Origin of the sequence: Mycobacterium sp. 4D054 (assembly GCF_052245755.1) — a bacterium.
Classification (GTDB): domain Bacteria; phylum Actinomycetota; class Actinomycetes; order Mycobacteriales; family Mycobacteriaceae; genus Mycobacterium.
Genome location: NZ_JBQQCF010000017.1, coordinates 1 through 113,630, shown reverse-complemented (window position 1 = coordinate 113,630; position 113,630 = coordinate 1). Strand labels below are relative to the sequence as shown.

Here is a 113,630-nt window from a genome sequence, read left to right as displayed (position 1 = left end):
CTGCCGACGGCCGAACAGTGTCTCACCGCGCTGCGGCAAGCGATCGTTCGCGCGATCAGGCTGGCCAACAACGCAGCCGACAAGGTCGATGCCTCGATCAGCGTGGCGCCTGCTGCGCGGGGCGCGGATGCCGTACGCACCGCAAGGATCTTCCGCAGCTTCTTCGGACACGACCCGTCGCGGCCGGTCCCATGGGCCGGCAACGAGGCGTCGGGAGTCAGCGTCGCCAAACGATTGCGGGCGGTGGCCAGGGAGCTCGACGGTGGACGTCGCATCACCTTCGAATGCCGGCCGGCGGTGGCCGGATGCGCAGACAACGATCTGACGTGCTGCACACCGTGCGACAACGCCTGGGTGCATGCGAACGTCGGACGCAACACCGTGGTGCTGTGCCCGATGTTCTGGGCGGCCACCCGAGATATCCGGGCCGGGATCATCATCCATGAGATGTTGCATCTGCTCTACGGGCATCTCCGGGACGTCGGCGAGGGCAGGATCCGGAACGCGTGCTACGAGGCATTCGCGTTGCGGCTGGCGGGGATCACACCGGATCCGTTCGACGTCTGCAACTGCCGGGCCACGCCTTGCCCCGCGGCGGTCTGCTGACGCGCGGTTCACCTCTGGTAGGCGGCGGCGCTTCCCGGCGTGATCGGTCGCAGGGTCGTCGCGTCGACGACGATCTCGAACCGGTTGCCCAACTTGGACATCGTTATCTTCTGGATCGGTGGGTCAAACAGCGGATCGTTGGCCCAGAGCTCGCCGCGCGGCGAACGCCTGACCATCACCCAGTGCCGACCTCCGACGAGATCAGCCAAGACCGGTGAGCCCGCCCTGAGCGCGTCGAGCGCCCGCGCTCTGTCCACCGTGACGACTTTGACGTTGGTGACGCCGTATCGGTCTGCGAGGTCCTGGTTGTATTGCGCCAGCGAGCCCGGATCGGCCGAATGGCTCACGATGCGGCTAATCAGCAGTCGCGCCTCGGTCGGTGTGTCGCCCTTCGACTTTGCCGCAAGGATGTCCTTGTTCAACGCGGCGAGAACCTGGCGATAGGTCGGCTTGGCGATTCCGAATATCGACCGGAGTGCCATGCTCCGCGCGGAACCGAGGCAGAAGCTGCCCGCGGCCTCCGATCGGTCGAACTGCTGCCGCTGCGGTGTGAAGCGCCACGGGGTGCTGCGTCCGGAACGGCCCTGCGGGTCCTTCTTTGTGACCGGGAACCTGGTGTAGTTCAACGGAACTCCCGACTGGTTCTCGTACACCGTCTTCAAGTTCTCCAAGAATTCGGCTTCGCGCGCCCACAGTGAGAACCTGCCGAAGTCCCGGAGGACCGAAGCCACCGTATGTCCTTGCCGCGACTTCGCTCGGTGGCGGACGCTCTCGGCTTTCATCTGCCGTCTGGCGTGCCGGATCGCAGTGTCGATCGCGCTGAGCGGCGTGCGAACAGCCTGGCCGATCTCGGATACGGTGTGCAGGTACATCTGCTCCCTCGGCGAAAACGATTACGGCAGCTGGACTTCCACCCGGGTGCCTGCCTTGCCGGTGCCGAAGAGGATCACAATGCTGCGTACGCCTTGGGCGCGGCTGGGCAGGAACTTGCGCACGGTGAGCGCGATCCGCCGGATCTCACCGGCGATCGCCTTTCGGCTGCTCAAATCTCCTCGTCCGTACTGAGGCAGAGGCACTGTCACCGACGTCGCCTTGGCTTGGTGCGCGTGTTCGAGCTGCTCGGCGAGGCTCAACGCCAGCGCCTGGGCGTCGGGATAGGTTTGCGCTTCCTGCTCCGCGGCGTCGCGGGCGTACCGCGCCGCGGTCTCCTCGGTGGGTCCCGCGGTCTCCAGGGCTCGCCGTGTTCTGGTCAGACGTACCCGCACATGTGAGGGAAGCAGGGCTTGCGGACTGACCTGCTCCTTGACTGCGCGTTCGATGCGGGTCACCACGTCGACCGGCAGCACCGGGCCCGCCGGTCGGGGTGTGCGCTGCCCGGGCGCGCGTCGGGCACCCTGCCATTCGATCTGCACGATGTTGGGCGTGACCGGCTCCTGCCGTGGCGACGGCGGACTCGGGGGCGCTGCCGATGGCTCCGGAAAGACCTGTACCCCAGGAATTCCCGTCACCTTGCGGAAGCCTTCGGGAAACACCTCGCGGCCGATGTGAGCGACTGCGGCGGTCGAAGGACGATTCGAGCAGAAGCTGCTGCCGGTGTGCTCGGGGGTCGGCGAGTACAGGTCGATGTGAGCGTCGAACTCGTCTCGCGATCGCGGTGATCCGACCGAGATGTGCAGGCTGTCGGATTTCGAGATCTCCCGCAGCGTGGTCTGTCCTTTGTGCAGGCTCGCGCCCACACCTTGGGCCATGCAGAACCGGCCGGTCGCCATGAGGGATTGGATCAGTGCGTCGCCGGACTGTGCGGTGAAGTACACCGCCGGTGTGACCCCGGGAACCCGAAGTGCGCGATCGGCGACCAGGAACGGCGCCTCGCCGGCGGTGACCTTGACGATCCGCCGGACCTGAGGCCACACTCCGTATCGGCACATCCGATTGAAGATCGCGGTCAGTGCGAAGCGGATGTCACGGTCCAGACCGTCGAACCATTCGGCAGGCCTGGTCACCGACGCGGACACCACCCGCCTGAGATCGGCCGGTTGCTTCTCGAAGCGGTCGAGCGAGACCGCCGAACAGTCGGTCGGCGCACCCTGAGGCTGCCCCAGGCCGGCACTGGTCATGACGTACATGGCTGGTCTCCTGCCGCATTCGCCGGCCGCGCGCGATGCGCGTCCGGTCATGACGCCATCTTTCGCGCCGGACAAGGTGTGTCGGCAGAGGTGACAGGGCAGTCTTTGGGGCATGTGTGCGGATGCGACGGGGCTGAGGATGGGCACGGCGGCGGGCCGGTGGGTGCTGCTGGCCACGGTGCTCGGATCCGGCCTGGTGATGGTCGACGGCACGGTGGTCAACATTGCGCTGCCGCACATCGGCAGCGACCTCGGAGCGGGATTCCGCAGCCTGCAGTGGATCGTCAACGCCTACACGCTCACACTGGCTTCGCTGATCCTGCTCGGCGGGTCACTCGGTGACCGGTTCGGGCGGCGACGGGTCTTCCTGATCGGCGTGGTCTGGTTCGCGCTGGCCTCGCTGGCCTGCGGCCTGGCTCCGAGCACCGAGGTGCTGATCGCGGCGAGAGCCCTACAGGGCGTCGGCGGTGCCCTGCTCACGCCCGGCAGCCTGGCCCTGATCTCCGCGTCGTTCCACCCCGGGGACCGGGCCGCGGCCATCGGCGCGTGGTCGGGTCTCGGCGGGATCGCCGGAGCCATCGGCCCGTTCCTGGGTGGCTTCCTGGTCGAGTGGAGCTGGCGCGCAGTGTTTCTCATCAACCTGCCGCTGGCTGTGATCGTGGTGGCGGTGACGGTTGCGCGGGTGCCCGAAAGCCGGAACCCGGAGGCTCCGAGGGATCTCGATCTCGCCGGTGCCGCGCTGGCCGTCGCCGGTCTGGGGGCGTTGACCCACGGGCTCACCGCGCTGGGAGGCGGCGATGTGAGCTTCGGGTCGGTGGCGAGCATCGGCGTCGGGGTGCTCGCCCTGATCGCGTTTGTCATCGTCGAGCGCCGATCCGACCATCCCCTGGTGTCACCGAAGCTGTTCGCCGACAGAAATTTCCGGGTGACCAATGCGATGACGCTGCTGATCTACGGTGCGCTCGGCGCGGTGTTCCTGTTGCTGGTGCTGCAACTGCAGATCGTGGCCGGCTTCAGTCCGGTCGCCGCAGGTACCGTGCTGCTGCCGTTCACCGCGGTGATGCTCGTCTTCTCGTCGCGTGCGGGAGCGCTGTCCAGCCGGATCGGTCCGCGGCTGCCGATGACGGTCGGCCCGTTGATTGCCGCAGTCGGCTTGTTGTTGATGATGCGGATCGATGCCGACGCGTCGTGGGTGTTCGACGTCGCACCCGCGGCCATCGTCTTCGGTGCGGGCATGGTGCTCGTCGTCGCGCCTTTGACTGCGACGGTGCTGGATTCGGCCCCGGAGAGCATGGCCGGATCCGCCTCCGGCGTGAACAACGCGGTGGCCCGGGCCGGTGGGCTGCTGGCGGTGGCCGTGCTGCCCGGGTTGGCCGGGATCAGCGGCGGGGACTACGCCGCGCCCGACGCCTTCGCGGCCGGCTTCCGCATCGCGGTGCTGATCTCGGCCGTGATGATGGTGATCGCTGCGGTGATGGCCGGCGTCGGAATCCGGCGCGCGCCGGCCGGCCATGCCGAGCGGATCGCGGTCGAGAACTGCACCCATTGCGCGCTTTCGGGATTACCCCCGCACCCGGTGGAGTAGGCAACCTCTGTGGCGGGTATCGACGGGTCATGGCCGACATCATCGAGCTCATCTACGCCGATCACGACTGGTTGCGCCGTCAGTTCTTCCGGCTCGACGACGCGACGACCACCGACGAACTCGCCGCGATCTGGGAGGTGCTTGGCCGGCGGCTCGACGCCCACGCCGATGCGGAGGAGAAAGTCTTCTACCCGGCGCTACTCAAACACGGCGGTCGTGACGATCCCGGTAATCCCGAGGGAGACCCCAAGGACGAAGCCGAGGACGCCATCACCGACCACAACGCGATCAGGGATGCGGTGCGGCAGTCGCGGCAGCACCAGCCCGGAAGCGAGCCGTGGTTCGAGGCTGTGCACAAGGCGCGCGCCGAGAACGGGTCGCACCTCGATGAAGAGGAACGCGAGGCGATGCCGGACTTCATCAAGAGCGCAACGCTGGAGCTGCGTCACGAGCTCGGGATGAAGTGGTTGCAGTTCTATGCCAGGCATGAGGAGATCAAAGGCGTCGACGCCACGGACAAGGACGCCGACGCGTACATCGAGAAGCATTCCTGAGTGCAGAGGTGTCGCACAGGCGTAGTTTGGCGACAGAGGAGCCGCTCATGATCCATCGATTTCTCCGTTTCGCGGCCGGCGTCGTCGCCGCGGTTCTCATGCTCGCGACGGTGAGCCCACCGACGGCGGTCGCTGACGATCGGCTCGACTTCACCGGGACCACGCTGGGCGGCGCGCCGTTCGACGGCGCGTCACTGCAGGGCAAGCCCGCGGTGCTGTGGTTCTGGACGCCGTGGTGCCCGTTCTGCAACGCCGAGGCGCCGTCGGTCAGCAGGGTCGCCGCCGCCAATCCGGGAGTGAGGTTCGTGGGCGTCGCCGCCCGTTCCGATGTCGCGGCCATGCAGGGTTTCGTGTCGAAGTACAACCTGAACTTCCCGAATCTCAACGATGCCGACGGTTCGATCTGGGCGCGCTACAACGTGCCGTGGCAGCCTGCGTACGTGTTCTACCGCGCCGACGGCTCGTCGACGTTTGTGAATAACCCGACGTCGGCCATGCCGCAACAGGAGCTGCAGGAGCGGGTGTCCGCGCTGGGCGCGTAACCGCGTGCAGCAGGATCTGGTCGGCCTGGCGTTCGCGGCGGGCATGGTGGCCGCGCTGAACCCGTGTGGGTTCGCGATGCTGCCCGCCTATCTCGCGTTGGTGGTGCGCGGGAGCGGCACCCGGGTTTCGACGGCGGTGGGACGTGCGGTTGCCGCGACGGTGGCGATGACGCTCGGTTTCCTCGTGGTGTTCGCCGTGTTCGGGTTGCTGACCGTTGCGCTGGCCTCCGCGGTGCAGCAGCACATTCCCTACGTCACGGTGGTCGTCGGTGTCGTGCTCGTGGCGCTCGGCGGCTGGCTGCTGTCCGGGCGCGCGCTGACCGTGCTGATGCCGGACCGGTTCACCGCCGGCCTCTCGGCTCCCACGGCGCGCCTGGGCTCGATGTTCGGGTACGGGGTGGGTTATGCGCTGGCGTCGCTGTCGTGCACGGTGGGACCCTTTCTCGCCGTCACCGGCGCCGGTTTCGGCACCGCCGGCGGACGGGCGTGGATCTATCTGGCCTATGCCGGGGGATTCGCGTTGGTGGTCGGCACCCTGGCCGTCGGCGCGGCCGTCGCGGGCTCCGCGCTGGCGGACCCTCTCAGGCGGATCCTGCCGTACGTCAACCGAATCGGTGGGGTTGTGCTGATCCTGGTGGGGCTCTACGTCGCGTACTACGGCTACTACGAGATCCGGTTGTTCGCGGGCGGCGACCCCGCGGATCCGGTGATCGCCGCGGCGGGACGGGTGCAGGGCGCCATCGCGGGCTGGGTGCACCGGCAGGGATCGTGGCCGTGGCTGCTCCTGCTCACCGCCGCGGCCGCCGCGTGGCTGATCAGACGGGTGTACGTCCGACGCGGTCAGCTGAAGCAGTAGGAGTCCGACGACGCGTCGCCGCCCTGCAGCCGGATCTGGTGGACGCGTAAGCCGCGGAACTCGTCGCCGTGCGGAAAAAAGTTCTGGTCGACGCTCATCCCACCGTCGGTGGGAACGTCGAGCTTGGCCATCCAGGCGCCGACACCGTCGGGGTAGAACTGGTCGTCCCACGCCCCGTAGAGCGAGTTGGTGAAGTACACCCGGCTTCCGTCGCGGCTGACCTCGACCATCTGCGGACCGCCGGCCAACGGCAGGTCGGGCATCGCGGGATGCGGTGTGCGGCCCACGATCCCGCCGAGCCGCACCGATCCGGTCTGTCGCGGGCTCGCGGGATCGGAGACCTCGAACTGCTTGAGTTCACCTGTGCCCCAACAGGACACGTAGAGGAACCGGTCGTCCACCGACAGATCGATGTCGGAGATCAGCGGCGGCACCGCGCCGAACGGCTTGAGCGCGGGAGGCAGGAGATCCGGGTCGGCGGGCTCGGCCGCGACGGTGATGACCTTCTCGACCTTCCATTCGTCGCCGTCGCGGAACCAGCGCCACACCGACCCAGACAGGTCCTCGGTGGAGATCACGACGCCGACGAAGCCCCACGTGGCGTCCGGGTCGTGGGACGGGCGCACCTCCAGCACCATCTGGTGCTGCGGGCCCAGCTCGACACGCTGCAGATGCCGGCCTGTGGCGAGGTCCCAGAAATGAAGGGCATGGCCATACTTGTTGCCCAGCAACAGTTCCGGCACGATGCCGTTCTCGATCATGGACGGGCTGCCCCATTCGCTGGAGATCAGCACGTTCTGGTTCAGGTGCCACCAGGCGTCGTAGTGGAAGTGCTGCGGCCCGCGATCGGTCTCCCAGGCGCGCAGCACGTCGAACGTCGTGTGGTCGAGCAGCGCGATCCCACCTGGTCCGTCGTCGTCGCCTTGCGGCCCACCCAGGCAGGTCAGGAAGACGCCGTCGGGACCGCAGTGCAGTGTGTGCGGACGCGAGTATCCGGCCTGTGCGGACAGGTTTGCCGCGTCGATCGTTTTGACCAGCGCCGGGGTCCGCGGATTCGGCTGGGTGTCGAATACGTAGACGTTGGACGAGCGCAGCCCGGGAACCAGGAGATGCCGGCGGGCCAGGCCGTGCATGTCGTGGCCTTCGTGCTTGAGGGCACTGCTGCAGGCATTCCAGCCGAAGTGATGCAGTTCGTCGCCGAGACCGGCAACGTCGGTCCAGCCGACCACCTGCCCGTAGGTGGCCGACGCCGGATCGACGTCGACGACGGTCATGGCGTCGGGTTTTCGGGCGGCGCGATCGAAAGCGACCACGTAGGCCAGCTTTTCGTCGGGAGCGGCCGCCGCCTCGGCGGCGGTCCGGTAGAACGTCGGATCGATGGACGGATGAGCCATGTGGCACCTCCCCGATGGGGCCGCTGTGCAGAGCGTAGTCCCGGCTGTCGATCTCAATGACGGTTTCGGGCCGAAAAGCTAGCAAACTTGTTGAAAGCGAACGTATCTGGTCGTTCACATTCTGGAGCGCGCGCGTGCCCGCCGACCCTGCGCGGGCTGCCGCGTCGGTGTGATCCGTCCCTTGACGCCGTAGACCGATGCCCGGTCCAGCAATTCCCGGTAGAAGTCCTCCGACACGACAGCGGTGCGGCTGAGCAGGAATCCGCTCAGGCCGGTGGGATCGCTGACGACGGCCCACCGGTAGTCGGGATCCAGATCGACGATCCAGTAGTTGCCCGGGGGCCGCGCCGAAGCGGGGCCGAAGAACCGCACGTTGAGCTTGTTGTTGGTGGCGTCGACCGGCAACGCGGAGCCGACGATCGAGGACTTCGGCCCGTTGTCGACGAAGTAGTTGCCGGAGTTCTCGACCCTGACCGACCCGTCGGGGTTGAGGCTGTACACGGCTTTGGTGTTGACCAGGCCGATGGAGAAGAACTGTTTGACGCTGCCCACCTCGAACCAGGTGCCCAGGTAACGGTCGAGATCGACCACCGGCGGGGGAGCGAGCACGATCGCGGCGGCGTCGCCCATCACGATGTACTGGTCGGGGGCGCCGTAGATGCCGGTGCCGTCGGTCGGGCCCAGACCCTGATACAGGTCGTTGATCCATCCGGTGGCCAGCGTGTAGACCGCCTGCGTGTTGCCCGGCGGGGAGAACCCGCTCACCAGCTGGGCGAGGAGGTCGAACAGCGCATTGCCGCCGATCAGCGAGTCGGCGTGTGAGCCCCCGGCCAGGGTCACCCCGACGAATTGACCCGGCCGGGCGGCGACCAGCTCTTTGGTGGACGCTCCGAACGAATTCCAGGGCTGCGGCGGCGCGGCGATCTGGTAGACGGGCACGAACGGGTCGTCGAGCTTGGCCAGCGCCGAGGGCAGGCGACCGCTGAAGGAGAAACCGTCGAACATCATGACCCCGCGGAGGCTGCCGTTGCCGAGCGGGTCCTCGGCGTAGTAGCCGCCGACCGCCGTGGCGAAGCCGCCGCCCGCCGACTGGCCGGACATCACGAACGCCTCCGGGAGGACGCCCAGATAACCGGCTGCGTGGGCGCTGGAGGTCAGCGACGTCCGAGCGCCGAGGAACATCGTCGCGACGGCCTCCTGCATCGGCGCACCGTTGATGCAGGAGGCCGCGCACGCGAGGGGGAACGACGACAAATTCGGCGCGACCACAATGCTGTTGGTCTGCTGTGACAGCGTCTTTGCCAGCTTGGACACCGCCGCCTTGTTGCCGAGGAAGCCGTGCTGGAGCCAGACGACGCCGGTCGCCGCGACCGAACCGTCGCTCTGGGTCGGCAGATACCAGTCCGCACGCGTCCTGTATCCGTTGCGCCCCACCGGAATCGTCAGAGCCGCACGTCCGGTTTTGACGCCGGTCACCACCGGGTTGGCGGCAGCCGCGGTGATGGGCGCGGGCTCATTCGTTTCGGCCTCGGTGGTTTCGGGCCCGGTCGTTTCGGCTGGTTCGTCGCCGACATCGGTGACGTGAGCGGCGGGCTCGGCGCCGTCGGCATCCTCGGACTGCGCGTTCTCGACCTCGGTGTCGACGTTCGTCGAGGAGGTCGACCGCGATCGCGCCGGCGGGTCCTCCGACAGGGCCGATTCGCCCCCGACGTCCTCATCGAGGTCTTCGTCGGCGTCAGTCGCGGAGGTGACCGGGCGTTCCGCCGACGAGGGAACCTCTGCAGGATCGGACGGATCGGCGGGGCTGTCGGCGGCTTGCGGATCGTCGGCGCGCTCTGCCGATGAGAGCTTTGACGGGGCGGACGAATCGTTGTCTGTCGACGTCTCGGTGTCGGCCGAGGCGACGCCCTGTCCTGCGCCCAAGGCGAGTCCCGCACCGGCAGCCAGGGTCCCCAGCCAGAGCGCCCACCGGGTCGAGGTCACGGGCGGACGATAACCGCCGTTCGACGACGATTGGCGCGAATTGTCGGCAACGTCAGCGAGAGGTCATTTTTTTTGCAAGCCGTCAGAAGACTCGGATCCAATCGACGAGCATTTCCGCGGGGTAGTTGCCCCCGGCGGGCTCGCGGCCGCCGGAGCCGCCCACGGCGATGTTGAAGACGGGCGCCATCGTGAACCCGGGATCGTTGAACGGCCAGTCCGGCAGCGAGTTCGACGGCACGGTGAAGAACGGCTCCATGCCCGGCTCCCAGTCCTTCCAGAAGTACATGCCGGTGGGGAGCCAGGTCATTCGCCAGGTGTGCCAGTCGCCGTCGATCGAATGCTTGTGGGTCTGGAACATCGTGCCGTCCAGTCGGGCGTGCACGGTGCTGCCCGAAGGCCAGTCGCGGTTGCCGTACCACTCCACGATGTCGATCTCACCGCCGCGCACCGGGTTGTCGTTGATCAGCCAGAACGCCGGCCAGGCCCCGTCGGTCAGGCAGTTGAGTTTCATGCGGGCTTCCCACGTCGTCCCGACCCCGCCGCGCCAATTGCCGACGATCTTGGCGCTGGCGTACTTCTCCTGGATGTTGGCGCCCTCACCGCGGGTGGCGCGGATGACCAGATTGCCGTTCCCGTCCTGGAAGACATGCTCCTGGTCGGTGACGTAACGGCCCATGTTGAACGGCTTGTCCCACTCGTGCGGGTTCCGGATGGTCTCGCGGACCGGCACGATGAACCAGGACGCGGGATCCGGCGGTGCGCCGGCCGGTCCGTTGAACTCGTCGGCCCACAGCAGGGCGGGCACGGCCGCTTGTGGGAGCCCCGCCCCGCCCGGTCCCGGAGGCGGCGCGTCGCCGATCGCCGGCTGGGCGCCGGCCTTGGGAAGCGGCAGGGCGGCAGCGGCCATCCCGAACCCCAGTGTCAACATTGCGCGGCGACGATCCATGCTTGGCACCTTCGAACCGTAGAACAAATTGGTGCGCTTTGGTCGGGACAACCCGCCGATATCGCCGGGAATCGAGTCGGCCACGGCGTCGCAAAGTCCCCGGCATCGGACCGGTCGCCCTCCTATCCTGGGCTGATGGCCATTGCGGAACTGCATCCCGACGTGGCCGTGCTGGCGCCGATGCTAGGCAGCTGGAAGGGCACGGGGACGGGCGATTACCCGACGATCCAGTCGTTCGACTACCTCGAAGAGGTCACGTTCGGACACATCGGCAAGCCGTTCCTGTCGTATGTGCAACGCACACGCGCTGCCGACGACGGTCGGCCGCTCCATGCCGAGACCGGTTATTTGCGCACGCCCGCGCCTGGCCGGATCGAATGGGTCCTCGCGCATCCGACGGGCATCACCGAGATCCAAGAGGGAGAGCTGAGCGCCGACGGCGACACGTTGCGCATCGATCTGGTCTCCAGCGCGGTCGGCCGTTACTCATCGGCGAAGGAGGTGTCGGCCGTGGGCCGCTCGCTACAGGTCCGTGGCGACACCCTCACCTACACCGTGCGGATGTCGGCGGTGGGACAGCCACTGCAACACCATCTCTCCGCCGAACTGCGCCGCGCCGCGGCACGGTAGCCGTCGATGCAGCGCTCATACAACGCGAGATATGCCCTGACCATGACCGCGGGGGCGTAGCGACGTTCGGCCGCTTCCCGGCAGCGGGCGGGATCGATCGCGTCAACAGCACTGACGAGCCGGCCGAGTGTGGCTTCGTCACCGAAGTCGGCGAGTAGACCGGTACCCGGCTGGATCAGTTCGGGCAGACATCCACGGCGGAATCCGACCACCGGCGTGCCGAGGGCGAGCGATTCGATGACCGCGGTACCGCCCGGCTCCTCCCAGCACACCGGAAACAAGGTCGCTCGGGCAGTCGCGACGAGGTGATCTCGCTCCGTTCCCATCGTGCTTCCGATCCACTGCACCCGGTCACCGTCGACATACGGCGCGACCGCTTGTCGCCAGTACCGTACGTCGGCGTATCGATCCGCATCCGGGTCGGCATCGATTCCTTCGGGCGCGGTGTAAGGCCCGACCGGTCCGGCCAACACCAGCTGCCAGCCGAACCGCTGGGCCAGGCGCGCGGCGATGTGCTGTCCCTTGTTGGGCGTGACCCGTGCGACGAGGACGAGGTGCTCGTCCTTCTGCGGTGCGGTTCGGTGGGTCGCGCCGTCGGCGAGCGGTGTGGCCAGATGCACGTGCCCGAGGCTGTACGAGCGAAGCTGCTCGGGCGCGCGGCGCATCTGCGAGGCGGAGACGCCGTTGATCCCGAAGCACCCGTGTCCTTCGAAAGCGTTGTAGAACGCCGCATGCTTGGCCAGGTCCCAGTGCAAGGTGTGCAGAACGGGGGGCCTGTCGAGCCCCATGGCGGCCAGCATGCTCGGGCCGAAGACCTCCATATGGTCGTGAACAATGTCGATGTCCGACCGGCATCGCAGTTCTTCGGCGATGCGCTGCATGTGTGCCGCGGCGATACCGACGACGTCGTTGTAAGGCTCGGCGAGGTGGCCGAACTGCGGCTCGTCGAATACTGCGATCTGTTCGTCGACGTCGATGGTGCTGCGGCCGACGGTTGCCAGGACGACGCGGACCCCTTGCCGGCGAAGCTGCGGTATGAGCGTGGCGACGATGTTTTCGATGCCGCCGTATCCGTCCGGTGGGACCGACAGCCACGGCCCCGCGTTGATCAGCACCGTCGAAGTCATGGCCGTGGGAGCCTCGTGTCGCGCCTCCGGGTCGATCCCGGTGCGGATGTGCCGATCGCCGGCGCGCGCATAGCACCATGTACCCCTTGCGTGCGCGTCAAATCCTCCACGGGCGGGGTAACCGCGACAACCTAGGGGTACTCGTGCTCCGTCGCCGAAGGCGGGAGATCAGGCCGTGAATCGCTGCAGGGTGGGCTTCGTCGGTGCCGGCGGTGTGGCTACCCGCCACGCACGCCACCTCGCCGGATTCCCCGACGTCGAGATCGTGGCCGTCACCGACCACGACGCGGCAGCCGCGCAGACTCTCGCCGGCGCCACCACCGCCCGCGACCTCGAGGCGCTGCTGGACCGGTCACCGCACGCGGTCTATGTCTGTGTTCCGCCGCATGCTCACGGCGTCATCGAGGAACAGGCGCTCGCCGCCGGGACGGCGATGTTCGTCGAGAAACCGCTGGCGCTCGACCTTCCTACCGCGCAGCGGATCGCCGACGCGGCGCGCAGAAGCGGCGTCGTCACCGCGGTCGGCCATCACTGGCGCTATTCGCCGGCGGTGGCGCAGGTCCGGGAACTACTCGACGGGCGAGCCGTTCGACTGGTTGCCGGGTCATGGATCGACCGGGTGCCGCCGGTGTCGTGGTGGAGCAGACGAGCACTGTCGGGCGGTCAGATCATCGAGCAGGCGGTCCACGTCTTGGACCTGATTCGCCTGCTGTGCGGCGAAGTCGTCGAAGTGACGGCCTACGCGAACGCCGCGCCACCGTGTGTTGCCGAGGCAGACGTCGACGCAGCGACGGTGGCGATCCTGAGGTTTCGTTCCGGGGCGGTCGGAACCGTGGCCGCGGCATGCTGCTTGAAGTGGAAACAGTTGGCGGGCCTCGACATACACGCCGACGATGTATCGGTCACGATCCACGAGGACTGCGTGATCGCACGGACCGCCCACGGGCCGGTGCAGCGCAGCCTGCGGCCCGATGACGCCAAGCGCGCCGCCGACCGTGCGTTCGTGGATGCCGTGCTCGGTGACAGAGCTGCCCGCAGCCGCATCCTTGTCGACTACGACGAGGCCCTCCAGACCCACCAATTAGCCTGCGCCATATCGACTTCCGCCTTAGAGCGTCGGACCGTGAGACTCGATGACTGACCGCCGCTACACCGTCGTAGTCGAGCGTCGCGGTGAGGTCAGGCTCCGGGACGAGCCGTCGCCGGGGCCTGTACGGGAGGGGCAATTCGACGTGCAGACCGCGTTCAGCGGGCTGTCGACCGGAACGGACCTCAGCTGGGTGAAGGGCTCTAATCCAGCGCTGCACAGGCGGTGGGATCCGGAATTGGGACTGTTCACGCCAGGAGAACCGGACGCCGGCTACCCGATCGACAAGTTCGGCTACATGCAGGTTGGGCTGGTGACCGAGAGCGTCAGCCCGGCCGTGGCCCCGGGTGACGTGGTGGCCATGACCTACGGTCACCGCAGCGCGTATCGCGCAGATGCGCTGACGGACCGATTCGTCAAAGTACCCGACACGCTAGAGCCGGTGTTAGGGATCTATGTCGCTCACATGGGCCCGATTTGCGCGAACGGCCTTCTGCACGCGGCCGCCGACATCCATGGGACCGATGTGCGTGGGCTGGGCGACGGCGTCCAGGGTCGCCGCGTCGTCATCACCGGCGCCGGTGTCGTGGGCCTGCTGACCGCGTTGTTCGCCCGGCTCCACGGGGCCGCGTCAGTCGTGCTCGTCGATCCCACGCCGTCACGTTGTCAGGTCGCGGGCAATCTCGGTTTCGAAGCGCTCAATCCGCGCGACGTCGACCCGGCGGCCGTACTCAAGAGCCGGTGGCGCCACGGGGTCGGCGACCGCGGCGCCGATGTGGTGTTCCAGTCTCGCGGTCAGGACAGCGCATTGGCGATGGCTCTGCGGATTGTGCGCCCTCAGGGCACGGTCATCGACATGGCGTTCTACCCGGCCGGATGCGAAAACGTGCGCCTGGGGGAGGAATTTCACCACAACGGTCTGAGCCTGCGCTGCGCGCAAATCGGTCGGGTACCGCGCGGGACCACCCATATATGGGACCGAGATCGGCTCAGCGCCGAAACCCTTGCGCTTCTCGCCGTGGCGGGCGACAGCATCGCCGAACACATCATCACCGACTACGAACCACTGTCCGAGGCGCCGGAAGTCCTCATGCGGCTGGCCGGTAGCCGACACGACGGCCTGCAGGTCGTGTTCACCTGAGGGGTGAACGCGGGTTCACACTGGATTTGGAACCAGTGGACCGCCGCCTCGGATCGCGTGTTCGTCAGCCGTCCACCTGCCAGCGAGCTTCACCGCGGTAGCGGCACCGGATTCCGGTGACCAGGTTCTGGTCCAGATGCGCGGCGGCGTGCGGCAGCACCGGCTCAAGGCGGCGCAGAGCGTCGCGAATCCGGCCCGCGACGGCTTTACGGGCGCGCTCTGCGGGGTTGTTGGCGAAGGAACGCTGCCGTCCGCCGAAGCCCGTGCCCGTGCGGAGTTCTGCCACCAGCGCATCGTGCTCCTCGTCGATCCTGGCGAGGCGGCTCGCGTCACCTATCAGCATCGCTTCCTCACGCAGATCGGCGAGCGCGGCGAGTCTGCGGCGGTACTCGCTGGCAGCGCGGTGGTCGTGGATCTGGCCGGCATCGTCGGACGTGACCCCGGCTGCCATGAGATCGAGAACGTGTACCTCCACACCCGGTTGCCGCACCAACACGGCGATGTCATGCATGCCCTTGCAGTCCCGAACGACGGCGGTCTGCCCGTCGTAGGTCACCTCCCAGTCGAGGTCTCGCCTGCGCAGCGCGCGGGTGGCCGGCGTCGCGCCGTCACGTTGTGCCGCCTCGAGGTCGGTGCGTGCCTCGGCCAGCGTCCAGGCGCCGAGGCGCTCGTATACCCGGCATGCCTGCGCCAGAAGGGATTTCGCCCGGTCCGGCTGCCCAAGTGCGGCGGCGAGCCGGCCGGCGGTGTGCGCGTGACTGCCGGCGAAGGCGACAAGTGCGCCGTTGACCCCGCACGAATCGGCCAGCGGCTCGAGCTCGGTCAACAGCTCCTCACACAGGACCCGCTCGTCCACCGCGACAGCGGCGACAGCGAGCTCGCGAACGAACACCGACCAGAGGTAGGACCGCTCGGCCCGCCAGGTCCCGAGGTCCTGTACCGCCGAGACGTGGCGGCTGGCGGCGTCGAGATCGCCCGCCCTGGCGTTGAAGCCCGCGGCGACCGCATGCGCGTGCACCGGAGCGCCGGTCCAGTGCCTGACGGCTTCGTCGGCGAATGCCACCAACTCGGTCGGCGCCGCACGAGCCCGGACCAGCTCGAGGCGCTGGGACATCCGCACGTTGTGCGTGTCGGGCTCGCCTAGTCGTTCGCCCAGCGCGACGGCGGTGTCGATCAGCGAGTCGGCTTCCTTTAACTCTCCGTGCAGCAGTGCGCGGAAGGCCCGTCGTGTCGCCACCGTGTATCGGTGGCGTAACTGTCCCTGTTGTTCCAACAGCGCCAGGCACTCGTCGAGGGTGGCGTCGAAGGAGACGCGTCCGTTCTCCAATAGCGCGTTGGCGTGCAGCAGCAGCATTTCGGCCAAGCGTTCGGCGTCACCGCTGCGGCGGGCCAGGCCGACGAGTTCGACGGTCACCTCGGCTCTTTCGGCCGCGGCGCCTGGTGTCCACAGCACGTCGTGGCGGGCGAGCAGGCAGTCGGCGAGGACGTCGGGGTCGCCGGTGGTCCGTCCGAGGGTGAGTGCCTCCTCGGCGAACTCCCTTGCCCGCGTTCGTTCTTCGGCGACCGAGTGGGTGAGCTGGCGGGCCAGCGCAGAAGCCAGTTTGGCCCGCAAAGCCGTCTCGGCATCCGGTAGAGCGTTCAACGCGTCTTCGAGTTCCGCGGTGATCTCGTCCCGGCGCGTCGCGAACTGCGAGCCCAGTCCGACCGCGGCCAACGCGACCAACGCGCTCGCCCGCGTGTCCCCGCCGTGGCGCGCTGTCGTCCTGGCCTGCGCAAGCAGGTCGCGAGCCTGGGCTGCGCGGCCATCCCGGGCCAACAGGTCCGTTTCGACAAGGAGTACTTCGACCAGCACGCCGGCAGGCGGAACCACCGCGGCGTCGGCAACCGCGCCGCGCAGCAGCCGCAAGTGCTCGGCCGCCTCCGCGAGGGCAGACGAGGCGCGGTCTGCACGTGCGGCGCGGAGAGCCCATCTCACGGCTTCATCGATTGCACCGATTCCTACCGCGAAGCGAAAGTGCCGGGCGACTTCCGAGGGAGCCACGCCGGCAACTCGTTCGGCGCGCGTCGCGAGTGCCCGACCCACCGCGAGGTGCAGTGAGGGGCGCTCGGCTGGTGCGACCCCCGCCGCGAGAACCTCGCGGTAGAGATCATGCGCGAAGCGCGTCCCGTCGCTGGTGCTGGTGAGGACGCCGGCGGCGACAGCCTCGGCGAGCGCCTGCTCAACCTCGGCACGAGCGCAGCCCAGAGTCGCCGCGACCACGTCCGGCAACACGACCGATCCGGCGAGCGCCGCTACCCCGAGCACGCGTGAGGTCCGCGGGTCCAGACGACGGGCTCGGCGGTCGATCGCTTCGCGGATCGCCGACGGAATGTCGTTGGCCGGTGAACCGTCGGCGGCCGCGAGGGCGAGTTCCCGGAGGAACAACGGGTGCCCGCCGGCCCGTCGGAGCAGGGTCGACACCTCCGGGTCCGCCAGCGGCTTCCCGGTCAGCAGCGTCGCCAGCTGAGCAGCCGCCTCGCGGGCCAATGGGTGGAGTCTCACGTGCTCCGCCCGGGCTCTCACGGAAGTCAGCCGTTCGGCCAACTTGTCTTCGAGATCGTCGTGCCGATAGGCCCCGATCACGCTCACCGAAGACGGCCACGCAGCCGCGGCCGCGAGCTCCAACAGCTCCAGTGACGAGTCGTCGGTCCACTGAAGGTCGTCGAGCACAACGACCAGGCCGCGATCGGCGGCCAGCGTCTGAAGCCACGTCAGCGTCGCATCGAGCATCAGCATGCGTCCGCGGCTGGAGGACTCGACGCCTGCAGGTTCACCCAGAGCCGAGGCGACCGTTGCGACCAGGCCGAGATCCGCTCCGGCTGCGGCGCGGGCGGCGTCCACGCCGACCCGCCGCACTATCCCGTTGAGCGCGTGCGTCCATGGCCAAAAACCGGGCGCTGCACCGCCGTACAGGCACGTGCCCCAGCCGACGACGCACTGAGACGGTGAGCGCAGCGCTGCTCGCAGCAACGACGTCTTACCCATCCCGGCGGAGCCGGTGACCAACACCACGCGACCCTCACCGCGTTGGGCCCCGTTCACGATGCGGCTCACCTCGTCAAGGGCCACCTCGCGTCCGAGCAGAATCTGCGCGCCGGTCACCCAACCATTGTTGCCGTCTGTGGGCTGGCAATCTGCCAGAACGCTTCTTCCGCCTTCATCGAACAATCTGGCGCCTTAAGGGTGAGAGCAAAACCGTTCGAGGAGGACGACATGAAATTCGACCCGATTCAGTACAAGGCAACGACACGTCGGCAGTGGGAAGACGCGGCCGAGGCGTGGCACCGCTGGGGACCGGTCCTCGAGGACTGGCTGGGCGAGGCGACTACGCGCATGCTCGATGCGGCGGGAGTCGGCGCCGGCAGTCGGGTCCTGGACGTCGCGGCGGGAGCGGGCGGCCAGAGCGTCGCCGCGGCCCGGCGCGGTGCCCACGTCGTAGCCACTGACATATCGCCGACGATCCTGAAGTACGCCGAGAAGCAGGCCGCCGAACAGGGCCTCACACTGGAAACCGTTGAAGCTGACGGGGAGCGACTCGCGGACCGGGTCGGTGGCGGGTACGACGCGGTGGTTTCGCGCCTCGGCCTGATCTATCTGCCCGATCAGCGCAGTGCTGTCGCCGGCTTCCGCGAAGTTCTCGCCGACGGCGGCCGCGTGAGCGTGGTGGTGTACTCCACGCCGGCGCGGAACGGCTTCTTCGCCGGACCGGTGTCGGTCATCCGCGCCCGGGCCGGCCTACCGGCACCGGCGCCGGGCCTGCCGGGGCCCTTCAGCGTCGGCGCGCCCGGCGTGCTGGCGGACCTCCTGACCCAGGCCGGATTTCACGACGTGACAGTCGAGGCGCTGGACGCTCCTCTTCGGCTCGCGTCCGCGGCGGAGTGCCTGCGGTTCGAACGCGAATCGTTCGGGGCGCTGCACCAGATGCTGGCGGGGGTCCCCGCGGACGAGCGCGAGGACGTCTGGGACGAGGTGCACCAGGTGTTGCGCCAGTACCAGGCCGATGACGGGTTCGTCGGCCCGTGCGAACTGCTGATCGGGTCAGGGACGCAATGACCGTGTGCTGGCGGCGTCAGTGTGAAACCGGCTCGGCGACAACGAGATTATGCCGAACCATGGATACACGCATCGAGGTCCGGGCCGACGGTGGTCGGGACGAAGCTGCTGCCTCAACACCAGCGGAGTCTGGAGTGGTCCGTCGACCGGAGCAGGGACAGGGGTCATCGTGAACACACGTCGTACGGCATCGCTGAAAGTCACGGTCGTAGCCGCCGTCATGGGAGGTGCCGGCGTCGCGCCCCCTGCCGAACCGCCATGGAGCCGATGACGGGAATCGAACCCGCGTATTCAGCTTGGGAAGCTGATGTTCTGCCATTGAACTACATCGGCCTGTTTGATCAGGAAGGTTAACACCTGGCGGTCCCTCGCTGTGGAGGTGGCCGCAAGCTGGTCAGTCACACTCCGGGGGAATCTGATGAAGCATGTCGTCCCAGTCACCGCGGCCCTGATCGCCGCCATCCTTGCGCCTGCTTCCGCCGGCGCGACCCCGCCCGACGGCGACATCGAGCGCACCGATCTCGCGCAGGGCACCACCGGCGCGCCCGTCGTCATCATCTCCGTCGGGCAGCCAACCACGCTGTATGTCCAGGACCTGGTGCTGCACAGCCCCGCCAGCAGCGGCTGGCACACCCACCCGGGGCCCGAACACACCGTCATCAACGAGGGCACGGTCTACGTCCAATCCGCCCCCGACTGCATCCCCGTCGCGTACCCGGCCGGCCAGGCCGTGTTCATCCCGGCCGGGGTCCCGCACGTCGTGCGCAACGACGCACCCGCTGCCTGCCCCTGACCGGGCGTCATCCCGTTACGCTCGTGCGGTGCTGCTCTCCGACCGCGACATCCGGGCCGAGATCGATGCCGGCAGGCTGGGTGTCGACCCGTTCGACGACAGCCTGGTCCAGCCCTCGAGCGTCGACGTGCGCCTCGACAACCTGTTCCGGGTCTTCAACAACACCCGCTACACCCACATCGACCCCGCGCAGCGCCAGGACGACCTGACCTCGCTGGTCGAACCCAAAGAGGGCGAGCCGTTCGTGCTGCACCCGGGCGAGTTCGTGCTCGGCGCGACGCTCGAGCGCTGCACGCTGCCCGACGACCTCGCCGGCCGACTGGAAGGCAAGTCCTCACTCGGCCGCCTCGGGCTGCTGACCCACTCGACCGCCGGCTTCATCGACCCGGGCTTCTCCGGGCACATCACGCTGGAGCTGTCCAACGTGGCGAACCTGCCCATCACGCTGTGGCCGGGCATGAAGATCGGCCAACTCTGCCTGCTGCGCCTAACCAGCCCGGCCCAGCACCCGTACGGCAGTGGCGCCGTCGGCTCCAAGTACCAGGGCCAGCGCGGTCCCACCCCGTCCCGCTCGTACCAGAATTTCCTCAAGACCAACTGAGCTGAAACGTCATCGCCGCGCCTGGCCCGGCGCGAGTAATGTCGTGGGCACCGGCGCCACCGGTCATTCGTGCCGACGTGTCCCGGCCAGGTCTTCAGCCACGCTCAGCTAACAGCGTCGGATGTAACGCATCAGCTGACCGCGTCGATGAAGTATCTAGTTGTCGGCTCGCCGCGCCCGTGTGAGCAGTGCCGACCGCAACGCTGCAGCAAACTTCGGGAGGGGTCAGTGGACATCGTATTAGGTGTGTCGATGACACCTACGACGGTCCGCATGGTGCTGGTTGAGGGCGAAAAGGCCGACGGTGTGACCGTCGACCACGATGCCTTCGACGTCACGTCGGGGGACGGCTCGGCAAACGCGGCCGAGCATGTGGTCTCGGCGGTGTTGGGCACCAAGGAGAGCGCCGAGACCGGGGGTCATCACCTCAAGTCGATCGGTGTCACGTGGAGCGATCACGCCGAGGCGACCGCCCTTCGCGACGCGCTCGCCGCGCACGGCATCGACGACGTCATGCTCGTCTCGGAGAGCCACGCCGCGGCGTCGCTGGCCCAGGCGGTCGGCCGTGCGGTCGGCTACGACACCACCGCGCTGCTGTTCGTCGATCGCGACACCGCGACCCTGTCGGTGGTGCAGACCGACGACGGCTCGGTGGTCAAGGTGCTCAGCCGCAGCCTGCACAGTGCCGACGCGATGGCGGTGCTGACCGAGATGGCCGCGGCGGTCGCCGCGCAGCCGGCCCCGCCCCAGGGCATGTTCGTCGTCGGCTCCGGCGTGGACATCAGCTCGGTCAAGGCGCACCTCGAACATCTCGTGTCGCTTCCGGTCAGCGCGCCCGACGAGGCCGACCTCGCGCTCGCCCGCGGCGCTGCGCTGGCCTCGGCCGCCGCGCCGGCCTTCGAGGCCACCACGGTCGGGCTGGCCTACTCCCAGGACCCGGACGGCCCGACGGCCGGATCGGTGCTGGGGCTGGCCGCCGCGGACACCCAGCTGGCCCCGGCCGGCGCCGACAGCGGCGATGACCTCGTCGACGAGTTCGCGCCGACCGAGATGCGGCCGGTCGACGAGCAGCGCAAGCCGTTCCTGCTGGTCGGCAGCGCGGTGACCTCACTGTTCGTGATCGGCGTTGCCGCGCTGGTGGTTTCGCTGGCCATCAGCATCCGGCCGACTGCCGACCAGCGGCCCAGCCCGGCGCAGGCCGTGATCGTGCCGAGCCCGCAGGTGCAGGCTCCCGAGCCGGCCCCGGCACGGCAGGAGGCCGCCAACGTGCCCGCCGACCCGCCGTCGGCCGAGACCATCAAGCCACCGGTGCCGGTGGTGCGGGAAGCGCCCCAGCCCCAGCAGGCCCCGCGCACCGTGTACGTCGAGCAACAGGCACCCGCTCCCGCCGCGCCGGCCCCCGCGCCGGCCCCCGCCGCCCCGGCGCCGGCCCCGGCTCCCGTGGCGCCCCCGCCGGTCGTCGCACCGGTGGTCGTCCCGCCGCCGGTGATCGTGCTCCCGCGCCCGCAGTGGACCCCGCCCAAGCCCGCCTGGACGTGGCCCACCCGCACCGCCGAGCCCGACAAGCCGGACGAGCCGTGGCGGCCGCCGTGGCAGAACGACGATGACGACGACAAGCCGGCCCCGACCCTGCCGACGCGGACGGTGCAGCCCACCCGTCCCCAACCCACGGTTCCCCAGGTGCCCCAGGTGCCCCAGTGGCCGGGCAGCGGATCGGGCAACGGCTCGGGCAACGGCTCCGGGTCGAACTCGGGCTCCGGCCCGGGCAACGGCGGCCGCGGCGACGGCGGCTCCGGGCGGGGCTCGGATTCCGGTTCGTCGCGCGGCGGCGGCTCGGGCAGCGGTGTGCCCGGCGACATCAACGGCGACGGCTGCTTCCTGGTCTTCTGCGCTCCCGGGGCAGGCCGCAACTAGCTCGTCACCCGCCGTTGGCCCGACGCTCAGCGGCAGGTGGCCGACCGCTCACCGCGGCTGCCTATACAGGCGGTATGCGGTGCACCGTCTTCGGGACCGGTTACCTCGGCGCCACCCACGCCGCGGGCATGGCCGAACTGGGGCATGACGTGCTCGGGGTGGACGTCGACGCGGGCAAGATCGCCAAGCTCGCCGCCGGTGAGGTGCCGTTCTACGAGCCCGGGCTTCCAGAGATGGTGCAGCGCAACATTGCTGCGGGGCGGCTGCGCTTCACCACCGACTACGCCGAGGCCGCGGCGTTCGCCGACGTGCACTTCCTCGGTGTCGGGACACCGCAGAAGAAGGGCGAATACGGCGCCGACCTGCGTCATGTGCACGCCGTGATCGACACCCTGGTGCCGCTGCTGAGCCGGGCTGCGGTGATCGTCGGCAACTCAACGGTGCCGGTGGGCACCGCCGCAGACCTGAGTGAGCGTGCCGCGGGCCTCGCTCCGGAGGGCGTCACCGTCGAGGTGGCGTGGAATCCGGAGTTCCTGCGGGAGGGGTTCGCCGTGGCGGACACCTTGCACCCCGACCGCATTGTGTTTGGGGTGCAACGGGACTCGCGGTCGGCGGAGCGGGCGGCACGGGAGATCTACGCGCCGCTGCTCGCCGATGGCGTCCCGTTCCTGGTCACCGATCTGCAGACCGCGGAGTTGGTCAAGGTGTCGCCAACGCGTTCCTGGCCACCAAGATCAGCTTCATCAACGCGATCGCGGAGGTGTGTGAGGCCGCCGGCGCCGACGTCACGCTGCTGGCCGACGCGCTCGGACACGACGCCCGCATCGGGCGCCGATTCCTCAACGCGGGCCTCGGTTTCGGCGGCGGCTGCCTACCGAAGGACATCCGCGCGTTCATGGCCCGAGCCGGCGAGCTCGGCGCCAACCACGCGCTGACGTTCCTGCGCGAGGTGGACAGCATCAACATGCGGCGTCGCACCCGCATGGTCGAGCTGGCCACCACCGCCTGCGGCGGGTCGCTGCTGGGCGCCAACATCGCGGTGCTCGGCGCGGCGTTCAAGCCCGAATCCGACGACGTGCGGGACTCGCCCGCCCTGAACGTCGCCGGGATGCTGCAGCTCAACGGCGCCACCGTCAACGTCTACGACCCGCAGGCGATCGAGAACTCCCGCCGGCTGTTCCCGACCCTGAACTACTCGACGACGGCCGTGGAGGCCTGCGACCGCGCCGACGCCGTGCTCGTGCTCACCGAATGGCGGGAGTTCGTCGACCTCGACCCCGCCGCACTGGCGGACACGGTGCGGGCGAAAGTGGTTGTGGACGGCCGCAATTGCCTCGATGTCGGCGCGTGGCAACGGGCCGGCTGGCGGGTGTTCGCGCTGGGCCGGTACGGGGGAGAACCCGCAGCGGCGTAGCGTCGGCTCGTGTCCGTCTACGCGCTGAACCTGTTCGACATCGCCGACCGCGATGAATACCTGGCCTACTCCAAACGCTCGCCGGCCGAAGTCGCCAAGCACGGCGGCCGCGTCGTCGCGCTCGGGCGGTTCCAGGAGTCGATCACCGGCGACATCGCACCGCGCAAGGTCCTGATCCTCGTCGAGTGGGAGTCGCGGGAAGCGTTCGACAGCTACCGCGACGACCCCGACCTGGCCGATCTGCACGCCCACCGGGAGAACGGCTCGTCGTCTTACATCTGGCACCTGTTCGACCGGTTGGACGATCTGCGGCCCCTGCTTAAGCTGACCTGATGGCAGCCGATCTTGCGCAACGTATCCGGTGGCTGGCTCTGCACGGGGTGATCCGCGGTCTGTCGAAGGTCGGGGCGCGTCGCGGCGGAGACCCACAGGCCAGGCTGATCGCGGACCCGGCCGTGCGGGACGACCCCGCCGGGTTCGCCGATGAACTGCGTAACCACGGGCCGGTGGTCCGGTGCCGCGCGGTGCTGATGACCGTCGACCACCAGGCGGCCAACGAGATCCTGCGCTCGGACGACTTCCGGGTGTCCTCGCTCGGCGCGGGCCTGCCGAAGCCGCTGCAGTGGATCAACCGCAAGACCCACCCCGGCCTGCTACACCCGATCGAGCCGCCGTCGCTGCTGTCGATCGAACCGCCCGACCACACCCGCTGCCGCAAGCTGGTGTCCTCGGTGTTCACCACGCGGGCGGTCGCTGCGCTGCGCGACCGCGTCCAGCAGACCGCCAATGAGCTTCTCGACGACCTGGAACGCGAATCCGGGGTGGTCGACGTCGTCGAACGGTACTGCTCGCAGCTGCCGGTCGCGGTCATCAGCGACATCCTCGGCGTCCCTGAGCAGGACCGCCGGCACATCCTGCACTTCGGTGAGCTCGGTGCACCCAGCCTCGACATCGGCCTTTCCTGGCGGCAGTTCACCCAGGTGCACGAGGGCATCGTCGGCTTCAACGAGTGGCTGGGCGGCCACATCGACGAGCTGCGCCGCAACCCGGGTGACGACCTGATGAGTCAGCTGATCCGGGCCAGCCAGGCCGCCGACGAGGCCAACCGGCTGTCCGACCGCGAGCTCCAGGCCACCGCGGGCCTTGTGCTGGCGGCCGGGTTCGAAACCACGGTGAACCTGCTCGGCAACGGCATCCGGATGCTGCTCGACACCCCCGGACACCTGGATACGCTGGCCGCCCGGCCGCAGCTGTGGCCGAATGCGGTCGAGGAGATCCTGCGGCTGGACTCGCCCGTGCAGATGAGCGCCCGGTTCGCACGCCGGGACGTCACCGTCGGCGGGACCGACATCCGGCGCGGCGAACTCGTCGTGATCTACCTCGCGGGCGCCAACCGCGACCCGGACGTCTTCCCCGACCCGCACCGGTTCGACATCGAACGTGAGAACGCCGGACGCCACCTGTCGTTCTCGAGCGGCCGGCACTTCTGCCTGGGCGCCGCGCTGGCCCGCGCCGAGGGTGAGGTCGGGCTGCGGACGTTCTTCGAGCGCTATCCCGACGCCCGGCTGGCCGGTGCGGGCAGGCGCCGCGACACCAGGGTGCTGCGCGGGTGGTCAACCTTGCCGATCACCCTTGGAAAGACGCGCGCCGCGCTAGGTTCGTAGAGGTGGACTTCCGAGCAGCCCTGCTCGAGCAGACTCGAGCCTTCGGTGACCTGATTCGATCGGCAGACCCGGCGACGCCGGTGCCCACGTGTGGGGAGTGGACGCTCAAACAGCTCTATCGCCACGTGGGCCGCGGAAACCGTTGGGCCGCCCAGATCATCAGTGAACGACGCAACCAGCCGCTGGACCCGCGCGAAGTGCGGGACGGCAAACCGCCCGACGATCACGAGGCCGCGATCGAATGGTTCGATCAGGGCGCCCGGATGGTGATCGACGCCGTCGACCACGTCGGCGCCGACGCGCGGGTGTGGACCTTCATCGGGCCCCGGCCCGCCGGCTGGTGGATCCGCCGCCGCGTGCACGAGACCGCGGTGCACCGCGCGGACGCGGCCCTGGCGCTCGGCGCCGATTTCGAACTGCCCGCCGATTTCGCCGCCGACTGCCTCAGCGAGTGGATCGAACTGGCCACCGTCGACCGACGGCATCCCCCGGCCCTGGACCCGGGGCAGTCGATCCACCTGCACGCCACCGAGGAGAAGCTGGGTCCGACGGGGGAGTGGAGCATCGCCCACGACGACGACGGGCTGTCGTGGTCGCACACCCACAGCAAGGGCAGCGTGGCGTTGCGCGGCCCCGTCACCGGGCTGCTGCTGGCGACCGTGCGGCGCAGGTCGGCCGCCGACGCCGGGCTCGAGATGTTCGGGGATGCCGCCGTCTGGGACGGGTGGCTGGAGCGCACCCCGTTCTGAGTGGGTACCTTCGCGATCATGACCACTTCGGAGCTGGCCACCGTCCTCGCCTGGCATGACGCGCTGAACGCCGGCGAGGTCGACACGCTGCTGGAGCTCTCCAGCGACGACATCGAGATCGGTCACGCCGGCGGTGCCGCCCAGGGGCACGCCGCGTTGCGCCACTGGGCCGAGGCGCTGGACGAACGGCTCGAACCTGGCCGCATCTACGTCCACGACGGCGTGGTGGTCGTCGAGCAGCAGACGGTATCGGTCACCGGGGAGACCGGTTCGGCGGCGGCGGCGTTCCGAGTCGTGCACGACAAAGTCACGTCGGTGTTCCGTCATCCCGGCCTCGCCGCCGCGCTGGCGGCCACCGAACTGACCGAAGCGGACCTGACCGGCTGATGCGTGGCATCATCCTGGCCGGCGGATCGGGGACCCGGCTGTATCCGATCACCATGGGCGTCAGCAAGCAGTTGGTGCCGGTTTACGACAAGCCGCTGATCTACTATCCGCTGTCCACGTTGATGATGGCCGGCATCCGCGACATCCTGGTGATCACCACCGCGCAGGATGCCCCGGCGTTTCACCGGTTGCTCGGCGACGGTTCGGATTTCGGAATCAACCTGACCTACGCCGTGCAGGACGAGCCCGACGGCCTGGCCCAGGCGTTCGTCATCGGAGCCTCCCACATCGGCACCGAATCAGTGGCTTTGGTGTTGGGGGACAACATCTTCTACGGTCCCGGACTGGGCACCAGCCTGCAGCGCTACCGGAACGTCTCCGGCGGAGCGATATTCGCCTACTGGGTGTCCAATCCGTCGGCGTACGGCGTGGTCGAGTTCGCCGACGACGGCACGGCGCTGTCCCTGGAGGAGAAACCGGCCACGCCGAAGTCGCACTACGCGGTGCCCGGGCTGTACTTCTACGACAACGACGTCGTCGAGATCGCCCGCGGGCTGCGGAAATCCGCGCGCGGAGAATACGAGATCACCGAGATCAACCAGACCTACCTCAACCAGGGCCGGCTGACCGTCGAGACGCTGGCCCGCGGAACGGCGTGGCTGGATACCGGGACTTTCGACTCACTACTGGACGCCAGCGATTTCGTCCGCACCATCGAGCGCAGGCAGGGACTCAAGATCAGCGTGCCCGAAGAGGTGGCGTGGCGGGTGGGCTTCATCGACGACGCCACGCTCGAAGCCCGGGCGAACACCTTGCTCAAGTCCGGTTACGGCGCATATCTGCTGGAGCTGCTGCAGCGCTGAGGCGGCGGTGCCTTGTATCTCCATGGTTCTGTGCTGCGCGCCACAATTGTAAACATTGGTCTATAGGTCTTGTTTTTAGTTCTTTAGGCCCTTACGCTCCTGTCAGTTCAGTGACTCACGTCACCATCGACGAAAGGCAGGCTCTGCATGGCCCTCCGTTCAGACCCCCCGGCGCAGGTCGCCACCCAGGCCGGAGAAGGACACACCCTCAAGCGGGGCGCCATCGGACTGGCCGGTGTGGTGTTCATGGTGGTGGCCTTCTCGGCGCCGATCACCGCGATGACGGGCAACCTGCCGGTGGCCGTCGGTTTCGGGAACGGTCTGGGCGCCCCCGCGGGTTTCGTGATCGCCACCGTCGTGCTCAGCATCTTCAGTATCGGATTCATCGCTCTGGCAAGGCATATCACCGCTGCCGGGGCGTTCTACACGTTCGTCTCCCGCGGATGGTCGAAGATACCGGGCCTGCCCGCCGGGGTGATGTCGATGTTCACCTACATGACGATGGAAGCCGGCCTGATCGGCATCTTCTCCGTGTTCGCAGACCAGGCGATCTCCGCCCAGTTCGGGATCGATCTGCCCTGGCTGGTATATGCCGCGATCGGCGTGATCGTCATCGCCACGCTGTCCCATTGGGACATCTCGGTGGCGGCCAAGGTGCTGGGTGCGGTGCTGGTCGCCGAGATCGTGATGCTGAGCCTGACCGCCACGGCGTCGCTGCTGCATCACCCGGAGGGCATGAGCTGGACCTCGTTGAACCCGGTGAGCGCGCTGAGCACCAACGGAGTCGCCGGCGGCGTGGTGGGTCTGGGTCTGCTGATGGCGTTCTGGTCCTGGGTGGGCTTCGAGTCCACCGCGATCTACGGCGAAGAGTCGAAGAACCCGAAGAAGATCGTCCCGCAGGCCACCATGATCGCCGTCATCGGGATCGGCGTGTTCTATACGTTCATCGCGTGGGGCATGATCGTCGGCAACGGACCCACCAAGGCAGTCGAACTGGCCTCCGGCGCAACACCCTTCGATCTGATCTACGCGCCGACTCAGCAGTACCTGGGCCAGTGGGCGATCGTCGTCTTCGAATGGCTGATGGTCGGGGGTTCATTCGCCTGCGCGCTGGCCATCCACAACTCCGCCGCCCGTTACCTGTTCGCCTTCGGGCGTGACGGGCTGCTGCCTCGTCGCCTGGGTGAGGCGCACCCCAAGCACGCCTCGCCGTATGTCGCGTCGCTGGCCCAGAGCGTGTTCGCCGCGATCGTGCTGATCGTGTGCGCGGCCAGCGGCTCGGACCCCTACGCGGTGTTGTTCGTGCTGGTGGCGATCCTGGCCACGCTGTGCCTGCTGACTGTGCAGACGATGTCGTCGATCGCCACCGTGGTGTACTTCCACGTCAAGAAGCAGCATCCGGAGACCGCCAGCTGGTGGCGCACCCTGGCCGCTCCCATCATCGGCGGTGCCGGCATGGTCTACGTCATCTACCTGATGGCCTCGAACATGTCCGCAGCAGCCGGAACCGCCTCGGACACACTGTTCTTCAAGCTCATTCCGTACATCCTGCTGACCCTGCTGTTCGGGTCGATCGCGCTGGCCCTGTACTGGCGCAAGGCCAAGCCGGAGCTCTACGCCCGCATCGGGTCCACCGTGTTCGACGACAAGCCCGCCGAGTGATGGCCGGCGCCCGCGCCGCAGGATCAGCGCTTGAGCCAGCTTTCCAGCGTGTTCCGGGTGTCGTTGATGTGGGCTTCCATCCGCGACGCGGCCAGCTCGGGCTCGCGGTTCTCGATCGCCTCGAGGATCGATGCGTGGAAGTCGTTGGCATTCGGCTCCAGGCGACCGAAGATGGCGCCCACCGGAAGCCACATGCGGCGGCGGGCATCGCCGACGGCATCGAGCAGGCGGTCGTTCTGGGCCGCTTGCGCGATGCCCATGTGGAAGGCGGTGTCCAGGGTCTGAAACTCGATGGTGCGCTGCGCCGATTGATCCTTCAGGGCCACGTCCAAGGCGGCCTCCATGCCGCCGAGCAGTTTACGCAGGTCGGCCAGGTCGATGGCGCGACGACGGATGGCGGCGAGCCGGGTGGCGCCGGTCTCGACGATGATGCGGTAGTCGAAGGCATCGCGGATGGCCCGCTTGTTGCGGCGTAGCTCGCGGCGCATCTCGGCGGGGTCGACGTGTGGGGCCTGCACTGTGAAGCCGCCACCACGGCCGCGGCGCACCGCAATCAGGCCTTCGCGTTCCAGGACCGCCACCGCGGTGCGGACCGTGGTGCGGGACACGTCGAGCATTTCGGAGAGCTCGCGTTCGGTGGGCAGGCGGTCGCCGGGCCGGAACTGGCCCAGTTCCAGCGCCCGGCGCATCTGGTCCACCACGAGTTCGTGGGCGGGGATCTGGCGGACCGGGCTCAACGCCGGCGGGCGTTCCGCAGTCATGTGGAGCCCCCTTTCGTTTGCCAGCACGGTACCGCATCGGTCCTTGCGGGGGCTTTGCCTCGCCCTTTAGACCAAAGGTTGAACCGGTCGGACGGGCGAGCCGCAACCCGTGGAAATAAAAGAACTAAAAACTTGACCAATAGGGCTTTATCCGTGAAACTGGCGGTCAGACCGTAATCCGAATCACCAGCCGAGAAGGGTTGAGGCGTTGGGAAACAAAGTCATCGTGACCGGGGGAGCCGGGGTCATCGGGCAGGCGATCTGCCGCCGATTGCTGCAGAGCGGGTACGCACCGGTGGCGGCCGACCTCAAGGATGCCGTCGAGGCGGTCGACTTCGGCCGCGATGGCCTGGAGGGCACACTGCCCCTCGTCATGGACGTCACCGATCGGGCCGACGTGGATTCGGCGGTGGCCTCGACGGTCGACGACGGTGAGGCGCTGTTCGGTTTGGTCAACTGTGCAGGCATCCTGAGGGATTCGTTCCTCGGAGAGCTCGACGAGGCCAAGCTCGAGGTGATGTTCCAGGTGAACATCGCCGGCATGGCCCGGGTCACCGACGCGGTGGCGCCGCTGCTCACCGAGGGCAGTGCCATCGTCAACGTCGGCAGCCTGACCGGACACTTCGGCCGCTTCCGCGGAGCCTCCGTGTACGGAGCCACCAAGGCGGGCATCGCCGCCTATACCCGCTACATCGCCGAAGAGCTTGCGCCGCGGTCTATCCGGGTCAACAACGTCGCCCCAGGAGTGATCCGCGCCCCGATGAGCCCGTCGATGGCGCGCGTGTCAGGAGGCGAGGAGATCAGCGCGTCCTATGCGATGCTCAAGCGCATCGGTGAGCCCGAGGAGGTGGCCGAGGCCGTCGAATTCCTGCTCTCCCCGCGGGCCTCGTTCATCACGGCGCAGACCCTGCTGGTGGACGGCGGTGTGGTCGCATGGTGAGCGCCACCGGTCTCGGCACCGATCCCGCCCTCGGCTTCACCTCGGTTGAGGAGGCCAACGCCGTGGCGTTCGAGCGCCTGGACGCCGCCGACCCGTGGGTCGTCGATGTGGCCGCGGCACGCGATGTGCTGCCGGGATACCGCGAGAATCTGGTGCTCACCTCCGGAGCGCCGATGGCGTGGCCGGAGTACACCGGCGGTCAGCGTGAGGCGTTGATCGGCGGTGCACTGTTCGAAGGGCTGGCCCACAGCCGTGAGGACGCGATCGCGGGATTCGCCTCGGGACGCATCGAGGTCGGCGCCTGCCAGGACTACGCGGCCGTCGGATCGCTGGCCGGCATCTACACCGCGTCCATGCCGGTGTTCGTGGTGGAGAACCGCACCCACGGTAACCGGGGGTTCTGCAACTTCTACGAAGGCAAGGAACCGCGCCGGCTGAACTACGGCTGCTACGACGAGGGCGTCCACCAGCGCCTGCTGCACGTCAACACCGTGCTCGCGCCCGTGGTCGGGGAGGCGATCCGCCGTCGCGGCGGCATCGCGCTCAAGCCGCTGATCGCGCGTGCCCTGCGGATGGGCGACGAGGTGCACAGCCGCAACGCCGCGGCGTCGATCTTGTTCAACCGGGAGATCATGCCCGCTGTCCTCGACATGTGCGACGATCGCGTGCCCGGCGTCCGCGAGACGCTGCTCCACCTCGCTGAGAATGACTATTTCTTCCTGAGACTGTCGATGGCCGCGGCCAAGGCCTCTGCCGACGCGATGGTGGTGCCCGGTTCGACGCTCATCTCGGCGATGGCGTTCAGCTGCCGGGGTTTCGCGGTGAAACTCGCCGGGCTCGGCGACGCCTGGTTCGAGGGACCGCCGCCCATCCATCAGGGCAAGCTGTTCCCCGGCCACACCGAAGACGAGATCACCTGGATGGGGGGCGAGTCTCCGATCACCGAGACGGTGGGCCTGGGCGGATTCGCCCAGGCGTGCGCGTTGTCGCTGCAGGAGTATCAGGGCGGGTCGCCCGAGGTGATGATCAAGCGCAACCTCGAGATGTACTCGATCACCCACGGCGAGAACAGCACCTACCGCATCCCGCAGTTCGCCTTCCGGGGTACCCCGACCGGCATCGACGCGCGCAAGGTTCTCTCGACCGGGGTGCTGCCGGTGATGGATGTCGGACTCGCCGGCCGCGATGGGGGACAGATCGGCGCGGGAGTGATCCGCGCGCCGCGGGAGTGCTTCGCCGATGCGCTCGCCGAACACCAGCGCCGCTTCGGCCCGCAATGAGCGCCGGCGTGCCCACTCCCGCCCTGCCGATGACCTTCAGCGGCGGCGACGCGTTGGTCACCGGCGCCGCATCGGGCATCGGCGCGGCGATCGCCCGCACGCTGATGTCGGCGGGCGTGCGCACGATTCGTATGGATCTCCGCGCGCCGCAACCGGATCCCGACTTTCCGGCCGATCTGCAGGCCGGTGTGGAGATCGACGTCCGGGAACCGGACCTGCTGGACCGGCTGACCGCGGCCGGCGTCGAGCCCGACCGCGTGGCCTATCTGGTCAATTGCGCAGGGGTTCTGGACGATACGGGTTTCTCAGGCGTGGATCGCACGATGTGGCTGCGCTGCCTGGAGATCAACCTGATGGGCGCCTACAACACCATCGACGCGCTGACCCCGGTGCTGCGTCTCGCGTCGCGGGCCGCCGTGGTGAACATCAGCTCGATCGAAGCGGGACGCGTGGTGGCCCTCACCAATCCCGATCCGACCCCGCAGTACGCGGCGTCCAAGGCGGCGCTGCAGATGCTGACCCAGACGGCGGCCCGTGCGCTGGCAGGTGACGGGATCCGGGTCAACAGTGTCTCGCCCGGATTCGTCGCCACGCCGATGGCGGCGGCACACGGCGACACCGGCGTACTGCCGTCCGCGCTGGCGTCCCGGGTACCGGCGGGACGCTTCGCCGCCCCCGCCGACATCGCCCACGCCGTCGCCTTCCTGCTCAGCGACCAGGCCGGTTACATCACCGGCAGCGACCTGCGCGTCGACGGAGGTTTCCAGCTCACATGACCGAGACCGAAACCACCACCGTGGTGGCCTATGAAGCGTCGCTGGGACGCCCGGCGCGCGTCGGAAGCTGGGATGAACTGGCCAAGGGCACGTTTCGCATCGCCGTCGAGCACCTCGACCGCGGGAACTGGCAGGCCGCCGCCGAACTGGTCGAGATCTCGGTCGCCGAAGCCGAGGAACTCCGCGACGTGTACGAACGCTGGCCGATGTCGATCCGGCAATGGATCGAATCACGCGGTGTGGCACCCGTTCTCGTCGACGAGGCCGCGTCACGTCTGACTGCCCTGATCGGCGAGCAGGCCATGGGCGGCATCGAAGCGGAGTGGCCGCGGTTCGTCACCGCGGTCGACGAGGCCGCCCACGCCTGTCGCACCCAGCTGCCGACCGCCCCGATGGCGATCGAGACGGCCCGTGCAGTCTGGCAGGGCGTGCACGACCGTGCCGTGGACCGGGTGAGCGGTCTGATCGACATCGCCGTCACCACCGTCGGCGAGCACGCGCTGGGTGATCTGTGGGATGCGCTGATGGCCGACTGGTACGACGTCCACGAGCACCGCTATGCGCTGAGCAACCAACCCTGGGAGACCTCTGCCCACCAGCTCATGATCGCGATCGTCGACGGCTTCCACGCCCACCTGGCCGGCACCGGGCGGCAGGGGGACATCGAGATCATCACGGAGCCCACCCGGGTCGGATTCCGCTTCGCCCCATGCGGATCAGGCGGGCGTAGCCTGGATGCGCGCATCACCGACGGCGCCCCCAGGGCCGGTGGCCCGTTCGGATTCGCCGTGACCACCGCGCGCCACGACTGGGCGTGGAACACCGTCGGCATCTGCAGCTACTGCGTGCACTGCTGCCTGCTCAACGAGGTGATGCCGATCGACCGGCTGGGCTTCCCCACCCGCGTGATCGACGCGCCGACCTGGAACCCGGACGCCCCGGTCACCGAATGCACCTGGTGGGTATACCGCGACCCCGCCGACGTTCCCGACCACGTGTACGAGCGCGTGGGGCGCAGCCCCTCCCGCAGGCCGACCCGACGAGGAGACGTGTGATGCCGGTGGCGATGACACAACTCGAGGTGCCCGACTACGATCTGGGAATCCGGGGAAAGCTGGTCCGCACCGAGAAGACGATGAACCCGGCGGGCTTGGCGTTCTGCACCATCCTCTACGGCCTGTCGGTCGTCGACGAGGTCACCGACACCCCCGCCAGCAACGCCGCCAACGGATATCCCGACGCACGGCTCACGCCTGACGAATCGACCCGCGTCGAGTTGACGTGGCGCCCGGGCACCGAGGCCGTCATCGCCGACATGGTGGGCGCTGACGGCGCGCCGGTCGAAATGTCACCGCGCAACTGCCTGCGCGCGCTCGTCGAGCGCTACGCCGACCGCGGCCTGGAACCGGTGCTGGGGTTCGAGTACGAGTTCTGGTTGTTCCAGGACGGCCCGGCCGGAGCCGACGCGCGCTCGCCGCTGGGCTCCACCGAGAACGCCTACTCGCTGACCAGGGTCTCCCAATCGCACAGCCTGGCCGCCGAATTCATCGATCGCATGCATGCGGTCGGCGTCGAGATCGAGATGTTCCACACCGAACTCGGGCCCGGCTTCTTCGAGTTCACCATGGCTCCGGCTCCGGCGTGCCGGGCCGCCGACGCCGCGGTCCGCGCCCGACAGTATCTGCGCGACCTGTGTGCCGAGCGCGGTTTGCATGCCAGCTTCATGGCAAAACCGTTCGGCGACAAGTCCGGTGCCGGCGGTCACGTCCACTCGAGCCTCACCCGTGACGGCGCCAACATCTTCACCGACGGCCCCGGCCGGCTCTCCGCCGACGCCACCCACTACCTGGCGGGCCTGCTCGCCGGCATGGCCGACACCACCGCCCTGTTCAACCCGTACGTGAACTCCTACAAGCGCATCGACCCGGAGATGTTCACCCCGACCGCGGCGACCTACGGCTACGACGACCGCAGCGCGGCATGCCGGTTGATCCTCGATCACGCGAAATCCGCCCGGGTGGAGCATCGCCGACCGGGAGCCGACACTAGTCCGTATCTGGCGGCGTCGGCACTGCTGGCCGCGGGTCTGCACGGCCTGGAGAACGAACTCGGGTTACCGGACAGCGGTGACGGCCCGGCGCCACTGCCCGGTGACCTGTCCACGGCGCTGGACGCTTTCGAGCACTCGGCGTGGCTGCCCGACCTGCTCGGCAAGGCGTTCTGCTCGTCCTTCGCCGCCACCCGCCGTGCCGAAGCCGATCGCTATGCGCAGTGGCTGCGCACCACCATCACGTCCTGGGAACTCACCCGCCACCTGGAGCATCAATGACCGACGAATCAACCCGCCTCGACCTCGACCAGTTCGAGAAGCTCGCCGCGACCGGAGAGATCAACACCGTAGTCTGCGCCACCCCCGACCCCTACGGTCGCCTCGTCGGCAAGCGGCTGACGATCCCGGCGTTCCGGTCGCTGGGGCTGCGCGGTGCGGGGATCAACGCCAGCAGCTTCATCTTCGCGGTCGACCTGGAGATGAACCCTCTGGATCTGCCGGTGTCCAATGCGGCCAACGGCTGGGCCGACATCCGCCTTGTCCCCGACCTGACCACGCTGCGGCGGGTGCCCTGGGAGCCGCACGTCGCGCTGGTCATCTGTGACGCCTACGAATCGCAGTCCGACACCATGCTGTCGGTCGCGCCGCGCACCATCCTGCGGCAGCAGATCGAGCGGGCGCGCGAACAGGGCCTGGCGTTCAAGTTCGCCTCCGAACTGGAGTTCTTCCTTGCCGCCACCCCGCCCCGGCAGGCCTGGGAGCTCGGCTACCAGAACCTGAAGATGTTGTCGGACTACCGCTCCGACTACCAGATGATCCAGTCGAGCCGTGACGACTGGTTCATCGAACGGATCCGCAACCAGATGCCCGATTTCGGTGTCTGCATCGAGTCCTCGAAACCGGAGTGGGGGCTCGGTCAGCAGGAAGTCACCCTCGACTACTGCGACACGCTGGAGATGGCCGACCGGCACGTGCTGTTCAAGTACGGGGTCAAGCAACTCGCCCACGCCGCGGACCTGACGGTGACGTTCATGGCGAAACCGAAGATCGACGAGGTGGGTTCGTCCTGCCATCTGCACGTCAGCATGTGGTCCTGTGACGGCCTGCCGCTGAGCTGGTCGGCGGAGACCGTCGGGATGTCCGGGAAGTTCGGGTCGTTCGTGGCCGGTCAGCTGAGCCACGCCGCCGACATGACACTGCTTCTGGCGCCGACGGTCAACTCCTACAAGCGGTTTCAGCCCGACCAGTTCGCCGGCACTGCCATAGCGCTCGGAGCGGACAACCGTTCGTGCGCGTTCCGGCTGGTGGGCACCGGCCCGTCGTTCCGGGTCGAGAACCGTATCCCCGGCGGAGACGTCAACCCGTACTACGCGTACTCGGCCACCATCGCCGCCGGACTCGACGGCATCGCCCGTGAGCTGCCCGCGCCGGACATCTTCGACGGTAACGCCTGGACCGGTACCGACGTGCCGGTCGTCCCGACCTCGCTGCATCAGGCGCTGCGCCTGTTCGAGGAGTGCAAGATGGCACGCGCGGCGTTGGGCGACGACGTGTTCGAACACCTGCTGTCGTCATCCCGCAGTGAACTGGTCGCGTTCGACTCCCACACCGTCACCGACTGGGAGATGCGCCGCTACTACGAACGCGTCTGACCCCTACCGTTCGTTCTGTTTCCCCGCAACACGTTTCACAGGAGTTCCGATGCCCATCGACCCCATCGCCCAGAAGATGCTCGCCGATGCCAAGAAGTCCGGGCGCCCCAACGCGCACCTGCTGCCGGTGCCCACGGCCCGGCAGAACTTCGAGGACACCTTCGGGGCGCTGGCGAAGCCGCCGATCCACCGCGTCAGGGACGTGGCGATCCCGACCCGTGACGGCCAGAGCATTCCCGGCCGGTTGTACCTGCCGTCGGAAGACGCCGCCGCGTTGCCGCTGACCGTGTACTACCACGGCGGCGGTTGGCTGCTGGGCAGCATCGACTCCCACGACGTGGCGACCCGTCTGCTGGCCAACGCGTCGGGCAGCGCGGTGCTCTCCGTCGGGTACCGCCGGGGCCCGGAGTCGCGATTCCCGACCGCGGTCCATGATGCGATCGACGCGCTGAATTGGGCGGCCGACCCGGCCTCGGGCCTGGGAGTGGACACCACCCGGCTGGCCGTCGCGGGCGACAGCGCGGGCGGGAACCTCGCCGGCGCCGTCGCATTGCACGTCCGTGACACCGGCGCGCCGGCGCTGCGCCACCAGCTGCTGGTGTACCCGGTGACCATGACGGATCTGACGCGCGGCTTCGACGACGAGTACCAGGGCGTGATGCTCGAACGTGACGAGATGCAATGGCACCAGGACAATTACCTGCCAAGCAGCGACGCCGCCGCCGATCCCCGGGTGAGCATTCTCGATGCCGACCTGGACGGCCTGCCCGCGGCCACGGTGATCCTCGCCGAATGTGACCCGATCCGTCCGCAGGGCGAGCTCTACGCCGAGGCGCTCGCCGAGGCCGGTGTGCCAACGGCCACCCATCGGACCCCGGGCATGGTGCACGGGTTCTTCGGTCTCGACGAGGTGTTCCCGACAGCCTCCGATGCGATGACTTTCGCCGGGCGGCGGCTGTCGGAGGCGCTGGCGGTGCAGCAGCGATGACCCGCACCGCGTTGGTGACGGGTGCCGGCGGCGGGATCGGCGCCGCGACGGTGGCGCGCCTGGCCGCGGACGGCGTTCACGTCCTCGCCACCGACCTCGCAGCGGCCCTGCCCGGGCTCCCCTCGGACGTCGAGTACGTCCCGTACGACCTCCTCCACGGAGACCCCCAGGAACTGCTGGCCGCGGTACCCGGCGGCGCGCTCGACTACCTGGTGAACGCCGCCGGAGTGGCGCTCTTCGACCGAGACGGATCCAGCCTCGACGCCGAGGAGTCCGTCTGGGAACTGACCATGGGGGTCAACCTGCACGGAACACGGCGGCTCACCGTCGCCGCGGTGCCGTGGCTGCGGGCCGGCCATGGCAGGAGCATCGTCAACGTCGCGAGCATCGCCGGCCTGCGCAACATGGATTCACCGTTGGACGCGTATCAGGTGAGCAAGGCCGCGGTGGTCTCGCTGACCCGCAGCCTCGCGCTGCAGCTCGCGCCGGAGGGTATCCGCGCCAACACCGTGTGCCCGGGCGCGATCCTGACTCCGATGATCGAGCCGCTGTACCGCGAGAACCCCGCGCGGCGCACCAACATGGAGGAGCGGACCCCGTTGGGCCGCCTGGGTTTTCCAGCCGACATTGCCAACGCCATCCGCTTCCTGCTCTCGGAGGAAGCATCGTTCATCACCGCCACCGACCTGGTGGTCGACGGCGGTTGGATCGCCCAGACCAAGTAGACAGACCGGCCGGCGGGCCGCTATTGACACCGACATTAATGGTCTAAATACTGAACCTATAGAGCTTTTGAGATTGCATCGCCCATCCGGGCACGAGCGAGGAGACAGCACCGATGACCGCAACCGTCCCAGCCCCACGCGTGGCGATCATCGGTGCCGGGTTCAGCGGCCTGGCCGCCGCGATCGCGCTGCGCCAGAAAGGTATCGAGAACTTCGTCATCTTCGAGCAGGGCGAGGGGATCGGCGGCACCTGGTGGTTCAACCGCTACCCGGGCGCGGAGGTGGACCTCGAGTCGCACGTGTACTCGTTCTCCTACGCGCGCAGCGACTGGACCCGCACCCACGTGGGCTGGCAGGAACTGCAGGAGTATCTGGAACGGGTGGCCCACGAGTGGGACCTGCCCCGGCGGATCAGGTTCAGCGAGAAGGTCATCGACGTCCGTTGGTCCGACGAGGATCAGACCCACACGGTCTCGACGTCCTCCGGCACGGACCACGGGAAGTTCACCGCGGTCATCAGCGCCGTGGGGTTCCTCAACATCCCGGTCGTTCCACCGTTCGCCCGCGAGGAACACGAGTTCGGGGGCGCGATGTGCCACACCTCGGCGTGGATCGACGGCCTGGACCTCACCGGCAAGTCCGTCGGCATCGTCGGCACCGGATCCTCGGCGGTCCAGGTGGTCACCGAGGCAGAGAAGGTCGCCGAAGACGTGACGATCTTCCAGCTCGAGCCCAACTGGCTGGTGCCCAAGAACAGTCGCGACTTCACGCCGCTGGAGCGCCGACTCAACAGACTGCGCGCGGTCTACGCGTGGCGCCGGTGGGCGCTGTATTTCGACTATGACCGCAGGCAGCTGCGGTCGAGTCACGCCCGCAGCACCGGAAGGTTCCACAGGCGGCGGCACCAAGCTTCGCTGGAGTTCATGCGGCGAGAGCTCGCCGGGCGTCCTGATCTTCTCGAAAAGGTCACGCCCACATTTGCTTTCGAGGGAAAGCGCACCGTGTGCAGCGACACCTACTATGCGTCACTGCGCAGCCCCAAGGTGACACTGGTGCCTCACGCGCTCAAAGGCCTCACCCGCACCGGCGCCATCGACGCCAACGGCGACGAACACAATCTCGACGTCATCGTCCTGGCCACCGGTTTCGACGCCGCGAACTACTTGGGCAACTACCAGGTCTACGGCCAGGGCGGGCAGGAGCTGCACAGTGCGTGGCGCGGAGAGCCGGAGGCATTCCTCGGCATGATGGTGCCCGGCTTCCCGAACTTCTTCATCATGTACGGGCCCAACACCAACTCCGTACCGCTGGTCCATTTCTACGAGGCGCAAGCCGACTTCGCCGCCTCCCTCATCCGCCGCGCCGCGAAGACCGGCAGCCGCGTCATCGACGTGCGCCGATCGGCCTTCGTCATCTACAACGACTGGCTGCAGGCCCAGCTCGCCAAGACGGTCTGGGCCAAGACCCACAACTATTTCCGTGCCGGAACCGGCAAGGTCGTCTCGCAGTGGCCCTTCGGTGCGACGCCGTACATCCTGGCGACCAAGCTGCTGCGCAGGATCGCCGTCCGGTTGAGCTGACGCAGGCCCCGACGAGGAAAACCCATGACCGCGAAACCCCTGATTGCCGTCACCCTCAACGCCACCGAACTCGACCGGATGGTGCACTGGCGCAAGATGTTCGACGGCCTGCAAACCGTCGGAGCGATACCGATGGCGGTCGAGTGCGCGAGCTCGATCGTCGACATCGCACACACCGTCGGGACCGTCGACGGGCTGATCATCAGCGGCGGCGGAGACGTGGATCCGCGCCGATGGGGAGGAGACCCCGAGGATCCGACACTGACCTGGGTGAACCCGGTCCGCGACGAGAACGAGATCGCGGCGTTCGAAGCCGCCTGGCAACTGGGTCTCCCCACATTGGCGATCTGCCGTGGCGCCCAACTCGTCACCGCCGCCCGCGGCGGCGCGCTCTATGCGGATCTGCCCCGCGATTTCCCCTCGCCGATCGCGCACCGTCTGGGGGAGGAGGCCCTGCTCGAGACCGCGCACGACGTCGAGCTCGTCGAAGGCGGCCGCATCGCGCGGTGGACGCAGGCCGGCTCCCGCATGAAGGTCAACAGCCAGCACCACCAAGGGGTGCGCCGGTTGGCCGAGGGCTTCACCGCTGCCGCGTACGCCCCCGACGGTTTGGTGGAAGCCTTCGAGTCCCCCGACCACCCGTTCACCGCGGTGCAGTGGCATCCCGAAGTCAACTGGGGGTCGTGCGAGTTCTCCTACCGCATCCTCGATGGCTTCGTCGAGTCGTGCAGGGAGAGGCGGGCCAGCACCTTGTCCAGCGTGACGGGCAGGCCGCGCACCCGGACCCCGGTGGCGTTGTAGACCGCGTTGACGACCGCCGCGGCCGAGCCGACGATGCCGATCTCCCCGGCGCCGCGCGAACCCATCGGGTTGAAATGCTCGTCGACCTCGTCGAGCCAGATGGCGTCGATGTCCTGCACATCCGCGTGCGCGCTGATGTGATAGTTCGCCAGGTCTTGGGTCACGACATGCCCGAAGCGTGGATCGCGCACGCTCTCCTCGTGCAACGCCATCGACAGACCCATCGTCATGCCGCCGATCAGCTGCGAGCGCAGCGTCAGCGCGTTGATCGCCCGGCCGACCGAGAACACCCCGAGCATGCGCGGCACGCGGATCTCGCCGGTGTCCCGGTTGACGCGCGCCTCGACGAAGTGCGCGCCGAACGACGCCACGGTGTACGCGTCGGCATCCGGGTTCTCGGCCGACTCCGCGGTGGTGGTGGCCCCGACCGCGGGCGGATCACCGTGGTCACGCCGGAACTGTTGGGCCGCAGCGACGATCGCCGACCCCCAGGACGTGATGCCCGACGATCCGCCCGCCACCGACGCCGGCGGCAGAGCGGTGTCACCGATGTGCAGATCGACCGCCGCCAGGTCGCATGCCAGTGCATCCGCCGCGATCTGGGACAGCGCCGTCCACGTTCCGGTGCCGATGTCCGCCGCGCCGATGTGCACCTCGTAGCGGCCGTCGGCGGCGTAGGTGATGCGAGCCGCGTTGCCCGGCATCGCCATCCCCGGGTAGGTCGCCGACGCCACCCCGAGGCCCGTGAACCATTCGCCGACAAACCTGTTGCCGGGGTGCGGATCACGCGCCGCCCATCCGAAACGCTCGGCGCCGAGCCGCAGGCACTCCACCAGATGCCGACCCGACCAGGGCTTACCCGTCTCGGGATCGACCTCGGGATCGTTGCGGATCCGCAGTTCGATCGGGTCGATGCCGGCGGCCACCGCGAGCTCGTCCATCGCCACCTCGGCGGCGAACGTGCCGGGGCACTCGCCCGGGGCCCGCATCCAGAACGGGACCGGCACGTCGAGCGCGGCCAGCCGGTGCGATGTCCGGCGGTTCGGCGACGCGTACATCTTGCGTGACGTCACCGCTGTCTGCTCGGCGTATTCTTTGACCGCCGAGGTCTGTTCGATGACATCATGGGCAAGGGCGGTCAGGCGTCCGTCCCGTTCCGCACCAAGGCGCAACCGCTGGATGGTCGGCGTGCGGTAGCCGACGAGCGAGAACATCTGCTGGCGGGTCAGTGCCAGCTTCACCGGGCGTCCGTCGGACCGCTGCGCGGCGAGCAGCGTCAGCACGTTGTGGGCGTGGGGCGCGCCCTTGGAACCGAACCCACCGCCCACATGCGGCGCCACCACGTGTACGTGCTCGGGATCCAACCCGAACAGCGGCGCGAGCGTCTTGCGCACCGCGTGCACTCCCTGCGTGGAGTCGTACAGAGTGACCGACGTGGCGCCGCCGTCGGTGCTCCAGCGTGCGATGCAAGCGTGCGGCTCCATCGGGTTGTTGTGCTCGATGGGTGTGGTGTACGTCTGGTCGACGGTGAACTGGGCGGCTTCGAGCGCCGCGTCGACGTCCCCCTCGGCCGTGTCCGACGGATACGACGCGTTCACCGACTCCGGGGTGTAGAGGCCGGGATGATCCGGGCGCAGCTCGGCGTCATGGGGTTCTTCGCTGTACTCCACCGCCACCAACGCGGCTGCCTCACGGGCGATCTCGGCGGTCTCGGCGACCACGCCGCCGATGATCTGACCGCGGAAATGCACCCGCGCGTCCTGCAGTATCGCCAATTCGCCATCGGAAGTGTCGGCCAGCTCCGGCGCGTCGAACACCGTCAGCACATCCAGAACACCGTCGACGGCACGGGCCGAAGCGATCTCCATCGCGATGACGCGCCCGCGTGCGGCGGTGGACTGCACCGGATGCAGATAGGCCGGACTGTCGACCTGCTGTTCGAACGCGTACGTGGCGGTGCCGGTGACCTTCGCCCGCCCGTCCCGGCGCGCGACGGAGGCGCCGATTGCCCGCGGCTGCAGCAGCGTCATCGCCGGCCTCGCTCGGTCAGCATGCGCAGCTGCGCGATCAGCGCACGCCGGGTCAGCTCCACCTTGAACTCGTTGCCGGGCAACGGTTCGGCCGGTGCGAGTTCGGCATCGGCGGCCGCCGCGAACGCATCCTCGGACGCGAGCGCGCCGTTGAGCATCTCTTCGGCGTGCCGAGCCCGCCACGGCTTGTGCGCGACACCGCCGAGCGCGATCCGCGCGGTCGCGATGGCCTCGCCGACGAAGCTGAGTTCGGCGGCCACCGACACCAGGGCGAACGCGAACGAGGCCCGGTCACGCACCTTGCGATAGTCGGACACCGCGTTCGCAGGGGCGGGCGGGAGTTCGACCGCGGTGATGAGCTCACCGTGCTCGAGGACGGTGTCGCGGTGCGGTTCGTCTCCGGGCAGGCGGTAGAACTCGCCGGCCGGGATGCAACGCGGTCCCTCGGTGCCCTCGACCACGATCTGGGCGTCCAGGGCGCTCATGGCGACCGCCATGTCGGACGGATGGGTGGCGACGCAGTTCGGTGACGCGCCGAGGATGGCGTGGTAGCGCACGTAGCCGCCGATCGCCGAGCAGCCGCTGCCGGGGACCCGCTTGTTGCATGGTGTGGTGACGTCCTGGAAGTACACACACCTGGTGCGCTGCAACAGGTTACCGGCGGTGGTCGCTGCGTTGCGCAACTGCCCGGACGCGCCGGAGAGCAACGCACGAGTCAGCATCGGGTAGTGCGACCGGATCACCGGATGGGCGGCGAGCTCGCTGTTGCGCACGTTGGCGCCGATGCTGACGCCGCCGTCGTCGGTGGCGCTGACCTCCGCGAGCTCCAGGCGGCTGACGTCGACGAGCAGATCCGGTTCGGCCACACCGAGTTTCATGTGATCGACGAGGTTGGTGCCGCCAGCCAGGTAGACCGCGCCCGGATGCCGGGCCAGTGTGGCCACCGCGTCGGCCGGGCTGGTGGCGAGGTGGTAGTCGAAAGGCTTCACCGGACCGCCGCCTTCTCGATGGCGGCGACGATGTTCGGGTAGGCCGCGCAGCGGCACAGGTTTCCGCTCATCCGCTCACGGATCTCGGCGTCGGTGAGCTCCGGAGACGCCTCCAGGTCGTCGGTGACGAAGCTCGGGGCACCGGACTTGGCCTCGTCGAGCATGCCGACGGCCGAGCAGATCTGGCCGGGAGTGCAGTACCCGCACTGGAAGGCGTCTTCCTCGTGGAACGCCTGCGCCACCGGGTGGAGCTCGTCGCCGGTGCCGAGTCCCGCCGCGGTGGTGACTCGCGCTCCGTCGACCGCCACCGCGAACGTCAGGCAGCTGACCACCCGGCGTCCGTCGACCAGCACGGTGCACGAGCCGCACTGCCCGTGGTCGCACCCCTTCTTCGGCGCGGTCGCCTGAAGCCTCTCCCGCAGCATGTCCAACAGCGTCACGCGATGGTCGACAGTCACCGCGCTCCGATGACCGTCGACCTCCAAAGTCACTTCAGAGGTGTATTGAGGCTGGGTCACGTGCGCCCGTGTACCCGACGGCTTACCGGCCAAACGCCGCCGTCAACGCCCGGCTGGTTGCGGGGTGGCCAGCAACGCCGCGATGCCGGTGGTCAATGGCACCGACAACGCCAACGCGATTCCACCGACCGCCGAGCGGGCGACTTCGATCGCGACGCTCTCGCTGGTCAGCACGTCGCCCAGCGAGCGGTTCGCGACGCTGAACAACAACAGCAGCGGCAGGGCACTGCCCGCGTAGGCGAGCACCAGCGTGTAGACCGTGGAGGCGATGTGGTCGCGTCCGACCCGCATCGCGCCGACGAAGACGTCGCGCCGGCCCGCACCGTTGCCGAGCGCGGCGAGTTCGAAGGCCGTGGATGCCTGGGTGACCGTCACGTCGTTGAGCACGCCGAGGGAGCCGATGATGAAGCCGGCCAGCAGCAGCCCGGTGATCGACACATTGCCCAGATACGCCGCGACCTCGTTGTTCTGGTCTTCCGACAGTCCGGTCAGATGCGCCAATTCGATTGCCGCCCAGGACAGTACCGCGGCCAGCAGCAGCGACGCCAGCGTCCCGAGCAGCGCGGCGCTGGTACGCAGGCTGACTCCGTGGGCCAGGTAGATGACCGCGTACAGGATCGCCGACGACGCCACCAACGCCACCGGCACGGCCGGGGCGCCGTCGCGCAGCGCCGGCAACAGGAACACCACCAGCACGCCGAAGGCGACCACGATGCCGACCAGGGCTCGCAGGCCCCGCCACCGGGCCACCGCCACGATCACGATCGCGAACGCCACCGCCAGCGCGGTCAGCGGCCAAGTGCGCTCGTAGTCGTAGAACGCGTAGGTGGTGCTGCCGGTGGCATCGACCTGCCTGCTGATGCGGATGTCGTCCCCGACGGCCAGGACCGGCTGGCCGGGCCCGCCGCTGAACTCCAGCAGCGTGTTGGCGCCGCGGTTGGGGCCGGAATCGATGCGCACCAGCGTCTGCACACAGGCCGCGCGGTCGCCCTCGGCGGGTATCGGATCAGAGGTCAGCACCGCGCCCGCCGACGGGCTGCCGCACACCGCGGCGCTGCTGGACAGCACGTGCCCGGACTCGGTGGTGACCGCCCCGCCCGCGGCGTTCTGGAACGGCAGCGGGATGTCGGCCTTCTCCCCGGTCGGCCACAACAGGGCACCGCCGATCAGCGTCGCGATCCCGATCGCGACGAGCAGACCGACCACGATCCTGGCCGCCAGCGGACCCAGCGGTGACGGGCCGTTCAGCGAGTGCGAGTGCGGGTGCGGGTGCGCGTGAGACACCCGACCAGCCTAGGAAATTGCCGCGCGGACGCTTCGACGGCCGGCCTTAGCCTGAGTGCATGGTCGAAAGGGAGGTCGAGCGGGCGCGGTTGAGACGGTCGTTCGAGGCGATGTTGTCCGGGGCGGTCGGCGCGTTTCTGTTGGAACGGGGATTCGAAAGGTCGGGCCACGACTTCGAACGCCCCCGAGGCCCGCTGCGCGACAGGATCAATTTTCAGAACAACTGGCACAACGGCGTGACCCGGTGGCACGGGTTCTTCGTCAACGTCGGGATGGGTTCGGGGGAGGTCGACGCCGCCTGCCCGGGGCATGAGCATCAACTGCACCCGCCTCAGAGTTTGCTCCTGAACCGCCGCTGGGAGGCGCTGGCGCCCGGAGCGCCCTACGAACTGCGGTTCGACCGCAGCACGGACATGGACGGGTTCGCCGACGGGGTGTGCGCGGATCTGGGCCGAACGCTGTCGGCGATGGAAAGTATCCAAACCACACCGCATTTGGTCGAGTACGCCGTCGAGAACAATCTGCTGATCGCCTATGAGAGCACCTGCTGTTACCTCGCGGCCACCGGTGACATGGACACCCTGACCCGCTATGTCGCGCTGTTGCACCGTGTGTTCGGGCGTCAGGAGCGATGGTCGATCTTCAGCAGGAACATCAGGGAGGCGGTGGGCCCACGCGCGTCGGTACTGTCGGCGCGCGGGCTGCTCACTGCCGGTAGCTGACCAGGAAGTTGCCCAGCCGCTCGATGGCGGCGGCCAGATCACGGGCCCATGGCAGTGTCACGATGCGCAGGTGATCCGGTGTGGGCCAGTTGAATCCGGTGCCTTGGGTGACCAGTATCTTCTCCTGCAGCAACAGGTCGAGGACCAGCTGTTCGTCGTCCTCGACGTCGTAGACCTCCGGATCCAGCCGCGGGAACGCGTACAGCGCCCCCTTGGGTTTGGTGCAGGACACCCCGGGGATCTCGTTGAGCTTCTCCCAGGCGACGTCGCGCTGCTCGAGCAGCCGGCCACCCGGCAGCACCAGATCGTCGATGCTCTGATGTCCGCCCAGTGCGACCTGAATCGCGTGCTGGGCAGGCACATTCGGGCACAGCCGCATGTTGGCCAGCAGGTTGATGCCCTCGATGAAGCTGCTCGCGTGTTCCTTGGGGCCGGTGATCACCAGCCAGCCGGAGCGGTAGCCCGCGACGCGGTAGGCCTTCGACAATCCGTTGAACGTCAGCGTGAGCAGATCCGGGGCCAGGCTGGCCAGGCTGATGTGCTTGGCGTCGTCGTAGAGGATCTTGTCGTAGATCTCGTCGGCCAGCAGGAGCAGCTGATGCTTGCGGGCGAGTTCGACCATCTGCTCGAGGATTTCGCGGCTGTACACCGCGCCGGTCGGGTTGTTCGGATTGATCACCACCAGCGCCTTGGTGCGCTCGGTGATCTTGGACTCCAGGTCGGCGATGTCGGGGTTCCAGTCCTGCGTCTCGTCGCACAGGTAGTGCACCGGGGTGCCGCCGGCCAGCGCGGTCGACGCCGTCCACAGCGGGTAGTCCGGGGCCGGGATCAGCACCTGGTCGCCGTTGTCGAGCAGCGCCTGCAGCGTCATGGTGATCAGCTCGGAGACGCCGTTGCCGAGGAAGACGTCCTCGATGTCGAAGCGCGGGAAGCCGTCGACGAGCTCGTATCGGGTGAACACCGCGCGGCGGGCGCTGACGATGCCCTTGGAGTCGGAGTAGCCCTGCGCGTAGGGCAGCGCGGCGATGATGTCGCGCATGATCACATCGGGGGCCTCGAACCCGAAGGGGGCCGGGTTGCCGATGTTGAGCTTCAGGATCCGGTGGCCCTCGGCCTCCAGACGGGAGGCGTGCTCGTGGATCGGGCCGCGGATCTCGTACAGAACGTCCTGCAGCTTGCTCGACTGGGTGAACTCACGCTGGCGCGCATGCTGGCCACTGGCCGTGTGCCACGGCGCCTGATGGGTACTCACGACGATCAGTCTCCCACGGGTGTCCAAGTCAATTTCGGTGCCGGAAACACCGAGGCCGCCGTCGCAGTCGCGACGGCGGCCCCGATATCACCGCGTGATCAGCGCCTGCCCGGCCGGCGGGCGCCCTTGGCGATGCCGAGACCCTTCACCGGGGGCTCGTCACCGACGACGCGGTCGCCGCCGTCACCGGAACCGTTCGGCGACGGCGCCGGCGAGGCGGGTTCGGCCGCCGTCGGTTCCGGCTCGGGCGTCGGCTCGGTCTTGGGCGCCGCGGCCGGGGCCTTCTTCTTGGCGCCCGGCCGGCGCGCACCCGCTGCGATCCCCAAGCCCTTGACCTCGGGCTCAGGCCTGGGTGCGTCCAGCCCGCGATCTGAGTCGGCCGTGTCGGCGGGCTCGGTGCCGGTGGCCGCTTTATCGGGGTCCACGTTGGGCGGCTGCACCACGGTGCCCGCGCCCTCGTTCGGCGACGCGGTCTTGGCCGGTGCCTTCTTCGCGCCGGGGCGGCGTGCGCCCGAGGCGATGCCGAGCCCCTTGACCTCGGGCTCGGGCTTGGCGGGAGCCTCGGCCGGAGCCTCTGCGGGTGCCGATGCCTGTGCGGTCGGTGCGGCGGCGGCCGGGGCCTTCTTCTTGGCGCCGGGGCGCTTCGCGCCGCCCGCGATGCCCAGGCCCTTGACCTCCGGCTCGGCCTTGGCAGGGGCCTCTGCGGGCGCCGCGGCCGCCGGGGCGGCCTTCTTCGCACCGGGGCGCTTGGCGCCGCCGGCGATCCCGAGTCCCTTGGCCGGTGCCGCCGCGGCCGGCTTGGCCTCGGCGGGTGCGGCGGCCGGCGCCTCGGCCTTGGCGGGTTCCGGAGCAGCCTCGGGTTCGGCTTCGGGCTCCTCGACCTTGGCGGGCGCCTCGGCGGCGATCCGTGCCGCACGCTCCTCGGCCTCCTTGGCGGCCGTGCCCTTCTCGGGCAGCGTGAACGTGCTCTTGTCGAGCGAGCCGAGCAGCAGCTGCGCGACGTCGAGCACCTCGATCTTCTCGATGTCCCTGGTCGCGGCCACGTCGTCCACCCCGTCGGTCATCATGACGCGGCAGAACGGGCAGCCGGTCGCGATCGCCGAGGCACCGGTGTCGAAGGCCTCCTCGGTGCGCTCGGTGTTGACGCGCTTGCCGATGTGCTCTTCCATCCACATCCGGGCGCCGCCGGCGCCGCAGCACAGGCCGCGGTCGGCGTGGCGGGGCATCTCGGTCAGCGTCGCGCCCGAGGCCCCGATCAGCTCACGCGGCGCCGAGTACTCCTTGTTGTGGCGGCCGAGGTAGCAGGGATCGTGGTAGGTGATGTCCTGACCGTTCGGGCTGCCGTCGGTGGACTTGACCGGCACCAGCTTCTTGTCGCGGACCAGGCGGTTCAGCAGCTGGGTGTGGTGCAGCACCGTGTAGTTGCCGCCGACCTGCGGGTACTCGCGGCCCAGGGTGTTGAAGCAGTGCGGGCAGGTGACGACGACCTTGCGGTCGACCCGTTCGACGCCCTCGAACAGCTCGTTGAGGGTCTCGACGTTCTGCGCGGCCAGCTGCTGGAACAGGAACTCGTTGCCGGACCGCCGCGCCGAATCGCCGTTGCAGGTCTCGCCCTCGCCGAGCACCAGGAACTTCACGCCGGCCGCCGAGAGCAGCTCGGCGACGGCCTTGGTGGTCTTCTTCGCGCGGTCCTCGTAGGCGCCGGCGCAACCGACCCAGAACAGGTACTCGTAGCCGTCGAAGGACTCGACGTCCTTGCCGTAGACCGGCACGTCGAAGTCGACCTCGTCGATCCAGTTGGTGCGGTCCTTGGAGTTCTGGCCCCACGGGTTGCCCTTGTTCTCCAGGTTCTTGAACAGCACGCCGAGCTCGCCGGGGAACTCGGACTCCATCATCACCTGGTAGCGGCGCATGTCGACGATGTGGTCGATGTGCTCGATGTCGACCGGGCACTGCTCGACGCACGCACCGCACGTGGTGCACGACCACAGCACGTCCGGGTCGATGACGCCGCCCTGCTCAAGCGTGCCGACCAGCGGACGGGTCGCCTGCAGCGGCGAGTCGGCCGGGATGCGCTCGAAGCCGGATTCGGGGACGTGGTGTTCGTCGTCCTCGTCGACCAGCCTCTCGATGATGCCACCCTCGGGGGTGTTCTCCAGTGGCGACTCCTTGCCGTCGAGGAAGTACGGCGCCTTCGCGAACATGTGGTCGCGCAGGTTCATGATCACGAGCTTCGGCGACAGCGGCTTGCCGGTGTTCCAGGCGGGGCACTGCGACTGGCAGCGACCGCACTCGGTGCAGGTGGTGAAGTCGAGGTAGCCCTTCCAGGTGAAGTCCTCGATCTTGCCGCGGCCCAGCACCGCGTCCTCGGCGGGATCCTCGAAGTCGACCAGCTCGCCCTTGGACTCCACCGGCAGCAGCGGGCCCAGCGCGTTCGGCATCCGCTTGAACGTGACGTTGATCGGCGCCAGACCGATGTGCAGGTGCTTGGAGTGCAGCACGATCAGCAGGAACACCAGCATGATCGCGATGTGCGCGAGCAGGGCGAACGTCTCGATCCACTCGTTGGCGGTGTGGCCGAGCGGGCGCAGGATCGCGCCCATGAACTGCGAGAGGAACGCGCCGTTGCCGTAGGGCAGGTTGCCGACGACCACGGCCGCGCCGCGCACCAGCGCGTAGGTCCAGATGACGTTGAAAATCATGAACAGGATCAGCCAGGCGCCGCCGGTGTGCGATCCGTAGAACCGGGAGTCGCGGCCGAGCTTCTTCGGCTCGCGCACGATGCGGATGATCGCGAACGTGATGATGCCGGCCAGCACCGCGACAGCGAAGAAGTCCTGCAGGAATCCCAGCGCATCCCAGCGACCGACCAGCGGGATGTGGAAGTCGTGGTCGACGAGCAGGCCGAACGCCTCCAGATACACCGTGGCCAGGACGAAGAAGCCCCACATCGTGAAGAAGTGTGCGAGACCGGGCACCGACCAGCGCAACAGCCGGGTTTGCCCGAAGACCTCTTCGAATTGCGTGGTGATGCGCTTCTGGAGGTTGTCCTTGCGGTTGTTGCCCTCGCTCAGGGGCTGCCCGGACCGGATCAGCTTGGTCAGCCAGAGCACACGCTTGGCGGCGAAGACGCCCACGACGGCGATCATCAGGACGCCGACGACGATCCTGATCAACATCTGCGTATCCACGCGTGCCTCCGGTTTTCTTGTTACCCGTGGGTAACTTACAGTATGTTACTGGGCGGTAACTTTAGCTCGGTGCCTGCTCATAGTTACATCCACCGGGGAAAGGCCGCTACAAAGGCTCACCTAACTCGTGGCTGAGGCGACTCAGATCGGTCGGTCGCCGCCGGGTGTCTCCATCAGCGCGCGCAGCATCGAGAGCAACTCGGAACGCGATTCGGCACCGAGGCGTCGCCGGATCCGGGCGACGTGATGTTCGACGGTCTTCGCCGAGATGAACAACTGGGCGCCGATGTCGCGGTAGGGCAAACCCTGCAGCAACAGTTCGGCGACCTCACGTTCGCGATCGGACAGGTGCGCCGCGGCCGGCCGGGACGGTAACGCGGATACCGTCGTGGCCGCGAGGGTGTCGGCGTCCGCCGGGTCGGCCGCCGCATCGCCGGCCGCGGTGTGTTTGAGATCACGGGCGAGTTGCAGCATGGCCTGCGAGATCCGCGGGTCAGAGGCCTGTAACGCGGCCTGTCCGGCCAGCCGGGTGCCGTCCCAGGTGTGGCCGAACTGCGCGAGAGCGCGGGCCGCGACGGTCACCTCGTCGACGTCGACCTGATGGGCCAGGACGCGCAACCAGGTCCGGCCCGCGGTGGCCAGCGCCCGCGCGAACCCGGAGTGGGTCGCCGCGGCGGTCAGCGCCTGACCGTGCGGCGCCACCGCCTCCGGCGAGTTGGCCAGGATGCCCGCGTGCACGCCGGCCCAATGCAGCGGCACGGTCCACAGCACCGGGTCATCGAGCCCGCGGAGAAGAGTGAACACCTCGTCGAGCAGATGTTGTAGCTGGTCCACCTGCCGCATCCGGGCGGCGGCGATCCACAGTTCGCCCAGCGGCAACACGCTGAAGACATCGACCGTGTACTCGGTGAGCACCTCCATGGCCGAATACCAGTGCTTCTGCATCGCGCCGCTGTCCCCACTGCGCCGCGCGACGCCGGTCTGCAATGCCGCGGCCCACAGCGCGTCACGGCGGTGCGGGGCCGGCCCCGTCGCAGGCTGGACCGCGTTGGTGGCTGCCGCCAGCTGACCGTCCTGCATGAAGGCCCAGGCCTGCAGAAGCCGGTGCCGCAGCGAGACGAAGGCGGCATCGGCGGCCCCGCGCTCCGCATCCGCGTGCACCGCGCGGCCGGCCACGCTGCGCGCCCGAACCGCGTCCCCGCCGTGCAACGCGGCCAGCGTCACCAGCGCGGCCGGGGTGTCGGGAAGGGTCGCCGCCGACCCCAGATCACTGCCGAGGGCCTGGCTCAACCGGGCGACGGCGACGGGGTAGGGCCGGTCCAGCGTCATCGCCAGGCCCTCGGTGAGGCCGGCCGCGGCGCGGGCGGTGGAGGTCGGCGGGCCCTCGGCGGGCGTCGAGGCGGCATCCCGCGCCCCGGCGGCGTCACCCGCCGCGACGGCCGCGATCGTCGCCGCGGCCCCCAGGACCGCATCGGGCACCGGGCCCAGCCAACCGAACAGCGCGTGCGCCTGCGCGGCGCCGGTGTCGTGCATGGCGATGCTCGCCGCGATCCGCACCGCGGCGGCCCGCTCGGCCGGGTCGGGGGCGGTCAACAGCTCGTCGGCCAGCCGGCCGGCCGTCGCGCAGTCACCGGTCAGGGCGAGCGCGTCGGCCAGTTGCGCGCTGGACGCCGTCGCACCGGCGTCGGCGGCAGCCCGGTACAGGCGCGCGGTGCGGGCCGGGTGCGCGCGGGTGTGACCGGCCAGCTCGCTCAGCGCGGTGGCCAACCGCTCGTCCCGCAGCCCGTGCTCGGCCAGTCGCAACGCCAGATCGGCTGTCAGCGTTCCCCTTTCGAGCTGGGAGGCCAGTACCGACACCTCGATGTCGTGATGCCTTGCCGTACCGACGATCTGAGCGACCGCGCGGTGCACCGAGTGCTGGAAGTCCTGCGGGTGCGACGGTTCGATCAGCCCGCTCGCCCGGGCCCGGTCGACGACCGACAGCGCGTCCTGCGAGGACAGTCCCAGCGCGGCGGCGACGTCGTCGGGTCCGAGCTCGAAGCTGAGCGACGAGACCACGAAAGCGTCGAGCAGGCGTTCGTCGCACCCGCGGAGCCGCTCGATGAGCCCGAATCGGGCCGCGTCCCGCATGGGGTGGCCGCCGCCTGCCGCCGCGGCGAGCGCCGGCGCCAACAGGAAGGGCAGCCCGGCCGTCGCAGACATCAACGCGCGCAACAACTCCGGGGACGCCGGCACCCCGAGCGCCGCCGCGGCGACCCGGCTCACCTCGACCGCGGGCAGCGGCCCGAGCGTCACCGCGGGCCGTTCCCGTTCCAGGGTAGTGGTCAGTTCGCGCAACGGCCGGTGGTGAGCCAGCGGTTCGGTGGCGATCACCACGGTGGCCGCGGGGTCGGCGACGAGTGCGGTCAGCCGGTCGAGTTCGGCGCCGTCGAGAAGATGGCTGTCGTCGACGACCGTCACGGTGTCAGCGGGATCGTCGGGCCGCGGCGGACGCGCCAGCACCGGACGTCCGGCACCGCGCAGCGCCGCGCGCACCGCGGTCAGCAGGGTGGACTTGCCGGTGCCGACACCGCCTGTGACGACGAGCTTGTGCGCGGCGCGCGGATTGGCCTCGACCGCCGCGGCGGCCTCCCGCGCGGCAGGTGCGAGATCCGAGTGCCGCGGCACCCCCGGATTGGTCATGCCGCAGTCAGGCGCCGACTTCGGGGAGGACGGTCGTGATGATCGGGTCGGGCGGATCCACCGGCTCGGGCAGCGGTGGGATCGTCGTGGTGGGCGGCGGTGCTTGTGTCGTGGTCGGCGGCGTCGTCGTGGTCGGCCGCGTGGTCGTGGTCCTGGTCGTCGTCGTGGTCGGCGACGTCGTGGTGGTGGTCGTCGTGGTCGTCGTGGTGGTGGTCGGCGAGGTCGTCGCCGTCGTGGTGGTGGCCGGCGTCGTGGTGTCCGGCGGCGGCGGAGGCGGCGGTGGCTGGCTCACCGTGGTGGTCGCGACTCCGTCCGGGCCGACCGTCACGGTCGTGACCGGCGGCGGCAGCTGCACCGGAGTGGTCTCGGCGGGCGGGGTGGCGGTCTCGGTCACCGTGCCCGAATCACCCTCGGAACTGGTCAGAGTCACCGCCAGCCCGCCCGCAGCGAGCAGCGCCGCGGCCGCTGCCACCCCGAACAGCACCGGCGGCCTCTTGTACCAGGGCAGTGCCGGAGGCACGTCGGTGTAACCCTCGTCCTGGGGCGTGAACTCGACGGCGGGCCGCGCGGCGGTGCCGGCCGGGTCGGCATAGGCGCCGGCGGCGGTGTAGTCCCCGCCGGTGTACGGAAGAGGATCACCGGCGGCGTCGTCCTGGGACCACGCCAGCGCGCGGAACGTCGCCGAGGAGGCGCCGTCGCCGGCGGACTCGGTCGCGGCCAGGCCCGCGGCGCCGGCCGCCCAGGCGGCGTGGCCCATCGCCGTCGGCGCATCGGCGGCGGGCGCCATGCCGGTGGGAGCATCGGCGGCCAGGCTCTGATTGGCGACCAGCGCAGCACCCGCGGCGACGTTGAGCGCCGGCTCCGGGGTGGTGATCACCGGCGCCTGCAGCCGCTCGGAGAGCCTCTGGGTGACCAGCGGGATGGCCGCGCCACCGCCTACGGTGGCCACCGCGGAAACGTCGGCGGGCGCGATGTTCTTGCGCTGCAGCACATCCTCGATCGCAGAGAGCAGGCCGGTCAGCGGTTCGGACATCAGCTGCTCGAGTTCGGGGCGGGTGACCCGGACGTCGGAGGTGAACGCGGGCAGTGCGACCGGCACCGCCGTCGCGGTCTCCGCCGAGAGCCGTTCCTTGGCCGCACGGCACTCGTCGCGCAGTTGCGCCAGCGGCCCTACCGCGGCGGTGCCCGCTGTTCCCGCGGGGTCAGGGTTCTCGGCGGCCGCGATGCCGCTGAGCACATGATCGAGCAGCGCCTGATCGATCGCCTCGCCGGAGAACTCGCCGTAGCGGACCGTCTGGCCGACGATCGCGGCGCCGGCGGCCGCGTCGGCCACCGTGATGCTGGAGCCGCTGCCGCCCAGATCGACCAGCACGATGAAGCCCTGGTTCGGCAGCCCCGGTGCCACCCGCAGCGCGGCGAGCGCCGCCGCGGCGTCCGGGATGAGCGCGGGTGGGACGCCGTTGGGGGACAGCCGCGGCTGGGTGCGCAGCGCACCGCGCAGCGCCCCGACGGTGCCGGGGCCCCAGTGGGCGGGTACCGCGACCGCGATCGGGGCGCCTCCGTCGACCAGCCCCGCCATTCCGTCGAGGGCCTGGGCGAGGGTCTGTTCGCCGCGATGGGCCGAGCCGTCCGCCGCGATCAGGGGAACGGGGTCACCCACGCGTTCCACGAACCCCGTCAGGACGAGCCGCGGCTCGGTGAAGCCGGGGATCTCCGACCGGGCGCCCACCTCGGGCGCCCGGTCGCCGTACAGGTTCAGGATGGATCGTCGCGTCACCGGTGGGCGACCAACGCGGGCCGCGACCAGGTTGGTCATCCCGATCGACAACCCCAGCGGTTCGGTCATGTGAGCTCTCTCCTGTCTGGACCGTGGACCACCTTAGCGCCTGACGACGCTTTACCGGGGCATGTGCCCCTAATGTCGCGGATCCCCTAACGGGCTATCCCCTAATGGGAATTCGCCGGAGTTGGGCTGCGCACCGATCCGGTACCGGGTCGGCGGGCATAGCATCGAGCCATGCCGAACGCCTTGCTGGATTTCGTGATGACGCTGGTGCGTGATCCCGACGCCGCCGCGCGCTACGCGGCCGACCCGGCGCAGGCCCTTGCGGATGCCGATCTCACCGGCGTGACCAGTGCTGATGTGCAGAACCTGATCCCGGTGGTCGCCGAGTCGATGTCGACGACGGCACCGTTTTACGGCGTGGACGCCTTCGCCGCGGCCCCGGTGGACAACGTGTGGGCCAGCGGAGCGGCCACCGCCGCGTTCGATGCGTTCGACCTACCCGACGAGAGCCTGCCCGAGCGTGCCGTCATCGACGCCGGGGAGGCGACACCCGAGACCGTTGACCTGCTCGAGGTGCCGACCGCGGTTCCGGTGGACGACCTGGTGGTCGATGACGGCCTCAATGACGGAATCGACCCGACCGTCCTCCCGTCCGAGCACTGGATCGAGTCCCCGGCCGCCTTCGACGGCCCCGATGCCGACGACCACGCGTCGGGTATCGATCTGTTCGACTGAGCTGCGCTGTTCGACTCACCTGAGCGGCAGCCGGAAACCCGCAAGGACCACGCGTTCCTTGCGGGTTTTTCCATGCCCGAAGCACCCCCCGGGCGACCCCCTAATCCCCTAGTGCCCGCCACGCAAAACCCCTAGGTGAGCCCGTACGGGGATGGGAGCGAACCCCGTTTTCGGGGGTTGGCGAACTCCATAACGTGGTGTCCAGATCGCCGGAGTGACCGGCGAGCACCACCCCGGACAGAGCAGAAAGGCACTGCCATGAACACCATCATCGACTTCATCCTCGACCTGTTCCGCAGCCCGGCCTCGGCGGCGGCCTTCGTCACCGACCCGGACGGCGCACTGCGCGACGCGGGCCTGCCCAACGTCACGGCCGCCCAGCTGGCGTCGGTGGCCGCCACCGCCGCTCCCGCCGGGTACGCGCTCGGCGGCGGCGATCCGGTCGTGGGCCTGCAGCGCGCGGTCGCCGACCACCACCAGCTCGCCTCCAACTTCGCCTCGCCGTTCTCCCCGCAGACCTCGTGGGCGCCGACCTTCGCCCCCGAGACCGACACCGACCTGCTCAGCGGCAACAACGTCCCGGTGGCCAGCCCGGTCCAGGACGCCGGCGCCAACGCCCAGAACGGCGCGTTCAACCTCGGCTTCGGTGACATCACCTTCGGCGACAAGACCAGCAACACCGCCACCAACGGCGGCGTCGTGGTCGACGGCGACAACGACGGTGACATCGTCAGCGGTGACGGCGCCGCGCTGGGCGACGGCAACACGATGAACAACGGCGACATCCTCGCCGGCTCGGGCTCCAACGTCGTGGTCGGCAAGGACAACGAGGTCGAGGACAACTCGAAGACCGCCGGCGGTGACCTGATCGCCGACAACGACGCCCCGGTGCTCAACGACGTCGACACCAGCGGCGGCAACGGCGGCGGCGCCGACGGCGGCGGCAGCCTCATCGGCATCGGCGGCGGCAACGCGGTCGGCGGCTCCGGCGGCAACGGCGGCGGCATCATCATCACCGACAACGACGTCAACACCGGCACCCAGATCGACGGCGACTTCGGCAGCAAGAACACCGAAGACAATTCGGTGAACACCTCGGTGCGCAACGACATCTCGACCTCCACCGAGACCTCGGTCGAGGACAACTCGTCGAGCTTCGAGTCCAACATCGGCTCGGGCAACGAGACCAACACCGACCTGTTCTCGGACAACGTCACCGGCGTCGACACCGACTTCGACACCGACGTCGCTTCCCACAACGACACCCAGGCGGCTCTGGACGCCTTCTGATCCGCCACCGCGCGACACCGGCGGGGACCGTGATGGTCCCCGCCGGTTCGCGCGCCTACCGTTGAACCACGCCGCAGCAACCAGAGGGGCACCATGACGCAGCCGGCCAACACGGTGATCGTCGAGCTGATCGACCACGTCGGCAAGATCGCGCACGCCCAGCAGCGCGGTGATCTCGCGGACCGGCTCGAGCGGGCCGGGGCGCGGCTCGCCGACCCGCAGATCCGGGTGGTGATCGCCGGACAGCTCAAACAGGGCAAGAGCCAGCTGCTGAACTCGTTGCTGAACATGCCGGTCGCGCGGGTCGGCGATGACGAGTCGACGGTGCTGCCGACCGTGGTGTCCTACGGTGAACAACCGTCCGCGCGGCTGGTGGTCGCCCGGCCCGACGGTGAGGAACCCGAGCTGGTGGAGATCCCGACGGCCGATCTGGGCAGCGACCTGCGCAGGGCGCCGCAGGCCCGGGGCCGCGAGGTGCTGCGCGTCGAGGTGAAGGCCCCGAGCCCTCTGCTCAAGGGCGGCCTGGCGTTCATCGACACCCCGGGGGTCGGCGGGCACGGGCAGCCGCACCTGTCGGCGACGTTGGGCCTGCTGCCCGACGCGGACGCCGTCCTGATGATCAGCGACACCAGCCAGGAGTTCACCGAGCCGGAGATGACCTTCATCCGGCAGGCGCTGGAGATCTGCCCGGTCGCGTTGCTCGTCGCCACCAAGACCGATCTGTACCCGCACTGGCGGCAGGTGGTCGACGCGAACCGCGCGCACCTGGGGCGCGCCGGGGTCACCGCCCCGCTGGTGCCGGTGTCCTCCACGCTGCGCAGCCACGCGGTGGCGCTCAACGACAAGGAGCTCAACGAGGAGTCCAACTTTCCGGCACTGGTGAAGTTCCTGTCCGACGAGGTGCTGGCCCGCCAGCGGGACCGTGTCCGCGAGCAGGTGATCGGCGAGGTCCGCGCGGCGGCCGAGCACCTGAGCCTGGCCGTCGAGTCCGAGCTGTCCGCGCTCAACGACCCGCAGGCCCGCGACCATCTCTCGGCAGACCTCGAGCGCCGAAAGCAGGAGGCGCAAGACGCGCTGCAGCAGACCGCGCTGTGGCAGCAGGTGCTCAACGACGGCATCGCCGACCTGACCGCCGACGTCGATCACGATCTGCGACATCGGTTCCGCAACATCACCTTTCACACCGAGCGGGTGATCGACGGCTGCGATCCCACCCAGAATTGGGCCGCGATCGGCGCCGAGCTGGAGGATTCGGTGGCCACCGCCGTCGGCGACAACTTCGTGTGGGCATACCAGCGTGCCGAGGCGCTGGCCGCCGAGGTGGCCCGCACATTCCGGGAGGCGGGACTGGACGCGGTGCGGATGCCGTCGATCGACGCTCGCGAGATGGGCGCCGACTTCGGCGAGTTCAAGTCGCTGACCCAGCTCGAGGCCAAACCGCTGAAGTTCGGGCACAAGGTCGTCACCGGGATGCGCGGCTCCTACGGCGGCGTACTGATGTTCGGCATGCTGACCTCCTTCGCCGGTCTCGGCATGTTCAACCCGCTGTCGCTGGGCGCGGGATTCGTGTTGGGCCGCAAGGCCTACAAGGAGGACATGGAGAACCGGATGCTGCGCGTGCGCAGCGAGGCCAAGGCCAACGTCCGCCGGTTCGTCGACGACGTCGCCTTCGTCGTCGGCAAGGAGTCACGGGACCGGCTCAAGGGGATCCAGCGCCAGCTGCGCGACCACTACCGAGAGATCGCCAACCAGACCACGCGCTCGCTGAACGAGTCGCTGCAGGCCACCCTCGCCGCGGCCAAGCTGGAGGAGACCGAACGCAACAACCGCGTCAAGGAACTGGACCGCCAGCTCGGCATCCTGCGGCAGGTCGTCGACCACACGCGCAAACTCAGCTCCCAGCCTCATTAAGCTCGAACGGTCAGCAGTCGAGCGATCCGAGACGGTGAAATCTGAGCACCAGTGACCGAGTGCGGGCGATCCTGGGCGGCACCATCGCCGCCTACCGGTCCGACCCCGCCTACCGCAGGCGTCCTGACGTGCACGCCGAACTCGAGCGGATCGGGCACCGGCTCAACGAGCCGATCCGCATCGCGCTGGCCGGAACCCTCAAGGCCGGCAAGTCGACGCTGGTCAACGCGCTGGTCGGGGACGAGATCGCGCCCACGGACGCGACCGAGGCGACGCGCATCGTCACCTGGTTCCGGCACGGCCCGACCCCGAAGGTGACCGCCAACCACCGCGGCGGACGGCGCTCCAACGTGCCGATCATGCGTGAGCGGAACGGACCGGACCGCGGCCTGAGCTTCGACTTCGCCCGCCTAGACCCCGACGACGTGGTGGATCTGGACGTGGAATGGCCCGCCGCCGAGCTGATCGACGCGACGATCATCGACACCCCCGGCACTTCGTCGCTGTCCCAGGATGTCTCCGCGCGCACACTGCGACTTCTCGTGCCCGACGACAGCGTGCCCCGGGTCGACGCGGTGGTGTTCCTGCTGCGCACTCTCAACGCCGCCGACATCGCACTGCTCAAGCAGATCGGTCAGCTGGTCGGCGGCTCGGCCGGCGCGCTCGGCGTCATCGGTGTGGCTTCGAGAGCCGACGAGATCGGCGCCGGCCGCATCGACGCGATGTTGTCGGCCAAGGACGTGGCCCAGCGGTTCACCGCCGAACTGGAGCGCACCGGCATCTGCCAGGCCGTCGTGCCGGTGTCCGGGCTCCTCGCGTTGACCGCCCGCACGCTGCGGCAGAGCGAGTTCGTGGCGCTGAAGAGGCTCTCCGAGGTCGAGCCGGCCCAGCTGGCGAAAGCGATGCTGTCGGTGGACCGCTTCGTCCGCGACGGGGAACCTGTGCTGCCGGTGGATGCGGCGACCAGGTCCGAGCTGCTGGACCGGTTCGGGATGTTCGGCATCCGCATCGCGATCGCGGTGCTGCGCGCCGGGGTGGACGATTCCGTGGCGCTGGCCGATGAGCTGCTCGAACGCAGCGGGCTGCTCGCGCTGCGCGAGGTGATCGACCAGCAGTTCGCGCAACGCTCGGATCTGCTCAAGGCGCATACCGCGCTGCTGTCGCTGCGCCAGTTCGTGCAACTGCACCCGATCTACGGCACCCCGCGGATCCTCGCCGACATCGAGCCGCTGCTCGCCGACACCCACGCCTTCGAGGAACTCCGGTTGCTGAGCCAATTGCGTTCGCGGCCGACCACTCTCAACGACGACGAGATGGCCTCGCTGCGGCGCCTGATCGGCGGTGCGGGCACCGATGCGACCAGCCGGCTGGGCCTGTCGCCCGAGGCTCCCGACGACGGCCCGCGCGCCGCGTTCGCCGCGGCCCAGCGCTGGCGCCGGCGCGCCGAGCACCCGCTCAACGACCCGTTCACCGCGCGGGCGTGCCGGGCCGCGGTGCGCAGTGCCGAAGCGCTGGTGGCGGAGTACGCCCGCACTTAACGTTTCCGCTGCGCGCAGCGATCTAGAAGTATGCGCAGTTCTCTGGGCGTCTCGCTGGGCGCCGCCAACCTGATCGCGGTCGCCGATGGCAGGCCGACGGTCCGGAGCGCGGCACAAATCCTGTCTCCACTGTCGCCGGCGGGTTTCGTCGACCGCGTCGGGGACCCGGTGCCGCTGGTGGCCGCCGACGGTTCGTACCACCACGCCGAGCAGTTGGCGGCCGACGCGATCGAGGCGATGACACGCCTGGCCCGACCGCAGCGCCGGCCGGATGTCGCCGCGGTCGCCGTTCCCGCGTACTGGTCAGGAGCGGCGGTGGCGGCGCTCCGGACCCGGGTTCCGCACCTGACCGTGGTGTCCGACGCGGTGGCCGCGCTCGCCGCGGTGCAGGCCGAGCGCGGCCTGCCCGACCGCGGTGTGGTCGTGCTGTGCGACTTCGGTGCGACCGGCAGCAGCATCACGCTGGCCGACGCGGGTAGCGGCATGGCGGGGATCGGGCGGACCGTCCGGTTCGACGATCTCTCCGGCGACCTGGTCGATCAATTGGTGCTTCAGACGGTGATGACGACGCTCGAAGCCGACCCGGCCGGCACCGCGGCGGTCGCGGCGCTGGCCGACCTGCGCGCGCTGTGCCGGGATGCCAAGGAGCGGTTGAGCCGGCATACCGCGACCGCCGTGCCGACCGGGCGCACCGCGGTACGACTGACCCGCGCCGAGCTCGAGAACGCCCTCGCCGGGCCGCTGGACCGATTCGTCGCCGTCCTGGTCGACACCCTGGACCGCAACGGGGTGCTCCCCGTCCAGGTCTCGGCGGTCGTCACCGTCGGCGGCGGTGCCGCTATACCTGTTGTCACACAACGCCTTTCAGCGGCGCTTCGGGCGCCGGTGGTGAAGCCGGCACATTCCCGGGTGGCGGCCGCCGCCGGTGCCGAGCTGCTGGCGCTGCGTGCGGCGGAACGCGACCTGCCCACCGCAGTGGTCCCCGGGCCGACGGTCGCGACCGTGGCCGTGCCGCTCGCCCGGTCGGCCGATGCCGCGCTCGCCTGGTCGGCCCAGGCCGACGATGACGCGTCCACCGTGTTCGCCCTGTACGACCCGGCGTACGCGCGCCCCGAGGTGCACTTCGGCCACGAGGACCACGAGGACGAGGTCGGCGAGCCGGAGCCGTGGCCGTGGTACCGCCGTCCGGGCGTGCTGTTCGCCGGCGCGGCGTGTGCCGCCGCGGTCGCGGTCGGCGCGTTCGTCCTGACCTCCCACACGGTGGAGGCCGACACCACGCCGTCTGGCGCCGAGGGGATCGCGGCGCCGGTGGCGGTCCAACCCTGGCAGGAGGCCACCGCCGAACCGGCGCCGGCCACCGCCCCGGCCGTGCCGCGTGTGCCGTCGCCGGTGACCGGTGTCGCCGCGCCCGGGCCGGCGGTCGACGTTCCAGTTCCTGCTACGGCCGAGGAGCGGGTGGTCAAGCAATCAGGGGCCGCACCCGCACCGGCACCGGCAGTCGCAGCCGCACCCGCCCCGGCGGCCCCGGCACCTGCGCCGGCACCTGCAGCGCCGGGGCGGATCCCGTGGCCGGTGTTCACTCTCGCGCCGGCCCCCGAGCTCGAGCCGTCACCGTCCCCCGAGCCGTCGCCCCAGCCGGAGCCCGAGCCTTCACCATCGCCCGAGCCTTCACCGTCGCCGGAGCCGTCGCCGTCCCCCGAGCCGTCGCCGGAGCCGGAGCCTTCGCCGTCGCCGGAACCAGCGCCCGCGCCGGAACCCGCGCCAGCGCCGGACCCCGCGCCGGCGCCGGAAACCAGCTGCCTGCCGGAGTCCGACACGGCCTGCTAGGGCGCGGGCGGCGCCGGGGTCTCGGTGACCGTCTCGGTCTGCGTCTCGGTCTGCGTGACCGTGCTGGTGCTCGTGCTGACCGACGGGCTCGTTGTCGTGGTGGTCGTGGTGGTCGGCTCGGTGGTGGTGGTGGTCGTGGTGGTGGTCGGCTCGGGGGTGGTCGTGGCCAGTTCGGTGGTGGTGGGGGTCGCGGTCTCGGTCACGGTGGCGGGCGGCACCGCCGCCGGAGCCGACGTCGTGGTCATCGGTGTGAGCGAGGTGGTGGTGCCGGTCTCGGAGTCGGAATCCCCGGTGATCGCCTTGGCCAGACCGAACACGATGAGCGCGATCAGCAGCGCCCCGACTGCGCCCAGCGACACCAGCGCGACCGGCTTGCGGTACCACGGAGTGTCGGCACCGGCGTCCGGCGGCGGCTGGTCGTAGCCGCCGGTCCCGTAGTCTCCGTAGCCCGTCCCGTAGTTGCTGAGCTGGGTCGGTTCCTCTTCGGAGTAGTAGTTCTGGTCGTCGGAATCGCCGTATCGCGCCACGGGACCCGATAGTAGGCGCTCGCGGCTACGGAACCGGGGACACCGTGCGTGTCACGTTGGTGCGCGGCCGGTTGCGCGTCGTCGTCGTCCGGGCCTCGTCATCGGTCTCTCGCGTGCGGGGCGGGCGGGTGCTCCTGGTCGTCGTGGACGACTCCGACGTGGTCTCGGTGGTGGACTCCGGATTGATGTCACTGGTCATCGGCGGGCTGGTGCTGGTGATGGTCCCGGTCGTGGTCGACACCCCAGATTTGGTCGTGCTGGCCGTGGTGGCCGGTGGCACGTAGTACAACGGGGCGGGCTCCGGCTCGCTGAACTGCCGCGCCACATAGGAGATCAGCGTGATGACCAGCGCGATCGCCGCCAGACCGGCCACACTCGCCGCGAGCAGGGTGGAGGTCTGGTTGTGCCAAGCGACGGGCGGGTCCTCCGGCGCGTCGTCATGGTCCCGGCTGCTCACGGGCACCGATAGTAGACGTGAGCGGGTTCCCGCCGCCGGGTCAGCCGATGCGGGGGATGACGTGCTCGGCGAAGAACTCGACGTGGTCGAGATCGGACTGGTCCAGAACCTGCAGGTAGACCCGTTGGACACCGGCTTCGAGGAACGGGCCGAGCTTGTCGACGACCTCGTCGGGGGTGCCTACCACCGGGGAGTTGGAGCGCAGTTCGTCGACCTCCCGGCCGATCGCGGCGGCCCGCCGGGCGATGTCCGACTCGTCCTTGCCGACGCACAACACGAACGCCGCCGAGTAGGTCAGCGAGTCCTTGGCCCGGCCCGCCGTCTCGACCGCGGCCGCCACCCGGGCGTACTGCTCGGTCAGCGTTTCCAGCGGCACGAACGGGATGTTGAACTCGTCGGCGAACCGCGCGGCCAGCGCCGGGGTTCGCTTGGCGCCACCGCCGCCGATGATGATCGGGGGGTGCGGACGCTGCGCGGGTTTGGGCAGCGCGGGGGAGTCGCTGATCGTGTAGTGCCGGCCGGTGTAGTCGAACGTCTCACCGACCGGGGTGTCCCACAGACCGGTCAGGATCTCCAGTTGCTCGGTGAGCCGGTCGAAGCGTTCGCCCAGCCGCGGGAACGGGATCGCGTAGGCCTTGTGCTCGGCTTCGAACCAGCCTGCGCCGATCCCGAATTCGACTCGGCCACCGCTCATCTCGTCCACCTGAGCGACCGAGATCGCCAGCGGGCCGGGGTACCGGAAGGTGGCCGAGGTGACCATCGTGCCCAGCCGGATGGTCGACGTCTCGCGCGCGAGGCCGGCCAGCGTCACCCACGAGTCGGTGGGGCCGGGCAATCCGTCGCCGGCCATCGCGAGGTAGTGATCGGACCGGAAGAACGCCGAATAGCCGGCACTCTCGGCGGTCCGGGCGACGGCGAGCTGATCGGCGTAGGTCGCGCCCTGCTGGGGTTCGACGAAGACGCGGAAGTCGGGGGAATGTGTCACGGCCACGGTCGCCAGCCTAGGCTCAGAGTCCGCCTCGGGCGTTCTTGAGTCTTTCCACCAGGTCGGGGGCGCCGTCGAGCTGCACCCTCGCCTCGTCGCGGCCCGCCGCGAACATCAGCAGCTCCCCGGGGTCGCCGGTGACCGTCACCTGGGGGCCGCGGCCCGCGGTGGCCACCGTCTCGCCCTGCGGGGTGCGGAACACCACATGCGCGGGAGCCTTGCGCAGCGTCATCCTGGCCATCATCGCGATCGGTCGGCGCAACGCAGAGGTGGTCTGCTCGTCAAGCGGCCTGGGTTCCCAACCCGGGCGGGCCCGGCGCACGTCCTCGTGGTGGATGAACATCTCGGCGACGTTGGCGATGGGATCCAGAAGTTTGAACGGCGAGTACAGCGGTGGGCCCTCCGCGACCTGATCCAGCAGCGCGTCCCAGTCGGTGGACGCGGCCACCCGTTTCTGCACCCGCTCGGTGTAGTCGGCGAACGCCGGGATCATGATGCCCGGGGACGCGTCGAGCCGGCGTTCCCGTACCACCAGGTGAGCGGTGAGATCCCGCACGTCCCATCCTTCGCACAGCGTCGGGGCATCCGGCGGGGCGTCGCGGAAGGTGGCCACCAGGGCCGCCCGTTCACGTTGCGCAACGGTCATGTCAGTTCGTTCCCTTCTGCGGCCCGTCGGCCGGTTCCAAAAGAGTGCGGGACACGACCAGTATGGCCGCGCGAGATCGCCTGAAGTCCTGGGACTTTCAATCGGTCGTTCGCACCCCGGTACTCAGAAGCTCTCGACGCCCTCCACACGCACCACCATGCCGTGACCGGTGCTGTCGTTGGTGAACCGGGTGCCGTCTTGGCCGGCGTCGATCGTCCACCCCACCGCCGAATAGGTGCGGTAGTCCAGGGTCACCGCCGGGATATCGCCCAGATTGCCCAGCACCCAGCTCAATTCGCCGTCGGCGCGCAGGCGCACCCCGTTGGCCGGCAGACCGTCGATCTGCGGTGCGTCGGTGAAAGCCGACTCGCAGCCGACCTCGCTCTGGTTGAGCTGGCATCGGGTCTTGCCGCTCTTGGTCTGGATGAACACATAGCCGTTCTGCGGCTGGAGCACCTCACCGCCCGACGGGCGCGGCGGTGTCGACGGTGCAGGACGGGTCGTGGTGGGCGGCGGTGTGGTACTCGGACGGCTTGGCCGGGTGGTCGGAAACTCCGGTTCGCTGTGGGAGTCGGGTTCCCGCGTCGCGGTGCCCTCGACCGCTGACTGGCAGCCGACGAGCGCGACTGCGCATGCCAGCGCCGTCGCGGCCAGGGCCACCTGAGTCCTCATTGCCCCTCAGCGTACGCAGCTGTGGCGCATGGGACGGGAGTGACTCGCGGTGGCTGTGCTCGTAGGGGGGTCCGATGTCGACTCGGATCGGTAACATCACCCCCATGTCGCACGAGGGCCAGCCGGTCTCGATCCTGTCGGTCTCGGAGTGCTGGGATCTGCTGGCCGGGGCGCCCCTCGGGCGGCTGGTCACCTGCGTCGACGGGGAACCGTACATCTTCCCGATCAACTTCGCTGTCCAGAACCGCACCGTGTTGTTCAGCACCGCGGAGGGCACCAAGCTGATCGCGGCGGCGATCAGCAAGGAGGTGCTCTTCGAGGCCGACGGCTACAACAGCGCCGAGGGCTGGAGCGTGATCGTCAAGGGACCCTCGCGCTCGTTGCGGACCGACGAGGAGATCGCCGAGGCCGAGTGCGCGGGCCTGATGCCATGGACGGCGACGGTGAAGACCCATTTCGTGCGGATCCGCCCGTTCATCGTCAGCGGTCGGCGGTTCGTCTTCGGCGCCGCCCCCGACGGAAATTAGCCGGGTACACCCAGGCCCCTTCGCAGTTCTCGATCCGCACCCGGGAACAAATCCCCGGGCCGGGCTCGTTCATCTTTCGATAGTTGAGTGAACTTGACTCAAGTCTGGGTTGACAGAGACGTGTCGAAAAGAGCAGTCTTGAGTCCGGTGCACTCAGTCCGATGAAACGTCTACTCAGGAGGCAGCAACTATGGCTCGTGCGGTCGGTATCGACCTCGGGACCACCAACTCCGTCGTCGCAGTTCTGGAGGGTGGCGATCCGGTCGTCGTCGCCAACTCCGAGGGCTCCCGCACCACACCGTCGGTCGTCGCGTTCGCGCGTAACGGCGAGGTGCTGGTCGGTCAGCCCGCCAAGAACCAGGCCGTCACCAACGTCGATCGGACCATCCGTTCGGTCAAGCGCCACATCGGCACCGACTGGACGGTCGAGATCGACGACAAGAAGTACACGCCGCAGGAGATCAGCGCACGCACGCTGATGAAGCTCAAGCGTGACGCCGAGAGCTACCTCGGTGAGGACATCACCGACGCGGTGATCACCGTCCCCGCATACTTCAACGACGCCCAGCGTCAGGCCACCAAGGAAGCCGGTCAGATCGCCGGCCTCAACGTCCTGCGCATCGTCAACGAGCCGACCGCCGCCGCGCTGGCCTACGGCCTCGACAAGGGTGAGAAAGAGCAGACCATCCTGGTGTTCGACCTCGGTGGCGGCACGTTCGACGTGTCTCTGCTGGAGATCGGCGAGGGTGTCGTCGAGGTGCGCGCCACCTCCGGTGACAACCACCTCGGTGGCGACGACTGGGACGACCGGATCGTCGAGTGGCTCGTCGACAAGTTCAAGGCCTCGGCCGGCATCGACCTGACCAAGGACAAGATGGCGATGCAGCGGCTGCGCGAAGCCGCCGAGAAGGCCAAGATCGAACTGTCGAGCTCGCAGAGCACGTCGATCAACCTGCCCTACATCACCGTCGACGCCGACAAGAACCCGCTGTTCCTCGACGAGCAGCTGACGCGCGCCGAATTCCAGCGCATCACCCAGGATCTCCTGGACCGCACCCGCAAGCCATTCCAGCAGGTGATCAAGGACGCCGGCATCGCCGTGGGCGACATCGACCACGTCGTGCTCGTCGGCGGGTCCACCCGGATGCCCGCGGTCTCCGATCTGGTCAAGGAGATGACCGGCGGCAAGGAGCCGAACAAGGGCGTCAACCCGGACGAGGTCGTCGCCGTCGGCGCCGCGCTGCAGGCCGGTGTGCTCAAGGGTGAGGTGAAAGACGTTCTGCTGCTTGACGTCACCCCGCTGTCGCTCGGTATCGAGACCAAGGGTGGCGTGATGACCAAGCTCATCGAACGCAACACCACGATCCCGACGAAGCGCTCGGAGACCTTCACCACGGCTGACGACAACCAGCCGTCGGTGCAGATCCAGGTGTTCCAGGGCGAGCGCGAGATCGCCGCGCACAACAAGCTGCTCGGCTCCTTCGAGCTGACCGGCATCCCGCCGGCCCCGCGCGGTGTCCCGCAGATCGAGGTCACCTTCGACATCGACGCCAACGGCATCGTGCACGTCACCGCCAAGGACAAGGGCACCGGCAAGGAGAACACGATCAAGATCCAGGAAGGCTCCGGCCTGTCCAAGGAGGAGATCGACCGGATGATCAAGGACGCCGAGGCGCACGCCGACGAGGACCGCAAGCGCCGCGAAGAGGCCGACGTCCGCAACCAGGCCGAGTCGCTGGTCTACCAGACGGAGAAGTTCGTCTCTGAACAGCGTTCCGCCGAGGGCGGGTCCAAGGTTCCCGAGGACACGCTGTCCAAGGTCGACGCCGCGATCGCCGACGCCAAGACCGCACTTGCCGGCACCGACATCGGCGCCATCAAGTCGGCCATGGAGAAGCTCGGTGAGGAGAGCCAGGCCCTCGGCCAGGCGATCTACGAAGCCACCCAGGCCGAGCAGCCCGCGGGCGGCGCGCCCGGTGGCGAGTCCGCCGGTGGATCGGGCTCCAGCGACGACGTGGTCGACGCCGAGGTGGTGGAGGACGACAGCTCGAACGGCGGCGAGCGCAAGTGAGCGATCCAGTCGACAGAGAAGAACCCATCACGGTCACCGACAAACGGCGCATCGACCCGCAGACCGGGCAGGTGCGCGAGACTCCGGCAGCCGGGCCGGCCCCCAGTGGGCCGGCGCCGGCGGGGTCGGCCGGTGAGTCGGCGGTCGAAGCCGAGGAAGCCGGCAAGGCGGCAGAGCTGCTCGCCGACCTGCAACGGGTACAGGCCGACTTCACCAACTACCGCAAGCGTTCGCTGCGCGACCAGCAGATGATCGCCGACCGGGCCAAGGCCACGGTGATCAGCCAGTTGCTGCCCATCCTCGACGACCTCGACCGGGCACGCAGCCACGGAGACCTGGAGTCCGGGCCGCTACGGGCCGTCGCGGACAAGCTGGTCTCCACGCTCGAGGGGCTGGGCCTGACCGGCTTCGGCGAAGAGGGTGAGGAGTTCGATCCCGCGCTGCACGAGGCCGTGCAGCACGAGGGCGAGGGCACTCATCCGGTGGTCGGCAACGTGATGCGGCGCGGCTACAAAGTCGGCGAACAGGTCGTCCGCCACGCGATGGTGGGCGTCGTCGACACCGTTCCCGACGCGTCCGAGGCCGAGAATGCCGACGCCGCGCCGGAACAACCCTCACAATCGTGAGAATCGACCAGCAACCGTGACAAGAAGGTAAGGAGGTGACGCACCATGGCCCAACGCGAGTGGGTTGAGAAGGACTTCTACAAAGTGCTCGGCGTCGCTTCCGATGCCGACGAGAAGGAGATCAAGCGGGCCGCCCGCAAGATCCTCGCGGAGAACCACCCCGACCGGAATCCGGGCAACACCGAAGCCGAGGAGCGCTACAAGACTGCCTCCGAAGCCAAAGAGGTGCTCACCGATCCCGCGAAACGCAAGGAGTACGACGAGACCCGCCGGCTGTTCGCAGGCGGCGGGTTCGGTCGCGGCCGCTTCAGTGGCGGCGGGGGGTTCGGCGGCTTCGGTGGCAGCGACGGCACGGAGTTCAACCTCAACGATCTGTTCGACGCCGCCGGCCAGGCCGGCGGCGCCAACATCGGGGATCTCTTCGGTGGGCTGTTCGGCCGTGGCGCCCAGCAGCCGCGGCCGTCGCGGCCCCGCCGCGGTAACGACCTGGAGACCGAGACCTCGCTCAGTTTCCTGGAGGCCACCAAGGGTGTGGCGATGCCGTTGCGGCTCACCAGCCCGGCCCCGTGCACGAACTGCCATGGCAGCGGCGCACGTCCGGGAACCAGCCCGAAGGTGTGCCCGAACTGCAACGGGGCCGGCGTCGTCAGCCGCAACCAGGGCGCGTTCGGATTCTCCGAGCCATGCACCGAATGCCGGGGCAGCGGCTCGATCATCGAGAACCCGTGCGACGAATGCCGGGGCACCGGGGTGACCACCCGCACGCGCACCATCAACGTGCGGATCCCGCCGGGCGTGGAGGACGGGCAGCGGATCAGGCTGGCCGGCCAGGGCGAGGCCGGGTTGCGCGGGGCGCCGTCGGGCGACCTCTACGTGACCGTCCACGTCAAGCCGGACAAGGTCTTCGGCCGCAACGGCGACGACCTGACGGTCACCGTCCCGGTCAGTTTCCACGAACTCGCGTTGGGGACAACGCTTTCGGTTCCGACTCTGGAGGGCAAGGTGGGTGTCCGGGTGCCGAAGGGCACCTCCGACGGCCGCATCCTGCGGGTCCGCGGCCGGGGCGTCCCGAAGCGTTCCGGGGGCCACGGCGACCTGCTGGTCACCGTGAAGGTCGCTGTGCCGCCGAACCTCGAAGGCGAGGCCGCAGAGGCACTGGAGGCGTACGCGAAAGCTGAACGCGCCAGCGGTTTCGACCCGCGGGCGGGATGGGCCGGTGCGCTGTGAGCGCCGGCCGGTCCAGCCGTAACGAGGAGGCCAGGACCTTCCTGATCTCGGTGGCCGCCGAGCTGGCCGGTATGCACGCGCAGACACTGCGTACCTACGACCGGCTCGGTTTGGTCAGCCCGCAGCGCAGTTCCGGTGGCGGACGGCGTTATTCGCAACGTGACGTGGAGCTGCTGCGCGAGGTGCAGCGGCTGTCACAGGACGAAGGGGTCAATCTCGCCGGGATCAAACGCATCATCGAGCTGACCAATCAGGTCGAGGCGCTTCAGGCCCGGGTGCGAGAGCTCAGCGAGGAAGTGGAGCACCTGCGGGCCCAGCCGCGCGCCAAGAGCACCGCGCTGGTGGTGTGGCAGCCGCGCAACAAGCGCTCGTAGTCCGGGGCTCTCGCGCCGCACCCCGAACCGCCGAAATCGCATTCCACGCGGCCTTTTTCGCGATGTGCCCGCAGGGAATGCGATTTCGGCCTTTTGGAAGTCAGGGCACCTTGGGGTCAGGCGACCTTGATCCGGAACCGGGCCACCGCGGACTCGCCGGGCCGCACCTCGCGGTAACCGCCCTTGCGCAGTGCGTCGGTGGGGGCCGCCATCGGCTCGAAGCACACCACGTCGTCGTTGCCCGGGGCGAAGACCTGTGCGGCGGTGAACCCTTCGTCGAAATGCACCTCGATCCGCCGCCCGCCGCCGGACAGCGCGAACATCGACCCGGGTGCGACCTCGTCGTAGCCGTCGTCGATCACCGTGTCGCCCAGCGTCTCGGAGTGGGCCGGCCGGTCCTCCATGAGCCCCGTCGGGATGCCCCACGCGTTGACCGGGCGGTACCGCATAGGCGGTGTCTCGATCTGCCACTGCGCACGCGGCACGTCGGGCAGTTGTAGGTAGGGATGGAAGCCGAAGCACAGCGGCACCCGGGACCCGGTCGTCGCTGTGACCGTGGTGGTGACGGTGAGTGTGCGGTCGCGCAGTGTCACGTCCAGGGTGAGCAGGTGCGGGAACGGGAAGCTGGCCAGCAGGCCGGGCCGCGCCGCGAAATCCAGTTCGGCGCTCAGCTGCGACTCCAGCATCGTGGTGACGGTCCAGTCGTCATAGGCGGCCAGGATGCCGTGGATCGGGACCCCGTGCTCGTCGGTGCGCACGCCCCCGGTGCCCGGGGTCAGCGTCACCACCGCGCCGTCCACCCCGTAACCGTTGCTGCTGAGGCGGTTGGCCCACGGGTAGAGGATCGGGATCCCCATGGTCTTGTGGTTCGACACGTAGGCGTACAGACCGCGGCGCTGGCCGAGCAGCTCGACCCCGTCGTCGGACAGCGAGGTGCCGACCATGCCGGCGCCCGGAGCGTAGGTCGCGGTCAGCGGGGACGACGGATCACGCAGCGTGACGGTTTCGAACGCGTCCATGGCTGCGATCCTGCCATGCGTTGTTCAGCCCGCCAGCGGGTCGTGCTGGATCCGTTCGGCGGGGGCACCTTTGGCGATCAGGGCCGCCTTGGTGGCCCGCACCATCTCCGGCCGGCCGCAGAGCAGGATCTGCCGGTCGCCCCAGTTGCCGTACCGCGTCACGACCTCGGGCAGCAGACCTGTCTGGCGCACATGCAGTCCACGGGGCGGGGTCGGGTCGGGGAAGTGGGCCGCCCACGGCGGGTCGAAGTTCAGCTCCGAAACCGGTGTGACCGACAGCCACGGATTGGTCGACGCGATCTCCCACAGCGTGCGCAGATCGTAGAGCTCGCACGGGTACTTGGCGCCGAAGAAAAGGTGCACCCGCGGGTTCTCACCGAACCGGGTCAGGTCCATGATCAACGTCCGCAGCGGCGCCAGGCCGGTGCTGCCGGCGACCATGAGCACATCCCCCGCGGCCCGGTCGATCTCCATCGCGCCGTGCGGATTGGCAACCCGCCAGCGGTCACCGGGCCGGGTCTCTCCGACGACGGCGGTGCTGACCATGCCTCCGGCGACCGAGCGGACGTGGAACTCGAGGTAGCCCTGCGGGTCGGCCGGGATCGCCGGGCTCAGGTAGCGCCACCGGCGCGGCCACTGCGGCACCTGCACGGGCACGTACTGACCGGGGTGGTAGGCCAGCGCATGGTCCATCTTGAGCCGGACGACCGAGACGTCGCGGGTGGGCCGGAGGTGTTCGAGCACGGTGCCGTCGCAGAACGGGGGGCTGGTCTCGGCGTCGGCCGCACCGCTCATCACCCCGACGACGAGCTGAACGACGTCGTCGACGGCTTCGGCGAGCCGACGGTCCCACTGCTCCACCAGCGCCTTGCGCAGCGTGTCCAGCAGCGCCTGCTGCATAGTCGCGTAATGCTCCTGTGTGACACCGTACTTGCGGTGGTCGCGGCCGAGCTGGGCCAGGAACGCGACGGGCTCCTCGGCGCGCTGGGCGATGAGCTCGTCGCACAGCCAGCACATGGCTTGCGCGAAGACCTGGCGTTGCTTCTCCATGTCCGGGGGGAACAGGTCGCGCGCGGACAGGTCCGCGGCGAACCATCGGGTATAGAAGTCGGCGATCAGCGACTCGGAGCCGCGGTCGAAGTCGAACGCCCCCCGCAGGATGCGCATCGATTCGCGGTCTTCGAGTCCCACGCCGCACGATCCTAAGTCACGTCGGCGCCTGCGGTCCTGTCGCGAACGGCGGCGACCGCCACCAGCGCTGCGCCGGCCAGTGCCCAGCAGGTCAGCACGATGACGGCGGTTGTGGCGCCGGCGCCGCCGAAGCTCGCCGTTGACCGCAACAGCGTCGCGGTCGCGCCTTGCGGAAGCAGCTGGCCGAACTGGCCCCAGCCGGCGGGCAGCATCTCCGGGGCGCCGGCCAGACCCGACAACGGGTTGCCGACCAGCAGCGCGAGCAGGGCACCGGCGGCCAGGCCCGCTCTGCCGAACAGCGAGCCGAGGCCGAAGATGAACAGCAGCGTCGCGGCCACCCCGAGCGTGAGCCCGGCGGCCACACCCCAGAAGTTCGCGTCGATCGAACCGAGGACGAATCGCAGCAGCGCGGCGATGGTGACTCCGGCGACGGCGGAGAACACCACGGCGGCGGCGAAGCCGGTCCAGATCTCGCGCCGCAGCGCCAGCACCAGCGCGATGGCGGGCAGAATCGCGGCCAGCGTGATCGGCAGCGCCGACGCGGCCAGACCCGCGCCGCGGGGATCCCGGGCGGTGGGAGGGGCGAGGTCTTCGGTGCGCACCGGTGTGCCGGTCTGCCGTCCCAGCTCGGCGCCCAGCTGGGTCAGCAACTGCGCGACCGCCGGGCTGCCGCCGCTGGCGATCAACAGCGCGGGTTGCTCACCGGGTCGTGACGGGAGCACGAACCCGCCGTAGACGTCCCGGTTCCGGATCGCGTCGCGAAGCGCGGCCTCACCAGGGTAGTAGGTCACCGCGAAGGCGCCCGGCATCTTCTCGTCGAGCATGGTGGCGATCCGGCCGCCGGCGGCTTCCGGTCCGGCCGCACCGATCGGCACGTCGTGCGGGCCTGACCGGGCCGCGGGCAGAGCGAAGGCGAGAGCCACCACCGCGAGCAGCGCGGTGATGGCGACGACGATGCCGCCGGCACGGACGGCGGCCGACGGTTCGGTGTGTGAGCGCGTCGACGTCATGACGGTCTCTTTTCATCAGTCGTTGAAATGCTGGTGAGAAGAGCGTAAGCCTGATCCGGCCGTAATTCAACGATGATTGAAATGGTAGCGTCGGTGCATGCCGCGACCAGCCGGAACAACGAGGCGCCGGGGCCGTCGTCAGGGCGAGCCGGTGTCCAGGGACGCGGTGCTGGCGGCGGCGAAGCTACGCTTCGCACGCGACGGTTACGAGAGGACCACGCTGCGCGCGATCGCCGACGACGCCCGGGTGGATCCGTCGATGGTGCTGTATCTGTTCGGTTCCAAGGAGCAGCTGTTCCGCGAGGCGCTGCGCCTGATCATCGACCCCGCGGTACTGGTCGCGGCGCTCGCCGGTTCGGATGGGGACGACGCCGACATCGGGACCAGGATGGTGCGGACCTATCTGGGGATCTGGGAAGCGCCCGAGAGCGCCGAGTCCATGCGCGCCATGCTCGCGTCGGCCACGTCTAATTCCGATGCGCACGAGGCTTTCCGCACCTTCATGCAGAACTACGTGCTGACCGCGGTGTCCGGGGAGCTCGGCGGCGGTGACCAGGCCAGGCTGCGGGCGATGCTCGCGGCGAGCAGCCTGGTAGGGACCGCGCTGCTGCGGTACGTGATGAGGGTGGCGCCGCTGTCCGAACTGCCGGCCGAGGATGTGGTCAGGCTGCTGGCCCCGACCGTGACGCGGTATCTGACCGCCGATGCCGAGGAGCTGGGCCTACCCGGTTAGGGCGTGAACGCCCTTGTACAGCAACAGAAGACCGATCACGACGAGGATCGCAGCCACCAGAACCGCGTGCTGGCGCTCCATCCACGCGTTGACCCGGTTCAGCGTCGGCTCGAGGCGCCCCCCGGAGATCGCGTAGCCGAGAGTGGGAATCGCGACGGTCATGCCCGCGATCGCGACGAACCAGATCTCGGCGCCCCACACGGCCGGCGATTCCAGTCCCGCCGATCCGATCGCCAAACCCGCTGCGACACAGATGAAGAACACCTTGGGGTTGAGCACGGTCAGCGCCGCCGCCATGCCGAACGCTTGAGGTGGAGTCAGGCCGCTCATGCGCGTCATCCATCCGGGCATGTGCTCGGACTGCTTACGCGTGGCCCAGCGGTAGGCGCCGAAGACGATCAATCCGACGCCGATGACGATGCGCAGCCACGACGCCCAGTTCGGCGGCTTGGTGCCGATCCCGCCGACCAGATCGGACAACTGCAGGAAGATCCCGGTCAGCACGGCCAGGCCGACCAGCCAGCCGATGCAGAACGCCACCCCCGCCGCGCGGGGCCGCGGACTCCGCAGCACCAGGACCGCGGGAATGATCGACAGCGGGGAGAGCGCGATGACAAGGGCGAGTGGAATGAGCTCCGTCAGAATTGGTCCCCAGCTACCCGGCACCGGAAAAACCTAGCAAGGTCCGGACGCGGCTGCGGCCGGAGCGGTGAGATCGGCGGTGGTCCGGAGTCGGTATCCGTGAGAAGAAAGGAGAGCCGCATGTCTATCGCCCACGTACTGGCGGTCGTCCATGTCCGCGACATCGCGATGAGCAGGCAGTGGTACGCATCCCTGTTCGGCCGCGGGGAGGACAACAACCCGATGCCGACCCTGGTCGAATGGCAGGTGCTGCCGGGGGCGTGGGTGCAGGTGTTCCACGACCCGGACAGAGCCGGAACAGACGAGCTCAACGTCGCGGTGGACGATCTGGAGAACCACATCGCCGAGCTGACGCAGCGCGGTCTACACCCCGGCGACATCGTCGACGCGAGTAAAGGGGTGCGGCTGAGCCGCTTCCCGGACCCCGACGGGAACATCATCGGCCTCATCGGGGGATTCCGCGTCGACTACTGATCTGCCGCGTCCCCGGTCGTCATTGCGAGCGGCCCGTAGGCCACCTAGTCGTTGCGGATGTTCGCGCGCAGCGTCCGCCCCGGGTAGCGGGTGCGGTAGCGCCCGCGGCGGACAAGCTCCGGCACGACCAGATCGACGAACTCTTCGAAACACCCAGGGGTGTACGTGGCCAGCAGCATGAAGCCGTCGGCGCCACCGTCGTCGATGAACACTTCCAGCTGATCTGCCACCGACTCCGGCGTGCCGATCACCTGCGGCATCGAAAAGCGGAACGCGTAGATGTCGGCGGCCTCGGCAACGGTCACCCGCTGGCCCGCGCCCGTCGCGACCAACGCGTCCTTGACACCCTGGATTCCGGGAACCGCGACCTCGTCGAGTGGGGTGAGCGGATCGAAGGTCGAGAAGTCCACACCCAGTTGACCGGACAGCATCGCCAGCGACGCCTCCGGCCGCAGCAGCGACCGCAGATGCGCGGCCTTCTCGGACGCCTCGGCGTCGGTCGCGCCGACGATGACCTGCGCGCCGTAGTACAGCTTGACCGCGTCCGGATCACGCCCGGCAGCGGCGACGCGCCCGCGGATGTCGTCGGAGTAGGCCCGCATCGAGGACACCGTCGGCTGGATCGCGAAGATCGCCTCGGCGGTGGACGCGGCAAACTGTCGGCCCGGCTCGCTGGCTCCCGCCTGCCACAACACCGGTCGGCCCTGCGGCGAAGGAGCGACGAAATGTCGTGCGCGGCACTGGAAGTGCTTACCCCCGAAGACGACCTCGCGGATCTTCTCGGGGTGCGCGTAGATGCCGGTAGCCCGGTCGGCGACCACCGCGTCGGGCTGCCACGAATCCCACAACTGACAGCACAGGTCCACATACTCGGCGATGCGCTCGTAGCGGATCGAGCGGTCCGGCATCTCCTGTCCGTAGGCCGCGAACTCCGACGGCGAGTACGACCCGACGATGTTCCACGCGATCCGCCCGCCCGAGAGGTGGTCGAGCGTGGACAGCCGGCGGGCCATCGAGTAGGGATGCTCGAACGCGGTCGACAACGTGATGCCCACTCCGAGATTCGTTGTCGCGCCGGTGATTATCGGCGCCAGTGCCGCCGGCTCATGCGTCGGGGCCTGCACCGCGTACCGCACAGTGGCGTCCGAGCTGTTCTCGAAGGAGTTGTACGGGGCCAGTTCGTCGGCCAGGAACACCGCGTCGAACAGCCCTCGCTCCAGCGTCTTGGCCAGATGTTCCCAGTACGGTGGCGACGCGTAGTCCCAGCCGACCTTGTCCTGCGGGTGGCGCCACATGCCGACTGAGTGACTGCTCACCCCGTGCTGCATGAAGGCGAGAAAATGCGCCTTGCGCAATCAATACTCCTGGAGGCTTTCGCGCAGTGTGGTTCCGGGGTAGCGGGTGCGGAAGCGTCCGCGTCGTTGCAGTTCGGGGACCAGTAGTTCGGTCATGTCGTTGAAGCAGCCCGGCGTGTCGGTGGCCAGCATCATGAAGCCGTTGCAGCCGCCGTCGTCGAGGTACTGCTCCATCTGGTCGGCCACATCGGCCGGCGTGCCGACCGCGACCGGTGCGCCCATGGACACGCCGTAGATCTGGGCGGCCTCGCGCACGGTGACCGGGGCGCCGTCCTTGGCTTCGAGGATGGCGTCGAACAGGCCCCGGATGCCTTGGACGTCGGCGTCGACGACGTTGTCGTCCAGGCCGAGGGTGGAGAAGTCGAACCCGGTGTGCCCGGACAGGATTCCCAGTGCGCTTTCGATCTGGACGTTTTCGACGAACTCGGCGTAGCGGTCGTTGGCGCGGGATTTGTCGCGGTCGATGACGGTTTGCAGGCCGTAGATCAGTTTCACCGACTCCGGGTCGCGGCCGTGGTTGTCGGCGCGGGTGCGGATGTCGTCGGCGTAGGCGCGCATGCTTTTGGGTGTCGGGAAGATGCCGAACACCGACTCGGCGTGCTTGGAGGCGAATTCCCGTCCCTGGTCCGAGGATCCGGCCTGCCACAGCACGGGCCGCTTCTGCGGGGACGGGGCCACGAAGTGGCGACCTTTGGACTGGAAGAACTCGCCCTGGAAGTCGACCTCGCGGACCTTGGCGGGGTCGGCGAAGATCCCGTTCTCGCGGTCGTAGACGATCGCGTCGTCGTCCCAGGAGTCCCACAGCTGATAGAGCAGCTGCATGTACTCCTCGACCACCTCGTAGCGTTTGTCGCGCGGGGTGAGGTTCTGCTTGCCCATCGCCTGGAACTCGCTCTTGGAGTACGAGGTGACGATGTTCCAGCCCACCCGGCCGCCGGTGAGGTGGTCCAGCGTGGACAGCTGGCGGGCCATCATGTACGGCGGCACAAAGGAAGTCGACAACGTGATGCCGATGCCCAGGTGCTTGGTGAACGCCCCGACGATCGGCACCACGCTGGCCGGTTCGTGCACGGGGCACTGGCCGGCGAACTTCACCACCGGATCGGAGTTGCCCTTATAGGTGGTGTACGGGGCCAGCTCGTCGGCGATGAACATCGCGTCGAACAAGCCGCGTTCCATCGTGCGGCCCAGGTCGCGCCAATACTCCGGCCGCGACCAGTGATAGCCCACCTTGTCACGCGGGTGCGCCCACATCGTCGATGCGTGGTTCATCACACCGTGCTGAACGAACCCGAGCAGATGAGCTTTCTTGACGTTCTCGGTCACGGTTGAACTCTCCGGTCGATGATGAAGGCGGTGGCCACGGCCGCGGCGGAGCCGATGGCCAGAACTGCTGGGAGATACCAGAAGACGGGGCTGACACCGAGCAGCACGATTACCGCCGTCGAGGCGGCCACCGCGCCGAGCGCCTTCCAGGCAAAGGTGCCGTGGTCCTCTTCCAGCCCGGCGGTGTCGATCTCGGCGGCCACGCCTAGCTCGGCCGAGGCCAGTACATCGCGGCGCACCCTGAAGAACGCCTGCACGGCCAGCGCCACGTACACCACGCCGACGGCGACGCCGATGACGACGGCGATCCAGAACGCGCTCATCGGACCGGATCCGGTTCCGTCGTCGGGGCAGCGGTCGGCACGTCGCGCTCGGTGAGCGCCTCGCCGCGCCGCGTGAGCGCCTCGTAGTCGAATCTCTGCTGGGACAACAGGCTTATGCCGACGGCAGCCACGAGTGAAATGACCTCCAGGGTGATGATTCCGGGCAGTTCGCCGACGAACTCACGGACGGGGTAGCCGACGGCGATGGCCAGCACGAGGCTGGTGACGAACGCCGTTGAGGTCATGCGCTTCCAGAAGATCGCCAGCCCCAGCGGGATGATCAGCGAGGCCTTGAGGAAGTACACGGTGTTGACCAGATCCACGTAGTCGATGCCGGAGCTGACCACGATGCCGCCGATCACGCCGGCGACGAGGATCGAGGCTTTGGTGTAGCGGAACAATGACTTCGGCGCGATGTCCGGCTTCGCCCGCTTGAGGATGTCGACCGCGACCACCGAGGACAACGCCGAGAACGCCCCGTCGATCGACGAGTAGCAGGCGTTGAGGATGATCAGGACATAGAGGGCGATCAGCACGATCGGCAGACCGAGGTGGCTGATCACGTACGGCCCGATGCCGCCGGGGCCGGCGGCTCCCAGATCCTGCAGCGTCACGCCGAACCCGAGGCCGACCAGGCCGAGCAGGCCGAGCACGATCGGGATCGGGTAAAACCACATGCCGGCCCAGACGAAGGTGCGACCGGCCGACGCGGGCTTTAGCGCCCACGCCTTCTGCCAGAACGTCTGGTCGGCCATCGTCGACGCGAGTAGGCCCAGCGCGAGCGAGATGCCGAAGGCGGCCGCGGCGGAGCCGTCGAGAGCATTGAGCGTGTCGGCCCCTGCCTCGTCGACCTTTTGGAACACCAGCTCGGGCCCGCCGACTTTCTGCAGCACGTACAGCACCACGATCGCCGCGGGCACGGTGATGAGCAGTGTGTTGAACGTCGCCGTGATCGCCGAGGTCCACAGGCCGCCGAAATAGGAGTACACAGTGACCGTCGCCAGCGTCACGATGAGCACCACGGTGGGGTTGAGGCCGAAGATCACGCCCATCACCAACACCACGCCGAACAGGTTGATGAAGATTTCGGCGAGCAGCCCGAGCAGCATCGCCACCAGCATCACCGTCGTGGCGGGTTTGTTCTGGAAGCGTTCGCGGATGAACTCCACGATCGTGTAGCCGGCCGGCATCTGGCGCCGCAGCCGCAGCGCGAACGGCACCATCACCATCACCGCCAGGCCGTTGGGCACCACGAACCAGATCAGGCCGGAGGTACCGAAGCTGAAGGCCTGCGCCGACGACATCATCACCGCCATCGACCAGGTCCACACCGCGATCACCGAGCCGACGCCGAAGCCGAAACCGATACGGCGGTCGGCGATCACGAAATCGTGGGTGTTCCTCACCATCGAGCGGACGGTGAAGGCGACGACGAACATGAAGGCGCCCAGGCCCAGCATCAGGGCGAAGCCGATGCCTGGCGACAGGTCGGACGGATGGAACACGGAGACACTCCTCGGCGCGGTGACATCACCCCAGCAAGGCTGGGCGCAGCGCGTGGGCTGCCGGCCCGGCCAGTGGGTGAGTTGACGGAGCCCGCGACTGGCGAACTCCCGCCACGGTGTGGTGGCTGCGTCAGCATCCGCGTGATGCTTGCTTGAGAAAAGAGTTGGGCTCAGCCTGAGCGGAATTGACGCGGCAGTGGCAGGCCGGGGAGCTTCAGGTGCCCTCGAATTCGTTCTGCCCGAGATTGTCGACGAACCGCGGGCCGAGCAGGTTCAGCTCGCGGCGGTAGTCCGCCGCCCACGTGCCGAACGGGTGATGCGCCAGGTACTCGTTGCGGAACCGGTCGTCCTCGGACACCTCGGTGGTGCAGAACGACGGGATCGCCAGGTCGACCACCGGGCCGTTGCGCTCCACCTCGGCGAGCAGCAGGGGAGCGTTGCCGCCGAGGAACCGGTCGAGGACCCAGCCGTCCTCGCCGAGCCAGACCGACGACCTGACCTTGAGCACGACGTGCTCGGCCCGGGACACGATCTGCCCGGCGACCAACGGATCGAGATCTCGCTCGGCCTCGTAACGGGTGCCGCCGGCCGCAGGGCCTTTGGCCGTCATGGTGCCGATCGCGTCGTCGCCCAGTCTCGTCACCAGGTCCCCGGGAGTTCCACTCAGGTCGGCGGGCGCTGGTCCCTGCAGCCGCACCCGCACCGCGTAGCCGTCGGAAGCGAACAGATAGGCCTGGGCGATCAGGACGGGAGTCGGATCGGAGGCGGCCACAGCGGGCATGTCGCGGACGAAGAACTTCCGTTCGAACTCGAAATCACCGGAGCCGGAGTCGGACATAGGGCGACGCTAACCCGCTGCGGAGCCGGGCACCGGGCACGGCACTCGTGTCCGCCGCCGAAAATCTGGTAAAACTAATCAGACTTGAGCGGAACACACTCAACCTTGACGACGTTGGAGTGGAAGACAAGCATTTCAGGGGCCTGCTGTGCAGCCCTGAATACATATAGGAAAGGGAGGTGTCGTGGACTCGTTCAATCCGACGACCAAGACCCAGGCGGTCCTGACCTCGGCGCTGCAGGCGGCCACCGCCGCGGGGAACCCGCAGATCACGCCCGCGCACCTGCTGATGGCTCTGCTGACGCAGAATGACGGAATCGCCGCACCACTTCTGGAGGCCGTCGGCGTCGAACCCGCGACCGTCCGCGCCGAGACGCAACGGCTGCTCGACCGGTTGCCCAGTGTCACCGGTTCGAGCTCGCAGCCGCAGCTGGCGCCCCAGTCGATCGCGGCGATCACCGCCGCGACCAACCTCGCCACCGAGATGGACGACGAGTACGTCTCCACCGAGCACCTGCTCGTCGGTCTGGCCAGCAACGACACCGATGTTGCGAAACTCCTGACCGGCCACGGCGCGTCCCCGCAGGCGTTGCGGGAGGCGTTCGTCAAGGTGCGCGGCAGTGCCCGCGTCACCAGCCCCGATCCCGAGGGCACCTATCAGGCGCTGGAGAAGTACTCCACCGACCTGACCGCCCGCGCGCGGGAAGGCAAGCTCGATCCGGTCATCGGCCGCGACACCGAGATCCGGCGCGTCGTGCAGGTGCTGAGCCGGCGTACCAAGAACAACCCGGTGCTCATCGGCGAACCCGGCGTCGGCAAGACCGCGATCGTGGAGGGCCTGGCCCAGCGCATCGTCGCCGGCGACGTGCCGGAAAGCCTGCGCGACAAGACCGTCGTGTCGCTCGACCTGGGCTCGATGGTGGCCGGCGCCAAGTATCGCGGTGAGTTCGAGGAACGGCTGAAGGCCGTCCTGGACGACATCAAGAACTCGGCGGGTCAGATCATCACGTTCATCGACGAGTTGCACACCATCGTCGGCGCCGGCGCGACCGGTGAATCGGCGATGGACGCCGGCAACATGATCAAGCCGATGCTGGCCCGCGGTGAGCTGCGGCTGGTCGGCGCGACCACGCTCGATGAGTACCGCAAGTACATCGAGAAGGACGCCGCGCTGGAACGCCGATTCCAGCAGGTGCTGGTCGGCGAACCGTCGGTCGAGGACACCGTCGGCATCCTTCGTGGCCTCAAGGAGCGCTACGAGGTGCACCACGGCGTGCGGATCACCGACTCGGCACTGGTCTCCGCGGCCACGCTGAGCGACCGCTACATCACCGCCCGGTTCCTTCCGGACAAGGCCATCGACCTGGTCGACGAGGCCGCCTCCCGGCTGCGCATGGAGATCGACTCGCGTCCCGTCGAGATCGACGAGGTCGAGCGGCTGGTCCGTCGCCTCGAGATCGAGGAGATGGCGCTGGAGAAGGAATCAGATGCTGCGTCGCGCGACCGTTTGGAGAAGCTGCGCTCCGAACTGGCCGATCAGAAGGAGAAGCTCTCCGAGCTGACCAGCAGGTGGCAGAACGAGAAGAAGGCCATCGATGTCGTCCGCGAGCTCAAGGAACAGCTGGAGGACCTGCGCGGTGCGGCCGACCGGGCCGAACGCGACGGCGATCTGGCCAAGGCCGCCGAGCTGCGGTACGGCCGCATCCCCGAGGTCGAGAAGAAACTCGACGCCGCCGTTCCGCAAGCCGAGGCGCGCGAGAACGTGATGCTCAAGGAGGAGGTCGGCCCCGACGACATTGCCGATGTGGTGTCGGCCTGGACCGGCATCCCGGCCGGCCGGATGCTCGAAGGCGAAACGGCCAAGCTGCTGCGCATGGAGGACGAGCTGGGTAAGCGCGTCGTCGGCCAGAAAGCCGCGGTGCAGGCGGTGTCGGACGCGGTGCGGCGCAGCCGAGCCGGTGTCGCCGACCCGAACCGGCCGACGGGCTCATTCATGTTCCTCGGCCCGACCGGTGTCGGCAAGACCGAGCTAGCCAAGGCGCTGGCGGAGTTCCTGTTCGACGATGAGCGCGCGATGGTCCGCATCGACATGAGCGAGTATGGCGAGAAGCACTCGGTGGCCCGCCTGGTCGGAGCACCTCCCGGCTACGTCGGCTATGACCAGGGCGGTCAGCTGACCGAGGCGGTGCGGCGGCGTCCGTACACGGTGATCCTGTTCGACGAGATCGAGAAGGCCCACCCGGACGTGTTCGACGTGCTGTTGCAGGTGCTCGACGAGGGCAGGCTGACCGACGGCCAGGGCCGCACGGTGGACTTCCGCAACACCATCCTGATCCTGACGTCCAACCTGGGCGCCGGGGGCTCCGAGGAACAGGTGATGGCGGCGGTGCGCTCGGCGTTCAAGCCGGAGTTCATCAACCGGCTCGACGACGTGATCGTCTTCGACGGCCTGGAGCCCGGCGAGCTGGTGTCGATCGTCGACATCCAGCTGCAGCAGCTCGCCAAGCGGTTGGCGCAGCGCAGGCTGACCCTCGAGGTGTCCCTACCGGCCAAGCAGTGGCTCGCCCAGCGCGGGTTCGACCCGCTGTACGGTGCGCGCCCGCTGCGCAGGCTGATCCAGCAGGCGATCGGTGACCAGCTGGCGAAGATGCTGCTCGCGGGCGACGTGCACGACGGCGACGTGGTGCCGGTCAATGTGAGCCCGGACGGCGACAAGCTGGTGCTGGGCTGACCCTCGCCGAAATCGCGTTCCACGCGCTGAATTCGCTACTTGACGCGCGTGGAATGCGATTTCGCGGGAAGGGTGACCGGGTTGTGACCCATTCGGATTCGGAGAGCGCCGTGTCGAGCGGATACTCTTGACGCAATGGTTCCGCTTTGGTTCACGCTGTCCGCACTCTGTTTCGTGGGTGCGGCAGTTCTGCTGTACGTCGACCAGGACCGACGCCGCGGGCTCGGTCGTCGGCGTAAGTCGTGGGCGAAGTCGCACGGTTTCGACTACGAACACGAGTCGACCGACATCCTCAAGCGCTGGAAGCGTGGGGTCATGTCCACCGTCGGCGACGTGACGGCCCGTAACGTGGTGCTCGGGCAGATCCGCGGCGAGGCGGTGTTCATCTTCGATCTCGACGACGTCGCTACCGTGATCGCTCTGCACCGCAAGGTCGGCACCAACGTCGTCGTCGACATGCGTCTCAAGGGCGTCAAGGAGCCCCGCGAGAGCGACATCTGGCTGCTGGGGGCGATCGGTCCGCGCATGGTCTACTCCACGAATCTCGACGCGGCCCGCCGCGCCTGTGACCGCCGCATGGTGACGTTCGCCCACACCGCCCCGGATTGCGCGGAGATCATGTGGAACGAGCAGAACTGGACGCTGATCAGCATGCCGGTCACCAGTACCCGCGCCCAGTGGGACGAGGGGCTGCGCACGGTCCGGCAGTTCAACGACCTGCTGCGGGTGCTGCCGCCGGTCCCGTCCGCGGCCACCGGTCAGCCTGTCGCGCGCCGCACCGGCTCGCCGAGCCGCCCGCTCACCCCCGCCCCGGCGGGGCCGCCGCGGCCCGAGGCCGGTCGGCCCGATCCGCAGCGCCGCACACCGCCACCGCCGCCGCCGCGTAATGGGCGGCAGTCGCCGAACTATCAGCGATAAGTATCCTCTGGGGCATGCCACGCCCCGTCGCTCTGATCACCGGACCGACGTCCGGGCTCGGTGAGGGTTTCGCGCGCCGCTACGCCGCCGACGGCTATGACCTCGTGCTCGTCGCCCGCGACGCCGAGCGGCTGGAACGCCTCGGCGCCGAGCTGCGCGACGAGGCAGGCGCGCACGTCGAGGTGCTGCGCGCCGATCTGGCCGACGCCGCCGACCGCGCCGCCGTCGCCGACCGCCTGCGGGCCGGGGTCGACGTCCTGGTCAACAACGCCGGCTTCGGCACCTCCGGGGAATTCTGGACCGCCGACTACCAGATGCTGCAGGCCCAGCTCGACGTCAATGTCACCGCCGTCATGCAGCTCACCCATGCCGCGCTGCCGTCGATGCTGGCGGCCGGCTCGGGCACCGTGCTCAACGTGGCGTCCGTGGCCGGTCTGCTGCCCGGCCGCGGTTCGACCTATTCGGCGTCCAAGGCGTGGGTGGTGTCATTCTCCGAGGGGCTGGCCAACGGTCTCGGCGGCACCGGGGTGGGCGTGCACGCGGTGTGCCCGGGATTCGTGCACACCGAGTTCCATCAGCGCGCCGGCATCGACATGGCGGGCACCTCGTCGTTGCTGTGGCTGGAGGTCGACGACGTGGTGCGCGAGACGATGGCCGACGTCGCCAAGGGCAAGGTGGTGATCATCCCGGGCCTCCAGTACAAGGCGCTGACGGCCGGTAGCCGGGTCGTTCCGCGAAACCTGGTGCGCGCGTTGACGAAAGTGGTGGGCAAGGGCCGTGGGCGGACCTGAGAACCGGTGCGGGTAATCACGGTGCTGGCGGCGATCCTGCTTGCCGTCACGTCATGCTCCGCGCCGCAGGCCCGTGACGATGTCTTCTCCGCGGCCACCGCGACGATCGGCGAATCGCTGGCCATCCTGGGATGGAACATGTCGGTGGCCAACCTGCGCTTCGACGCCGAGAACGTGCTCGTCGACGTCGACGCGTCCCCGGCGCGGGAAGGTGAACCGCACGCCGCGCCCGAGGACCTCCGGTTCGGTCTCTATGGCGCGCTGGCCCACCCCCTGGAGGCGAACGCGATCGGCGGCTGTGACGACGTGACCAGCCTCGACATCCGACCGCTGACGGCGCCGACCCCGGACCGGCTGACCGGGACGGTCTGCCTCGGCCCGCTGCGCGACCAGTCCCAGGTGCGCGGCGTATACGTGTATTCGCCGCGCGACCGCATGCCCGGCACCACCGTCGCCTACCCCGCCGCGTTCCCGGTCGGGCTGCCGCCGACCACCGGAAGCGACACCGGCCTGTCGTTGAAGACCACCAGCGTCGACGCGTTCCGCGCCGACGGCGCCATGCTGGCTCCGTCGGCGTTGGGGGATCCGGCGGCGTTCCAGGGTGACGGCTACATGCTGCTCGGCCTGCAGATCAGCGGTCTGGCAGCGCGCTACCGCGACGACTCCGCCGAGCGGGGCGGTCCGATGATGGTGGTCACCGCACCGACGCTGCCCGGCAAGGGGCTAAGTCACGCCTGCGGAGTGTACGGGTCGTCGGTGCTGGTGCTGCCCGACGCATCGCGCGACAGCGTGCAGGTGGGTGTGTCGCTGTGCACGCAGGGGGAGATCAACGCGGCGCTGCTGTACGCCACTGTGTCGCTGATCGGCACGAGCGCGGCGCTGTGGACCACCGATGACTGACCAGCCCGGTCCAACCGAATGGGGCCAGGGTCCCGGGGTGGGACCCTGGCAGGGGCCACTCCCGGACGACCCGCGCTTCGACCCTGAACTGCTGCGCACCGGTGACACCCGCAATGTCGTTGACGCATACCGCTATTGGACCCGGGAAGCGATCATCGCCGATATCGATCGGCGCCGGCACCCGCTGCACATCGCGATCGAGAACTTCGGCAACGACGCGAACATCGGCTCGGTGGTGCGGACCGCGAACGCGTTCGCGGTGGACACCGTGCACATCGTCGGCCGCCGCCGCTGGAATCGGCGCGGCGCCATGGTGACCGACCGGTACCAGCGACTGCGCCACCACGACACCACCGCCGACCTCCTCGACTTCGCGGCTGCGGCCGGGCTGGCCGTGGTCGCCGTCGACAACGTCCAGGGTGCGGCCCGCATCGAGGACGTGACACTGCCCCGGGACTGCCTGCTCATCTTCGGGCAGGAAGGACCGGGTATCACCGAGGACGCGAAAGACGGTGCTCCGCTGACGGTTTCAATCGCCCAGTTCGGATCCACGCGCAGTATCAACGCGGGGGTCGCCGCCGGGATCGCGATGCACGCCTGGATCCGTCAGCACGCCGACCTCAACCAGGCGTGGTGAGTCCCCCGGCCGGGGACGTAGCAGCCACCACACCGCGACCGCGGAGGTGAGCAGAAGAACGGCCCCGACCCCGGAAGCCACCGAAAGGCCCTGGGTGAACGATGCTTTCGCGGCGTCGAGCATCACCGCCTGCTGATCGGCGGGCAGCGCCTGGGCGGCGTGGATCGCGCTGGGCAGTGAGTCGCGGGCCTGCTCGGCGAGCCCGGGCGCAAGCTGTGGCGCGAACGCGACGGTGCGGTACACGGCGGTGACGATCGAGCCGAGCATCGCGATGCCCAGCGCCATGCCGAGTTCGTAGGCCGTCTCCGAGACCGCGGCCGCCGCGCCGGCCCGCTCCTTGGGGACGCTGGCCAGGATCACGTCGCTGGCGACGGTGAACGCCAGTCCGAGGCCGACGCCGACCACGAACAACGCGACACCCAGCGGCGGGTACGGCGCGATCGGGGTGAGGATGAGCAGCGTGCCCATCAGCGCGGCCATCGCCACGCCGACGAGGGCGAGTCCGGTGGTCAGCACGGCGCGGTGGGAGAAGTGGCGCACGGCCACGCCGGCAAGCACCCCGAACACCGTGGCCGTCACCGCGGCCGGGAGTTCGGCCAGGCCCGCCTTCAACGGGCCGTACCCGTGCACGAGTTGGAAATACTGGGACAGGAAGAACACCAGGCCGGACAGCCCGAGCACCGACAGCAGGTTCGCGGCCACCACGCCGGAAAACCGTGGGTTGCCGAACAGGCGCACGTCGATCAGCGGCGCCGGAAGCCGCAACTGACGACGGACGAACAGTATGAGCGCCGCGACGCCGGCCAGGCCGGCGATCACCACGTCGGCTCCGATGCCGTGCACCAGCCCGGTGAAGCCCTCCTTCAGCGCGTACACCACGCCGAGCATCCCGGCCATCGACAGCGCGACGCTGGGCAGATCCCACGGACCGGGGTCGGGGTTGCGGTGTTCGGGCAGCAGCAGCACGCCGCCAACGAGCAGGACCGCCATGACCGGGATGTTGATCAGAAATACCGATCCCCACCAGAAGTGCTCCAGCAGAACGCCGCCCACCACCGGTCCGAGCGCGGCGCCGGCCGAGAATGCCGACGCCCACACGCCGACGGCGATGCTGCGCTCGCGCTGATCGGGGAACAGGCCGCGGATCAACGCCAATGTGGCCGGTGTCAGGGTCGCGCCGGCCATCCCGAGCAGCGCTCGGGTGGCGATCAGCATCTGCGGCGACGAAGAGTACGCCGTGACGGCCGAGATGACCGCGAAAGCCGTTGCGCCGCAGAGCAGCAACTTCCGGTGTCCGATCCGGTCGCCGAGGCTGCCCATGCTGATGAGCAGCGCGGCGAGCACGAACGAGTAGATGTCACCGATCCACAGGATCTGGGTGCCGGTGGCGCCGAGGTCGGAGCTGATGAACGGGGTCGCCAGTGCGAGCACCGTGCCGTCGATGCCGATCAGCAGTACGGCCAGTGTCAGGACACCGAGAGCCGCCCAGCGGCGGGTCATGCGCTCACCCCGTGCAGAAGCAAGCCGATGACGAACCGGTCGAAGTCCCGGGCCGCGGCGCGGCCGGCGCGGATCGACCACGCGGTGCTGCCGATGAGGCCGTAGAACGCCTCGGTGAGCCACGCCGCGGTGAGTTCCGGCCGGAACTCGCCGGCGCGCTGCCCGCGCTCGAACAGTGCGGTGATCTCGCTGTCGACGTCGTGCCAGATGTCCAGGGTGGTGTCGACGTCGAGTTCCTGACTCTGGCTGTAGAGCAGCGCCAGATACGGCGAAACCGGTTCGCATGCCGCCACCAGCCTCCGCAGCGCGTCGGTGGCGGTGCCCTCGTGCAGCCGGGCCGTGTCAAGTGCCGCGCGCATTTCGGCGATCGCGAGCTCCTCCAGCGCGGTCATCAACGCGAGCCGGCCCGCGAAGTGGCGGTGCAGCGTCGCGCGGCTCACGCCGACGGCGGTGGCGATCTCGTCCTGGGTCGCGTTCGGCCGGCGGCCGAGGAAGTCGGCGGCGGCGCGGAGCAACTCGTCCCGGGTGGCAGGCATGCGACAACACTAGCTCATGTGAGACATATTTGTCTCATAGCTTGCGCGGCTTCGGTGAGGCAGGATCGACGGCATGGATCAGTTGTGGGCCAACCGCGCTGCCAGTGCCGAAGCCGCGATCACGACGCGCCACCTCAGACGCCTGTGGGGGCTGCCGGGCACCCAGCTCGGGGTGGTCGCGTGGCCCCCCGCGGCACAGCACCGCCGGTTCGGCACCTGGCACTACTGGTGGCAGGCGCACCTGCTGGACAACCTGGTCGACGCGCAGGTCCGCGACCCCAAACCGGAACGACTGACCGCGATCAACCGTCAGATCCGCGGGCACCGGCTGCGCAACCTGGGCCGGTGGACCAATGATTACTACGACGACATGGCCTGGCTGGCGCTGGCCCTCGAACGGGCCGGGAGGCTGACCGGGGTGGGCCGGCCGAAGGCGCTGGACAAGCTCGCCGATCAGTTCCTGACCGCGTGGGTGCCTGAGGACGGCGGCGGCATCCCGTGGCGCAAGCAGGACCAGTTCTTCAACGCGCCCGCCAACGGGCCGGCGGCGATCTTCCTCGCCCGGCACCTCTCCTCTCTGGGCGAACCTCTGCGTCGTGCCCAGCAGATGGCCGACTGGATGGACGAGACCCTGATCGACCCGGACACCCACCTGGTGTTCGACGGCATCAAGGCGGGTTCGCTGGTGCGCGCCCAGTACACCTATTGCCAGGGCGTGGTGCTGGGCGCCGAGACCGAACTGGCGGTGCGCACCAGCGACCCGCGGCACGCCGAACGGGTGCGCCGGCTGGTGGCCGCGGTGGCCGAGCACATGGCGCCGGGCGGGGTGATCAAGGGCGCCGGGGGTGGGGACGGCGGACTGTTCGACGGCATCCTCGCGCGATACCTGGCCTTGGTGGCGACCGCGCTGCCCGGCGACTCCGACGCAGACGTCGAGGCCCGTAAGACGGCGGGCGACATCGTGGTCACGTCGGCGCGGGCGGTGTGGGACAACCGGCAAACCGGCAAGGCCACCGAGAACCTGCCGTTGTTCGGGGCGTTCTGGGATCGCCCGGCGGAGCTGCCCACCGCGGGCGGCGGGGACGCGCAGTTCGTGGAGGGGGCGGTCAATTCGTCGGAGATCCCCGAGCGGGATCTGTCCGTGCAACTGTCGGGATGGATGGTTCTGGAAGCCGCCCATGTTGTGACCGCAGGTGACAGTGACTGAACCGGCCGCACAGCGCGGGTTCCCGCTGCTGCCCTCGCGGCTCAACCGTGGCAGCCGGGCCACCAGGACCACCGACAACACCGCCGCAGCCTTGATGCTGGCATTCACCGTCCTGGCGATCCTGTGGGCGAATTCGCCGTGGGCCGACAGCTACCGGGCGCTGCTGGACACCGAGATCGGTCTCGGTGTCGGTGATCACCACGTCGAGATGTCGGTCAAGCACATCGTCAACGACGCGCTGATGACGTTCTTCTTCTTCATCGTCGGGCTGGAGGTGACGCGGGAATTCACCATCGGCGAGCTCACCGACCGGTCCCGCGCCGCGGTGCCGGTGATCGCCGCCGCGGCCGGGCTGATCCTGCCCGCCGTGGTGTTTCTGGCATTCAACCCGTCCGGGGAGAACGCCCACGCCTGGGGTGTGGTGATCTCCACCGACACGGCGTTCCTGGTCGGTGCGCTGGCGATCATCAAACCGATGTTCCCGGCCCGGGTCCGGCTGTTCCTACTCACCCTCGCCGTCGTCGACGACGTCGGCGCGCTGATCGTGATCGCGGTGTTCTACTCCGACAGCATCCAGGTCGGACCGCTGCTGGTGGCGCTGGGGCTGCTCGTCGCGCTCGCCGCGGTGCGCTACCTTCCGGCCGCGCGGGGTCCGGCATACGCCGTCCTCGGCGTGGCGCTGTGGATCGCGTTGTTCCTGGCCGGTATCCATCCCACCCTGGCCGGTGTCGCCGTCGCGGTGCTGATCCCGGTGTTCACTCCTGAACGCCGCCCCGTCGAGCGGGCCGTCGAGCAGATCCGGGCGTTCCGGCAGTCACCGAACTCCCAGTACGCGCGCGCGGCCAGCCGCTCTTTGCGCGACGCCATCTCGATCAACGAGCGGATGCAGACCGCGGTCGGCCCGGCGGTGTCGTTCGTGATCCTGCCGCTGTTCGCGCTCGTCAACGCCGGTGTGGTGCTTAATAGGGAGAGCCTGACCACCGCGCTGCGCTCGCCACTGACCTGGGGCATCGTCGCCGGCCTGGTGCTGGGCAAGTTCGTCGGGATCACCGGCGCCACCTGGCTGGTGCAGCGCAGCGGACTGGGTCAGCTGGCGCCCGGCCTGACCCTGCGCCGGATCGCCGGCGGTGCAGCGCTGTCGGGGATCGGCTTCACGATCTCGCTGTTCATCGTCGACATCGCGATCGCCGATCCCGGACGCCAGGATCAGGCCCGGATCGGGGTGCTGGCGGCCTCGGTCATCGCGTTCGTGTTCGGGTGGGCCATCTTCCGGATCACCGACGCGCTGAGCCCACCGGAGCCGGTCGGGCTGAAACTGCTGCGCCCGGTCGATCCCGAGCGCGACCACGTCCGGGGCCGGCCCGACGCGCCGCTGACGCTGGTCGAATACGGCGACTTCGAGTGCCCGTTCTGCAGCCGGGCCACCGGCATGATCGACGAGGTGCGCGCCCACTTCGGCGACGACCTGCTGTACGTGTGGCGGCACTTCCCGCTCGAGCGCGCGCATCCGCGTGCGTTCGACGCCGCCCGGGCCAGTGAGGCGGCCGCGCTGCAGGGCAGGTTCTGGGAGATGGCCCGGGAACTGTTCGCCCATCAGGACGACCTGGAATGGTCGGACATGTATCGCTACGCGGTCGCGGCCGGCTGCGACATCGAACAGTTCGACCAGGATGTCCGGGTGCACTCGTCGAAGGTGCTGCACCGGGTGGAGGACGACGCCGAGGACGCCGACGAGATGGATCTGAGCGCCACCCCGACGTTTTTCGTCAACGGGTTACGGCACAAGGGGCCGTGGGACGCGGCGAGCCTGATCCGGGCACTCGAACAGTCGCGCGTCGCACGCTCCTAGGGCGTGGGCTCGGAGGTGGGGTCGCCGTTCCTGTTGCGGGACCGCCTGCGCGTCACCTCGAGCACGATCGGGACGATCGAGAGCACCACGATGGCGATGACGATGAAGTCGACGTTGTCGCGGATGAACGTGATCTGGCCCAGCAGGTAGCCCAGCAGGGTCAGCCCCGAGCCCCACACGATGCCGCCGGTCACGTTCCACATCAGGAATGTGCGGTAACGCATGTCGGCGGCGCCGGCCACCAGGGGGGCGTAGGTGCGCACGATCGGCACGAAGCGAGCCAGGAAGATCGTCACCGGCCCGTACTTCTCGAAGAACTCGTGGGCCTCGTCGAGATAGCGCTGTTTGAAGACCCGCGCGTCTTCCTTGAACAGGCGCGTGCCGCCCTGCTTGCCGATGTTGAAGCCCACCTGGTCCCCGAGGATCGCCGCGATCGGGATGGTGACCAACAGCACCCACAGTGGCGCGAACGGCGGAATCTCCTCCGAGCCGCCCGCCGCCACCAGTCCGGCGGTGAAGAGCAGCGAGTCACCCGGCAGCAGCGGGAAGAGCAGGCCCGACTCGACGAAGACGACGAGCAGCAGTCCGGCCAGTGTCCAGGTTCCGAACGAGTTGAGCAGGTTGACCGGCTCCAGGAAACCCGGCATCAGGGCGAGAGTGTCGACGACCACGGCTCCCTAGGTTACCGGCGTGTGATCGCGCCCCCGAATCACCGCGTTCGACTTAATGTCGGTTATGCCCACTCACAAGGCGGTTCAGGTCCCGTCCGTCAATGAAGCGTTCGCCGTCGTCGAGGTCGAGTCCCAGCCTCCGCCGCCGGGGCACGTCCGCATCTCGGTGGCGGCGTGCGGGGTGTGCGGCACCGACCGGGAGTTCCGCGCCGGCCACTTCCCGGGACTGCAGTGGCCGGTCACGCTGGGGCACGAGGTCGCGGGCACCGTGGCCGAGGTGGGCGACGGGGTGCAGGACTTCGCCGCCGGCGACCGGGTCGCCGTCGGCTGGTTCGGCGGCAACTGCAACCGCTGCGTGCCGTGCCGCAAGGGCTTGTTCATGCAGTGCGAGCGCTTGCAGGTGCCGAGCTGGCACTACCCGGGCGGCTACGCGGAGTCGATGACGGCGCCGGTGACCGCGCTCGCCCGGATCCCGGACGGGTTGTCCTTCGTCGAGGCCGCTCCGATGGGCTGCGCCGGCGTGACGACCTTCAACGGTCTGCGACACACCCGCGCCAAGGCCGGTGACCTGGTGGCCGTCCTCGGGGTCGGAGGCCTGGGACATCTCGGGGTGCAGTGGTCGCGGGCGATGGGTTTCGAGACCGTCGCTATCGCCCGCGGCGCCGGGAAGGCCGAGGAGGCCACCCGACTCGGCGCCCACCACTACATCGACTCCACCGCCCAGGACGTCGCCGCCGAACTCACCCGGCTGGGCCGAGCGGCCGTGGTGTTGGCCACCGCGAACAACGCCGACGCGATGGCCGCGACCGTCGGCGGTCTGGGGCCGGCCGGCGAACTCGTGGTCGTCGGCGTCACCGCCGAGAACCTGCCGATCAGCCCCCTCGATCTGATCAACGACGGGCGTTCGGTGACCGGGCACCCGTCGGGCACGTCGCGTGACGTCGAGGAAACGCTGGACTTCGCGCTGCTGTCCGGGGTGCGCGCGAAGGTGGAGGAGGTGCCGCTGGACAGGGCGGCGGAGGCTTATGAGGCGATGGACTCGGGCCGCGCCCGATACCGGATGGTTCTGACCGTGTGAGCGCTGCCGTTTCTTGAGATACTGCAGGAACCCCGGCTCCAGCCCCATCGCCGGCCCCGGTCGAAAGGAACGCCATGCCCATCGCCACGCCCGAGGTCTACGCCGAGATGTTGGACCGCGCCAAGGAACACTCGTTCGCCTTCCCGGCCATCAACTGTGTCGGCTCGGAGAGCATCAACGCAGCGATCAAGGGATTCGCCGACGCCGGTTCGGACGGCATCATCCAGTTCTCCACCGGCGGTGCGGAATTCGCGTCCGGTCTGGGTGTCAAAGACATGGTCACCGGAGCGGTGGCGCTGGCGGAGTTCGCGCATGTGATCGCCGAGAAGTACCCGATCACCGTCGCGCTGCACACCGATCACTGTCCGAAGGACAAGCTGGACACGTACGTCCGTCCGCTGCTGGCGATCTCGGCCGAACGGGTGAGCAGGGGGGAGAACCCGCTGTTCCAGTCGCACATGTGGGACGGCTCGGCGGTGCCGATCGACGAGAACCTGGCGATCGCCCAGGAACTGCTCAAGCAGGCCGCCGCGGCGAAGATCGTGCTCGAGATCGAGATCGGGGTCGTCGGCGGCGAGGAGGACGGGGTCGAAGCCGAGATCAACGAAAAGCTGTACACCACGCCCGAGGACTTCGAGAAGACCGTCGAGGCGCTCGGCGCCGGGGAGCACGGCAGGTATCTGCTCGCCGCGACGTTCGGCAACGTGCACGGCGTGTACAAGCCGGGCAACGTGGTGCTCAAGCCCGAGGTGCTCGCCGAGGGGCAGCGGGTGGCATCGGCCAAGCTTGGTCTGCCGGAGGGTTCCAAACCGTTCGACTTCGTGTTTCACGGCGGTTCCGGCTCATTGAAGTCCGAGATCGAGGACTCGCTGCGCTATGGCGTGGTCAAGATGAACGTCGACACCGACACCCAGTACGCGTTCACCCGCCCGATCGCCGGACACATGTTCACCAACTACGACGGGGTACTGAAAATCGACGGCGAGGTGGGCAACAAGAAGGTTTACGACCCGCGCAGCTACCTCAAGAAGGCCGAGGCGTCGATGAGCGATCGCGTGGTGGAGGCGTGCAACGACCTACACAGCGCGGGCCGGAGCGTGTCGGCGGGTTAGCGCCCGGCCGGCGGCTCAGGTGGGGGCCTGGCAGATCTTCCACTCGTCGTCGCGGAACTGCAGGTCGAAGCTGCGAGTGGAGCGGGTCTGCGGTGCGTAGGCCATGAACGTGGTCACATTGGCCTCGGCGTGGTCGCCGTTGATGACGATCTGGTCGATGCTGGCGACGACGGGGTAGCGGCCGGCGTCGGCCACCCGCCGGTGCGTGTCGGCCCACTTCTTGTCGTCCAGGTTGTTGTAGGCCTCGGCGGTGCTGCCGCAGGTGATGCTGCGCAGCGTCGCGAGATCACCCTTCTCGATCGCGGCGTCATAGCTCTGGATGGCCGAGCGGACTCTGTCCTCCTGCGACACCCCCGGCTCCGAACCGCGCGTGAGCAGCAGGGTTCCCAGGATCGCGACGGCGGCCAGCGCCGCGATCACCAGCACGATGGCGATCACCCAGCCCCACCTGCGCTTCTTCTGCGGCGGCTTCGGCGCGTCGCCGCGTGGTGGAATCATCTGTGGCGCAGCAGGTTTGGGTGCCGCGAACTGTTCGGTGACCGGTTCGTTGGGCCGGTTGATGATCGTGGTGGAACCGGCGTCGAATCCCGAGGGAGCGGTGAACCGCCGCTCGCCGGACTGGTCGGGGTCTTCGCTGCGCGGATCAGCGGGGGCGAACACCTCGGTCTCGGCGTCAGCGGACGTGAGATCCGGGTCCGAATTGTCAGGCCGTCCTGCGTTCGACATATTGCGGAAGCTTAGCCATCCGCGGTGACGCCCGCGCGCGCCCGCACGGCACAATGGGCCCATGACTCGGATGGGTGACCTCCTCGGACCGGATCCTGTGCTGTTGCCCGGCGACCCCGCCGCCGAAGCCGAACTCGACGCGGCGGAGAACCCCGCCATCGTCGCCGCGGCGCATCCGGCGGCGTCGATCGCGTGGGCGGTGCTCGCCGAGCAGGCGCTCGCCGACGAGCAGGCCGTCGCCGCGTACGCCTACGCCCGCACCGGTTACCACCGCGGCCTGGACGCGCTGCGCCGCAACGGCTGGAAGGGCTTCGGACCGGTGCCGTTCGCCCACGAGCCCAATCAGGGCTTCCTGCGCTGCGTGGCGGCGCTGGCCCGCGCCGCCCAGGCGATCGGGGAGCTGCCCGAGTATCAGCGCTGCCTGGATCTGCTCGACGACTGCGATCCGGCGGCCCGCGCCGAACTCGGGCTGAGCTAGCAGTTCTGGCTCTCGCACTCGCAGTCCGCGGCGGTGTCCGGCGGCTCGATCTGCACGGTGGAGTGTTCGAGCCCGCGCGCGGCCAGCACGGCACGCGCGTCGTCGAGGATCCGCGCCGAGTCTCGGACGCTGGTCAGATGCGCGGTCACCATGTCCTTACCCGGCACCAGCGTCCACACGTGCAGGTCGTGCACCTCGGTGACCCCGTCCACGGCGCACAGTGCCTCACGTAGCTCGTCGACGTCGATGTGGCTGGGGGAGGACTCCGACAGGATGCGCAGCGCCGACCTGGCCAGGGAGATGGCCCGGGGCAGCACCCAGAGCGCCACGAGCACCGCGACCACGACGTCGGCGTAGGGCCACCCGGTGGTGACGACGACGATGCCGGCGATCAGCACCCCGATGCTGCCGAGGGTGTCGGCGACGACCTCCATGTAGGCGCCCTTGACCGCGAGGCTCTCCTTGGAGTGCGAGCGCAGCAGCAGCATCACGACCGCGTTGGCCATCAGCCCGGCCAACGCGACCACGATCATCGGGACGCCGGGGACGTCGGGCGCGTCGCCGAGCCGCTCGAAGGCCTCGTACAGGATGAACCCGGCCACCCCGAGCAGCAGCGCCGCATTCGCGACCGCGGTGAACACCTCGGCGCGGTGCCAGCCGTAGGTCCGCGACGGTGACGTGCTGCCGCGCCTGGCGAGCAGTACGGCGGTCAGTCCCATGAACATCGCGACGAGGTCGGTGAGCATGTGCCCGGCGTCGGCCAGCAGCGCGATCGAGTTGATGGCCAGCGCCGTGCCCAGCTCCACGAAGAAAAACACCGACAGGATCGCGGCCCCGAGGACCATGCGCGACACCTTGGTGTCACCGGCGTGGCTGTGATCGTGTCCGGCGCCCATAAGCTGAAATATATGCGCAAAGCCGCATATGTGACAAGGGTCAGACCCAGGCCGACCAGAACCGGGTCAGCTGACCGCCGATGGCCGACAGCGTGGGCGGTACCCCGGACAGGTCGAACAGCCAGTACACCGCCCCGAAGAACCACTGGTTGAGCGGCGGCGCGATCAGCAGGATCAGCAGCAGGAAGAACCCCCACTGCTTGGCCGGCAGCAGCGCGCGCCGGGTGTCCGGGCTCAGATGCGGTTCCAACGCGCCGTAGCCGTCGAGCCCCGGGATCGGCAGCATGTTCAGCAGCAGCGCGGTGACCTGCAGAAATCCGAGGAACGCGACCCCGGCCCAGAACACCGAGTGCCCGGAGTCGTACAGCAGCCGGGTCAGTCCGAGCAGCAGCACCGCGAAGATCAGGTTGACCGCCGGCCCGGCCAGGCTCACCACGGTCTTCTGCCGGTCGGTCATGTGCCCGGTCTGCACGTACACCGCGCCGCCGGGCAGTCCGATGCCCCCGAGGGCGATGAACAGCACCGGCAGACCGAGCGACAACAGCGGGTGGGAATACTTCAACGGGTTCAGCGTGAGGTAGCCGCGCGTGGCGACGTCGCGGTCGCCGAACCGGTAGGCGGAGTAGGCGTGGCCGAACTCGTGCAGGCACAGCGTCACGAGCCAGCCGGAGATCACGAACACGAACACCGCGACGTAGGACAGCGGCCGGATCTGCCCCTCGGTGGTCCATGCCAGCGCCCCGCCGGCAGCGGTGACCGCGACCAGTGCGAGGAAAACCGGGCTCGGGCGCACCCGGTCGAGCCTAGGCGCGCCCGACCCGCAGCCAGCCCTCGGTATGGCGGTAGAACGTCGACCGGCGGACCGGCCGCTGTGCGGCCTCGCCGTCGCGGATCACCACCGCGCCCGTGGTCCCGAGCTGCGCAGCGCGCCCGCTGATCCAGCGCGCACGGCGCAGCCGTCCCGGCACCACGCGGGCGCGCAGACCCGGCATCGCCGCGGTCGGCTCGACGCGTACAGCGGGCACCTCCCCGTCGAAGAGCCGTGCGTCATCCACGACGGCCTCACCGCGCAGGGTGGCCTGCCCGTCCGGGGGTAGCCACAGCGCTGCCCCGGTGATCACGGTGCCCGTCTCGTCGCGGATCAGCGGCACCCGGTGAGCGGTCGCGGTCCGGGCGCGCCGGGCCTGCCACGGGCGCCGCACGTGGGCGACCTCGACGTCGAGCCGGTCGGCGCGAAGCAGCCGGGTCAGGACGGCGGACAGGTCCCGGTGGGATCCGACCACGATCAGGCGCCGGTAGCCCGTCACCTCCTCGAAGTCGGGCTCGATGACCGCGAGATGGCGGAGCGACCTGGGAAGACGGTGCCTGTCCGAGCGCACGACTGCGACTAATGACAGGTCCAACGCATTCCTTGAGATAGGGTGGGTCACCGGCTGCACACTGTATCGAGCGCAGCTCGAGCGTGAAAAACCAGCGGAAGACGCGAAGGACTGCGATGCCGGCAATCGTCCTCATCGGCGCCCAGTGGGGCGACGAGGGCAAAGGTAAAGCCACCGACCTCCTGGGTGGACGGGTCCAGTGGGTGGTGCGCTACCAGGGCGGCAACAACGCCGGTCACACCGTGGTGCTGCCGACTGGCGAGAACTTCGCCCTACACCTGATCCCCTCGGGGATTCTGACGCGGGGCGTGACGAACGTGATCGGCAACGGAGTGGTCGTCGACCCGGGGGTGCTGCTCACCGAGCTCAAGGGCCTGGAGGATCGCGGCGTCGACACCGAGCGGCTGCTGATCTCGGCCGACGCGAACCTGCTGATGCCGTACCACGTCGCGATCGACAAGGTCGTGGAGCGCTACGCCGGCAACAAGAAGATCGGCACCACCGGCCGGGGAATCGGCCCGTGCTACCAGGACAAGATCGCACGCATCGGCATCCGCGTCGCCGACGTGCTCGACCCGACGCTGTTGGCCGAAAAGATCGAGGGCGCACTCGAATTCAAGAACCAGGTGCTGGTCAAGATCTACAACCGCAAGGCGTTGGAGCCGGCCGAGGTCGTGGAGAACCTGCTGGAGCAGGCCGAGGGTTTCAAGCACCGCATCGCCGACGCCCGGCTGCTGCTCAACCAGGCGCTCGAACGCGACGAGATCGTGCTGCTGGAAGGTTCGCAGGGCACGCTGCTCGACGTCGACCACGGCACGTATCCGTATGTCACATCGTCGAATCCGACCGCCGGCGGCGCATCCGTCGGATCCGGTATCGGGCCTACCCAGATCACCACGGTGCTGGGAATCCTGAAGGCCTACACCACGCGCGTCGGTTCGGGTCCGTTCCCCACCGAACTGTTCGACGAGCACGGCGCCTACCTGGCCAAGACCGGCGGTGAGGTCGGTGTGACCACCGGCCGGGCCCGCCGCTGCGGCTGGTTCGATGCGGTGATCGCGCGGTACGCGACCCGAGTCAACGGCATCACCGACTACTTCCTCACCAAGCTCGACGTGTTGTCCAGCCTGGAGACGGTGCCGATCTGCGTCGGCTACACCGTGAACGGCAAGCGCACCGACGAGATGCCGATGACCCAGAGCGACTTCGCCCGCGCCGAGCCGATCTACGAAGAGCTGCCCGGCTGGTGGGAGGACATCTCCGGCGCGCGCGAGTTCGAGGATCTGCCCGCCAAGGCGCGTGACTACGTGTTGCGGCTCGAAGAGCTTGCCGGAGCCTATGTTTCGTGCATCGGTGTCGGTCCGGGACGCGACCAGACGATCGTGCGGCGCGACGTCTTGGCGCCGCGTTGATGTCAGCCGACTACGGGTTGGATCCGCGCCGCACCGATCCGGAGTACAACAAGCACGGCGGCTTCCCGGTGTTCGAAGCCGCCCGGCCCGGCCCCGGCTTCGGGCGTTTCCTCGCCGCGATGCGGCGCGCCCAGGACCTGGCCGTGTCGACGAACCCGGACCCGGACACCTGGGACGATGCCGCGGACCGGGTCGAGGAACTGGTGAAACTGCTTGAGCCCTACCGTGCCGGTGAAGGCGTCGGCCCGGCCAACCGGGTGCCGGCCCTGCCGGGCGCGGGCAGCCTGCTGATGCCGCCGTGGACGGTGACCAAGTTCGAGGCCGACGGCGTCGAGTTGGAGGTCACCTTCAGCCGCTACCACGTGGGCGGCAACTCCGCCGTGCACGGCGGAGTGTTGCCGCTGCTGTTCGATTCGATGTTCGGCATGGTGATCCACGCGACCGGCCGCCCGATCAGCCGCACCGCATTTCTGCACGTGGACTACCGCAGGGTCACCCCGATCGACACCGTGCTGACCGCGCGGGGCTGGCTGCGGGAAGCCGAGGGGCGCAAAGCGTTCGTCAACGCCGAGCTGCTCGACGCCGACGGTAATGTGCTCGCCGAGTCGAACGGGCTGATGATCAGGCTCTTGCCCGGTCAGCCTTAAGCAGACGCCTCTGGGGGGAGGACAGCGATGGGGGTGCGGGAGTTTCTCCTCACCTGGTGGCGGCAACCTCACGAGTTCGACTGGACGGCAAGACATTTCCGTGCCCGCGGGGTGCTGCGGGTGCATCAGGTCTTCGTCGGCTGCTTCTCGTTGCTGTACGGCTTGACCGCAGTGCTGTCGGTGGTGTGGGCCTATTTCGACGGTGGCTCCGTGGCGGGCCGCGTCCTGGTGCTTGCCATCGCCGCCAGTTCGTGCGTGCTCGGTGTGCTGTGGATCTTCGGGCCCTGGCCCACCGAACGGCAGTCGGCCGCGTTCGCGGTGTACGCCGACATCGCGGTGGTCGCGGTGATGGCCTGCTATCACGACGCATTCACCGCGATGCCCGGTCTGGCGCTGCTGGCGGCCAACGGCATCTACATCGTCGTCGTGCACGGCCCCCGGGCGTTGCTGCTGCACCTGGGGTTCACCGCGGTGGTGTTCGCGGTCACCTACGGGCTCGCGATCGCCCAGGCCACGGCGCCGGTCTCGGTGATCACAGTGCGCCTGCTGGTGCTGATGCCGACGGTGATCGCGCTGCCGGTCATCGTCCAGTCCTACCTGCTGGCCCTGCGGATGGACGCGGTGGACTCGCTCCACGATCCGCTGACCCGGTTGTTCAACCGGCGCGGCCTGGACACTCACCTGGCCGAGGTGGTGGCCCCGGGCGGTACCCGGGTCGGCGTGCTGGCGGTGGACATCGACAAGTTCAAGGCGATCAACGACCGGTACGGCCACGACACCGGAGACCGGGTGCTGGTGGCGGTGGCCGACGCGGCGCGCGCCGCGGTGGCCGCCCTCGGCGTGCGGTCGGTCACCGCGCGCACCGGCGGTGAGGAGTTCGTCATCGTCGTCGACGGCGGACCGCAGACCGTCGCCGCCGTGGCCGCGCTGCTGCACGACACGGTGGCGCGCTGCGATGCCGCGCTGGTGCCGACCGTCAGCATCGGGGCGGCCACCGCCCAGATCGACGGCGACCTCGGCGGCGTGGTCCGCACGCTGATCGAGCGGGCCGACGCCGCGATGTACCGCGCCAAACACGCCGGAGGGAACCGTACCGTGATGGCCGCCGTGGCAGCATGATGCGATGACCCATCCGGCAGACCGGCACCTGCGCCGGCTCACCACCCCACGCGCTGCCGCGTTCGCCGGTGTCCTGTTCGCGCTGATGTTCGGAGCGGCCCTGGTGCTGATCCGCACCGAGCTGCCGGACGGCTCGGTGCACCGGCTGCGGATCGCCATCGTGTTGATGCCGTTCGCCGGCATCGCCTTTCTGTGGTTCCTCGGCGTGGTCCGCGACGGCCTCGGTGCGCTGGAGGACAAGTTCTTCTCGACGGTGTTCCTCGGCAGCGGTCTGCTGTTCCTGGCGATGATCTTCGCGTCGACAGCCGTAGGTGCGGGGCTGATCGCGACGAGGGAGTCCGCCGTGCCGGGTTCGCGCACCGAGGTCAACGCTTTCGGTCAGGCGCTTCTGCTCGCGCTGTCCGACACCTACGCGCTGCGGATGGCCGCGGTGTTCATGATCTCGCTGGCCACCATCTGGCTGCGCACCCGGCTGATGCCGACCTGGCTGGTTGTCGTGACTTACGTTGTGGCGCTGTGTGTCCTGATCGGCAGCGACGTCACCAAGTGGATGACGGTGAGTTTCCCGGTCTGGGTGCTGATCGTCAGTGTGCTGCTGCTGGTCCGTGCCGGCGTCATCGATCATCCAGACGCAGCGCGCTCGCCGGACAGAGTTTGACCGCTTCCCGGGCGCGCTCGGCCGCGTCGCCGCTGACCTCGTCGGTGAGGATGACCACGATCCCGTCGTCGTCCTGATCGAAGATGTCGCCGGCGACCATCACGCAGTTGCCCGCCTGAATGCAGAGCTCACGGTCGGCGTGAACCTTGCTCACCGTCATGTGATCCTCACTTCCAGGCGACCTGCAACGATTTCAGACCGTAGATGAAGTGGAACGACCGGAACTGCACATCGGCGAAGTCCTCGGCCGGCTCCAGCGTCGGGAAGCGGCGTAGCAAGGCCGGGAAGGCGATCTGCATCTCCATCCGGGCCAGCGGGGCGCCGAGGCAGTGATGCACGCCGTGCCCGAATGCCAGATGCCCCATCGCTCCCCGGCTGATGTCGAGATGATCTGGCGCGTCGATGAACTCGCTGTCCCGGTTACCCGAGGGCAGAGACGCGAAGACCAATTGCCCGGCCGGGATCTCCACGTCCGCGACGACGACGTCGGTGGTCGTGATGCGCGGGATCGAGGTGTGCACGATCGACAGCCAGCGCAGCAGTTCCTCCACCGCGGGCGCCACCGCGGCCGGGTCGTCGCGCACCGCGGCGAGCTGGTCGGGATGGCGCAGCAACGCAAGTGTGCCCAGCGCCAGCATGTTCGACGTGGTCTCGTGGCCGGCCAGCAGCAGCAGACCGGCGATGCCGATCAACTCGTCGTCGGTCAGTTCGCCGCCGTGTTGGCGCACCAGCATCCCGAGAATGTCGTCACCGGGCCGCGCCCGCGCGCCGGCGACGAGACTGTCCATGTAGGCACGTGCTTCGCGCGCCAGTTCCAGGCGCTCAGGGATCGGGATCGACAGATCGAGCTGGCGGGCGCTGCGGCGCTGGAAGGCGTCGCGGTCGGCGTAGGGCACCCCGAGCAGCTCGCAGATCACCAGGGACGGGATCGGCAGGGCGAAATGCTCGACCAGGTCGACTGCTCGTCTTCCTCCCGGCGTCCGGTGCGACTCGCCGGCCGCGCCCAGCGCGTCCAGCTGCGCGTCGACGATCTCCACGATGCGCGGCCGCAACCGCGTCATCCGGCGGTGGGTGAACTCGCCGGTGAGCATCCGGCGCAACCGTTGGTGCTCGGGCGGGTCGAGGCCGAGGAGGTTCCCGGCCCGGCTGCGGGCCTGTTCATCCTCGTCGATCGGGGGTGCACCGGGCAATACGAACCCGGGCGGGCGGCCGTTGGCGAACCGGACGTGATCCGATAGCACCGTTTTGATGTCCGCGTACCGGGTGACCAGGTACACCGTCATCCCGAACGCGTTGGTCACCGTCCGCACGCCCTCGGTCTCACGGATCTCGCGCAGCTGCGGCGTGGGATCGAACCCGTCGCGGCGCATGTGCACCGGAGGCAGCACGGGTTCGGTGGCCTGACTCATGTTTCGACGCTACCCGCCGGTGGTGGCCTCCCCGCGCAGCGCCGGCCACCAGATCCTCGGCCCTATCAACGTGAACAGCGCGGGGATGATGACCGTGCGCACGACGAAGGTGTCGAGCAGGATGCCGAGTCCGACGATGATGCCGACCTGGGTGAGCACGATCAGCGGCAGCACACCCAGCACGCAGAACACCGCGGCGAGCACGATGCCCGCGCTGGTGATCACCGCCCCGGTCGCCGAGACGGCCCGCACGATGCCGTCGCGGGTGCCGTGCTCGGGAGTCTCTTCCCGGGCCCGGGTGACCAGGAAGATCGTGTAGTCCACGCCGAGCGCCACCAGGAACAGGAATGCGAACAGCGGGGCGGTGTTGTCCAGCCCGGGGAAGCCGAACACGTGCACGCTGGCCCAGCTGCCCAGGCCCAGCGCCGCCACCGAGCTGAGCACCGTGGCCGCGATCAGCACCAGCGGCGCCAGCGCCGCCCGCAGCAGTACGTACAGCACGATCAGCACCACCAGCAGGATCGCCGGAATCACCACCGCGCGGTCGTGGGCGGCCGCTGCGGCCGCGTCCCGGGCGGTGGCGTCCGAACCGCCGACCAGACCGTCGGGGTCCACCGCGTGGACCGAATCGCGCAGTGCGTCAACGGCGTCGAACGCCTCGTCGGTGGCCGGGGCGGCCTCCAGGACCACCGACCACTGACTGAGTCCGTCCGGGGAGCTGCCCGCGGGCACGACCGAGACGACGCCGGGGGTGTCGGTGATCGCACGCTGCACCTCGGCGGCGCGATCGGTCGACGCGATCACCCGGGCGGGGTCGGTCAGGCCGCTGGGGAAGTGGTCGGCCAGGGTCTCGAACCCGCTGACCGATTCGGCCTGCACCCGGAACTGTTCGGTCTGCGACAGGCCGACGGGGGTGCCGAACAGCCCGGTGCACAGCAGGGCCAGGGCGCCGATCGACACCACCGCGACCCGGGCGGGCCGGCGTGCGACCGCATCGGCGATCCGGTGCCAGACACCGCTGTCGGTCAGTGGCTGGGCTCCGACTTCAGGGATGAACGGCCAGAACAGTTTTCGGCCGAACACCCCTAGAGCAGGGGGCAGCACCAGCATCACGAAGACCGCGGCGATCACCAGGCCGGAGGCGGCCTGGACGCCGAGACTGCGGGTGCTCGGCGACGACGCCAGCAGCAGGGTCAGTAGCGCGAGCACCACGGTGGCGTTGCTGGCGATGATCGCCGGCCCGGCGCGGCGGACCGCGGTGCGCAGCGCGGTGTGATGAGACTCGTTGCGGCCGAGCTCTTCCCGATAACGGGAGATCAGCAGCAGCGCGTAGTTGGTGCCCGCGCCGAACACCAGCACGCTGGTGATGCCCGAGGTGGAACCGTCCGGGCTCATCCCCAGTGCGTCGGCCACCGACGCCCCGACGACCGCGGCGACCCGGTCAGCGAAACCGATGACCAGCAGCGGTACCAGCCACAGCACCGGCGAGCGGTAGGTGATGATCAGCAGCAGGGCCACCACGGTCGCGGTGACCGCCAGCAGCGTGAAGTTCGCGCCGGAGAACGAAGCGGCGATGTCGGCGCCGAACGCGGGTCCGCCCGTCACCTCGGCCTGCAGGTCGCCCGGCAGTCCGTCGGCCGCCGCGGACCGCAGCTCCTTGACCTTGTCGGTGAGCGCGAAGCCGGACAGATCGCCCGACAGCGGCACCGTCGCGACCGCGGCCTGGCCGTCGTCGGAGACCTGCGGCGGCGGGCCGACGGCGTCGCCGCCGGTAGCCGCGAGCATGCGGTCGCGCGCGGCGTTCACGGCGTCCAGGTCGGCCGGATCCAGCGGCGCGGAATCGGTGCGTGTCACTACCAGGATTGCGGGTACCTGATCTCCGCCCGGGAACGTTTCCCTGACGGCGTCGGCGCGTGCGGACTCCGCGTCGGCGGGTACCGCGACCGGCGATTGCGACCCGGAGTCTCCGCTGCCGAGCAGCCCCGTCAGGGCGCCGGAGGCAAGGACGATCAGGAGCGCGACCACCCACGAGTATCGACGGTTCATCAGATTAACATTTCAGAATATTAACAATTAATCAACTGAATTTTCCGGGTAGGGTGGGGGCCGTGCAGGATGTCGACCGGGTCGCGCTCGAGGCGTCGATCGCCGCCGATGTGCGGGCCATGACGGCGGAATCTGACCGGATAGGACACCGCTTCGCAGGTCTGCACGCGTTGACCGCCAACGATTTCCGGGCACTGCTCTACGTCACGGTCGCCGAGAACGCCGGCACGCCGCTGACGGCCGGCGAGCTCCGGGAGCGGATGGGCACCTCGGGGGCGGCCATCACCTACCTGGTGGAGCGGATGATCGCGTCGGGCCATCTGCTGCGGGATTCCGACCCTGCCGACCGGCGCAAGGTGATGCTGCGCGTCGCCCAGCCCGGCATGGAGGTCGCCCGCGAGTTCTTCACTCCGCTGGCCGAGCACACCCACCGGGCACTGTCCGACCTGCCGGACAGCGACCTGGCGGCCGCGCACAGGGTGTTCGCCGCCCTGACCGACGCGATGGGCACGTTCCGCGCGGCGCTCACGTCATGTTCTGATTCCGGCGACGCGTCTGGCAGGCTGGAAACTCGATGACTGACACGAGGTACGGCGAGACGGTGCTGCTGCTCGGCGTGGGCGCGCGCAGCAGTGAGCTCGCGCTGGCGTTCCGGCGGCTCGGCGCCGAGGTGGTCACCGCCACGGACCAACCAGACGCGGACGCGCTGACGGCGCTGATCGACGAGCACCGGCCCGGCCACGTGGTGCTCGACACGGCGACCGTGGGGACGGACGCGCTGCTGTCGATCGCCGAACGCGACGACGTCGAGGTGTTCCCCACGCCTCGGGCCGCCCGTCTGTCCCAGGACGGCGAGGGTCTGCGCAAGCTCGCCGCCGACGAACTCGGGCTGCCCACCGCGCCGTTCTGGTTCGCGGGATCGGTCGAGGAACTCACCGCGATCGCGGCGCACGCCGGATTCCCGATGGTGGTCAAACCGGTTGCCGCAGCACCGGGCGAGGGCGAGTCGGTGCTGCTGCGACCCGCCGACGTGGAGCCGGCCTGGAAGCGGGCGGTGGGCGGCGGCGCACCGAGCACGCAGCGCGTCCTGGCTGAGACGGTTGTCGAAGTCGACTTCGAGGTCACCCTGCTGACGGTGCGCACGACGGGGCCGGCCGGGCCCACAGTGCATTTCTGCGAGCCGATCGGACATCACCAGAGCGACGGCGATGCGCTGGAATCCTGGCAGCCACAGCAACTCTCGCCTGTCGCACTGGACTCGGCGAAGTCGATCGCCGCACGCATCGTCAACTCCCTCGGGGGCCGAGGGGTGTTCGCGGTCGAACTGCTGGTGCGTGGCGACGAGGTGTATTTCTCCGACGTCAGGCCGCGGCTGCAGGACAGCGGCCTGGTGACGCTGCGCTCGCAACGGCTGTCGCAGTTCGAACTGCACGCGCGCGCCATCCTCGGGCTTCCGGTCGACACCATCATGATCTCGCCGGGCGCGGTCGAGGTGGGCTACTCCGACGGAGAGGACAGGGACGTGTCCAGCGCCGAGATGCGCGCAGTGCTGGCCGATGCGCTCGCGGTCGCCGAAAGCGATGTCCGGGTGTTCGGCGGCGAGGCGCCCTGGCGCAGCTGGTCCACGGCGACCGCCCAGGACCCGATCGTGGCGCGCGATCGCGCCCGCCGCGTCGCGACCGCCGTGCGCAGGCTCCGGTGAGCGGCCGCGACGAGACCGACGGCACCGAGTCCAGCGGCTCGGCAGTCGCACCGTTCCTCGGGGCGCTGGCGATCATTACGGCCGTCGTGATCGGAATCTGGTTGTTCAACGTGTTCTCCGGCGACGGAATGTCCGACGACCAGCAGATCGCGCGGGCCGCGTCCGGCCAGAATGACGCGCTGCAACGCGGCGACTACGCCGACTTCAAGGTGTTCACCTGCGCCGAGCAGCACGCCGTCGAGTCCAAAGTTCTTGATACACAACGTTCCTCAGTCCTACGGCGGGGTGAGCGGTTCGTCGACCGGGTGGCCGGCGTCGCAGTGGACGGCGACCGTGCCACCGCCGATATCACCTACTACTTCGACAAGGACAAGGACGCCAAGGAGACGGTCGAGATGACCTTCGTGCGCGAGGGCGGAAGCTGGAAGGTCTGTTCGACCGGTCCCAGCTAGCTGTGGGACACTCACGACCGTGAGCTATGCCGGAGACATCACGCCTGAACAGGCATGGTCGCTGCTGAGCGAGAACCCCGATGCGGTGCTGGTCGACGTCCGCACCGACGCCGAGTGGCGATTCGTCGGGGTGCCCGATCTGTCTTCGCTGCAGCGCGACGTGATCTACATCGAGTGGAATCGCACGGACGGCACCCGCAACGACGGTTTCGTCGACGACCTGGTCTCGGCGGGCCTCACCCCGGGCCAGCGTCCCGTGCTGTTCCTGTGCCGCTCCGGCAACCGCTCCATCGGGGCCGCAGAAGCTGCCACCGAGGCCGGCATCGGCCCGTCCTACAACATCCTGGACGGTTTCGAGGGCAACCTCGACGAGCACAAGCACCGCGGCGCCACCGGCTGGAAGGCTGTCGGGCTGCCGTGGGCCCAGTCATGAGCGACGGCGAATCCGTCCGGATCCCCGCTCCGCTTCCCGAGGGGGTCAGCCTGGACACCATCGGAGTGCGCGGCGGGCTGCTGCGGTCGGGCTTCGAGGAGACCGCCGAGGCGCTGTACCTGACTTCGGGCTACGTCTACGAGTCGGCCGCCGCCGCGGAGAAGGCGTTCACCGGCGAGATCGACCGCTTCGTGTACTCGCGCTACGGCAATCCGACGATCGCGATGTTCGAGGAGCGGCTGCGGCTGCTCGAGGGTGCCCCGGCGTGCTTCGCGACGGCGACCGGTATGTCGGCGGTGTTCACCGCGCTGGGGGCGCTGCTGGGCGCCGGCGACCGGCTGGTGGCCGCACGCAGCCTGTTCGGTTCGTGTTTCGTGGTGTGCAACGAGATCCTGCCGCGGTGGGGCGTCGAGACGGTGTTCGTCGACGGCGATGACCTCGAGCAGTGGGAACGGGCGTTGTCCGTCCCGACCCAGGCGGTGTTCTTCGAGACGCCGTCAAACCCGATGCAGTCGCTGGTCGACATCGCCGCGGTGTGCGATCTTGCGCACGCTGCAGGCGCGAAGGTGGTGTTGGACAACGTCTTCGCCACCCCGGTGCTGCAACGGGGCATGCCGTTGGGTGCCGATGTCGTCGTGTACTCGGGCACCAAGCACATCGACGGCCAGGGCCGTGTGCTGGGCGGGGCGATCCTCGGCGACGCCGAGTACATCGACGGGCCGGTGCAGAAGCTGATGCGTCACACGGGCCCGGCGCTGAGCCCGTTCAACGCCTGGACCCTGCTCAAGGGGCTGGAGACGCTGTCCCTGCGGGTGCAGCACCAGAATGCGTCGGCCCACCGCATCGCCGAGTTCCTCGAGCAGCATGCGGCGGTCAGCTGGGTGAAGTACCCGTTCCTGGAATCGCACCCGCAGTACGACCTGGCCAAGCGTCAGATGTCCGGCGGCGGAACGGTGATCACCTTCGAGCTGGTGGGCGGCAGCAAGGAGCGGGCCTTCGAGGTGCTCGACAAGCTACACATCATCGACATCTCCAACAACCTCGGCGACGCCAAGTCGTTGATCACCCACCCAGCCACGACGACGCACCGGGCCATGGGGCCGGAGGGGCGGGCGGCGATCGGCCTCGGCGACGGCGTGGTGCGGATCTCGGTCGGGCTGGAAGGCACCGAGGACCTCATCGCCGACCTGGACCGGGCGCTCGGGTAATTGTCCAGACGGTCGGATGCGAAGAAGGCCCGACGCAGGAAACGTCAGGCCGTCCGGGACCAGACCTGGCTTCCGGCGCGGGTCGCCGACGAACTCGAGATCGCCTCGGACCTTGAGGAATTCGATGCCAAGCTGACCGAGCGCGGCTGGGAGTTCTCGCTCGACGTCGAGGATGACACCGGCGCCGCCTGGTACTGGCCGGCCTCCGAAGCCGAGGTCCCAGACGAGAACGAGGCCGTCAACGTGACGGTGGTGCTGCTCACCCCCGACGACGGCGGCCAGATCGCGCACGTGGTGTTTGTCGGGACGGCCGAGGATTACCAGTTCAACCTCGACGAGCTGTTCGAGCACCTCGATACGATCGAGGCCTACAGGATGGGCGCACCCCTACCGGTCTTCGGCTAGATCTGATTGCCGAATTCCTCATCGCGGCTCGTGCCTCGCCGCTTGATCGTCATTCGGCTAGATCCGACGGCCGAATTCCTCATCGCGGCTCGTGCCTCGCCGCTTGATCGTCATTCGGCTAGCCCCTGCGCGGACCGTGCCCGCTGCTCATAGCCCTGCCGCTCGGCGGTGTCGAACTCCAGGAACACGCTGTCCAGGCCCAGCTTGTTGTTCATCCAGCGGCGTCCCCGCGGCCCGAGCATCTGCGCCGCCTGTGCGGTGAAGCGCAGGAACGGCGGCACCGACACATGGGTCTTGGGCTTGTCGAGCGTCTTGGCCACGGCGGCGGCGATCTCTGCCGGCTCCACCGGCTTGATGGCAGCGGTTTCCTTTGTGCCCGAGATCAATTCGGTCTTGGTGAACGGCGGCATCACCACCGACACATGCACCCCGTGCGGTGCCACCTCGTCGGCCAGGGCGGCGGACAACCCGACGACGCCGAACTTCGCGCCTACGTAGACCACCTGCCCGGGGACCGGGATCAGCCCGGACAGCGACGCGATGTTGATGATGTGGCCCCGCCCACGGGCCATCATGTCCGGCAGCGCGAGCTGGCAGCCGGTGATCACCCCGTACAGGTTGACCTCGATGGACGAACGCACGGCCTGCTCGGACTGCTCCAGGAAGGGGCCGATCGGCATCACGCCGGCGTTGTTGATGAGCACGTCGAGGTGGCCACCGCCGTCGGTGCGGGCCTTGTCGAGGAAGGTGGAGAACGACTCCCGGTCGGTGACGTCGAGCGGATAGCCCGACACCGGCCCGAGGTTGCCCAGCCTGGCCACCGACGACTCCTGTAGAGCGACGTCGCGGTCGCCGATGACGACGCGCGCACCCCGCTTGAGGAGGGTTTCGGCGGTCGCGTATCCGATACCGCGGGCCGCTCCGGTGATCGCGATGGTCTTACCCCGGATGTTGTCCATGCGCGCGAACTTTACATGTGTCAACTTTCTCTGGGAAGAGCCCTCGGCAGGTCGCTGGGCCCGGGGCCGTACGCGTCGTGCCAACGCCACCACCGATAGGGCGCCGACTGCGGGTGTCCGGGCGGCGAATCCTCCCAGTTCTCCTGCCGCCCGAGGGCGGTGATGTCGAGGAAGTTCCAGGTGTTGACGAATGCCTCGTCGCCGCGGCCGTTGACGAAGTAGGTGCGGTACACCCGGTCGCCGGCGTCGTCGGGCCAGCGGATGAACGCGTTGGTGCCGTGCCACTGGTCGACACCGAAGTCGACGTCGAACGCACGTGTGTCATCGGGAAGCATTGTGTACCAAGGGATGTCCCATCCCATCCGGGACTTCATCCGGGTGATGTCCGATTGCGAGCCCCGGGAGACGTACACCAGGGTGGTGTCCCGCGCGTTGAGGTGGGCGAGGTTGCCGATGTGATCGGCCATCAATGAGCAGCCGACGCAACCGTGTTCGGGCCAGTCGTCGGGGCCGGGATCCATGAAGGCCCGGTAGACGATCAGCTGTCTACGGCCGGCGAACAGGTCCGGCAGGGTGACGGTGCCGTCCGGTCCTTCGAAGCGGTACTCATTGTCCACCGGGGTCCACGGCATCCGGCGCCGCAGCGCGGCGAGCGCGTCCCGTGCCCGCGTCATCTCCTTCTCCTTGACCAGCATCTCGGCCAGCGCCGAATCCCAGTCCTGCGCCGACACGATCCGCGGGAGTTCCATGACGCCCTCCTTCCGACCAACATTCAACAGATTAGTTGAACGATCGGGACATCCAGCAGACCACGCGCCCCGGCTATAGTCAACAGAATGGTTGAAGATCCGGTGCTGGACCGGACCTACGCGGCCCTCGCCGATCCCACGCGCCGACGGCTGCTGGAAGCGCTACGCGACGGCGACGCGCGGATCAGCGACCTGGCTGCGCCGCTGCCGATGACGTTCGCCGGGGTGTCGCGCCACGTCGGGGTGCTCGAGGCCGCCGGTCTGGTGCGGCGCGAGGTGCGCGGCCGCGAGCACTGGCTCTCATTGAAGCCCGACGGACTGTCGGCGGCCCAGCGGTGGATGGACGAACAGACCGAATTCTGGTCGGCCCGCGCCGAGGCGCTGTCAGAACGCCTGCGCAGGAAGCAGGACCGCCGGTGACCGAAGCTCCGGTAGTCCGGGTGCGCCGCGTCATGCCCGCGGAGCCCGAGGTCGTCTTCGACGAGTGGCTGGATCCGGTGGCCCTTGTGGACTGGATGTGCCCGCGCCCGTCCCGGTGCGTGGCGGTGACCGTCGAACCGCACGTCGGTGGCCGGGTGCGGTTCGACGTCGACGACTCCGGACGGTCGGTGCTGATCACCGGGCAGTTCCTCGAGATCGACCGGCCGAACCGGCTGCGCTTCACGTGGACTCACTCCGGCTGGGCGGATCCGACGGCGACGAGCATCGTCGATGTCGCGTTCGAGCCGCACGGCGACGGCGCGACACTGATGTCCGTCGAGCATTCGCTGCTGCCGCCGGAGGCGTTCTCCGACCACGACTCCGGGTGGGCGCTGACCGTCGAGCAACTCGCGGCGGTGCTGGCGCGTGGGTGAAGGGGCCGCACTGCGGTTCGTGGCGGTGGGCCAGGACGATCCGCTCGCCGCACCGCTGATCGACGAGCTCGCCGTCGAATACGCCGACCGCTACGGCGGCGAACGCGACCGGGTCCACGCCTGGCTGCGCGGCTACCCCGCCGACGAGTTCGTCGGCCCCGACGGTGGTCTGCTGATCGGCGTGCTCGACGGGCGACCGGTCACCGGCGGGGCGTTCCGCCGCTTCGACGAAGCCACCGCCGAACTCAAGCGCATCTGGACCGACAGCGCCCACCGGCGCCGCGGGTACGGCCGCGCGCTGGTCTCGCGACTCGAGGACGACATCGCCGCGCGAGGCTATTCGCGCATCTATCTGACGACCGGAGACCGGCAGCCCGAGGCGGAGGCGTTGTACGTGTCGATGGGGTACCGGCGGCTGTCCGAACCGTTGCCGGGCGAGGGCGAGGTCTATCCGATCGCGTTCTTGAAGGTGCTTGCGCTATAGGCTGGCCGGTGTGTCGCAGGCGACCGTGGGCTGGCTGATGTTGGCCGCTGCCGCACTGACGTTCGCGATCGGCGGGGTATCTCGGCTGCTCGTCGGCCGCCGGCGTGACAGCAAGCCGGTGCGACTGCTGGTGAAGATTTTCCGCAGGACCGGGATCGCCCGGGTGCTGTTCGGGCGCTTCGAGTCCGACGTCCTCGACGACGACGAACTCGACACGATGATCCTGATGCCGGCGATCGTCGTCGCGTGCGGCCTGGCCCTGACCGCGCTGTTCCTGCTCGGCTACGACAGCCTGGCCTGATGCAGTCGTAGGGAGGACGAACAGCGGTCGGTGCGCAGTTTCAGTAGCCGACTACCGAGTCCGTTCGAGCGCAGAGGCACGAGGATTCCACTCGTCAATGTGCGCAAGCCGGAAGAGGTGCGTGATGGCGAGAAGACATCATCCAGGCCGCACCGATCAGCTCGGCCGGATCGGCGGGTGGGTGGTCGCCCTCGGCATCGGTGCCGGAGTGACGACCGGTCTGGGCTGCGGGATTGCCTGGGCGGAGAGCGACGACGCGTCGTGTCCATCGTCCTCGGACTCGTCGCTCACACGAGAGGACGTCGAACGGAAAGACGCCGGGCCCGCCCGCGTCGACCGAGCCGACGACGAAACCGTGGGCCAGGACATCAACCGAGAAGCCGACGAAACCGTGGGCCGGGATGCCGACCCCGGGGACGCCGGAACCGAACGGGGCGAGGACCCCGGCGGTGACGGCGAGGAAGACGCCGACGAGGTCGACGAAGACGGCGACGGCCCGCCGCCGCGCTCACCGAGAGCGGACCATCCGACAGAGCCGCCACCGGAAGTGATCCGGAGCATCCGCCATGCCACCACCGGATCGAGTGACGACCACGAGAATCGGTCGGGCCCGCCGACCTCACGGCGGGTCGTCTCGATGCCGACCGCAGTGCCGGCCGACCGGACACCGGTCAATCGTGCGACAGACGACACGCCCCACCCGCGCGTTGACTCATCCGAAATGCGCGTGAAAGGCCTCGAAATGATGCTTCGTTGCCTCACTAAAAATGCGCGCGTGTGCGGCGCGCCTACGTGATCGGTCAGCTACGAACTCAGTAGGCCCAGATGAT

The 113,630-nt window shown here is 68.9% G+C and carries 108 protein-coding genes, 1 tRNA gene and 1 pseudogene (1 of these 110 running past the window's edge); 67 read left to right on the top strand and 43 right to left on the bottom strand.

The annotated features are described in order from the left end of the window. Positions 1 to 606, top strand: partial view of a M35 family metallopeptidase gene (locus tag ACTWP6_RS14645; protein WP_260756560.1) — the 3' portion only. It extends 156 nt beyond the left edge of the window; only the last 606 of its 762 coding nucleotides appear in the window; its start codon lies off the left edge, out of view; it ends in the stop codon at positions 604 to 606. A gap of 8 nt (positions 607 to 614) precedes the next feature. On the opposite strand, the gene ACTWP6_RS14640 is transcribed toward ACTWP6_RS14645, so the two are convergent. After that, positions 615 to 1,337, bottom strand: a complete 723-nt coding sequence (locus ACTWP6_RS14640; RefSeq protein WP_260756561.1) for a hypothetical protein — start codon at positions 1,335 to 1,337, stop codon at positions 615 to 617. 162 nt (positions 1,338 to 1,499) lie between these two features. Beyond that, the gene (locus ACTWP6_RS14635) at positions 1,500 to 2,783 is read right to left on the bottom strand and encodes a hypothetical protein (protein WP_260756562.1); all 1,284 of its coding nucleotides are present in this window, start codon (positions 2,781 to 2,783) and stop codon (positions 1,500 to 1,502) included. Between the two features lie 61 nt (positions 2,784 to 2,844). Here ACTWP6_RS14635 and ACTWP6_RS14630 point away from each other — a divergent pair, with 61 nt between their 5' ends. From ACTWP6_RS14630 to ACTWP6_RS14615, 4 genes are read left to right on the top strand one after another with little or no spacing between them, the layout of a single operon-like run. After that, positions 2,845 to 4,317 carry an MFS transporter gene (locus tag ACTWP6_RS14630; protein WP_443188055.1) on the top strand — a complete coding sequence of 491 codons (1,473 nt, stop codon included), beginning with the start codon at positions 2,845 to 2,847 and terminating at the stop codon, positions 4,315 to 4,317. 29 nt (positions 4,318 to 4,346) lie between these two features. Continuing rightward, a complete protein-coding gene (locus tag ACTWP6_RS14625) occupies positions 4,347 to 4,871 on the top strand; it encodes a hemerythrin domain-containing protein (RefSeq protein ID WP_260756564.1) in 525 nt (174 codons plus the stop codon). A gap of 47 nt (positions 4,872 to 4,918) precedes the next feature. Then, positions 4,919 to 5,413: a protein disulfide oxidoreductase gene (locus ACTWP6_RS14620; protein WP_396884932.1), complete on the top strand. Its 495-nt coding sequence runs from the start codon at positions 4,919 to 4,921 to the stop codon at positions 5,411 to 5,413. 4 nt (positions 5,414 to 5,417) lie between these two features. After that, positions 5,418 to 6,269 carry a cytochrome c biogenesis CcdA family protein gene (locus ACTWP6_RS14615; RefSeq protein ID WP_260756565.1) on the top strand — a complete coding sequence of 284 codons (852 nt, stop codon included), beginning with the start codon at positions 5,418 to 5,420 and terminating at the stop codon, positions 6,267 to 6,269. Here ACTWP6_RS14615 and ACTWP6_RS14610 read toward each other — a convergent pair. From ACTWP6_RS14610 to ACTWP6_RS14600, 3 genes are all read right to left on the bottom strand, one after another. Continuing rightward, a complete protein-coding gene (locus tag ACTWP6_RS14610; RefSeq protein WP_260756566.1) occupies positions 6,254 to 7,663 on the bottom strand; it encodes a selenium-binding family protein in 1,410 nt (469 codons plus the stop codon). The genes ACTWP6_RS14615 and ACTWP6_RS14610 overlap by 16 nt on opposite strands. A 114-nt stretch (positions 7,664 to 7,777) precedes the next feature. After that, on the bottom strand, positions 7,778 to 9,646 hold the full coding sequence (locus ACTWP6_RS14605; RefSeq protein WP_260756567.1) for a lipocalin family protein: 1,869 nt from the start codon (positions 9,644 to 9,646) through the stop codon (positions 7,778 to 7,780). Positions 9,647 to 9,728: 82 nt separating this feature from the next. After that, on the bottom strand, positions 9,729 to 10,592 hold the full coding sequence (locus ACTWP6_RS14600; RefSeq protein WP_260756568.1) for a glycoside hydrolase family 16 protein: 864 nt from the start codon (positions 10,590 to 10,592) through the stop codon (positions 9,729 to 9,731). 135 nt (positions 10,593 to 10,727) lie between these two features. On the opposite strand from ACTWP6_RS14600, the gene ACTWP6_RS14595 reads away from it, so the two are divergent. Beyond that, a complete protein-coding gene (locus tag ACTWP6_RS14595; protein ID WP_260756569.1) occupies positions 10,728 to 11,222 on the top strand; it encodes a peroxynitrite isomerase in 495 nt (164 codons plus the stop codon). Here ACTWP6_RS14595 and ACTWP6_RS14590 read toward each other — a convergent pair. Further along, positions 11,141 to 12,349 carry a glycosyltransferase gene (locus ACTWP6_RS14590; protein ID WP_443188054.1) on the bottom strand — a complete coding sequence of 403 codons (1,209 nt, stop codon included), beginning with the start codon at positions 12,347 to 12,349 and terminating at the stop codon, positions 11,141 to 11,143. The two genes, ACTWP6_RS14595 and ACTWP6_RS14590, sit on opposite strands and share 82 nt — an antisense overlap. Before the next feature lie 175 nt (positions 12,350 to 12,524). Here ACTWP6_RS14590 and ACTWP6_RS14585 point away from each other — a divergent pair, with 175 nt between their 5' ends. Further along, positions 12,525 to 13,490: a Gfo/Idh/MocA family protein gene (locus ACTWP6_RS14585; RefSeq protein ID WP_260756571.1), complete on the top strand. Its 966-nt coding sequence runs from the start codon at positions 12,525 to 12,527 to the stop codon at positions 13,488 to 13,490. After that, a complete protein-coding gene (locus ACTWP6_RS14580) occupies positions 13,483 to 14,577 on the top strand; it encodes a zinc-dependent alcohol dehydrogenase (protein ID WP_260756572.1) in 1,095 nt (364 codons plus the stop codon). Before ACTWP6_RS14585 ends, ACTWP6_RS14580 begins: the two co-directional genes overlap by 8 nt. 64 nt (positions 14,578 to 14,641) lie before the next feature. Here the strand turns inward: ACTWP6_RS14580 and ACTWP6_RS14575 are convergent, their stop codons facing one another. Continuing rightward, positions 14,642 to 17,719 carry an ATP-binding protein gene (locus ACTWP6_RS14575; protein WP_443188053.1) on the bottom strand — a complete coding sequence of 1,026 codons (3,078 nt, stop codon included), beginning with the start codon at positions 17,717 to 17,719 and terminating at the stop codon, positions 14,642 to 14,644. A 111-nt stretch (positions 17,720 to 17,830) separates the two neighbouring features. On the opposite strand from ACTWP6_RS14575, the gene ACTWP6_RS14570 reads away from it, so the two are divergent. Further along, positions 17,831 to 18,670: a class I SAM-dependent methyltransferase gene (locus tag ACTWP6_RS14570; RefSeq protein ID WP_443188052.1), complete on the top strand. Its 840-nt coding sequence runs from the start codon at positions 17,831 to 17,833 to the stop codon at positions 18,668 to 18,670. A 259-nt stretch (positions 18,671 to 18,929) separates the two neighbouring features. Here the strand turns inward: ACTWP6_RS14570 and ACTWP6_RS14565 are convergent. Next, positions 18,930 to 19,003 (bottom strand) — tRNA-Gly (locus ACTWP6_RS14565). 85 nt (positions 19,004 to 19,088) lie between these two features. On the opposite strand from ACTWP6_RS14565, the gene ACTWP6_RS14560 reads away from it, so the two are divergent. From ACTWP6_RS14560 to ACTWP6_RS14515, 10 genes and pseudogenes are all read left to right on the top strand, one after another. Beyond that, on the top strand, positions 19,089 to 19,463 hold the full coding sequence (locus tag ACTWP6_RS14560; protein ID WP_443188051.1) for a cupin domain-containing protein: 375 nt from the start codon (positions 19,089 to 19,091) through the stop codon (positions 19,461 to 19,463). A 28-nt stretch (positions 19,464 to 19,491) separates the two neighbouring features. Next, the gene (gene dcd, locus ACTWP6_RS14555) at positions 19,492 to 20,064 is read left to right on the top strand and encodes a dCTP deaminase (protein WP_260756600.1); all 573 of its coding nucleotides are present in this window, start codon (positions 19,492 to 19,494) and stop codon (positions 20,062 to 20,064) included. 228 nt (positions 20,065 to 20,292) lie between these two features. Beyond that, positions 20,293 to 21,978 carry a DUF7159 family protein gene (locus tag ACTWP6_RS14550; protein WP_443188050.1) on the top strand — a complete coding sequence of 562 codons (1,686 nt, stop codon included), beginning with the start codon at positions 20,293 to 20,295 and terminating at the stop codon, positions 21,976 to 21,978. Positions 21,979 to 22,052: 74 nt separating this feature from the next. Beyond that, positions 22,053 to 23,392, top strand: a pseudogene (locus ACTWP6_RS14545) (UDP-glucose dehydrogenase family protein). Between the two features lie 9 nt (positions 23,393 to 23,401). Next, on the top strand, positions 23,402 to 23,725 hold the full coding sequence (locus tag ACTWP6_RS14540) for a DUF1330 domain-containing protein (protein ID WP_443188049.1): 324 nt from the start codon (positions 23,402 to 23,404) through the stop codon (positions 23,723 to 23,725). Next, complete coding sequence (locus ACTWP6_RS14535) at positions 23,725 to 25,056, top strand: cytochrome P450 (protein ID WP_443188048.1); 1,332 nt, start codon at positions 23,725 to 23,727, stop codon at positions 25,054 to 25,056. Before ACTWP6_RS14540 ends, ACTWP6_RS14535 begins: the two co-directional genes overlap by 1 nt. A gap of 2 nt (positions 25,057 to 25,058) precedes the next feature. Then, complete coding sequence (locus ACTWP6_RS14530; RefSeq protein ID WP_260756606.1) at positions 25,059 to 25,805, top strand: maleylpyruvate isomerase family mycothiol-dependent enzyme; 747 nt, start codon at positions 25,059 to 25,061, stop codon at positions 25,803 to 25,805. Between the two features lie 18 nt (positions 25,806 to 25,823). Beyond that, the gene (locus tag ACTWP6_RS14525) at positions 25,824 to 26,192 is read left to right on the top strand and encodes a nuclear transport factor 2 family protein (RefSeq protein WP_260756607.1); all 369 of its coding nucleotides are present in this window, start codon (positions 25,824 to 25,826) and stop codon (positions 26,190 to 26,192) included. Further along, positions 26,192 to 27,055, top strand: coding sequence for a glucose-1-phosphate thymidylyltransferase RfbA (gene rfbA, locus ACTWP6_RS14520; protein WP_260756608.1), 864 nt, complete (start codon positions 26,192 to 26,194; stop codon positions 27,053 to 27,055). The genes ACTWP6_RS14525 and rfbA overlap by 1 nt, the downstream gene beginning before the upstream one ends. Positions 27,056 to 27,202: 147 nt before the next feature. Continuing rightward, entirely contained in the window at positions 27,203 to 28,717 is a 1,515-nt protein-coding gene (locus ACTWP6_RS14515) for an APC family permease (RefSeq protein WP_260756609.1), read from the top strand. 23 nt (positions 28,718 to 28,740) lie between these two features. Here the strand turns inward: ACTWP6_RS14515 and ACTWP6_RS14510 are convergent, their stop codons facing one another. Beyond that, complete coding sequence (locus tag ACTWP6_RS14510; protein WP_260756611.1) at positions 28,741 to 29,478, bottom strand: FadR/GntR family transcriptional regulator; 738 nt, start codon at positions 29,476 to 29,478, stop codon at positions 28,741 to 28,743. Between the two features lie 208 nt (positions 29,479 to 29,686). Between ACTWP6_RS14510 and ACTWP6_RS14505 the strand changes: the two genes are divergently transcribed. From ACTWP6_RS14505 to ACTWP6_RS14460, 10 genes are all read left to right on the top strand, one after another. After that, the gene (locus ACTWP6_RS14505) at positions 29,687 to 30,418 is read left to right on the top strand and encodes an SDR family NAD(P)-dependent oxidoreductase (protein ID WP_260756612.1); all 732 of its coding nucleotides are present in this window, start codon (positions 29,687 to 29,689) and stop codon (positions 30,416 to 30,418) included. After that, the gene (locus tag ACTWP6_RS14500; protein WP_443188047.1) at positions 30,412 to 31,698 is read left to right on the top strand and encodes a DUF1116 domain-containing protein; all 1,287 of its coding nucleotides are present in this window, start codon (positions 30,412 to 30,414) and stop codon (positions 31,696 to 31,698) included. The genes ACTWP6_RS14505 and ACTWP6_RS14500 overlap by 7 nt, the downstream gene beginning before the upstream one ends. A gap of 8 nt (positions 31,699 to 31,706) precedes the next feature. After that, positions 31,707 to 32,474, top strand: coding sequence for an SDR family NAD(P)-dependent oxidoreductase (locus tag ACTWP6_RS14495; protein ID WP_260756614.1), 768 nt, complete (start codon positions 31,707 to 31,709; stop codon positions 32,472 to 32,474). After that, entirely contained in the window at positions 32,471 to 33,529 is a 1,059-nt protein-coding gene (locus ACTWP6_RS14490) for a hypothetical protein (RefSeq protein WP_443188046.1), read from the top strand. Before ACTWP6_RS14495 ends, ACTWP6_RS14490 begins: the two co-directional genes overlap by 4 nt. Then, positions 33,529 to 34,803 (top strand): glutamine synthetase family protein, encoded by a 1,275-nt coding sequence (locus ACTWP6_RS14485; RefSeq protein ID WP_260756616.1) that lies wholly within the window; start codon positions 33,529 to 33,531, stop codon positions 34,801 to 34,803. The genes ACTWP6_RS14490 and ACTWP6_RS14485 overlap by 1 nt, the downstream gene beginning before the upstream one ends. Further along, positions 34,800 to 36,176, top strand: a complete 1,377-nt coding sequence (locus ACTWP6_RS14480) for a glutamine synthetase family protein (RefSeq protein WP_443188045.1) — start codon at positions 34,800 to 34,802, stop codon at positions 36,174 to 36,176. The genes ACTWP6_RS14485 and ACTWP6_RS14480 overlap by 4 nt, the downstream gene beginning before the upstream one ends. A gap of 49 nt (positions 36,177 to 36,225) precedes the next feature. Continuing rightward, complete coding sequence (locus tag ACTWP6_RS14475) at positions 36,226 to 37,164, top strand: alpha/beta hydrolase (RefSeq protein WP_260756618.1); 939 nt, start codon at positions 36,226 to 36,228, stop codon at positions 37,162 to 37,164. Continuing rightward, positions 37,161 to 37,889 (top strand): SDR family NAD(P)-dependent oxidoreductase, encoded by a 729-nt coding sequence (locus ACTWP6_RS14470; RefSeq protein ID WP_260756619.1) that lies wholly within the window; start codon positions 37,161 to 37,163, stop codon positions 37,887 to 37,889. The genes ACTWP6_RS14475 and ACTWP6_RS14470 overlap by 4 nt, the downstream gene beginning before the upstream one ends. 113 nt (positions 37,890 to 38,002) lie before the next feature. Beyond that, entirely contained in the window at positions 38,003 to 39,469 is a 1,467-nt protein-coding gene (locus tag ACTWP6_RS14465) for a flavin-containing monooxygenase (protein WP_260756621.1), read from the top strand. A 24-nt stretch (positions 39,470 to 39,493) separates the two neighbouring features. Beyond that, positions 39,494 to 40,270, top strand: coding sequence for a gamma-glutamyl-gamma-aminobutyrate hydrolase family protein (locus ACTWP6_RS14460; RefSeq protein ID WP_260756622.1), 777 nt, complete (start codon positions 39,494 to 39,496; stop codon positions 40,268 to 40,270). On the opposite strand, the gene ACTWP6_RS14455 is transcribed toward ACTWP6_RS14460, so the two are convergent. The 4 genes from ACTWP6_RS14455 to ACTWP6_RS14440 are packed head-to-tail and all read right to left on the bottom strand — an operon-like array spanning position 40,165 to position 45,091. Continuing rightward, entirely contained in the window at positions 40,165 to 42,300 is a 2,136-nt protein-coding gene (locus ACTWP6_RS14455; RefSeq protein ID WP_260756623.1) for a xanthine dehydrogenase family protein molybdopterin-binding subunit, read from the bottom strand. The two genes, ACTWP6_RS14460 and ACTWP6_RS14455, sit on opposite strands and share 106 nt — an antisense overlap. Continuing rightward, positions 42,297 to 43,289 carry an FAD binding domain-containing protein gene (locus ACTWP6_RS14450; protein WP_260756626.1) on the bottom strand — a complete coding sequence of 331 codons (993 nt, stop codon included), beginning with the start codon at positions 43,287 to 43,289 and terminating at the stop codon, positions 42,297 to 42,299. The genes ACTWP6_RS14455 and ACTWP6_RS14450 overlap by 4 nt, the downstream gene beginning before the upstream one ends. Next, the gene (locus ACTWP6_RS14445; RefSeq protein ID WP_443188044.1) at positions 43,286 to 43,807 is read right to left on the bottom strand and encodes a 2Fe-2S iron-sulfur cluster-binding protein; all 522 of its coding nucleotides are present in this window, start codon (positions 43,805 to 43,807) and stop codon (positions 43,286 to 43,288) included. Before ACTWP6_RS14445 ends, ACTWP6_RS14450 begins: the two co-directional genes overlap by 4 nt. Positions 43,808 to 43,849: 42 nt before the next feature. Further along, positions 43,850 to 45,091: a YibE/F family protein gene (locus ACTWP6_RS14440; RefSeq protein WP_260756630.1), complete on the bottom strand. Its 1,242-nt coding sequence runs from the start codon at positions 45,089 to 45,091 to the stop codon at positions 43,850 to 43,852. A 59-nt stretch (positions 45,092 to 45,150) separates the two neighbouring features. Here ACTWP6_RS14440 and ACTWP6_RS14435 point away from each other — a divergent pair, with 59 nt between their 5' ends. Next, a complete protein-coding gene (locus ACTWP6_RS14435) occupies positions 45,151 to 45,813 on the top strand; it encodes a DUF4304 domain-containing protein (RefSeq protein WP_260756631.1) in 663 nt (220 codons plus the stop codon). Here the strand turns inward: ACTWP6_RS14435 and ACTWP6_RS14430 are convergent. The 4 genes from ACTWP6_RS14430 to ACTWP6_RS14415 all read right to left on the bottom strand — a co-directional run bounded on the left by ACTWP6_RS14430 (position 45,797) and on the right by ACTWP6_RS14415 (position 54,784). After that, the gene (locus tag ACTWP6_RS14430) at positions 45,797 to 47,092 is read right to left on the bottom strand and encodes a pyridoxal phosphate-dependent aminotransferase (protein ID WP_260756632.1); all 1,296 of its coding nucleotides are present in this window, start codon (positions 47,090 to 47,092) and stop codon (positions 45,797 to 45,799) included. The genes ACTWP6_RS14435 and ACTWP6_RS14430 overlap by 17 nt on opposite strands. A gap of 71 nt (positions 47,093 to 47,163) precedes the next feature. After that, positions 47,164 to 50,256 carry a (Fe-S)-binding protein gene (locus ACTWP6_RS14425; RefSeq protein ID WP_260756633.1) on the bottom strand — a complete coding sequence of 1,031 codons (3,093 nt, stop codon included), beginning with the start codon at positions 50,254 to 50,256 and terminating at the stop codon, positions 47,164 to 47,166. A gap of 141 nt (positions 50,257 to 50,397) precedes the next feature. After that, positions 50,398 to 52,938 (bottom strand): isoniazid response ATPase/transcriptional regulator IniR, encoded by a 2,541-nt coding sequence (iniR, locus tag ACTWP6_RS14420; protein ID WP_443188043.1) that lies wholly within the window; start codon positions 52,936 to 52,938, stop codon positions 50,398 to 50,400. A 7-nt stretch (positions 52,939 to 52,945) separates the two neighbouring features. Then, complete coding sequence (locus ACTWP6_RS14415; protein ID WP_443188042.1) at positions 52,946 to 54,784, bottom strand: Hsp70 family protein; 1,839 nt, start codon at positions 54,782 to 54,784, stop codon at positions 52,946 to 52,948. Positions 54,785 to 54,955: 171 nt separating this feature from the next. Here ACTWP6_RS14415 and ACTWP6_RS14410 point away from each other — a divergent pair, with 171 nt between their 5' ends. From ACTWP6_RS14410 to ACTWP6_RS14390, 5 genes are all read left to right on the top strand, one after another. Further along, positions 54,956 to 55,459, top strand: coding sequence for an Rv0340 family IniB-related protein (locus ACTWP6_RS14410; protein ID WP_260756636.1), 504 nt, complete (start codon positions 54,956 to 54,958; stop codon positions 55,457 to 55,459). Between the two features lie 258 nt (positions 55,460 to 55,717). Further along, a complete protein-coding gene (locus ACTWP6_RS14405; protein WP_443188041.1) occupies positions 55,718 to 56,749 on the top strand; it encodes an IniB N-terminal domain-containing protein in 1,032 nt (343 codons plus the stop codon). Between the two features lie 93 nt (positions 56,750 to 56,842). After that, entirely contained in the window at positions 56,843 to 58,660 is a 1,818-nt protein-coding gene (gene iniA, locus ACTWP6_RS14400) for an isoniazid-induced dynamin-like GTPase IniA (protein ID WP_443188040.1), read from the top strand. 41 nt (positions 58,661 to 58,701) lie between these two features. After that, positions 58,702 to 60,198 carry a dynamin-like GTPase family protein gene (locus ACTWP6_RS14395; protein WP_260757907.1) on the top strand — a complete coding sequence of 499 codons (1,497 nt, stop codon included), beginning with the start codon at positions 58,702 to 58,704 and terminating at the stop codon, positions 60,196 to 60,198. A 30-nt stretch (positions 60,199 to 60,228) separates the two neighbouring features. Then, complete coding sequence (locus ACTWP6_RS14390; RefSeq protein ID WP_443188039.1) at positions 60,229 to 62,025, top strand: Hsp70 family protein; 1,797 nt, start codon at positions 60,229 to 60,231, stop codon at positions 62,023 to 62,025. On the opposite strand, the gene ACTWP6_RS14385 is transcribed toward ACTWP6_RS14390, so the two are convergent. From ACTWP6_RS14385 to ACTWP6_RS14365, 5 genes are all read right to left on the bottom strand, one after another. Beyond that, positions 62,022 to 62,552 (bottom strand): hypothetical protein, encoded by a 531-nt coding sequence (locus ACTWP6_RS14385; protein WP_443188038.1) that lies wholly within the window; start codon positions 62,550 to 62,552, stop codon positions 62,022 to 62,024. The genes ACTWP6_RS14390 and ACTWP6_RS14385 overlap by 4 nt on opposite strands. A 25-nt stretch (positions 62,553 to 62,577) precedes the next feature. Then, positions 62,578 to 63,009 (bottom strand): hypothetical protein, encoded by a 432-nt coding sequence (locus ACTWP6_RS14380; RefSeq protein ID WP_443188037.1) that lies wholly within the window; start codon positions 63,007 to 63,009, stop codon positions 62,578 to 62,580. A gap of 40 nt (positions 63,010 to 63,049) precedes the next feature. After that, complete coding sequence (locus ACTWP6_RS14375) at positions 63,050 to 64,000, bottom strand: LLM class F420-dependent oxidoreductase (protein WP_260756643.1); 951 nt, start codon at positions 63,998 to 64,000, stop codon at positions 63,050 to 63,052. Between the two features lie 16 nt (positions 64,001 to 64,016). Continuing rightward, positions 64,017 to 64,640: a TIGR03085 family metal-binding protein gene (locus ACTWP6_RS14370; protein WP_260756645.1), complete on the bottom strand. Its 624-nt coding sequence runs from the start codon at positions 64,638 to 64,640 to the stop codon at positions 64,017 to 64,019. Positions 64,641 to 64,763: 123 nt separating this feature from the next. Beyond that, positions 64,764 to 65,312: a hypothetical protein gene (locus tag ACTWP6_RS14365; protein ID WP_260756646.1), complete on the bottom strand. Its 549-nt coding sequence runs from the start codon at positions 65,310 to 65,312 to the stop codon at positions 64,764 to 64,766. Between the two features lie 104 nt (positions 65,313 to 65,416). Between ACTWP6_RS14365 and ACTWP6_RS14360 the strand changes: the two genes are divergently transcribed. From ACTWP6_RS14360 to ACTWP6_RS14340, 5 genes are all read left to right on the top strand, one after another. Beyond that, positions 65,417 to 65,839 carry a pyridoxamine 5'-phosphate oxidase family protein gene (locus ACTWP6_RS14360; protein WP_260756647.1) on the top strand — a complete coding sequence of 141 codons (423 nt, stop codon included), beginning with the start codon at positions 65,417 to 65,419 and terminating at the stop codon, positions 65,837 to 65,839. Between the two features lie 190 nt (positions 65,840 to 66,029). Continuing rightward, complete coding sequence (gene dnaK / locus ACTWP6_RS14355) at positions 66,030 to 67,910, top strand: molecular chaperone DnaK (RefSeq protein ID WP_260756648.1); 1,881 nt, start codon at positions 66,030 to 66,032, stop codon at positions 67,908 to 67,910. Continuing rightward, a complete protein-coding gene (grpE, locus tag ACTWP6_RS14350; protein ID WP_260756649.1) occupies positions 67,907 to 68,536 on the top strand; it encodes a nucleotide exchange factor GrpE in 630 nt (209 codons plus the stop codon). Before dnaK ends, grpE begins: the two co-directional genes overlap by 4 nt. A 45-nt stretch (positions 68,537 to 68,581) precedes the next feature. Continuing rightward, entirely contained in the window at positions 68,582 to 69,763 is a 1,182-nt protein-coding gene (gene dnaJ, locus ACTWP6_RS14345; RefSeq protein ID WP_260756650.1) for a molecular chaperone DnaJ, read from the top strand. Further along, complete coding sequence (locus ACTWP6_RS14340; protein ID WP_396884960.1) at positions 69,745 to 70,137, top strand: heat shock protein transcriptional repressor HspR; 393 nt, start codon at positions 69,745 to 69,747, stop codon at positions 70,135 to 70,137. Before dnaJ ends, ACTWP6_RS14340 begins: the two co-directional genes overlap by 19 nt. Before the next feature lie 116 nt (positions 70,138 to 70,253). On the opposite strand, the gene ACTWP6_RS14335 is transcribed toward ACTWP6_RS14340, so the two are convergent. From ACTWP6_RS14335 to ACTWP6_RS14325, 3 genes are read right to left on the bottom strand one after another with little or no spacing between them, the layout of a single operon-like run. After that, complete coding sequence (locus ACTWP6_RS14335; RefSeq protein WP_443188036.1) at positions 70,254 to 71,156, bottom strand: aldose 1-epimerase; 903 nt, start codon at positions 71,154 to 71,156, stop codon at positions 70,254 to 70,256. A 24-nt stretch (positions 71,157 to 71,180) separates the two neighbouring features. Continuing rightward, complete coding sequence (locus ACTWP6_RS14330; protein ID WP_443188035.1) at positions 71,181 to 72,347, bottom strand: FAD-binding oxidoreductase; 1,167 nt, start codon at positions 72,345 to 72,347, stop codon at positions 71,181 to 71,183. Between the two features lie 11 nt (positions 72,348 to 72,358). Further along, entirely contained in the window at positions 72,359 to 73,357 is a 999-nt protein-coding gene (locus ACTWP6_RS14325) for an ABC transporter permease (RefSeq protein WP_443188034.1), read from the bottom strand. Between the two features lie 97 nt (positions 73,358 to 73,454). Between ACTWP6_RS14325 and ACTWP6_RS14320 the strand changes: the two genes are divergently transcribed. Continuing rightward, complete coding sequence (locus tag ACTWP6_RS14320) at positions 73,455 to 74,090, top strand: TetR/AcrR family transcriptional regulator (protein ID WP_260756657.1); 636 nt, start codon at positions 73,455 to 73,457, stop codon at positions 74,088 to 74,090. Here ACTWP6_RS14320 and ACTWP6_RS14315 read toward each other — a convergent pair. Then, the gene (locus tag ACTWP6_RS14315) at positions 74,079 to 74,756 is read right to left on the bottom strand and encodes a GAP family protein (protein WP_260756658.1); all 678 of its coding nucleotides are present in this window, start codon (positions 74,754 to 74,756) and stop codon (positions 74,079 to 74,081) included. The genes ACTWP6_RS14320 and ACTWP6_RS14315 overlap by 12 nt on opposite strands. Before the next feature lie 96 nt (positions 74,757 to 74,852). Between ACTWP6_RS14315 and ACTWP6_RS14310 the strand changes: the two genes are divergently transcribed. Then, positions 74,853 to 75,206: a VOC family protein gene (locus tag ACTWP6_RS14310; protein WP_260756659.1), complete on the top strand. Its 354-nt coding sequence runs from the start codon at positions 74,853 to 74,855 to the stop codon at positions 75,204 to 75,206. A gap of 44 nt (positions 75,207 to 75,250) precedes the next feature. Here the strand turns inward: ACTWP6_RS14310 and ACTWP6_RS14305 are convergent, their stop codons facing one another. From ACTWP6_RS14305 to ACTWP6_RS14285, 5 genes are all read right to left on the bottom strand, one after another. After that, complete coding sequence (locus ACTWP6_RS14305; protein WP_443188060.1) at positions 75,251 to 76,534, bottom strand: LLM class flavin-dependent oxidoreductase; 1,284 nt, start codon at positions 76,532 to 76,534, stop codon at positions 75,251 to 75,253. A 27-nt stretch (positions 76,535 to 76,561) separates the two neighbouring features. Further along, entirely contained in the window at positions 76,562 to 77,887 is a 1,326-nt protein-coding gene (locus ACTWP6_RS14300; protein WP_260756661.1) for an LLM class flavin-dependent oxidoreductase, read from the bottom strand. Continuing rightward, entirely contained in the window at positions 77,884 to 78,210 is a 327-nt protein-coding gene (locus tag ACTWP6_RS14295) for a hypothetical protein (RefSeq protein WP_260756663.1), read from the bottom strand. The genes ACTWP6_RS14300 and ACTWP6_RS14295 overlap by 4 nt, the downstream gene beginning before the upstream one ends. Beyond that, complete coding sequence (locus ACTWP6_RS14290) at positions 78,207 to 79,715, bottom strand: sodium:solute symporter family protein (protein WP_260756664.1); 1,509 nt, start codon at positions 79,713 to 79,715, stop codon at positions 78,207 to 78,209. Before ACTWP6_RS14290 ends, ACTWP6_RS14295 begins: the two co-directional genes overlap by 4 nt. Before the next feature lie 214 nt (positions 79,716 to 79,929). Next, complete coding sequence (locus tag ACTWP6_RS14285; RefSeq protein WP_260756665.1) at positions 79,930 to 80,553, bottom strand: hypothetical protein; 624 nt, start codon at positions 80,551 to 80,553, stop codon at positions 79,930 to 79,932. Positions 80,554 to 80,737: 184 nt separating this feature from the next. Between ACTWP6_RS14285 and clpB the strand changes: the two genes are divergently transcribed. From clpB to ACTWP6_RS14260, 5 genes are all read left to right on the top strand, one after another. Continuing rightward, positions 80,738 to 83,284: an ATP-dependent chaperone ClpB gene (gene clpB, locus ACTWP6_RS14280; protein ID WP_443188033.1), complete on the top strand. Its 2,547-nt coding sequence runs from the start codon at positions 80,738 to 80,740 to the stop codon at positions 83,282 to 83,284. Positions 83,285 to 83,419: 135 nt separating this feature from the next. After that, on the top strand, positions 83,420 to 84,202 hold the full coding sequence (gene ttfA, locus ACTWP6_RS14275) for a trehalose monomycolate transport factor TtfA (protein WP_260756668.1): 783 nt from the start codon (positions 83,420 to 83,422) through the stop codon (positions 84,200 to 84,202). Between the two features lie 14 nt (positions 84,203 to 84,216). After that, positions 84,217 to 84,993 carry an SDR family NAD(P)-dependent oxidoreductase gene (locus ACTWP6_RS14270; protein WP_260756669.1) on the top strand — a complete coding sequence of 259 codons (777 nt, stop codon included), beginning with the start codon at positions 84,217 to 84,219 and terminating at the stop codon, positions 84,991 to 84,993. Between the two features lie 6 nt (positions 84,994 to 84,999). After that, positions 85,000 to 85,893, top strand: coding sequence for a hypothetical protein (locus ACTWP6_RS14265; RefSeq protein WP_260756670.1), 894 nt, complete (start codon positions 85,000 to 85,002; stop codon positions 85,891 to 85,893). Further along, positions 85,886 to 86,530, top strand: coding sequence for a TrmH family RNA methyltransferase (locus tag ACTWP6_RS14260; protein WP_260756671.1), 645 nt, complete (start codon positions 85,886 to 85,888; stop codon positions 86,528 to 86,530). The genes ACTWP6_RS14265 and ACTWP6_RS14260 overlap by 8 nt, the downstream gene beginning before the upstream one ends. Here ACTWP6_RS14260 and ACTWP6_RS14255 read toward each other — a convergent pair. Next, entirely contained in the window at positions 86,423 to 88,030 is a 1,608-nt protein-coding gene (locus tag ACTWP6_RS14255; protein WP_260756673.1) for an MFS transporter, read from the bottom strand. The two genes, ACTWP6_RS14260 and ACTWP6_RS14255, sit on opposite strands and share 108 nt — an antisense overlap. Beyond that, positions 88,027 to 88,566: a TetR/AcrR family transcriptional regulator gene (locus ACTWP6_RS14250; protein ID WP_260756674.1), complete on the bottom strand. Its 540-nt coding sequence runs from the start codon at positions 88,564 to 88,566 to the stop codon at positions 88,027 to 88,029. The genes ACTWP6_RS14255 and ACTWP6_RS14250 overlap by 4 nt, the downstream gene beginning before the upstream one ends. A 73-nt stretch (positions 88,567 to 88,639) precedes the next feature. Here ACTWP6_RS14250 and ACTWP6_RS14245 point away from each other — a divergent pair, with 73 nt between their 5' ends. Together ACTWP6_RS14245 and nhaA are read left to right on the top strand one after the other, a co-directional pair. Continuing rightward, positions 88,640 to 89,773, top strand: a complete 1,134-nt coding sequence (locus tag ACTWP6_RS14245) for a glycoside hydrolase family 76 protein (RefSeq protein ID WP_260756676.1) — start codon at positions 88,640 to 88,642, stop codon at positions 89,771 to 89,773. Continuing rightward, on the top strand, positions 89,760 to 91,622 hold the full coding sequence (gene nhaA, locus ACTWP6_RS14240) for a Na+/H+ antiporter NhaA (RefSeq protein ID WP_443188032.1): 1,863 nt from the start codon (positions 89,760 to 89,762) through the stop codon (positions 91,620 to 91,622). The genes ACTWP6_RS14245 and nhaA overlap by 14 nt, the downstream gene beginning before the upstream one ends. Here the strand turns inward: nhaA and ACTWP6_RS14235 are convergent. Continuing rightward, positions 91,619 to 92,269: a VTT domain-containing protein gene (locus tag ACTWP6_RS14235; protein ID WP_260757909.1), complete on the bottom strand. Its 651-nt coding sequence runs from the start codon at positions 92,267 to 92,269 to the stop codon at positions 91,619 to 91,621. The genes nhaA and ACTWP6_RS14235 overlap by 4 nt on opposite strands. Positions 92,270 to 92,357: 88 nt before the next feature. On the opposite strand from ACTWP6_RS14235, the gene ACTWP6_RS14230 reads away from it, so the two are divergent. Next, entirely contained in the window at positions 92,358 to 93,371 is a 1,014-nt protein-coding gene (locus ACTWP6_RS14230) for an alcohol dehydrogenase catalytic domain-containing protein (RefSeq protein WP_260756678.1), read from the top strand. A 74-nt stretch (positions 93,372 to 93,445) separates the two neighbouring features. After that, positions 93,446 to 94,483, top strand: a complete 1,038-nt coding sequence (gene fbaA, locus ACTWP6_RS14225) for a class II fructose-bisphosphate aldolase (RefSeq protein WP_443188031.1) — start codon at positions 93,446 to 93,448, stop codon at positions 94,481 to 94,483. A gap of 15 nt (positions 94,484 to 94,498) precedes the next feature. Here the strand turns inward: fbaA and ACTWP6_RS14220 are convergent, their stop codons facing one another. After that, positions 94,499 to 95,209 (bottom strand): Rv0361 family membrane protein, encoded by a 711-nt coding sequence (locus ACTWP6_RS14220; RefSeq protein WP_260756681.1) that lies wholly within the window; start codon positions 95,207 to 95,209, stop codon positions 94,499 to 94,501. Positions 95,210 to 95,270: 61 nt separating this feature from the next. On the opposite strand from ACTWP6_RS14220, the gene ACTWP6_RS14215 reads away from it, so the two are divergent. Next, positions 95,271 to 95,687: a DUF3151 domain-containing protein gene (locus ACTWP6_RS14215; protein ID WP_260756682.1), complete on the top strand. Its 417-nt coding sequence runs from the start codon at positions 95,271 to 95,273 to the stop codon at positions 95,685 to 95,687. On the opposite strand, the gene ACTWP6_RS14210 is transcribed toward ACTWP6_RS14215, so the two are convergent. Genes ACTWP6_RS14210 through ACTWP6_RS14200 form a run of 3 tightly spaced genes read right to left on the bottom strand, consistent with a single transcriptional unit; the run spans position 95,684 to position 97,986 of the window. Next, positions 95,684 to 96,583 (bottom strand): cation diffusion facilitator family transporter, encoded by a 900-nt coding sequence (locus ACTWP6_RS14210; protein WP_260756683.1) that lies wholly within the window; start codon positions 96,581 to 96,583, stop codon positions 95,684 to 95,686. The two genes, ACTWP6_RS14215 and ACTWP6_RS14210, sit on opposite strands and share 4 nt — an antisense overlap. A 40-nt stretch (positions 96,584 to 96,623) precedes the next feature. Then, positions 96,624 to 97,376, bottom strand: coding sequence for a site-2 protease family protein (locus ACTWP6_RS14205; RefSeq protein ID WP_260756685.1), 753 nt, complete (start codon positions 97,374 to 97,376; stop codon positions 96,624 to 96,626). Between the two features lie 10 nt (positions 97,377 to 97,386). Further along, the gene (locus ACTWP6_RS14200) at positions 97,387 to 97,986 is read right to left on the bottom strand and encodes a peptidase M50 (RefSeq protein ID WP_260756687.1); all 600 of its coding nucleotides are present in this window, start codon (positions 97,984 to 97,986) and stop codon (positions 97,387 to 97,389) included. 92 nt (positions 97,987 to 98,078) lie between these two features. Between ACTWP6_RS14200 and ACTWP6_RS14195 the strand changes: the two genes are divergently transcribed. The 4 genes from ACTWP6_RS14195 to ACTWP6_RS14180 are packed head-to-tail and all read left to right on the top strand — an operon-like array spanning position 98,079 to position 101,798. Further along, positions 98,079 to 99,374: an adenylosuccinate synthase gene (locus ACTWP6_RS14195; protein ID WP_260756688.1), complete on the top strand. Its 1,296-nt coding sequence runs from the start codon at positions 98,079 to 98,081 to the stop codon at positions 99,372 to 99,374. Further along, positions 99,374 to 100,021: a PaaI family thioesterase gene (locus ACTWP6_RS14190; protein WP_260756689.1), complete on the top strand. Its 648-nt coding sequence runs from the start codon at positions 99,374 to 99,376 to the stop codon at positions 100,019 to 100,021. The genes ACTWP6_RS14195 and ACTWP6_RS14190 overlap by 1 nt, the downstream gene beginning before the upstream one ends. A gap of 27 nt (positions 100,022 to 100,048) precedes the next feature. After that, a complete protein-coding gene (locus ACTWP6_RS14185; protein ID WP_260756690.1) occupies positions 100,049 to 101,140 on the top strand; it encodes a GGDEF domain-containing protein in 1,092 nt (363 codons plus the stop codon). A 4-nt stretch (positions 101,141 to 101,144) separates the two neighbouring features. Continuing rightward, entirely contained in the window at positions 101,145 to 101,798 is a 654-nt protein-coding gene (locus ACTWP6_RS14180; RefSeq protein WP_443188030.1) for a hypothetical protein, read from the top strand. Here the strand turns inward: ACTWP6_RS14180 and ACTWP6_RS14175 are convergent. From ACTWP6_RS14175 to ACTWP6_RS14165, 3 genes are read right to left on the bottom strand one after another with little or no spacing between them, the layout of a single operon-like run. Then, a complete protein-coding gene (locus tag ACTWP6_RS14175; protein ID WP_260756692.1) occupies positions 101,755 to 101,958 on the bottom strand; it encodes a ferredoxin in 204 nt (67 codons plus the stop codon). The two genes, ACTWP6_RS14180 and ACTWP6_RS14175, sit on opposite strands and share 44 nt — an antisense overlap. A gap of 7 nt (positions 101,959 to 101,965) precedes the next feature. Then, positions 101,966 to 103,207, bottom strand: a complete 1,242-nt coding sequence (locus ACTWP6_RS14170; protein WP_260756693.1) for a cytochrome P450 — start codon at positions 103,205 to 103,207, stop codon at positions 101,966 to 101,968. A gap of 9 nt (positions 103,208 to 103,216) precedes the next feature. Further along, positions 103,217 to 105,253 (bottom strand): MMPL family transporter, encoded by a 2,037-nt coding sequence (locus tag ACTWP6_RS14165; protein ID WP_260756694.1) that lies wholly within the window; start codon positions 105,251 to 105,253, stop codon positions 103,217 to 103,219. Between the two features lie 62 nt (positions 105,254 to 105,315). Between ACTWP6_RS14165 and ACTWP6_RS14160 the strand changes: the two genes are divergently transcribed. Genes ACTWP6_RS14160 through ACTWP6_RS14135 form a run of 6 tightly spaced genes read left to right on the top strand, consistent with a single transcriptional unit; the run spans position 105,316 to position 109,453 of the window. Next, entirely contained in the window at positions 105,316 to 105,831 is a 516-nt protein-coding gene (locus ACTWP6_RS14160; RefSeq protein WP_260756695.1) for a MarR family winged helix-turn-helix transcriptional regulator, read from the top strand. After that, positions 105,828 to 106,955, top strand: coding sequence for a formate-dependent phosphoribosylglycinamide formyltransferase (gene purT, locus ACTWP6_RS14155; protein ID WP_260756696.1), 1,128 nt, complete (start codon positions 105,828 to 105,830; stop codon positions 106,953 to 106,955). Before ACTWP6_RS14160 ends, purT begins: the two co-directional genes overlap by 4 nt. Next, positions 106,952 to 107,407: an Rv0361 family membrane protein gene (locus ACTWP6_RS14150; RefSeq protein ID WP_443188029.1), complete on the top strand. Its 456-nt coding sequence runs from the start codon at positions 106,952 to 106,954 to the stop codon at positions 107,405 to 107,407. The genes purT and ACTWP6_RS14150 overlap by 4 nt, the downstream gene beginning before the upstream one ends. Positions 107,408 to 107,426: 19 nt before the next feature. Further along, the gene (locus ACTWP6_RS14145) at positions 107,427 to 107,840 is read left to right on the top strand and encodes a rhodanese-like domain-containing protein (protein ID WP_443188028.1); all 414 of its coding nucleotides are present in this window, start codon (positions 107,427 to 107,429) and stop codon (positions 107,838 to 107,840) included. After that, positions 107,837 to 109,048 (top strand): O-succinylhomoserine sulfhydrylase, encoded by a 1,212-nt coding sequence (locus tag ACTWP6_RS14140; RefSeq protein WP_443188027.1) that lies wholly within the window; start codon positions 107,837 to 107,839, stop codon positions 109,046 to 109,048. Before ACTWP6_RS14145 ends, ACTWP6_RS14140 begins: the two co-directional genes overlap by 4 nt. Next, positions 109,049 to 109,453: a hypothetical protein gene (locus ACTWP6_RS14135; protein ID WP_260756701.1), complete on the top strand. Its 405-nt coding sequence runs from the start codon at positions 109,049 to 109,051 to the stop codon at positions 109,451 to 109,453. Positions 109,454 to 109,563: 110 nt separating this feature from the next. On the opposite strand, the gene ACTWP6_RS14130 is transcribed toward ACTWP6_RS14135, so the two are convergent. Together ACTWP6_RS14130 and ACTWP6_RS14125 are read right to left on the bottom strand one after the other, a co-directional pair. Then, on the bottom strand, positions 109,564 to 110,412 hold the full coding sequence (locus tag ACTWP6_RS14130; protein ID WP_443188026.1) for an SDR family oxidoreductase: 849 nt from the start codon (positions 110,410 to 110,412) through the stop codon (positions 109,564 to 109,566). Positions 110,413 to 110,432: 20 nt separating this feature from the next. After that, entirely contained in the window at positions 110,433 to 111,161 is a 729-nt protein-coding gene (locus tag ACTWP6_RS14125) for a DUF899 domain-containing protein (protein WP_443188025.1), read from the bottom strand. Between the two features lie 87 nt (positions 111,162 to 111,248). Between ACTWP6_RS14125 and ACTWP6_RS14120 the strand changes: the two genes are divergently transcribed. From ACTWP6_RS14120 to ACTWP6_RS14100, 5 genes are all read left to right on the top strand, one after another. Further along, the gene (locus tag ACTWP6_RS14120; protein WP_260756704.1) at positions 111,249 to 111,581 is read left to right on the top strand and encodes an ArsR/SmtB family transcription factor; all 333 of its coding nucleotides are present in this window, start codon (positions 111,249 to 111,251) and stop codon (positions 111,579 to 111,581) included. Then, entirely contained in the window at positions 111,578 to 112,015 is a 438-nt protein-coding gene (locus tag ACTWP6_RS14115) for an SRPBCC family protein (RefSeq protein WP_260756706.1), read from the top strand. The genes ACTWP6_RS14120 and ACTWP6_RS14115 overlap by 4 nt, the downstream gene beginning before the upstream one ends. Next, the gene (locus ACTWP6_RS14110; protein ID WP_260756707.1) at positions 112,008 to 112,499 is read left to right on the top strand and encodes a GNAT family N-acetyltransferase; all 492 of its coding nucleotides are present in this window, start codon (positions 112,008 to 112,010) and stop codon (positions 112,497 to 112,499) included. The genes ACTWP6_RS14115 and ACTWP6_RS14110 overlap by 8 nt, the downstream gene beginning before the upstream one ends. A 37-nt stretch (positions 112,500 to 112,536) precedes the next feature. After that, positions 112,537 to 112,800 (top strand): hypothetical protein, encoded by a 264-nt coding sequence (locus ACTWP6_RS14105; RefSeq protein ID WP_260757910.1) that lies wholly within the window; start codon positions 112,537 to 112,539, stop codon positions 112,798 to 112,800. Positions 112,801 to 113,008: 208 nt separating this feature from the next. Then, complete coding sequence (locus tag ACTWP6_RS14100; RefSeq protein ID WP_443188024.1) at positions 113,009 to 113,596, top strand: hypothetical protein; 588 nt, start codon at positions 113,009 to 113,011, stop codon at positions 113,594 to 113,596. The last annotated feature ends 34 nt before the right edge of the window (positions 113,597 to 113,630 follow it).

Coding starts and splice junctions, on each gene's coding strand:
- ACTWP6_RS14535 (WP_443188048.1), top strand. CDS start 23,725: ATGGCAGCCGATCTTGCGCAACGTATCCGGTGGCTGGCTCTGCACGGG.
- ttfA (WP_260756668.1), top strand. CDS start 83,420: ATGGTTCCGCTTTGGTTCACGCTGTCCGCACTCTGTTTCGTGGGTGCG.
- ACTWP6_RS14390 (WP_443188039.1), top strand. CDS start 60,229: ATGCGCAGTTCTCTGGGCGTCTCGCTGGGCGCCGCCAACCTGATCGCG.
- ACTWP6_RS14185 (WP_260756690.1), top strand. CDS start 100,049: ATGGGGGTGCGGGAGTTTCTCCTCACCTGGTGGCGGCAACCTCACGAG.
- ACTWP6_RS14595 (WP_260756569.1), top strand. CDS start 10,728: ATGGCCATTGCGGAACTGCATCCCGACGTGGCCGTGCTGGCGCCGATG.
- ACTWP6_RS14370 (WP_260756645.1), bottom strand. CDS start 64,640: ATGACCGTTGCGCAACGTGAACGGGCGGCCCTGGTGGCCACCTTCCGC.
- ACTWP6_RS14365 (WP_260756646.1), bottom strand. CDS start 65,312: ATGAGGACTCAGGTGGCCCTGGCCGCGACGGCGCTGGCATGCGCAGTC.
- ACTWP6_RS14635 (WP_260756562.1), bottom strand. CDS start 2,783: ATGACCGGACGCGCATCGCGCGCGGCCGGCGAATGCGGCAGGAGACCA.
- ACTWP6_RS14525 (WP_260756607.1), top strand. CDS start 25,824: ATGACCACTTCGGAGCTGGCCACCGTCCTCGCCTGGCATGACGCGCTG.
- ACTWP6_RS14270 (WP_260756669.1), top strand. CDS start 84,217: ATGCCACGCCCCGTCGCTCTGATCACCGGACCGACGTCCGGGCTCGGT.
- ACTWP6_RS14455 (WP_260756623.1), bottom strand. CDS start 42,300: ATGACGCTGCTGCAGCCGCGGGCAATCGGCGCCTCCGTCGCGCGCCGG.
- ACTWP6_RS14180 (WP_443188030.1), top strand. CDS start 101,145: ATGACCCATCCGGCAGACCGGCACCTGCGCCGGCTCACCACCCCACGC.
- ACTWP6_RS14220 (WP_260756681.1), bottom strand. CDS start 95,209: ATGTCGAACGCAGGACGGCCTGACAATTCGGACCCGGATCTCACGTCC.
- ACTWP6_RS14310 (WP_260756659.1), top strand. CDS start 74,853: ATGTCTATCGCCCACGTACTGGCGGTCGTCCATGTCCGCGACATCGCG.
- ACTWP6_RS14415 (WP_443188042.1), bottom strand. CDS start 54,784: ATGACCGAACCGCTGGGGTTGTCGATCGGGATGACCAACCTGGTCGCG.
- ACTWP6_RS14435 (WP_260756631.1), top strand. CDS start 45,151: ATGGTCGAAAGGGAGGTCGAGCGGGCGCGGTTGAGACGGTCGTTCGAG.
- ACTWP6_RS14515 (WP_260756609.1), top strand. CDS start 27,203: ATGGCCCTCCGTTCAGACCCCCCGGCGCAGGTCGCCACCCAGGCCGGA.
- ACTWP6_RS14625 (WP_260756564.1), top strand. CDS start 4,347: ATGGCCGACATCATCGAGCTCATCTACGCCGATCACGACTGGTTGCGC.
- ACTWP6_RS14190 (WP_260756689.1), top strand. CDS start 99,374: ATGTCAGCCGACTACGGGTTGGATCCGCGCCGCACCGATCCGGAGTAC.
- ACTWP6_RS14285 (WP_260756665.1), bottom strand. CDS start 80,553: ATGTCCGACTCCGGCTCCGGTGATTTCGAGTTCGAACGGAAGTTCTTC.
- ACTWP6_RS14215 (WP_260756682.1), top strand. CDS start 95,271: ATGACTCGGATGGGTGACCTCCTCGGACCGGATCCTGTGCTGTTGCCC.
- iniA (WP_443188040.1), top strand. CDS start 56,843: ATGACGCAGCCGGCCAACACGGTGATCGTCGAGCTGATCGACCACGTC.
- ACTWP6_RS14245 (WP_260756676.1), top strand. CDS start 88,640: ATGGATCAGTTGTGGGCCAACCGCGCTGCCAGTGCCGAAGCCGCGATC.
- ACTWP6_RS14510 (WP_260756611.1), bottom strand. CDS start 29,478: ATGACTGCGGAACGCCCGCCGGCGTTGAGCCCGGTCCGCCAGATCCCC.
- ACTWP6_RS14130 (WP_443188026.1), bottom strand. CDS start 110,412: ATGGACAACATCCGGGGTAAGACCATCGCGATCACCGGAGCGGCCCGC.
- purT (WP_260756696.1), top strand. CDS start 105,828: ATGACTGACACGAGGTACGGCGAGACGGTGCTGCTGCTCGGCGTGGGC.
- ACTWP6_RS14305 (WP_443188060.1), bottom strand. CDS start 76,534: ATGCAGCACGGGGTGAGCAGTCACTCAGTCGGCATGTGGCGCCACCCG.
- ACTWP6_RS14210 (WP_260756683.1), bottom strand. CDS start 96,583: ATGGGCGCCGGACACGATCACAGCCACGCCGGTGACACCAAGGTGTCG.
- ACTWP6_RS14325 (WP_443188034.1), bottom strand. CDS start 73,357: ATGACGTCGACGCGCTCACACACCGAACCGTCGGCCGCCGTCCGTGCC.
- ACTWP6_RS14230 (WP_260756678.1), top strand. CDS start 92,358: ATGCCCACTCACAAGGCGGTTCAGGTCCCGTCCGTCAATGAAGCGTTC.
- ACTWP6_RS14475 (WP_260756618.1), top strand. CDS start 36,226: ATGCCCATCGACCCCATCGCCCAGAAGATGCTCGCCGATGCCAAGAAG.
- ACTWP6_RS14410 (WP_260756636.1), top strand. CDS start 54,956: ATGCCGAACGCCTTGCTGGATTTCGTGATGACGCTGGTGCGTGATCCC.
- ACTWP6_RS14600 (WP_260756568.1), bottom strand. CDS start 10,592: ATGGATCGTCGCCGCGCAATGTTGACACTGGGGTTCGGGATGGCCGCT.
- rfbA (WP_260756608.1), top strand. CDS start 26,192: ATGCGTGGCATCATCCTGGCCGGCGGATCGGGGACCCGGCTGTATCCG.
- ACTWP6_RS14405 (WP_443188041.1), top strand. CDS start 55,718: ATGAACACCATCATCGACTTCATCCTCGACCTGTTCCGCAGCCCGGCC.
- ACTWP6_RS14610 (WP_260756566.1), bottom strand. CDS start 7,663: ATGGCTCATCCGTCCATCGATCCGACGTTCTACCGGACCGCCGCCGAG.
- ACTWP6_RS14140 (WP_443188027.1), top strand. CDS start 107,837: ATGAGCGACGGCGAATCCGTCCGGATCCCCGCTCCGCTTCCCGAGGGG.
- ACTWP6_RS14485 (WP_260756616.1), top strand. CDS start 33,529: ATGCCGGTGGCGATGACACAACTCGAGGTGCCCGACTACGATCTGGGA.
- ACTWP6_RS14175 (WP_260756692.1), bottom strand. CDS start 101,958: ATGACGGTGAGCAAGGTTCACGCCGACCGTGAGCTCTGCATTCAGGCG.
- ACTWP6_RS14235 (WP_260757909.1), bottom strand. CDS start 92,269: ATGCCGGGTTTCCTGGAGCCGGTCAACCTGCTCAACTCGTTCGGAACC.
- ACTWP6_RS14490 (WP_443188046.1), top strand. CDS start 32,471: ATGACCGAGACCGAAACCACCACCGTGGTGGCCTATGAAGCGTCGCTG.
- ACTWP6_RS14460 (WP_260756622.1), top strand. CDS start 39,494: ATGACCGCGAAACCCCTGATTGCCGTCACCCTCAACGCCACCGAACTC.
- ACTWP6_RS14165 (WP_260756694.1), bottom strand. CDS start 105,253: ATGAACCGTCGATACTCGTGGGTGGTCGCGCTCCTGATCGTCCTTGCC.
- dnaK (WP_260756648.1), top strand. CDS start 66,030: ATGGCTCGTGCGGTCGGTATCGACCTCGGGACCACCAACTCCGTCGTC.
- ACTWP6_RS14295 (WP_260756663.1), bottom strand. CDS start 78,210: ATGAGCGCGTTCTGGATCGCCGTCGTCATCGGCGTCGCCGTCGGCGTG.
- ACTWP6_RS14570 (WP_443188052.1), top strand. CDS start 17,831: ATGAAATTCGACCCGATTCAGTACAAGGCAACGACACGTCGGCAGTGG.
- ACTWP6_RS14340 (WP_396884960.1), top strand. CDS start 69,745: ATGGGCCGGTGCGCTGTGAGCGCCGGCCGGTCCAGCCGTAACGAGGAG.
- fbaA (WP_443188031.1), top strand. CDS start 93,446: ATGCCCATCGCCACGCCCGAGGTCTACGCCGAGATGTTGGACCGCGCC.
- ACTWP6_RS14260 (WP_260756671.1), top strand. CDS start 85,886: ATGACTGACCAGCCCGGTCCAACCGAATGGGGCCAGGGTCCCGGGGTG.
- ACTWP6_RS14195 (WP_260756688.1), top strand. CDS start 98,079: ATGCCGGCAATCGTCCTCATCGGCGCCCAGTGGGGCGACGAGGGCAAA.
- ACTWP6_RS14335 (WP_443188036.1), bottom strand. CDS start 71,156: ATGGACGCGTTCGAAACCGTCACGCTGCGTGATCCGTCGTCCCCGCTG.
- ACTWP6_RS14120 (WP_260756704.1), top strand. CDS start 111,249: ATGGTTGAAGATCCGGTGCTGGACCGGACCTACGCGGCCCTCGCCGAT.
- ACTWP6_RS14630 (WP_443188055.1), top strand. CDS start 2,845: ATGTGTGCGGATGCGACGGGGCTGAGGATGGGCACGGCGGCGGGCCGG.
- ACTWP6_RS14125 (WP_443188025.1), bottom strand. CDS start 111,161: ATGGAACTCCCGCGGATCGTGTCGGCGCAGGACTGGGATTCGGCGCTG.
- ACTWP6_RS14320 (WP_260756657.1), top strand. CDS start 73,455: ATGCCGCGACCAGCCGGAACAACGAGGCGCCGGGGCCGTCGTCAGGGC.
- dnaJ (WP_260756650.1), top strand. CDS start 68,582: ATGGCCCAACGCGAGTGGGTTGAGAAGGACTTCTACAAAGTGCTCGGC.
- ACTWP6_RS14470 (WP_260756619.1), top strand. CDS start 37,161: ATGACCCGCACCGCGTTGGTGACGGGTGCCGGCGGCGGGATCGGCGCC.
- ACTWP6_RS14360 (WP_260756647.1), top strand. CDS start 65,417: ATGTCGCACGAGGGCCAGCCGGTCTCGATCCTGTCGGTCTCGGAGTGC.
- ACTWP6_RS14480 (WP_443188045.1), top strand. CDS start 34,800: ATGACCGACGAATCAACCCGCCTCGACCTCGACCAGTTCGAGAAGCTC.
- ACTWP6_RS14620 (WP_396884932.1), top strand. CDS start 4,919: ATGATCCATCGATTTCTCCGTTTCGCGGCCGGCGTCGTCGCCGCGGTT.
- ACTWP6_RS14105 (WP_260757910.1), top strand. CDS start 112,537: ATGTTGGCCGCTGCCGCACTGACGTTCGCGATCGGCGGGGTATCTCGG.
- ACTWP6_RS14590 (WP_443188054.1), bottom strand. CDS start 12,349: ATGACTTCGACGGTGCTGATCAACGCGGGGCCGTGGCTGTCGGTCCCA.
- ACTWP6_RS14170 (WP_260756693.1), bottom strand. CDS start 103,207: ATGAGTCAGGCCACCGAACCCGTGCTGCCTCCGGTGCACATGCGCCGC.
- ACTWP6_RS14580 (WP_260756572.1), top strand. CDS start 13,483: ATGACTGACCGCCGCTACACCGTCGTAGTCGAGCGTCGCGGTGAGGTC.
- ACTWP6_RS14500 (WP_443188047.1), top strand. CDS start 30,412: ATGGTGAGCGCCACCGGTCTCGGCACCGATCCCGCCCTCGGCTTCACC.
- iniR (WP_443188043.1), bottom strand. CDS start 52,938: ATGACCAATCCGGGGGTGCCGCGGCACTCGGATCTCGCACCTGCCGCG.
- ACTWP6_RS14560 (WP_443188051.1), top strand. CDS start 19,089: ATGAAGCATGTCGTCCCAGTCACCGCGGCCCTGATCGCCGCCATCCTT.
- ACTWP6_RS14250 (WP_260756674.1), bottom strand. CDS start 88,566: ATGCCTGCCACCCGGGACGAGTTGCTCCGCGCCGCCGCCGACTTCCTC.
- ACTWP6_RS14465 (WP_260756621.1), top strand. CDS start 38,003: ATGACCGCAACCGTCCCAGCCCCACGCGTGGCGATCATCGGTGCCGGG.
- ACTWP6_RS14255 (WP_260756673.1), bottom strand. CDS start 88,030: ATGACCCGCCGCTGGGCGGCTCTCGGTGTCCTGACACTGGCCGTACTG.